Source organism: Polynucleobacter sp. JS-JIR-II-50, from assembly GCF_018687895.1.
Taxonomy (GTDB): domain Bacteria; phylum Pseudomonadota; class Gammaproteobacteria; order Burkholderiales; family Burkholderiaceae; genus Polynucleobacter.
The window spans coordinates 1545977-1659562 of the sequence record NZ_CP061307.1 but is presented as its reverse complement, the minus strand read 5'-3'; the positions used below and the strand labels follow the sequence as shown (position 1 = coordinate 1659562).

General features: G+C 45.8%; 123 protein-coding genes, 1 other RNA gene and 1 pseudogene (2 of these 125 only partly in view). 83 read left to right on the top strand and 42 right to left on the bottom strand.

Features of this window, described 5'->3' with window-relative positions:
* Together FD963_RS08230 and ccmI are read left to right on the top strand one after the other, a co-directional pair.
* On the top strand, positions 1-257 hold the 3' portion of the coding sequence (locus FD963_RS08230; RefSeq protein ID WP_215361820.1) for a cytochrome c-type biogenesis protein. It extends 214 nt beyond the left edge of the window; 257 of the gene's 471 nt are visible here — the last part of the coding sequence; the start codon falls outside the window, past its left edge; it ends in the stop codon at positions 255-257.
* Between the two features lie 5 nt (positions 258-262).
* Positions 263-1453, top strand: a complete 1191-nt coding sequence (ccmI, locus tag FD963_RS08225; RefSeq protein WP_215361818.1) for a c-type cytochrome biogenesis protein CcmI — start codon at positions 263-265, stop codon at positions 1451-1453.
* A gap of 4 nt (positions 1454-1457) precedes the next feature.
* Here the strand turns inward: ccmI and FD963_RS08220 are convergent, their stop codons facing one another.
* Entirely contained in the window at positions 1458-2222 is a 765-nt protein-coding gene (locus FD963_RS08220) for an SDR family oxidoreductase (protein ID WP_371818473.1), read from the bottom strand.
* Between the two features lie 112 nt (positions 2223-2334).
* Here FD963_RS08220 and FD963_RS08215 point away from each other — a divergent pair, with 112 nt between their 5' ends.
* Genes FD963_RS08215 through FD963_RS08205 form a run of 3 tightly spaced genes read left to right on the top strand, consistent with a single transcriptional unit; the run spans position 2335 to position 5403 of the window.
* Positions 2335-3636 (top strand): TAXI family TRAP transporter solute-binding subunit, encoded by a 1302-nt coding sequence (locus FD963_RS08215; RefSeq protein WP_215361816.1) that lies wholly within the window; start codon positions 2335-2337, stop codon positions 3634-3636.
* 13 nt (positions 3637-3649) lie between these two features.
* Entirely contained in the window at positions 3650-4615 is a 966-nt protein-coding gene (locus tag FD963_RS08210) for a tripartite tricarboxylate transporter substrate binding protein (RefSeq protein WP_215361814.1), read from the top strand.
* 32 nt (positions 4616-4647) lie between these two features.
* The gene (locus FD963_RS08205) at positions 4648-5403 is read left to right on the top strand and encodes a 2OG-Fe dioxygenase family protein (protein ID WP_215361812.1); all 756 of its coding nucleotides are present in this window, start codon (positions 4648-4650) and stop codon (positions 5401-5403) included.
* Between the two features lie 11 nt (positions 5404-5414).
* Here FD963_RS08205 and FD963_RS08200 read toward each other — a convergent pair whose 3' ends face one another.
* The gene (locus FD963_RS08200) at positions 5415-6398 is read right to left on the bottom strand and encodes a tripartite tricarboxylate transporter substrate binding protein (protein WP_215361811.1); all 984 of its coding nucleotides are present in this window, start codon (positions 6396-6398) and stop codon (positions 5415-5417) included.
* Positions 6399-6483: 85 nt separating this feature from the next.
* Here FD963_RS08200 and FD963_RS08195 point away from each other — a divergent pair, with 85 nt between their 5' ends.
* The 10 genes from FD963_RS08195 to FD963_RS08150 all read left to right on the top strand — a co-directional run bounded on the left by FD963_RS08195 (position 6484) and on the right by FD963_RS08150 (position 15737).
* Positions 6484-7719 carry an MFS transporter gene (locus FD963_RS08195; protein WP_215361809.1) on the top strand — a complete coding sequence of 412 codons (1236 nt, stop codon included), beginning with the start codon at positions 6484-6486 and terminating at the stop codon, positions 7717-7719.
* Entirely contained in the window at positions 7716-10196 is a 2481-nt protein-coding gene (locus tag FD963_RS08190; protein ID WP_251367213.1) for a heavy metal translocating P-type ATPase, read from the top strand. Before FD963_RS08195 ends, FD963_RS08190 begins: the two co-directional genes overlap by 4 nt.
* Positions 10197-10205: 9 nt before the next feature.
* Positions 10206-10385: a cbb3-type cytochrome oxidase assembly protein CcoS gene (gene ccoS / locus FD963_RS08185; protein WP_215361807.1), complete on the top strand. Its 180-nt coding sequence runs from the start codon at positions 10206-10208 to the stop codon at positions 10383-10385.
* Between the two features lie 166 nt (positions 10386-10551).
* Positions 10552-11991, top strand: coding sequence for a cytochrome-c oxidase, cbb3-type subunit I (gene ccoN / locus FD963_RS08180; protein WP_215361806.1), 1440 nt, complete (start codon positions 10552-10554; stop codon positions 11989-11991).
* 12 nt (positions 11992-12003) lie between these two features.
* Positions 12004-12654 carry a cytochrome-c oxidase, cbb3-type subunit II gene (gene ccoO, locus FD963_RS08175; RefSeq protein WP_215361804.1) on the top strand — a complete coding sequence of 217 codons (651 nt, stop codon included), beginning with the start codon at positions 12004-12006 and terminating at the stop codon, positions 12652-12654.
* A 35-nt stretch (positions 12655-12689) separates the two neighbouring features.
* A complete protein-coding gene (locus FD963_RS08170) occupies positions 12690-12857 on the top strand; it encodes a cbb3-type cytochrome c oxidase subunit 3 (RefSeq protein ID WP_215361803.1) in 168 nt (55 codons plus the stop codon).
* Entirely contained in the window at positions 12854-13780 is a 927-nt protein-coding gene (ccoP, locus tag FD963_RS08165; protein ID WP_215361801.1) for a cytochrome-c oxidase, cbb3-type subunit III, read from the top strand. The genes FD963_RS08170 and ccoP overlap by 4 nt, the downstream gene beginning before the upstream one ends.
* A gap of 12 nt (positions 13781-13792) precedes the next feature.
* On the top strand, positions 13793-15250 hold the full coding sequence (gene ccoG, locus FD963_RS08160; protein ID WP_251367212.1) for a cytochrome c oxidase accessory protein CcoG: 1458 nt from the start codon (positions 13793-13795) through the stop codon (positions 15248-15250).
* Between the two features lie 26 nt (positions 15251-15276).
* A complete protein-coding gene (locus tag FD963_RS08155) occupies positions 15277-15480 on the top strand; it encodes a FixH family protein (protein ID WP_215361800.1) in 204 nt (67 codons plus the stop codon).
* A complete protein-coding gene (locus tag FD963_RS08150; protein ID WP_215361798.1) occupies positions 15477-15737 on the top strand; it encodes a hypothetical protein in 261 nt (86 codons plus the stop codon). The genes FD963_RS08155 and FD963_RS08150 overlap by 4 nt, the downstream gene beginning before the upstream one ends.
* Here FD963_RS08150 and fnr read toward each other — a convergent pair.
* Positions 15734-16504, bottom strand: coding sequence for a fumarate/nitrate reduction transcriptional regulator Fnr (gene fnr, locus FD963_RS08145; RefSeq protein ID WP_215361797.1), 771 nt, complete (start codon positions 16502-16504; stop codon positions 15734-15736). The genes FD963_RS08150 and fnr overlap by 4 nt on opposite strands.
* A 76-nt stretch (positions 16505-16580) precedes the next feature.
* On the opposite strand from fnr, the gene FD963_RS08140 reads away from it, so the two are divergent.
* Positions 16581-17300, top strand: a complete 720-nt coding sequence (locus FD963_RS08140) for a sulfite exporter TauE/SafE family protein (protein ID WP_215361795.1) — start codon at positions 16581-16583, stop codon at positions 17298-17300.
* Positions 17301-17307: 7 nt separating this feature from the next.
* Here FD963_RS08140 and FD963_RS08135 read toward each other — a convergent pair whose 3' ends face one another.
* Together FD963_RS08135 and FD963_RS08130 are read right to left on the bottom strand one after the other, a co-directional pair.
* Positions 17308-18933: a SulP family inorganic anion transporter gene (locus tag FD963_RS08135; RefSeq protein ID WP_215361794.1), complete on the bottom strand. Its 1626-nt coding sequence runs from the start codon at positions 18931-18933 to the stop codon at positions 17308-17310.
* Positions 18934-18953: 20 nt separating this feature from the next.
* Positions 18954-19355, bottom strand: coding sequence for a DUF2177 family protein (locus FD963_RS08130; RefSeq protein ID WP_215361792.1), 402 nt, complete (start codon positions 19353-19355; stop codon positions 18954-18956).
* Between the two features lie 86 nt (positions 19356-19441).
* Between FD963_RS08130 and FD963_RS08125 the strand changes: the two genes are divergently transcribed.
* Positions 19442-19882 (top strand): universal stress protein, encoded by a 441-nt coding sequence (locus FD963_RS08125; RefSeq protein ID WP_215361790.1) that lies wholly within the window; start codon positions 19442-19444, stop codon positions 19880-19882.
* A 67-nt stretch (positions 19883-19949) separates the two neighbouring features.
* Here the strand turns inward: FD963_RS08125 and FD963_RS08120 are convergent, their stop codons facing one another.
* Entirely contained in the window at positions 19950-21179 is a 1230-nt protein-coding gene (locus FD963_RS08120) for a M23 family metallopeptidase (RefSeq protein ID WP_251367211.1), read from the bottom strand.
* Between the two features lie 575 nt (positions 21180-21754).
* Here FD963_RS08120 and FD963_RS08115 point away from each other — a divergent pair.
* Complete coding sequence (locus FD963_RS08115) at positions 21755-22888, top strand: mandelate racemase/muconate lactonizing enzyme family protein (protein WP_215361788.1); 1134 nt, start codon at positions 21755-21757, stop codon at positions 22886-22888.
* 85 nt (positions 22889-22973) lie between these two features.
* Here the strand turns inward: FD963_RS08115 and FD963_RS08110 are convergent, their stop codons facing one another.
* From FD963_RS08110 to FD963_RS08095, 4 genes are all read right to left on the bottom strand, one after another.
* Positions 22974-24986: a TRAP transporter fused permease subunit gene (locus FD963_RS08110; protein WP_215361786.1), complete on the bottom strand. Its 2013-nt coding sequence runs from the start codon at positions 24984-24986 to the stop codon at positions 22974-22976.
* Positions 24987-25084: 98 nt separating this feature from the next.
* A complete protein-coding gene (locus tag FD963_RS08105) occupies positions 25085-26035 on the bottom strand; it encodes a TAXI family TRAP transporter solute-binding subunit (protein ID WP_215361784.1) in 951 nt (316 codons plus the stop codon).
* 33 nt (positions 26036-26068) lie between these two features.
* Positions 26069-26995, bottom strand: a complete 927-nt coding sequence (locus FD963_RS08100; RefSeq protein WP_215361782.1) for a dihydrodipicolinate synthase family protein — start codon at positions 26993-26995, stop codon at positions 26069-26071.
* A gap of 13 nt (positions 26996-27008) precedes the next feature.
* A complete protein-coding gene (locus tag FD963_RS08095; RefSeq protein ID WP_215361780.1) occupies positions 27009-27938 on the bottom strand; it encodes a 2-hydroxyacid dehydrogenase in 930 nt (309 codons plus the stop codon).
* Positions 27939-28022: 84 nt separating this feature from the next.
* Here FD963_RS08095 and FD963_RS08090 point away from each other — a divergent pair, with 84 nt between their 5' ends.
* Positions 28023-28964 carry a 3-hydroxyacyl-CoA dehydrogenase family protein gene (locus FD963_RS08090; RefSeq protein ID WP_215361778.1) on the top strand — a complete coding sequence of 314 codons (942 nt, stop codon included), beginning with the start codon at positions 28023-28025 and terminating at the stop codon, positions 28962-28964.
* A gap of 21 nt (positions 28965-28985) precedes the next feature.
* Here FD963_RS08090 and FD963_RS08085 read toward each other — a convergent pair whose 3' ends face one another.
* The gene (locus FD963_RS08085) at positions 28986-30191 is read right to left on the bottom strand and encodes an MFS transporter (RefSeq protein ID WP_215361776.1); all 1206 of its coding nucleotides are present in this window, start codon (positions 30189-30191) and stop codon (positions 28986-28988) included.
* 43 nt (positions 30192-30234) lie between these two features.
* Between FD963_RS08085 and FD963_RS08080 the strand changes: the two genes are divergently transcribed.
* Positions 30235-30915, top strand: coding sequence for a cytochrome b/b6 domain-containing protein (locus tag FD963_RS08080; RefSeq protein WP_215361774.1), 681 nt, complete (start codon positions 30235-30237; stop codon positions 30913-30915).
* A gap of 17 nt (positions 30916-30932) precedes the next feature.
* On the opposite strand, the gene FD963_RS08075 is transcribed toward FD963_RS08080, so the two are convergent.
* Both FD963_RS08075 and FD963_RS08070 read right to left on the bottom strand, forming a co-directional pair.
* Positions 30933-31385, bottom strand: a complete 453-nt coding sequence (locus tag FD963_RS08075) for a cytochrome c (protein WP_215361772.1) — start codon at positions 31383-31385, stop codon at positions 30933-30935.
* Positions 31386-31454: 69 nt separating this feature from the next.
* Positions 31455-32117 (bottom strand): site-2 protease family protein, encoded by a 663-nt coding sequence (locus FD963_RS08070; RefSeq protein WP_215361770.1) that lies wholly within the window; start codon positions 32115-32117, stop codon positions 31455-31457.
* A gap of 28 nt (positions 32118-32145) precedes the next feature.
* Between FD963_RS08070 and FD963_RS08065 the strand changes: the two genes are divergently transcribed.
* From FD963_RS08065 to crcB, 4 genes are read left to right on the top strand one after another with little or no spacing between them, the layout of a single operon-like run.
* Positions 32146-32313, top strand: a complete 168-nt coding sequence (locus FD963_RS08065) for a hypothetical protein (protein WP_158009059.1) — start codon at positions 32146-32148, stop codon at positions 32311-32313.
* A 44-nt stretch (positions 32314-32357) separates the two neighbouring features.
* Positions 32358-32495 carry a hypothetical protein gene (locus FD963_RS08060; RefSeq protein WP_169709848.1) on the top strand — a complete coding sequence of 46 codons (138 nt, stop codon included), beginning with the start codon at positions 32358-32360 and terminating at the stop codon, positions 32493-32495.
* Positions 32496-32504: 9 nt separating this feature from the next.
* Entirely contained in the window at positions 32505-33284 is a 780-nt protein-coding gene (gene ygiD / locus FD963_RS08055) for a 4,5-DOPA dioxygenase extradiol (protein WP_215361768.1), read from the top strand.
* Between the two features lie 12 nt (positions 33285-33296).
* Positions 33297-33674: a fluoride efflux transporter CrcB gene (crcB, locus tag FD963_RS08050; RefSeq protein ID WP_215361766.1), complete on the top strand. Its 378-nt coding sequence runs from the start codon at positions 33297-33299 to the stop codon at positions 33672-33674.
* A gap of 46 nt (positions 33675-33720) precedes the next feature.
* Here crcB and FD963_RS08045 read toward each other — a convergent pair whose 3' ends face one another.
* The 7 genes from FD963_RS08045 to FD963_RS08015 all read right to left on the bottom strand — a co-directional run bounded on the left by FD963_RS08045 (position 33721) and on the right by FD963_RS08015 (position 40084).
* Positions 33721-34698: a tripartite tricarboxylate transporter substrate binding protein gene (locus FD963_RS08045; protein WP_215361764.1), complete on the bottom strand. Its 978-nt coding sequence runs from the start codon at positions 34696-34698 to the stop codon at positions 33721-33723.
* An 18-nt stretch (positions 34699-34716) separates the two neighbouring features.
* Positions 34717-35238, bottom strand: coding sequence for a chromate transporter (locus FD963_RS08040; RefSeq protein ID WP_215361762.1), 522 nt, complete (start codon positions 35236-35238; stop codon positions 34717-34719).
* Positions 35235-35774, bottom strand: a complete 540-nt coding sequence (locus FD963_RS08035) for a chromate transporter (protein ID WP_215361760.1) — start codon at positions 35772-35774, stop codon at positions 35235-35237. The genes FD963_RS08040 and FD963_RS08035 overlap by 4 nt, the downstream gene beginning before the upstream one ends.
* Positions 35775-35797: 23 nt before the next feature.
* Positions 35798-36775 carry a D-2-hydroxyacid dehydrogenase family protein gene (locus FD963_RS08030; RefSeq protein WP_215361758.1) on the bottom strand — a complete coding sequence of 326 codons (978 nt, stop codon included), beginning with the start codon at positions 36773-36775 and terminating at the stop codon, positions 35798-35800.
* Positions 36776-36799: 24 nt separating this feature from the next.
* Entirely contained in the window at positions 36800-38173 is a 1374-nt protein-coding gene (locus FD963_RS08025) for an MmgE/PrpD family protein (RefSeq protein WP_215361756.1), read from the bottom strand.
* Between the two features lie 53 nt (positions 38174-38226).
* Positions 38227-39231 carry a tripartite tricarboxylate transporter substrate binding protein gene (locus FD963_RS08020; RefSeq protein WP_215361754.1) on the bottom strand — a complete coding sequence of 335 codons (1005 nt, stop codon included), beginning with the start codon at positions 39229-39231 and terminating at the stop codon, positions 38227-38229.
* A gap of 76 nt (positions 39232-39307) precedes the next feature.
* Positions 39308-40084, bottom strand: a complete 777-nt coding sequence (locus FD963_RS08015) for a sulfurtransferase (protein ID WP_215361752.1) — start codon at positions 40082-40084, stop codon at positions 39308-39310.
* 88 nt (positions 40085-40172) lie between these two features.
* Here FD963_RS08015 and FD963_RS08010 point away from each other — a divergent pair, with 88 nt between their 5' ends.
* From FD963_RS08010 to FD963_RS07980, 7 genes are all read left to right on the top strand, one after another.
* Positions 40173-41186, top strand: coding sequence for a tripartite tricarboxylate transporter substrate binding protein (locus FD963_RS08010; RefSeq protein WP_215361750.1), 1014 nt, complete (start codon positions 40173-40175; stop codon positions 41184-41186).
* Positions 41187-41208: 22 nt separating this feature from the next.
* Positions 41209-41760, top strand: coding sequence for a carboxymuconolactone decarboxylase family protein (locus FD963_RS08005; RefSeq protein WP_072583683.1), 552 nt, complete (start codon positions 41209-41211; stop codon positions 41758-41760).
* 31 nt (positions 41761-41791) lie between these two features.
* Positions 41792-42646, top strand: coding sequence for a pirin family protein (locus tag FD963_RS08000; protein WP_215361748.1), 855 nt, complete (start codon positions 41792-41794; stop codon positions 42644-42646).
* The gene (locus FD963_RS07995) at positions 42647-43819 is read left to right on the top strand and encodes a class I SAM-dependent methyltransferase (protein WP_215361746.1); all 1173 of its coding nucleotides are present in this window, start codon (positions 42647-42649) and stop codon (positions 43817-43819) included.
* A 338-nt stretch (positions 43820-44157) separates the two neighbouring features.
* A complete protein-coding gene (locus FD963_RS07990) occupies positions 44158-44544 on the top strand; it encodes an energy transducer TonB (protein ID WP_215361744.1) in 387 nt (128 codons plus the stop codon).
* 3 nt (positions 44545-44547) lie between these two features.
* A complete protein-coding gene (gene hemP, locus FD963_RS10420) occupies positions 44548-44727 on the top strand; it encodes a hemin uptake protein HemP (RefSeq protein ID WP_215361743.1) in 180 nt (59 codons plus the stop codon).
* Positions 44728-44811: 84 nt separating this feature from the next.
* Positions 44812-46890, top strand: coding sequence for a TonB-dependent receptor domain-containing protein (locus FD963_RS07980; RefSeq protein WP_215361741.1), 2079 nt, complete (start codon positions 44812-44814; stop codon positions 46888-46890).
* Between the two features lie 75 nt (positions 46891-46965).
* Here FD963_RS07980 and ssrA read toward each other — a convergent pair.
* The 4 genes from ssrA to ompA form a co-directional block, all read right to left on the bottom strand.
* Positions 46966-47324: a transfer-messenger RNA gene (gene ssrA, locus FD963_RS07975) on the bottom strand.
* A gap of 60 nt (positions 47325-47384) precedes the next feature.
* Positions 47385-48065: an HAD family hydrolase gene (locus FD963_RS07970; RefSeq protein WP_215361739.1), complete on the bottom strand. Its 681-nt coding sequence runs from the start codon at positions 48063-48065 to the stop codon at positions 47385-47387.
* 8 nt (positions 48066-48073) lie between these two features.
* The gene (gene ubiG, locus FD963_RS07965; protein ID WP_215361737.1) at positions 48074-48763 is read right to left on the bottom strand and encodes a bifunctional 2-polyprenyl-6-hydroxyphenol methylase/3-demethylubiquinol 3-O-methyltransferase UbiG; all 690 of its coding nucleotides are present in this window, start codon (positions 48761-48763) and stop codon (positions 48074-48076) included.
* 96 nt (positions 48764-48859) lie between these two features.
* Positions 48860-49429 (bottom strand): outer membrane protein OmpA, encoded by a 570-nt coding sequence (ompA, locus tag FD963_RS07960; protein ID WP_215361735.1) that lies wholly within the window; start codon positions 49427-49429, stop codon positions 48860-48862.
* A gap of 159 nt (positions 49430-49588) precedes the next feature.
* Between ompA and gyrA the strand changes: the two genes are divergently transcribed.
* The 15 genes and pseudogenes from gyrA (at position 49589) to cysM (ending at position 66848) form a co-directional block, all read left to right on the top strand.
* Complete coding sequence (gyrA, locus tag FD963_RS07955) at positions 49589-52303, top strand: DNA gyrase subunit A (protein ID WP_215361733.1); 2715 nt, start codon at positions 49589-49591, stop codon at positions 52301-52303.
* Positions 52304-52329: 26 nt separating this feature from the next.
* Positions 52330-53427, top strand: coding sequence for a 3-phosphoserine/phosphohydroxythreonine transaminase (gene serC / locus FD963_RS07950; RefSeq protein ID WP_215361731.1), 1098 nt, complete (start codon positions 52330-52332; stop codon positions 53425-53427).
* Positions 53427-54506, top strand: a complete 1080-nt coding sequence (gene pheA / locus FD963_RS07945; RefSeq protein ID WP_215361729.1) for a prephenate dehydratase — start codon at positions 53427-53429, stop codon at positions 54504-54506. Before serC ends, pheA begins: the two co-directional genes overlap by 1 nt.
* A 54-nt stretch (positions 54507-54560) precedes the next feature.
* On the top strand, positions 54561-55679 hold the full coding sequence (hisC, locus tag FD963_RS07940) for a histidinol-phosphate transaminase (protein WP_215361727.1): 1119 nt from the start codon (positions 54561-54563) through the stop codon (positions 55677-55679).
* Positions 55676-56557 (top strand): prephenate dehydrogenase/arogenate dehydrogenase family protein, encoded by an 882-nt coding sequence (locus tag FD963_RS07935; protein WP_215361725.1) that lies wholly within the window; start codon positions 55676-55678, stop codon positions 56555-56557. The genes hisC and FD963_RS07935 overlap by 4 nt, the downstream gene beginning before the upstream one ends.
* An 8-nt stretch (positions 56558-56565) precedes the next feature.
* Positions 56566-57885, top strand: a complete 1320-nt coding sequence (gene aroA, locus FD963_RS07930) for a 3-phosphoshikimate 1-carboxyvinyltransferase (protein ID WP_215363943.1) — start codon at positions 56566-56568, stop codon at positions 57883-57885.
* A 14-nt stretch (positions 57886-57899) separates the two neighbouring features.
* Positions 57900-58562 carry a (d)CMP kinase gene (gene cmk, locus FD963_RS07925; protein WP_215361722.1) on the top strand — a complete coding sequence of 221 codons (663 nt, stop codon included), beginning with the start codon at positions 57900-57902 and terminating at the stop codon, positions 58560-58562.
* Positions 58563-58698: 136 nt separating this feature from the next.
* A complete protein-coding gene (rpsA, locus tag FD963_RS07920) occupies positions 58699-60372 on the top strand; it encodes a 30S ribosomal protein S1 (RefSeq protein ID WP_072583667.1) in 1674 nt (557 codons plus the stop codon).
* A gap of 52 nt (positions 60373-60424) precedes the next feature.
* Positions 60425-60763, top strand: a pseudogene (locus FD963_RS07915) (integration host factor subunit beta); the annotation flags it as partial.
* A 66-nt stretch (positions 60764-60829) separates the two neighbouring features.
* Entirely contained in the window at positions 60830-62041 is a 1212-nt protein-coding gene (gene lapB / locus FD963_RS07910) for a lipopolysaccharide assembly protein LapB (RefSeq protein ID WP_215361720.1), read from the top strand.
* Between the two features lie 15 nt (positions 62042-62056).
* Positions 62057-63421, top strand: coding sequence for a UDP-glucose/GDP-mannose dehydrogenase family protein (locus FD963_RS07905; RefSeq protein ID WP_215361719.1), 1365 nt, complete (start codon positions 62057-62059; stop codon positions 63419-63421).
* An 11-nt stretch (positions 63422-63432) separates the two neighbouring features.
* Positions 63433-64362 carry a D-glycero-beta-D-manno-heptose-7-phosphate kinase gene (gene rfaE1, locus FD963_RS07900; protein WP_215361717.1) on the top strand — a complete coding sequence of 310 codons (930 nt, stop codon included), beginning with the start codon at positions 63433-63435 and terminating at the stop codon, positions 64360-64362.
* Positions 64359-65378, top strand: a complete 1020-nt coding sequence (rfaD, locus tag FD963_RS07895) for an ADP-glyceromanno-heptose 6-epimerase (RefSeq protein ID WP_215361716.1) — start codon at positions 64359-64361, stop codon at positions 65376-65378. Before rfaE1 ends, rfaD begins: the two co-directional genes overlap by 4 nt.
* 88 nt (positions 65379-65466) lie before the next feature.
* On the top strand, positions 65467-65895 hold the full coding sequence (locus FD963_RS07890) for a helix-hairpin-helix domain-containing protein (protein ID WP_215361714.1): 429 nt from the start codon (positions 65467-65469) through the stop codon (positions 65893-65895).
* A 41-nt stretch (positions 65896-65936) separates the two neighbouring features.
* Positions 65937-66848: a cysteine synthase CysM gene (gene cysM, locus FD963_RS07885; RefSeq protein ID WP_215357889.1), complete on the top strand. Its 912-nt coding sequence runs from the start codon at positions 65937-65939 to the stop codon at positions 66846-66848.
* Here the strand turns inward: cysM and FD963_RS07880 are convergent.
* Entirely contained in the window at positions 66845-68128 is a 1284-nt protein-coding gene (locus FD963_RS07880; protein WP_251367210.1) for a lytic transglycosylase domain-containing protein, read from the bottom strand. The genes cysM and FD963_RS07880 overlap by 4 nt on opposite strands.
* Positions 68129-68178: 50 nt before the next feature.
* Between FD963_RS07880 and FD963_RS07875 the strand changes: the two genes are divergently transcribed.
* Genes FD963_RS07875 through FD963_RS07855 form a run of 5 tightly spaced genes read left to right on the top strand, consistent with a single transcriptional unit; the run spans position 68179 to position 74366 of the window.
* Positions 68179-69099 carry a histone deacetylase family protein gene (locus FD963_RS07875; protein WP_215361712.1) on the top strand — a complete coding sequence of 307 codons (921 nt, stop codon included), beginning with the start codon at positions 68179-68181 and terminating at the stop codon, positions 69097-69099.
* Between the two features lie 36 nt (positions 69100-69135).
* The gene (locus FD963_RS07870; protein ID WP_215361710.1) at positions 69136-70788 is read left to right on the top strand and encodes an acyl-CoA synthetase; all 1653 of its coding nucleotides are present in this window, start codon (positions 69136-69138) and stop codon (positions 70786-70788) included.
* A gap of 55 nt (positions 70789-70843) precedes the next feature.
* A complete protein-coding gene (locus FD963_RS07865) occupies positions 70844-71593 on the top strand; it encodes an electron transfer flavoprotein subunit beta/FixA family protein (RefSeq protein WP_215361708.1) in 750 nt (249 codons plus the stop codon).
* Positions 71594-72529, top strand: a complete 936-nt coding sequence (locus FD963_RS07860; RefSeq protein WP_215361706.1) for an electron transfer flavoprotein subunit alpha/FixB family protein — start codon at positions 71594-71596, stop codon at positions 72527-72529.
* A 49-nt stretch (positions 72530-72578) separates the two neighbouring features.
* Positions 72579-74366 carry an acyl-CoA dehydrogenase gene (locus FD963_RS07855; protein ID WP_215361705.1) on the top strand — a complete coding sequence of 596 codons (1788 nt, stop codon included), beginning with the start codon at positions 72579-72581 and terminating at the stop codon, positions 74364-74366.
* Positions 74367-74434: 68 nt separating this feature from the next.
* Here the strand turns inward: FD963_RS07855 and FD963_RS07850 are convergent, their stop codons facing one another.
* Together FD963_RS07850 and FD963_RS07845 are read right to left on the bottom strand one after the other, a co-directional pair.
* The gene (locus tag FD963_RS07850; protein WP_215361703.1) at positions 74435-74881 is read right to left on the bottom strand and encodes a hypothetical protein; all 447 of its coding nucleotides are present in this window, start codon (positions 74879-74881) and stop codon (positions 74435-74437) included.
* Between the two features lie 38 nt (positions 74882-74919).
* Positions 74920-75450 (bottom strand): META domain-containing protein, encoded by a 531-nt coding sequence (locus FD963_RS07845; protein ID WP_215361700.1) that lies wholly within the window; start codon positions 75448-75450, stop codon positions 74920-74922.
* A gap of 224 nt (positions 75451-75674) precedes the next feature.
* Between FD963_RS07845 and rpsP the strand changes: the two genes are divergently transcribed.
* The 6 genes from rpsP (at position 75675) to FD963_RS07815 (ending at position 79648) form a co-directional block, all read left to right on the top strand.
* The gene (gene rpsP / locus FD963_RS07840; RefSeq protein WP_072583652.1) at positions 75675-75920 is read left to right on the top strand and encodes a 30S ribosomal protein S16; all 246 of its coding nucleotides are present in this window, start codon (positions 75675-75677) and stop codon (positions 75918-75920) included.
* A gap of 92 nt (positions 75921-76012) precedes the next feature.
* On the top strand, positions 76013-76579 hold the full coding sequence (gene rimM / locus FD963_RS07835; protein WP_215361699.1) for a ribosome maturation factor RimM: 567 nt from the start codon (positions 76013-76015) through the stop codon (positions 76577-76579).
* Between the two features lie 35 nt (positions 76580-76614).
* Complete coding sequence (trmD, locus tag FD963_RS07830) at positions 76615-77361, top strand: tRNA (guanosine(37)-N1)-methyltransferase TrmD (protein WP_215361697.1); 747 nt, start codon at positions 76615-76617, stop codon at positions 77359-77361.
* 136 nt (positions 77362-77497) lie between these two features.
* A complete protein-coding gene (gene rplS, locus FD963_RS07825; protein ID WP_072583649.1) occupies positions 77498-77890 on the top strand; it encodes a 50S ribosomal protein L19 in 393 nt (130 codons plus the stop codon).
* A gap of 64 nt (positions 77891-77954) precedes the next feature.
* On the top strand, positions 77955-78692 hold the full coding sequence (locus tag FD963_RS07820; protein WP_215361695.1) for a CoA pyrophosphatase: 738 nt from the start codon (positions 77955-77957) through the stop codon (positions 78690-78692).
* The gene (locus tag FD963_RS07815) at positions 78689-79648 is read left to right on the top strand and encodes a CobD/CbiB family protein (RefSeq protein WP_215361693.1); all 960 of its coding nucleotides are present in this window, start codon (positions 78689-78691) and stop codon (positions 79646-79648) included. Before FD963_RS07820 ends, FD963_RS07815 begins: the two co-directional genes overlap by 4 nt.
* Here the strand turns inward: FD963_RS07815 and rsgA are convergent.
* Together rsgA and FD963_RS07805 are read right to left on the bottom strand one after the other, a co-directional pair.
* Positions 79593-80606, bottom strand: a complete 1014-nt coding sequence (gene rsgA / locus FD963_RS07810; RefSeq protein ID WP_215361691.1) for a ribosome small subunit-dependent GTPase A — start codon at positions 80604-80606, stop codon at positions 79593-79595. The genes FD963_RS07815 and rsgA overlap by 56 nt on opposite strands.
* Before the next feature lie 2 nt (positions 80607-80608).
* A complete protein-coding gene (locus FD963_RS07805) occupies positions 80609-81862 on the bottom strand; it encodes a M48 family metallopeptidase (protein ID WP_215361689.1) in 1254 nt (417 codons plus the stop codon).
* A gap of 15 nt (positions 81863-81877) precedes the next feature.
* On the opposite strand from FD963_RS07805, the gene orn reads away from it, so the two are divergent.
* The gene (gene orn, locus FD963_RS07800) at positions 81878-82486 is read left to right on the top strand and encodes an oligoribonuclease (protein WP_215361688.1); all 609 of its coding nucleotides are present in this window, start codon (positions 81878-81880) and stop codon (positions 82484-82486) included.
* Between the two features lie 76 nt (positions 82487-82562).
* Here the strand turns inward: orn and mog are convergent, their stop codons facing one another.
* Positions 82563-83195, bottom strand: a complete 633-nt coding sequence (gene mog / locus FD963_RS07795) for a molybdopterin adenylyltransferase (protein WP_215361686.1) — start codon at positions 83193-83195, stop codon at positions 82563-82565.
* Between the two features lie 26 nt (positions 83196-83221).
* On the opposite strand from mog, the gene pmbA reads away from it, so the two are divergent.
* The 4 genes from pmbA to FD963_RS07775 all read left to right on the top strand — a co-directional run bounded on the left by pmbA (position 83222) and on the right by FD963_RS07775 (position 87913).
* Entirely contained in the window at positions 83222-84568 is a 1347-nt protein-coding gene (pmbA, locus tag FD963_RS07790) for a metalloprotease PmbA (protein WP_215361684.1), read from the top strand.
* Between the two features lie 75 nt (positions 84569-84643).
* On the top strand, positions 84644-85726 hold the full coding sequence (locus tag FD963_RS07785; RefSeq protein WP_215361683.1) for a TRAP transporter substrate-binding protein: 1083 nt from the start codon (positions 84644-84646) through the stop codon (positions 85724-85726).
* Positions 85727-85840: 114 nt separating this feature from the next.
* The gene (locus FD963_RS07780; RefSeq protein WP_215361681.1) at positions 85841-87118 is read left to right on the top strand and encodes an NRAMP family divalent metal transporter; all 1278 of its coding nucleotides are present in this window, start codon (positions 85841-85843) and stop codon (positions 87116-87118) included.
* A gap of 9 nt (positions 87119-87127) precedes the next feature.
* On the top strand, positions 87128-87913 hold the full coding sequence (locus FD963_RS07775) for a sulfite exporter TauE/SafE family protein (RefSeq protein WP_215361679.1): 786 nt from the start codon (positions 87128-87130) through the stop codon (positions 87911-87913).
* On the opposite strand, the gene FD963_RS07770 is transcribed toward FD963_RS07775, so the two are convergent.
* Positions 87906-88571 carry an alpha/beta hydrolase gene (locus tag FD963_RS07770; RefSeq protein ID WP_215361677.1) on the bottom strand — a complete coding sequence of 222 codons (666 nt, stop codon included), beginning with the start codon at positions 88569-88571 and terminating at the stop codon, positions 87906-87908. The two genes, FD963_RS07775 and FD963_RS07770, sit on opposite strands and share 8 nt — an antisense overlap.
* 130 nt (positions 88572-88701) lie before the next feature.
* On the opposite strand from FD963_RS07770, the gene FD963_RS07765 reads away from it, so the two are divergent.
* From FD963_RS07765 to FD963_RS07755, 3 genes are all read left to right on the top strand, one after another.
* Positions 88702-89931 (top strand): dicarboxylate/amino acid:cation symporter, encoded by a 1230-nt coding sequence (locus tag FD963_RS07765; RefSeq protein WP_215361676.1) that lies wholly within the window; start codon positions 88702-88704, stop codon positions 89929-89931.
* 91 nt (positions 89932-90022) lie between these two features.
* On the top strand, positions 90023-90250 hold the full coding sequence (locus FD963_RS07760) for a hypothetical protein (protein WP_215361674.1): 228 nt from the start codon (positions 90023-90025) through the stop codon (positions 90248-90250).
* Positions 90250-90627 carry a hypothetical protein gene (locus FD963_RS07755; RefSeq protein WP_215361673.1) on the top strand — a complete coding sequence of 126 codons (378 nt, stop codon included), beginning with the start codon at positions 90250-90252 and terminating at the stop codon, positions 90625-90627. The genes FD963_RS07760 and FD963_RS07755 overlap by 1 nt, the downstream gene beginning before the upstream one ends.
* A gap of 9 nt (positions 90628-90636) precedes the next feature.
* Here the strand turns inward: FD963_RS07755 and FD963_RS07750 are convergent, their stop codons facing one another.
* Positions 90637-90855 (bottom strand): hypothetical protein, encoded by a 219-nt coding sequence (locus FD963_RS07750; protein ID WP_072583635.1) that lies wholly within the window; start codon positions 90853-90855, stop codon positions 90637-90639.
* Positions 90856-91053: 198 nt separating this feature from the next.
* Complete coding sequence (locus tag FD963_RS07745; RefSeq protein WP_215361671.1) at positions 91054-91929, bottom strand: transglutaminase family protein; 876 nt, start codon at positions 91927-91929, stop codon at positions 91054-91056.
* 212 nt (positions 91930-92141) lie between these two features.
* Between FD963_RS07745 and FD963_RS07740 the strand changes: the two genes are divergently transcribed.
* From FD963_RS07740 to FD963_RS07700, 9 genes are all read left to right on the top strand, one after another.
* The gene (locus FD963_RS07740) at positions 92142-92582 is read left to right on the top strand and encodes a BON domain-containing protein (protein WP_215361669.1); all 441 of its coding nucleotides are present in this window, start codon (positions 92142-92144) and stop codon (positions 92580-92582) included.
* 254 nt (positions 92583-92836) lie between these two features.
* Positions 92837-93106 carry a TIGR03643 family protein gene (locus FD963_RS07735; protein ID WP_215361667.1) on the top strand — a complete coding sequence of 90 codons (270 nt, stop codon included), beginning with the start codon at positions 92837-92839 and terminating at the stop codon, positions 93104-93106.
* Positions 93103-94674: a cryptochrome/photolyase family protein gene (locus tag FD963_RS07730; protein ID WP_215361665.1), complete on the top strand. Its 1572-nt coding sequence runs from the start codon at positions 93103-93105 to the stop codon at positions 94672-94674. The genes FD963_RS07735 and FD963_RS07730 overlap by 4 nt, the downstream gene beginning before the upstream one ends.
* A 7-nt stretch (positions 94675-94681) precedes the next feature.
* Positions 94682-94834 carry a DUF2256 domain-containing protein gene (locus tag FD963_RS07725; RefSeq protein WP_215361663.1) on the top strand — a complete coding sequence of 51 codons (153 nt, stop codon included), beginning with the start codon at positions 94682-94684 and terminating at the stop codon, positions 94832-94834.
* Between the two features lie 110 nt (positions 94835-94944).
* Positions 94945-95256: a hypothetical protein gene (locus tag FD963_RS07720; RefSeq protein ID WP_215361661.1), complete on the top strand. Its 312-nt coding sequence runs from the start codon at positions 94945-94947 to the stop codon at positions 95254-95256.
* A gap of 22 nt (positions 95257-95278) precedes the next feature.
* On the top strand, positions 95279-95887 hold the full coding sequence (locus FD963_RS07715; RefSeq protein WP_215361660.1) for a glutathione S-transferase: 609 nt from the start codon (positions 95279-95281) through the stop codon (positions 95885-95887).
* Between the two features lie 118 nt (positions 95888-96005).
* Complete coding sequence (locus FD963_RS07710) at positions 96006-97199, top strand: CaiB/BaiF CoA-transferase family protein (RefSeq protein ID WP_215361658.1); 1194 nt, start codon at positions 96006-96008, stop codon at positions 97197-97199.
* A gap of 10 nt (positions 97200-97209) precedes the next feature.
* On the top strand, positions 97210-98145 hold the full coding sequence (locus FD963_RS07705) for a hydroxymethylglutaryl-CoA lyase (protein ID WP_215361656.1): 936 nt from the start codon (positions 97210-97212) through the stop codon (positions 98143-98145).
* 21 nt (positions 98146-98166) lie between these two features.
* The gene (locus tag FD963_RS07700) at positions 98167-98559 is read left to right on the top strand and encodes a VOC family protein (protein ID WP_215361654.1); all 393 of its coding nucleotides are present in this window, start codon (positions 98167-98169) and stop codon (positions 98557-98559) included.
* Positions 98560-98569: 10 nt separating this feature from the next.
* Here the strand turns inward: FD963_RS07700 and FD963_RS07695 are convergent, their stop codons facing one another.
* The 4 genes from FD963_RS07695 to FD963_RS07680 all read right to left on the bottom strand — a co-directional run bounded on the left by FD963_RS07695 (position 98570) and on the right by FD963_RS07680 (position 102367).
* Entirely contained in the window at positions 98570-98752 is a 183-nt protein-coding gene (locus tag FD963_RS07695; protein ID WP_215361652.1) for a hypothetical protein, read from the bottom strand.
* A 534-nt stretch (positions 98753-99286) separates the two neighbouring features.
* Complete coding sequence (locus FD963_RS07690) at positions 99287-99991, bottom strand: outer membrane protein (protein ID WP_215361650.1); 705 nt, start codon at positions 99989-99991, stop codon at positions 99287-99289.
* A gap of 21 nt (positions 99992-100012) precedes the next feature.
* A complete protein-coding gene (locus FD963_RS07685; protein ID WP_215361648.1) occupies positions 100013-101770 on the bottom strand; it encodes a hybrid sensor histidine kinase/response regulator in 1758 nt (585 codons plus the stop codon).
* A 3-nt stretch (positions 101771-101773) separates the two neighbouring features.
* Positions 101774-102367, bottom strand: coding sequence for a response regulator transcription factor (locus FD963_RS07680; RefSeq protein ID WP_215361646.1), 594 nt, complete (start codon positions 102365-102367; stop codon positions 101774-101776).
* 276 nt (positions 102368-102643) lie between these two features.
* Here FD963_RS07680 and FD963_RS07675 point away from each other — a divergent pair, with 276 nt between their 5' ends.
* The 3 genes from FD963_RS07675 (at position 102644) to FD963_RS07665 (ending at position 103892) form a co-directional block, all read left to right on the top strand.
* Entirely contained in the window at positions 102644-102970 is a 327-nt protein-coding gene (locus FD963_RS07675; protein ID WP_215361644.1) for a hypothetical protein, read from the top strand.
* Between the two features lie 44 nt (positions 102971-103014).
* A complete protein-coding gene (locus tag FD963_RS07670) occupies positions 103015-103356 on the top strand; it encodes a helix-turn-helix domain-containing protein (protein ID WP_215361643.1) in 342 nt (113 codons plus the stop codon).
* Positions 103357-103490: 134 nt separating this feature from the next.
* Positions 103491-103892, top strand: coding sequence for a hypothetical protein (locus FD963_RS07665; protein WP_215361641.1), 402 nt, complete (start codon positions 103491-103493; stop codon positions 103890-103892).
* Here FD963_RS07665 and maiA read toward each other — a convergent pair.
* From maiA to FD963_RS07645, 4 genes are read right to left on the bottom strand one after another with little or no spacing between them, the layout of a single operon-like run.
* Positions 103872-104543 (bottom strand): maleylacetoacetate isomerase, encoded by a 672-nt coding sequence (maiA, locus tag FD963_RS07660; protein ID WP_215361639.1) that lies wholly within the window; start codon positions 104541-104543, stop codon positions 103872-103874. The genes FD963_RS07665 and maiA overlap by 21 nt on opposite strands.
* A 2-nt stretch (positions 104544-104545) precedes the next feature.
* On the bottom strand, positions 104546-105331 hold the full coding sequence (locus tag FD963_RS07655) for an alpha/beta fold hydrolase (RefSeq protein WP_215361637.1): 786 nt from the start codon (positions 105329-105331) through the stop codon (positions 104546-104548).
* Positions 105332-105370: 39 nt separating this feature from the next.
* A complete protein-coding gene (locus FD963_RS07650) occupies positions 105371-106891 on the bottom strand; it encodes an aldehyde dehydrogenase (RefSeq protein WP_215361635.1) in 1521 nt (506 codons plus the stop codon).
* Between the two features lie 26 nt (positions 106892-106917).
* Positions 106918-107598 carry a GntR family transcriptional regulator gene (locus FD963_RS07645; protein WP_215361633.1) on the bottom strand — a complete coding sequence of 227 codons (681 nt, stop codon included), beginning with the start codon at positions 107596-107598 and terminating at the stop codon, positions 106918-106920.
* 209 nt (positions 107599-107807) lie between these two features.
* Here FD963_RS07645 and FD963_RS07640 point away from each other — a divergent pair, with 209 nt between their 5' ends.
* From FD963_RS07640 to FD963_RS07615, 6 genes are read left to right on the top strand one after another with little or no spacing between them, the layout of a single operon-like run.
* Positions 107808-109055, top strand: coding sequence for an ABC transporter substrate-binding protein (locus FD963_RS07640; RefSeq protein ID WP_215361631.1), 1248 nt, complete (start codon positions 107808-107810; stop codon positions 109053-109055).
* A 10-nt stretch (positions 109056-109065) separates the two neighbouring features.
* Positions 109066-109926 carry a branched-chain amino acid ABC transporter permease gene (locus tag FD963_RS07635; RefSeq protein ID WP_215361630.1) on the top strand — a complete coding sequence of 287 codons (861 nt, stop codon included), beginning with the start codon at positions 109066-109068 and terminating at the stop codon, positions 109924-109926.
* Positions 109923-110858 (top strand): branched-chain amino acid ABC transporter permease, encoded by a 936-nt coding sequence (locus tag FD963_RS07630; protein WP_215361628.1) that lies wholly within the window; start codon positions 109923-109925, stop codon positions 110856-110858. The genes FD963_RS07635 and FD963_RS07630 overlap by 4 nt, the downstream gene beginning before the upstream one ends.
* A gap of 3 nt (positions 110859-110861) precedes the next feature.
* Positions 110862-111602 (top strand): ABC transporter ATP-binding protein, encoded by a 741-nt coding sequence (locus tag FD963_RS07625; RefSeq protein WP_215361626.1) that lies wholly within the window; start codon positions 110862-110864, stop codon positions 111600-111602.
* On the top strand, positions 111565-112311 hold the full coding sequence (locus FD963_RS07620) for an ABC transporter ATP-binding protein (RefSeq protein ID WP_215361624.1): 747 nt from the start codon (positions 111565-111567) through the stop codon (positions 112309-112311). The genes FD963_RS07625 and FD963_RS07620 overlap by 38 nt, the downstream gene beginning before the upstream one ends.
* Before the next feature lie 5 nt (positions 112312-112316).
* On the top strand, positions 112317-113123 hold the full coding sequence (locus tag FD963_RS07615) for an alpha/beta fold hydrolase (RefSeq protein ID WP_215361621.1): 807 nt from the start codon (positions 112317-112319) through the stop codon (positions 113121-113123).
* 97 nt (positions 113124-113220) lie between these two features.
* Here the strand turns inward: FD963_RS07615 and FD963_RS07610 are convergent, their stop codons facing one another.
* Positions 113221-113586: the end of an amidohydrolase family protein gene (locus tag FD963_RS07610; protein WP_215361619.1), read on the bottom strand. It continues 720 nt past the right edge of the window; the window shows 366 of its 1086 coding nt (coding positions 721-1086); its start codon lies off the right edge, out of view — the gene reads right to left on this strand; its stop codon occupies positions 113221-113223.

The window sequence follows — 113586 nt, the reverse complement described above, 5'->3', positions numbered from 1 at the left end:
AAGAAGGTAAGAGCGATGATCAAATCCGCTCGTTTATGGTCGAGCGCTATGGCGATTTCGTACTGTATCGCCCGCCAGTAAAGCCGGTGACGTGGTTACTTTGGATTGGCCCATTTGTTATTTTGGGTCTGGGTATTGCTGGCTTATTAATGTATTTAAGACGCAGAAATAGTAGTGTGCCTAATGTCGCTCTGACTGAAGCCGATAATCAAAAAATCGATGCACTGTTAAATGCAAGCGATAAGAAAGAGGGATGAAATAAGTGACTAGCTTTTTGATCCCCGCCTTTTTACTCCTGGTGCTGGTATTGCTACTATTGCTACGTCCCTTCATTTTCCCTGCGAAGAGCTCGGCGACATCGCGTCGTCAGATGAATGCCACCATATACCGAGAAGAGTTAGATAAATTAGAGGCCGAACATACGGCTGGCGTAATTACTTCAACTGATTATGAAATTGCGCATGCAGAAATGCGTCAGAGACTATTTCAAGACACCATTGAAGAAGATGACCGAGAGGTGGCGGGCTCCTCAAAGAAGACTGCAATCGGGCTATGCATCTTTATTGTCTTGTTCTCATCGGCGCTGTATTTCTCCTTGGGGGATGTTGTTCGGATAACCCAAATCAATTCTGAAAAACCGGTCACCCAAGAGGGTGTTGAAAAAATGGTGGCTGAATTTGCCATCAAAATGGAAAAAGATCCTGGCAATTTAAAGGGCTGGGCGATGTTAGCTCGCTCTTATCGAATCTTAGGTCGTGACCAGGATGCTGCCAAAGCGTATGCACGTGCCGGTAACTTTATTGATTCTGATCCGCAATTGTTGGCCGACTATGCAGATGTATTAGCAAGTAATGCAAATGGGAGTTTTGTTGGCAAGCCTTCACAGCTGATTAATCAAGCGTTAAAGCTGGACCCCAACAACATGATGGCGCTTTGGCTCTCGGGTACTGCATCCTATAACGCCGGTAACTACAAGGCAGCGGTGCAGTCCTGGGAGAAGCTTGCGCAACAACTTCCGCCCAATACGGATGAAGCGCGCGCTATTCAGGGGTCGATTGCTGAGGCGCGATCCAAGGGTGGCCTAACTACCTCAGCGCCGGTTGCTTCAACCGGAAAAGGTATTAGCGGCAAGATTGAATTGTCTGCTGAACTTAAATCTAAGATTAAGCCTGGCGACATTGTGATGGTGATTGCACGCAAACCTGGTGAGCGTATGCCCGTGGCCGTCTTGAAGGCGCCTGCAACTGATTTTCCAATGAGCTTCACATTGAATGATTCCTTAGCCATGAATCCCAGCGCGCCTCTCTCTCAACTATCTGAGGCGAGTATCGAGGTACGCATTTCTAAGACTGGAATGGCAAAGTCGGAATCGGGGGATTTAATCTCTTCAGTGCAGACAATTAAAGTCGGCACAACCAATGTTCGCCTACTAGTCGACCAAGTTCGCCAGTAACATTTTAGCCTCTGCCCACAAATGGCATATTGGTTGCCATTATGGTCATCGACAGAATATTGCTTTCGAGTGGCAGTTGGGCCATATGCAGTACGGCCTCACCAACATGATCCACATCCATGCGTGGCTCTACCTTAATCGATTGATCTGCCTGCATGATTCCAGCAGCCATGCGCTCAGTCATTTCTGTGGCGGCATTGCCGATATCAATTTGACCGCACGCAATATTAAAAGGGCGTCCATCTAATGCAATGGTTTTGGTTAAGCCGCTGATGGCATGTTTGGTCGCCGTGTAGGGCGCTGACATTGGACGAGGTGCATGTGCAGAGATTGATCCATTATTGATAATTCTGCCACCCTGTGGAGATTGTGCTTTCATCATACGAATTGCTTCTTGTGAACACAGGAATGCACCACAGAGGTTGGCATTGACTACATTCATCCACTGCTCATAACTCAAGTCTTCCATTGGGATAGCAGGAGCCCCCATGCCCGCATTATTAAAGAGTACGTCAATGCGGCCAAATTGATTACTAAGCGCCGCAAATAGCTTTTTGACTTCATCGGGTTTGCCAACATCGCACGCAACCGCCAAACAGTTACTTTGATTGCCGCCAATATCGGCAATGGCTTTTTCCAATTTACCGAGATTGCGTCCAGTAAGAACTACTTGGTAGCCTCCCTTGAGGAGTGCCTTGGCAGCCGCCCGTCCAATGCCAGTTCCTGCGCCAGTGACTAAGGCTACCTTGCTTTTAGCTAAATTCATCATGTTCTTTAGGGCTACTTAAAAGCATCATCTTATCGTGATTTATTGGACCCGTTTTGAAACCTTTGCCTATTGCTTTGCTCGGGGCATAATGCAAAAAACAGAAGAGATTTCCATGAATTTCATCAAAAGACAAATTTACAACCCGATAGCCCTGGTAGTAAGCTTTTTTGCGCTACTGATCATTTTCTTTGGCGTACTCTGGATCTTGGTTCCTCCACCCCCCAAGTCGATTGAAATGGCTACCGGCTTTCCTACTGGGCTGTATTACCAATTTGGGGAGCGCTTGAAAACGGAAATAGCCAAAGAGGGTGTCGATCTCCATGTGCGATCCACTGGCGGAACCTTGGATAACTTAGCTCTTTTAAATGACCCCAAGTCTGGCGTTGATTTTGCAATGGTCCAGGGTGGTGTTGCTAATATTGCCGAATATCCAAATTTGGTTTCGATAGCCGGAATGTTTTACGAGCCTATTTGGGTTTGGTATCGTGAAGGCGCATTTAAAAATGATGGGGGCCAACTAAAGATCTTAAGTCAGCTAAAAGGTAAGCGCGTCTCCATCGGTAATGATGGGAGCGGAACTTTAGCACTTACTCAGAGTTTGTTGCGGACTAGCGGCATTACAGACAAGGAAGTTGGCGCGCTGAAATTAAAGCCCGATGAAGCTATTCTTAAGTTAAATAATGGCGAATTGGATGCAGTATTTATAGTGGCAGCTGCAGAGGCGCCCGTGCTGAAAAAGTTTTACTCTATTCCAGGTGTTCGCTTAATGGATTTTGACCAGGCGGATGCATACACCCGAAATCTTACTTATTTATCCAAAGTGACTGTACCCAGAGGTTTATTGAGTATTGAGCACGATCAACCTCGTCAGGACATCCAGGTGATGGCCGCTACTGCCACCTTGGTAGCTCATGACAATGTAAGTCCGGCAATGGTTTCACTCTTATTGAGCGCTTCTTACGATATTTTGAAATCCTATTCACGATTACAAAAGGTGGGCGAGTTTCCATCAAGCTCAGGCTTAGATTTCCCTCTACATGTAGATGCAGAAATCTATTTAAAAGATGGACCTTCATTCTTACATCGCCACTTACCATTTTGGACGGCAGTTTGGGCGGGACGCTTTGTCAAGATTGTGATTCCCTTATTGGTTATTCTGATTCCGCTATTTACTTACATTCCTTCAACCAAGAACTTCTTCTTACGTTTGAAGTTAGCTCAAGTATATGAAGAGCTCAAGGTGATTGAGAAGAATTCCCAAAATCCAGCGTTAAAAGAAAAGAATTTCAAAGATCTTGAGGATATAGAGAGGCGCGTTGGAAATATCAAGGTATCCATGTTGGATGCTAAAGAGCTATATGACCTCAAAGGGCATGTGGGTGAAGTGCGTCACCGCCTAAATTTAGTTCATTAAAAAGGATGTAGATATGAGCAGGCTAATTCAACATCTATTTTTAGCTTTAGGCTTACTTGCCTCTATTGGAGTTCAGGCGCAAACCTACCCAAGCAAGCCTATATCCATGGTGGTACCTCAGGCAGCGGGGGGTACTAATGATATTGTTGCGCGTTTAATCGCGCCATCATTTGGTGAGGCTATTGGCGCCTCCATTGTGGTTGAAAATAGACCTGGTGCCGGCGGCAATATTGGCACACAAAGTGTTGCGCGCTCACCTAAGGATGGTTATACCTTACTGCTCACCATCAATAGTGCGCAAGCCATCAATCCTTCCTTATATAAAAATCCTGGCTTTGATCCTATAAATGATTTTGTGCCTTTGTATTACATTGGAGCAACGCCTTATGTATTAGTTTCTCCACCGGGATCCCCTTATAAAACATTGGCGGATGTTGTAGCTGCGGCTAAGAAGAGGCCTGGAGAGTTGTCATATGCCTCGGCTGGTAATGGCACGATTAGCCACTTATTAGGCGCCATGCTCAATGCGAGCGCTGGTATTGAAATGCAGCATATTCCTTATAAAGGGGTGGCCCCAGCAATTAATGATGTATTAGGTGGACAAGTGCCGCTGGCATTTGCAAGCTTGCCCTCTGCACTCAATTACATTAAAGCGGGGAAACTTCAGGCGATCGCGATTAGCTCTGCAAAGCGTTCTAGTGCTGCACCAGAAATTCCGACGATTGCAGAGACTTATCCTGATTGTGTTGGTGAGGTATGGGTAGCCATCTTTGCCCCTGTTGGCGTTAGTGCGGATGTGGTGAAGAAGGTGCAGGCTGCCATGGAGAAGATCCTATCTAAATCAGAGGTCCGCGAGAAGCTATCTGCTCAGGGTTTGGATCTTGCACCCATTCCAACTAATAAGTTGAGCGCTTTACTAAAAGATGAGTTGGCTAAGTGGGCAAAAATTGTAAGAGCATCCGGGGCGCAGTTGGATTAACGCATTTTTGCTGCTTGACCTAAAATAGACCCATGACGATTACTGGCCTTGCGCCTACACTGACCCCCCTCAAGCAGATTGATCAAGCTTTGCGTGATGATGGCTTTGCAGTGATGTCTGCTGAGACGGTCGCCCAATTTAGTAATGTAGATCTAACCCAGCTTCAAAACCTCACCAAGTGTTGGGAAAATCTACCCCGCGACCCTTATTTAAAAGATGGTGGGCGCTATCGCTTTCGTCGACATGCTAGCTACGAGATTAAAGGCGAAGAGCTCACCTTGGTTCCACATCGTGCGCACTGGCAATCGCTGGATTACAACGCATTGCATGGTGGAATTGAGCGCTGGTTTGAGCCCATCCAAGGTGAGTTGTTAGGTAGCTCTGCTTGGCAATCCGTCTTGCTGGGGCTTGCGCATATCTTGAATAGCTTAAAGCCTGTGAATACTTGGTTTGTTGAAGCGCATCAATTTCGGATTGATACTGCCGATGGTATTGGACGTCCAACGCCTGAAGGTGCTCATCGCGATGGTGTTGATTTTGTAGCCGTCTTCTTGTTAGATCGAGAAGGTATTAAGGGTGGCGAGACACGAATATTTGATACCTCTGGCTCCGCAGGATTGCGTTTCACCCTCACGCAACCTTGGTCTCTTTTGTTAATGAATGATCAGCGCATGATTCATGAATCAACACCCATTCAGCCATTAGCAAAATATGGCTATCGAGATACCTTGGTTCTTACTTATCGTTCTAATGGTTTTCAAGACTCTCCAAATCGAAGTCAGCAATAAGGCTACTGGGTTTACTCTGGCTCCATGCCAGCTTCTTTAATCGCCTTGGCCCACTTAGCAGTTTCTAGTTTGATCTTTTGGCCAAGGGCCTCAGGCGTTCCTGGCTGAGTTTCAAAACCATTTGCAGAGAGTCGATCTGCCAAATCTTTTGATTTAGCCGCATTGTTGATTGCTTGGTTTAGTTTGAGAATAGCGTCCTTTGGCATGCCTGCAGGCCCAAATGCCGCAAAGAACGAGATGAGTTCATATCCTTTGATACCTAGAGCTTCATTGACTGTGGGTAGCTCGGGAATAGCTGGTGAGCGCTTTAAAGAGGTGACGGCTAAGCCGCGGATTTTGCCTGCTTGTACCTGAGGTAATGAGACTCCAAAGTCGGATGTGAACATATTCACCTGACCGCCAATTAAATCAGTCATAGCATTGGGGCCGCTCTTGTATGAGACCCCAATCATTTTGATGTCAGCAAAGCTTGCCAGCATTTCTGATGAAACGCGCTGTGATGTACTTGCATAAGCAAATGTCATCTTTCCTGGATTGGCTTTGGCTAGAGAAACAAACCCATTCAGTGATTTAGCGGGCACATCATTATTGATGGCAATAATGAGTGGAGCAGATCCAAAAAATCCAATGGGAGTAAAGGCGGTGTCTTGGTTATAGGGTAAATTTTTAACCAAGCTCTTCAGGGCGGCATTGGTGCTATTGGTTCCGAACAGAATTGTGTAGCCGTCTGCGGGGGCCTTGGCCACAAAATCTGCACCAATCAGGCCATTTGCGCCAGGGCGATTTTCAACAACTACGGGCTGGCCTAATGACTCAGACATTTTTGCCGCAAAAGCACGTCCAATTTGATCGGTTGTGCTACCGGGGGCAAAAGGAACAATCGCTTTAATAGGTTTTGAGGGGTAGCTTTCCGCTGATGCCAGGGGACTTGCAAAGCCAATGATGAGGCCGGCCCCGATCTGCAATAAACGAACTATCAAAGATTTGCTATTCATACTGTCTCCGTCTTGTTTTCAGTAGTGTAGCGGGTCTAATTCATTCTGGGCGAGTAGAATGAGTTCACGTTTCTACTGACTAACTATGCGCTTTCGTTCAGCTGGCTATACCCCTCTTATGCTTCTGGCACAAACCTGTGCTTTATTGGGTTTTGCTTGCTATGCCGTCGTGTTAACGAGTTTGCAAGAAGAGTGGCACCTCAGTAATTTGCAGTCAGGTCTAATTGCTAGTGCCTTTTTCTTTGGTTACATGCTTGCCGTTCCTTTAGCCACAGCTTTAACAGATCGGGTGGACGCACGTAAGGTCTATCTAATGGGTGGCCTCACAGCAAGCTGTGGTCTTTTGGGTATGAGTCTATTAGCTTATAACTTTTGGACAGCTCTATTGTTTATGGCTTTGAATGGTGCCGGTCTTGCTGGTACTTATATGCCCGGCCTCAAGATTTTGTCAGACCGCATCCAATCGGGGGAGCTAACTAGACATATTGCGTTCTATACCGCCTTCTTTGGTATTGGTACTGGATTTTCGTATTTGTGTTCTGGTTGGATTTTAAGTGCGCTTGGTTGGCACTATGTATTTGGTTTGATTGCCTTGGGCCCATTTAGCGCATTTCTGATTGTCTTATTACTTATTCCAGCACTTCAGCATGAAAAATGGCAAGGGCCAATCAATATTCGTCTACACGATATATTTCCAGTGGATAAATGGAAATTGGTTTTGCAAGACAAAAATGCTGCAGGATTTATTTTCGGTTACACCGCTCACACTCTGGAGCTCTTTGCGTCGAGAAGTTGGATTGTTGCTTTCTTTGCTTTTTGTGCGATTGCTTCTGGTGAAGATTTTTTTCTGACTGCGACGACTTTAGCTGGGGTAATTAATTTCTTTGGCGTGCCATCTTCCATATTGGGTAATGAAATTGCTTTGAAAGTAGGGCGTCAAAAATGGGTGTGCATTGTGATGCTGACTAGTGCTGTATTGGGGATTGCATTTGCTTGCTCAACTGGTCAGTCGTGGTGGTTGATTGTTGCTCTGGCTATTGGGCATGCCATATTCATCATGGCGGATTCCTCAACGCTCACTGCGGGCTTGGTAATTAGTGCGCAAGAAAATATCAAGGGCGCTGCAATGGGCCTGCACTCATTGATGGGCTTTGGTGGTGGTCTATTGGGCCCCGCCATTTTTGGTTTTGTTTTGGATATTTCTGGTTCTCGTACTTCACAAGTTGCCTGGATATGGGCATACGTTGCCGTAGTCATGTGGGGTGTTCTGTTTGTGGTTTACGAACGTCGTAGGGGCTGGGGTAGCTCAGTGCGCGCATGAGTAATCGGATAAATAAGCAGATAAATGAGCAGGTAAATGAGCAGATGAACAAGAAGAATGCTTTAGTTTGCTATCACTGCTCAAGCCAGATTCTTCCAGCGGAATTAATTGAAGCAGAGCTGGGTGGTGGACTACGTTCATTCTGTTGTCCGGGTTGTATGGCAATCGCACAAACGATTCATGGTGAGGGCCTAGAGGTTTTTTACGCTAGGCGATCCCAGTCAGGTGATAAGCCGGCAGCCTATCTTGCAAGCGATGAGATTCCGGAAAAACTCAAACCTTATGACGATCCTTCGCTACGAGGTCGATTCACTCGCCCATCTGGGGATGGCGGCGATCTTGAAACCACTCTACGTTTAGAAAAAATTCGATGTGCAGCATGTGTGTGGTTATGCGAGCAACATTTACGTCGTAATGCAGGCGTTAAGGATGTGCAAATCAATTACGTTACTCAAAAGGTAATGGTTCGTTTTTCTCCAGATAAAACTAGCTTAGCAAGATTACTTTTTGAAATTGAGCGCATTGGTTATGAGGGTTGGCCATTTGAGCCCTCCCAATCATTGGATCGCGCTAAAAAAGAAAGACGCCACCTTCTTTTGCGACTAGGTGTAGCAATGCTGGGCATGATGCAGGTCATGATGTATGCCTGGCCAACGTATGTCGGCGCCGACATTACTCCGGAATTTGAGATTCTTTTAGGTTGGACTAGCTGGTTATTGACTGTCCCTGTGATGGTCTACTCAGCAGGACCTATATTCCAGTCGGCTTGGCGAAGTGTTCAGTCTTTTAAGCAAACGCATATGTTGGGGATGGATGTTCCTATTGCATTGGCTTTAGCTTTGGCATTTATTGCGGGCACTATTAATTTAGTGACCGGTGTTGGGCATACTTATTTTGATTCCATCACCATGTTTGTGGCATTTATCTTAGCGGCTAGATATGTGGAGCTATTAGCTAGACAAGATGCGCAAGGTGGAGCAGAGGCCTTAGCTAAACAACTGCCTGCAACATGTGAGCGGGCATTGAACTATCCAGCATCACAAGAAATTGAAGTGGTTCCCGTGGTTAATTGCAATCCTGGAGAAGTATTACGAGTTTCTCCAGGGGAAGTGGTGCCTGCTGACGGTGTCCTGATTGAAAATGTCAGTGCTTTAGACGAGTCTTTGCTCACAGGCGAATCTAAGCCGGTTGAGAAAAAAATTGGTGATCGTGTGTATGCTGGTACCCACAACATTCTGAATCCATTGTTCATGCGAATTGAAGCGGTTGGGCAATCAACCCGCATCGCTGGAATTGCTTCCTTATTAGATCAAGCATTACTTGCTAAACCAGTCATGGTGAGTCTAGCTGAAAAGTGGACCGCTTATTTTGTTGCCTTTTTACTATTCGGTGCGTTTGCTTCCTCCGCTATTTGGCTGTGCTTTGACCCTAGTCGTGCGTGGACAGTTTTAGTTTCTGTTCTAGTTGCTAGCTGCCCTTGTGCTTTATCGCTAGCAGTTCCAACTGCTATGGCAGCAGCGCAAGGTGCGGTAACTAAATTAGGTTTACTGATTGTGCGTGGTCATGTGATGGAAGGTTTAGCAAAAGCAACTGACTTAGTGTTAGATAAGACTGGCACACTAACGATGGGTCAGCCAGAGTTGCAAGAGGTCATTAATTTGCGTACGGGCTATCGACGTGAAGATGCCTTGGCCTTAGCTACTGCATTAGAGGCGGGGCAAAGGCATCCGTTGGCACTTTCTTTGATGCGTGCCGCTACAGCTGAAAATTTATCTTTACCTACATTGAGTGAACCAGTGATTAATCAACTGGGAAAAGGTTTAAGTTCAGGCGAGTATCGCTTGGGAAGTGCCATGTGGCTCGAGGTAGAGCAGAGTGCGCAATTAGGGCAATACGGTCAGGTGCATTTAGCGGATACGCAAGGATTGGTAGCTAGCTTTGTATTCTTGGACACGCCTAGAGCAGGGTTAGAGCAATTTCTGAAAGTAGTGAAGTCGAGAAAGATTGCAGTGCATTTAGTTTCTGGTGATGATCGCGCCACGGTTGCATGGTGGGCTCAACATGTTGGTATCGAGCATTATCAAGGTGGCTGTACGCCTGAAGATAAGTATGACTACATTGCAAGACTGCAAAAAGAAAATCGTTTTGTATGGGCCATCGGTGATGGTGTGAATGATGCACCTTTGCTTGCTCGTGCAGATATCTCTATTGCAGTTGGCGCTGGTGCACCTTTGGCTGCCGCTGGAGCCGATGCAATTCTGACGGCTAGTTCTCTAGAGCCTTTAGCCAAGACTTTATTGTTAGCTGATAAAACTCAGGCAATCATCAAAGAAAACTTATGGTGGGCCTTGGCTTACAACCTGCTGGCTATTCCTGCCGCAATGATGGGCTTTGTAAATCCCTGGGTTGCCGGGATCGGAATGTCGCTTTCTTCATTAGCCGTGACTTTAAATGCCTGGCGTTTACGAAAGGCTTAGACTATGGGAATGGAAAGTCTATTTCTTCTCATTCCCGTTTCTCTGGTTTTAATTGGCCTTTTGGTCTGGATTTTGAACTGGTCCATAAAAAGTGGTCAATTTGATGATTTGGATGGACCGGGGCACGCTATTTTGATGGATGATGACACTCCAGCGCCCCAAAAAGTTAGTGAACACTCTCAAAAATAGCCAGATTGCTATTGGCCTAGAGAAATCTAGGGTTTATCTTCACAGTGCTCCCTGAATTTGCCCCACCCTTTTTGATATAGATCAAATCCCCCTTGGGACTCTACTTTGATAATCAATCCAGTCTATTTGGATTATGTCGCTGTTTGGTCACAAAAAAGGAGAAACCATGGGACTTACCGTGGGGAGTAATCAAGATACCTTCAATTACAAGGTTGTCAGCCAATTTGCCATCGTTACTGTGCTTTGGGGAATTGTTGGCATGCTCGTGGGGGTTATCCTCGCAGCCCAATTGATCTGGCCTGAAATCACTTTTAATATTCCTTGGTTGAGTTATGGTCGCTTGCGTCCTTTGCACACCAATGCAGTGATTTTTGCTTTTGGTGGATCAGCCTTATTCGCAACATCCTATTACATCGTTCAGCGTACATGTCAGGCGCGTTTGTTTTGTGACAAGCTAGCAGCCTTTACCTTCTGGGGTTGGCAGGCAGTTATTGTGCTGGCTGCAGTGACATTGCCATTGGGCATATCAACCTCAAAAGAATACGCTGAGCTTGAGTGGCCGATTGATATTTTGATCACAGTAGTTTGGGTAGCCTACGCAGTTGTTTTCTTTGGCACCATCATGAAGCGCAAAACGAAACATATTTACGTTTCGAACTGGTTCTTCGGCGCATACATTCTGACTATTGCCATTCTGCATATCTTTAATAACTTAGAGATGCCTGCAACATTATGGAAGTCCTACTCTGCATATGCTGGGGTACAAGACGCGATGGTTCAGTGGTGGTATGGCCACAATGCAGTAGGCTTCTTCTTGACCACTAGCTTCTTGGGCATGATGTATTACTTCATTCCAAAGCAGGCTGAGCGTCCAATCTATTCATATCGTTTGTCGATTGTTCACTTCTGGGCTTTGAACTTTACGTATATGTGGGCAGGTCCTCACCACTTGCAACACACTTCTTTGCCTGACTGGACTCAGTCGCTCGGTACGGTGTTCTCTTTAATTTTGCTAGCTCCATCTTGGGGTGGCATGATCAACGGCATCATGACATTATCTGGCGCATGGTATAAATTACGCCGTGATCCGATCTTGAAATTCTTGGTAGTGGCATTGTCCTTCTACGGTATGTCTACCTTTGAAGGCTCCATGATGTCTATCAAGACAGTGAATAGCTTGTCTCACTACACAGACTGGACTATTGGACACGTTCACTCAGGTGCTTTGGGTTGGGTAGCCATGATTACTATTGGCTCTCTCTACTATCTGATTCCGCGCTTGGTTGGTCAAAAAGAGATGTATAGCACGAAGTGGATCGAGTTGCATTTCTGGATCGCCACTATTGGTGTTGTTCTCTATATCGCTGCAATGTGGATTGCCGGCGTTATGCAAGGTTTGATGTGGAGAGCATTTGAACCAGACGGCACTTTGACATATAGCTTTGTTGAGTCTGTTAAAGCGACTTTCCCTTTCTATGTTATTCGTTTGATGGGCGGCTTGTGCTACCTAAGCGGCATGTTCTTGATGGCGTACAACGTCTTCAAAACAGTGCAGGGTAAAACTTTTGTAAATGCGCCTATTCCAATGGCCGTTGCTGAACACTAAAAGGAGAAGAAAATGTCTAGCGAAAATAAATTCTTTTCCCACGGAACGCTTGAGAAAAACGTTGGTTGGTTAATTATTGCAACGATCGTGGTCGTATCGATTGCAGGGTTGGTGCAAATTGTTCCACTCTTTTTCCAGCACACTACGACTGAGCCTAGTCCTGGCGTTGTTCCATACACAGCTTTGCGTTTAGCTGGTCGCGATATCTATCAGCGTGAAGGTTGTGTTGGTTGTCATTCACAACAGATACGGACATTGCGTTCTGAAGTCGAGCGCTACGGCCCTTACTCTTTGGCTGGTGAGTCAGTATTTGATCATCCATTCCTATGGGGCAGTAAGCGTACAGGTCCAGATTTGGCTCGTGTAGGTGGACGCTATTCAGATGCTTGGCATCAGATCCACCTAAACAACCCGCGCGATGTGGTGCCGGAGTCCAATATGCCTGCTTACCCTTGGCTCGGAAAAAATGCAGCTGATGCAAGCTCTATTCAGTCACATATGGTTGCTATGCGTCGCTTGGGCGTTCCATACACTGATGAAATGATTGAAAATGCACCTGCAGAGTTAGAAGGTAAGACGGAGTTAGATGCATTAGTTGCTTACCTTCAAGGCTTAGGTATTACGCGTCGCTATATCACTGTCGAAGAAGTTGTAGCGAAGTAATTAACAAGGTTATTAATTAAAACTACTTAAATCAAATGGAACAGATTACCCCCTACCTCTCAGCATTTTCTACAGTAATAGGCCTTGTCTTTTTTGTAGGAATTGTTTTGTGGGCTTGGTCTCCTGGTCGCAAGAAAGCAAATCAGGAATCAGCAGATCTTCCATTTGATCTTCCGGATGAATTTAGTAAGGACAAATCATGAGTGACTTTTTTAGCAGCGGTTGGAGTGCTTACATCGCCTTAGTTGCATTAGTTGGAATTTTCTGGTGTATCTGGCTTTTGTTCTCCCAAAGAAAAGCTAAGGTTGTGCATACGGCCGATGGCGCGGTTGCTGATACGGGTCACGTATGGGATGGCGACCTGCGTGAGTTAAATAATCCATTACCACGTTGGTGGATGTGGATGTTCTTGCTCTCTTGTATTTTCGGATTGGTTTATTTGGTTTTATTCCCCGGTCTTGGATCGTTTCCTGGAGTGTTGGGCTACAGTACTGATGGATCGCTAATGCAATCAATGACTAATGCTAATGATGAGCTCAAGCCTGTTTATGCGAAATACGTCAAGATGGACATTGAGCAAGTAGCGGCCGATCCTAAAGCCCGAGAAATGGGTCAACGCCTCTTCTTGAATTCTTGTGCACAGTGTCATGGCTCTGATGCTGGAGGTGCTAAAGGCTTCCCTAATTTAACTGATGGTGACTGGCTCTATGGAGGTTCACCAGAAAATATCAAGGCATCCATTACCTATGGTCGTGGCGGTGTGATGCCTCCATTCCCACAACTGGATAGCAATCAAATTGTGGATGTTGCTAACTATGTACGTAGTCTCTCCGGTTTGTCAGCAGATGATGCGAAAGCAGCTCGTGGCGCACAAGTATTTGCTGCAAACTGCGTAGCCTGCCATGGCCCTGATGGCAAAGGAAATATTGCTATTGGTGCACCAAACTTAACTGATAAAACTTGGTTATATGGCGGTTCAGAAGCGACGATTATTGAAACGGTAACTAAGGGTCGTATGGCAATGATGCCTGCTCAAGACAAGGTATTAAGTCCTGAGAAGATCCAGGTGTTAACAGCTTATGTCTGGGGTTTATCTAACAGTAAGCAACCGGCAGCAGCTAAATAAGATTAGTAATTAGTGCCATATATTCCGCCGGGTGGGAAACCTGTTCCGATAGAAGTTATTGAGGAGTCTCTTTACGAGGTCCGGCGAAAGATTTACCCGCGTTCAGTATCAGGGCTCTTTGCCCGCTGGCGCTTCATTCTGGTATTTGCTACTCAGCTACTGTTTTATGGCTTGCCATGGGTTAGTTGGAATGGCCGTCAAGCAGTTCTCTTTGATTTAATCCAGCGTAAGTTTTACATCTTTGGCCTAGTTCTTTGGCCGCAAGACGTGATTTATCTCACACTCTTACTCATACTTTCTGCGCTCGCTTTATTTCTGTTTACTGCAGTGGCTGGACGCTTATTCTGCGGTTACGCATGTCCACAGACCGTCTACACCGAAATCTTTATGTGGATAGAGCGCAAGGTCGAGGGCGACCGTTTTGCTCGTATTCGATTGGACGGTGAAGAGTGGCCTTGGGGTTTTCGTAAATGGCGTTTAAAGATTACGAAGCATTTCCTGTGGTTATTGATCGCATTCTGGACGGGCTTTACTTTTATTGGATATTTCACCCCAATTAGCACCTTAGGTTCTGCATTAATTCATCTGTCTTTGGGTCCATGGCAGACTTTCTGGTTGTGCTTCTATAGCTTTGCAACCTGGGGTAACGCAGGGTTTATGCGTGAACAAGTATGTAAATATATGTGCCCATATGCACGCTTCCAAAGCGTGATGGTGGATAAAGATACATTCTTGGTGACATACGATAAAGTGCGTGGCGAACCAAGGGGTAGTCGCAGCAAGTCTGCAGATCTAGCTTCCCTGGGTTTGGGCGATTGCGTTGACTGCAGTATTTGTGTGCAGGTTTGCCCTACTGGCATTGATATTCGTGATGGCTTGCAATATATGTGTATTGGTTGTGGCGCCTGTATTGATGCATGCGATCAAGTGATGGAGAAGGTGGATTATCCAAAAGGACTCATTCGCTATACAACTGAGCGTGCCATTGAGGATAAAGAATCCAATCAAAGCGCAATTCGCCATATATTACGCCCGCGCGTATTGATCTACACCGCTTTTATCACTGTGCTTACAGCCGCTTTTCTGGTTTCTCTCGCCACCCGAAACCCATTAAGGGTTGATGTGATGCGTGATCGTGGAGCATTGGCGCGCGAAGTCGAGGGTGTAAGGATTGAGAATATTTATCGCATTCAAATCATGAACGCATCTGAAAATAATATGAATGTGCAGGTGAAGGCGCTTGGTTTGGATGGATTAAAAGTGCTTAATTCACAAGGGCAGATTGTTACCGAGATTGAGGTTGGGCCAGCTAGCAATCTTCTGATGCCGATCAAAGTGAGTGCGGATGTTGGGGTGAATGAGGCTGGTAACTACCCAATTCATTTTGATGTAGTTGCCCATGAGATATCAGGTGACGAGTTAATTACTAGAACCCGCGAAGAGAAATCTACTTTTATTATTCCCCGTTAAGCTAGAGGGCTATGGAGAGGATGGATATGACAGAACAACAAACTATTAAACCCTGGTTCAAGCAATTATGGCCATGGCTTTTAATTAGCGGGCCAGCTGTCGCCATGATTGGTTGCGCTATCACTATTTATTTGGCTGTAAATCTGTATGCAGATAAGCCGTTACGTGATGGCGTTGTGAAGCAGGGCTTAAAAGTTGAGCAGCTTAAAGACGCGCAGGCGGCAAAATGAAGTACCGCCTACTAATCTGGATTTTGTGGCCCTCATTTTTGGTGGCTGGCATGGCAGAGGGCTTGTTGTTTACGGTGATCCACCCACAAGACCTTTTATTTTTTGGTTATCACCCAGATATTTCTGATGAGGGTATTTACACAATCGGGTTCTTCGTGATTTGGACCTTCTGTGCAATCTCTAGTGCGCTTACTGCTTATATTCTGCCTGGGATTGCGTCACCCGATAACAAGGAAATCGACCGCGGCTTAATTTAAGCCTGTTTGATTGGGATTTCTGGGCTTGTGCAACCGTGGCGATCTGGGTTTGGAATGCCTGCCAGTTCGTATAACCCGTCCATATCAATGAGTTTTATGTGGCGTTGTTTGATTTGAATCAGGCCTGACTCCGCAAAGCGTGAGAGCATGCGACTAACAGTTTCAATTTGAATCCCAAGATAGCTACCAATATCATTGCGACTCATGCGCAAGTCGAATTCATTATTCAGGTAGCCACGCGCAGCAAGACGTTGCGAGAGGCTTAATAAAAAGGCAGCCAATCTTTCTTCGGCACGCATCGTGCCAAGTGACAGTAGATGACGCTGATCTTGAGTCAGCTCCCGACTCATAATTTTATGAAACTGATTTTGTAAGACGGGGATCTGCCGAGCCAAATCTTCAAAAGCATCGTAACGAATAATGCAGACTTCGCTCTCTTCAAGTGCAATCGCATCAGACTGATAATGTCCCTCACCAATACCATCGAGACCTAAAATTTCACCGGGCAGATGAAAGCCAATCACTTGTTGGCGACCATCTTGCAGGCAAAACTCTGTTTTAAGGGTGCCAAAGCGCACGCTATATACAGAGCTGAGTGGATCGCCGTGACGATAAAGGCTTTCACCTTTTTGAAGATGAACGCGCTCTTTAACCAAGGTATCAATCTGGGAAACTTCGCTACTATTTAATCCAACCGGAAGACAAAACTGACCCAGTACGCAAACTGAGCATTTGCTGGTTGGGCTATCGGTAGGTTTGTAGTTCATATTCGTGCTGATTTATGGGATCAGTTTATTCTATAAGTATGAAGATTATGGCTTTTACCTATTTTTTGTTGATTTCATGCTGACAACTAGCTTACTCGTTGCGGTCTTTCTGGGCGCTCTTGTGAGTGGCTGGCACTGTGCTCTGATGTGCGGTGGGATAGCTGCTGCCATAGAACGGCCCAGCGTCTCAGAGACCCTATTGCGGCCCAAATCAGAGCTTTTTTACCTACAACTGATTATGCATTTGGGGCGCGTCACAACCTATGTCTTATTAGGCGCTCTTGCCGCTTCAGTAGGGGTGGTGGTTTGGCAGCAAAACCTCATTCCAATCCAGCGCCCCTTATTTGCTTTAATGTCCCTGATCTTAATTCTGATGGGTATGCGTTTACTCAGAATAGGCAAGTCAGAAGGGCTACTTGGCGGCAAATGGCTAAGCACCAAAATTGCGGCTTATTGGGCTAAATACTTAGGTGCTATGGCTAGCGGCCCTTCGCGTTGGTTTAGCGGCATGCTATGGGGTTTGGTGCCCTGTGGATTGGTCTATAGTGTTTTGCCGCTGGCATTTTTATCGGGTGATGTAGTGACTGGTGCCGCACTGATGTTGGCATTTGGTTTGGGTACATTGCCCAACTTATTACTGATCTCTAAATTTTCAGCGGCACTCACTCAGTTTGGGCGATATCTATGGGTGAGGTATTTGGCTGCTGCACTTCTATTGATTGCAGGCGGCTTTGGTATGTATCGTGCCTGGGTATTGCCAGAGGCCTTATTAAAAGGTGGCTTCTGTATTTCTTAAGTCACTATTAAGCTGTTGCTGCTTGTATGCCGGAGATTAGATCTGGATAGAAAGAATCTTGCGGTAGCGTCGATAGAAATTCACTGCGCCCTGCCATTTCGAGTGGTTGGTGTGCTAAGCCGCAAATAATTAATCGAATATTACGAATCTTGCACAGATGCGCTAGCTCCATAATCGTATCCATGCCTGAAGTATCGATGTAGATGACGTTCTTTAGATCTAGCAAGAGCGTTTGTGAGGGTAGATTCGCCTCAATCTTTTCGAGGAGTTTTACTGCCCCAAAAAAGATGGCACCATGAATGCGATAAGCATCAATTCGACCCTGTTGATTGTTTAGTCCGGGGTAATCATTGGCTAGAGCGGGCTCACAACGAGATAGGCTGGAGATGCGATAAATGAAGGTGATAAAGGCGAGCAGCAAACCTACTTCTACTGCAATCGTGAGATCTAGTACAACAGTGAGGATAAAGACGCTCAAGATGGTGATTCGATACGGCAAGCGGAATTGCTTTAGATCGATGAACTTCTGCCAATCACCCATATTCCAGGCCACATACATCAAGATGGCGGCAAGGCTAGCTAAAGGAATGTTTTTGGCAAGCGGAGCTGCAAATAAAACAATGACTAGTAAAGTTGCTGCATGCACGAGTCCAGAGATGGGTGTAGAGCCGCCACTCTCTATATTAGTTACTGTGCGAGCAATCGTGCCGGTCGCTGGCATGCCACCAAAAAATGGAATGGTGAAGTTAGCAATACCCTGAGCTACTAGCTCTTGATTTGAGTCATGGCGATCATGAATGAGACCATCGGAAATGCGCGCGCAGAGTAAAGATTCAATTGCACCCAATAGGGCAAGTGTTAAGGCTGGTGCCACCATGTATTGAGCGCTATCCCAGCTTACCGAAATCCATTCAAAAGCGGGGAGCCCTGCAGGGATGCCGCCAAAGCGACTACCAATCGTATCTACCGGTAAATTAAAAATGCTGGTAACGATTGTTGCCGCCACCATTGCTACCACTGTGCCAGGAAGATGAGAGAGCCAGCCTAAGCGACTCTGAAATATCTTCCATAAAATGAGCAAGGCAAGACTCCCACAAGCTAAGCCAAGCGCAATGGGGTTAAAGGTGTCTGCTGCTAAGTAGAGTGCATGCACTGATTGAAAAAATTGAGCCGGCATTTTTTCGACTTGAAGTCCGAAGAAATCTTTGACTTGAGATAGCCCAATCAAAAAGGCAATGCCATTGGTAAAGCCAATAATGACTGCAATTGGAATGAAGCGTACTAGCGTTCCAAGACGAAATACTCCCATCAGAAATAAAAATACTCCTGACATGGCTGTTGCTAGTAATAAGTTAGGGACTCCATAGCGCTCCACAATGCCATAGACAATCACAATAAAGGCGCCGGCTGGTCCGCCGATTTGCACACGGCTACCACCAAGCAAGGAGATCAGTCCGCCGGCAATAATGGCGGTAAAAATACCTGCTTGGGGTTTGAGTCCACTGGCAATTGCAAAAGCCATAGCTAATGGGAGCGCAACAACGCCAACCGTCATCCCAGCAAAAACATCCTTAGTGAAAAGGGTGCGGCTATAGCCAGAAAATGAGTCAAAAAGTCGGGGGCGAAAAAACATAAGATGAATGTTTAATTGGCCTAAGAGATGCGGTTGCCAACCCAGTAAGCAAAACTCGCACACAAGGCGGTAACAAAGCTACCCCATGCAATATCAATGAAGGCCAATTGCGTTGGAAAGTTTCTAATCACTGCCAGGTTAGTAAGGTCGTAGGTCATGTAGCAAAACAGGCCAAACAAAGCGCCATATTGCAGTGCATATATCCAAGACTGTTTTGATAGCGCTGGAACAATCACAAAAATACAGACGCCTAAGGCATAAAGCAGGTAGAAGGCAAGCCCAGCTAGAAGTTTGGGTTCGCTGGCCATTAAGTCACCCATCTCATTACGATAGAGATTCTTTGAGATACCTAAAAGCCACACCAAATCGATTGCAATAAGGGCGATTAAAAATGAGAGGTAGATAGCAAAATTCTTGAGCAATTAAGTTACCTTTATTCTTTTATAGACTAATAATAAGTATTATGATGGAAAGAGTAGATGAGTGGTTCAATTTAAAGGGAGTCAACATGTTTAAGCATTTATTAGTGCCAGTAGATGGTTCGGATGTCAGCAAAAAATCCTTAAAGAAAGTCGCTGCACTTGCTAAGGCTGATGGCGCTGCAGTTACGTTGGTATATGTTTCTGATCCTACGCCTCCGATGGTTTATTCAGACAGCACCATGGGTTATGGAATTTCGAAGAAGCAGCATACAGAAGCTTGCCAAGCGTATGCAAAGGATGTATTTAAGAAGTCGACAACCGCGCTGGGAGCTGGCGCTAAAGTGAAAAGTCTTCACATTGAAAATAGCAACCTATCTGAAGGCATTTTGGCTGGCGCAAAAAAGGCTAAAGCGGATGTGATCGTCATGGCATCTCATAAGCGCACAGGTATTAAAGGGGTTCTGTTGGGCAGTGAGACACATGAAGTCATTGTGCATTCCACATTGCCAGTATTAGTTCTTGGTTAATTGATCTGGCATCAAGTTAAAAGGGTCCATTCGGACCCTTTTTTATTACAGCAGTATTCCTAAATTTCTAGTTTTGTTTAATGGGACTACCGAGCAGAAGCATCTCTCTAGTCAGCTGCCCACTCTCGTTATCGCGCATGGACCATAAATCAAGTTGGGTTTTGGAGCCATAGGGGTCTACATAAATCCCATTTTTTCTTAATTCAAAATGTAGGTGTGGCCCCGTAGATCTGCCGGTTGATCCTACGTAGCCAATTTCTAAACCGCGCCGCACTTCGTTACCTAACTCAAGTTCTACGTTGTAATTGCTCAAGTGCGCATAGTATGTGTGGTAATTGCCAGGATGCTCTAAAACAATTAAGTTTCCAAATGCACCGCTAAAGCCTATGTGCACTACTTTGCCATTGGCAACACTAAAGATGGGGGTGCCGATTGGGGCGGCATAGTCAATTCCCATGTGGGCGCGATAGCGTTGCTTGGTAGCGGGTGCTTGGGTGGGGACTGCTGAAGAGGGGCTCTTGCTGCGCTTACTCGAAGAGGCTTTTACCATGCCCACCCCCCGAGAAATACGGCGATAGCTTAATGGATTAGTCCAGAAAGAGCGCTCAAGTGATTCTCCGGTACCGGTAAAGAAGCCCCCGGGAATATCACTGCGCTCCATCCAAAAGGCATTCGCATATACCTCTTTAGTGGTGGGATCAATGATTTCTGCAGCCCAAATTTGTGCCCATCTTTCTCGATCTCCAAAATCCACAATTAAGCGCACAACGCTGTTTGTGTTTTCGAGGGAATTATTTTCTTCAGGATAAATTTGTTTGATCAGAGAGTTCAATTCCCAAACCAGTTCAACTGGTAATTGATCGCTTACTTTACGAGTGTCATACAAGACATCTCTTAAGGGGATGCGAATCTCAGTTAAACGCTTGGACTCATCCTTTAGATAGTCTTGCTGAATTAAAAACCCACCAACAGCTGATGGTGTAAATGTCCATACTTCAGTTTTACTATCTTGGATTGGACCATTCATGATGCTTAATGAATCGAAACGATTGCGACTGCCAAAAGCAACCGCGTAAGGGATGCAATCCCCACGCATGTGATCAAAAAATGTTTTGGTCTGATTCTTGAAGAATTCAGCAAATTGGCGGTTATCAATGCCAATACTGGCTGGTAGGCTATTTTCATTAAAGTTACGTCGCAGGCATCCTTGAGTTACGCGATAGTCAAGATTCGCATCGCTATCAAGCATCAACTCATCTGGGGCTTTTCGCTGAAATAGCGATGGGTTCAGGCTCATACTATTGATTTTTGAGCTAGCACCCGCTGATTTATCTTTGAAGCCAACCTGCCTGCTGGTTTGGACTGTTATCTTTTTGCGTGCTTGGGTCGTATTTTGAGGTTGGCTGCTTTGAGCTGCATATGCCAAGCCCGGGGTTGAGCTAAGAAAGGCGCAGCCAGACAAAATGATTACCCCCCTAGCGAACAGGGAGCCAAGAGATACTTTTTTATTCACCCCTCAATTATCTAATAATGTGAGAACGTGCACGAATAAATATGCTGTACCGCAGCAAATTAGATTTCATCTTGATCTGGAGCCATCTTGAGGGGTCCTAAAGCCTACCCCCTTAGTAATACCAGTTTTGCCACTTTTAACCAAATTCGTCACAAAGCTTGGTGGCTTAGCGATGTTGGAATGGGAGGGCATATCAAATCTGTCGCCAATCTCATTCTAATAACGCCTGTTCAGATGATAAAAACTTTGCTCATTTTCACCCAATATATTTGCAATGGGATGGCTTGATTTTTCTTGATTTAGAGTAGTGCTGGCAAATTAAATTCTCGATACAATCAATTTTTGATTAAGGAGTTTTAATGCCGATTATTGAATCCATCCAAGTTGCCTCTGTAGCAGTACCTTTGGATAAAGTCACTTCATTTTCCACCCGTACTGTTTCCGAGCGTCACTATTGTCTTGTAAAAGTACGCGGCAAGGATGGTAACGAAGGCATCGGCTTTTGTTATGTAGGTAGCGCTGGTGGAGATATTGCCAAGCTTGCTGTTGAGCAATTACTGGCCCCAAAACTCGTTGGCCAAAATAGTCATCGCAGTGAAGGCCTTTGGATGGAGATGTATAACGAATCCATTCTCCAAGGTCGTTCAGGCGCAGTAATGCGCGGCATCTCAATTTTGGATACGGCTTTGTGGGATTTAAATGCACGCTCAGTTGGTTTACCTTTACATCAATACCTGGGTTCGGTAGTGGATGATCGGGTGCCAGCCTATGCCAGTGGCGGTTACTATCTAGAGGGTAAAACGCCTGCTAAGTTGGGCAAAGAAATGGAGTCTTACGTAAAGCAGGGTTTTAAGGCGGTCAAAATGAAGGTGGGGCGCTTATCCCCATCGGAAGAAGAGGCGCGCGTGAAGGCGGCTCGTAAAGCGGTAGGCGATGATGTATTGCTAACTCTTGATGCAAATAATGCCTGGCGTGATCTACCCACTGCTCTGGAGTATGTGCGTCGCTTTGAAGCATACAACCCTTATTGGATTGAAGAACCTTTTTCTCCAGATGCAATTGATTTGCATGCTGCCTTGGCGCGTCAAACCAAAATCAACGTTGCTACCGGTGAAATGGAATCGGGACGTTGGCGCTTTAGAGAGTTGATTGACGCCGGTGGCGCCGCTATTCTGCAATCTGATGCTGCTGTTTGTGGTGGTATTACCGAATGGAGAAGAATTTCTGCGTACGCTGATTTGAAGGGCGTAATAGTGTGCCCGCACTGGATGCATGATTTACATGCACCATTGGTGGCAGCTACGCCTAATGCACGTTTTGTCGAATTCTTCTTGGATGATCAGGTGTTGAATTTCCGTAGATTAATTAATAAGCAGCTGACTTTTAAGAATGGAGATTTGATTTTGCATAAAACTCCTGGTTTAGGGTTCGAGTTTGATGAGGCGGCTGTGAAGAAATATGCAGGTAAAGCTGCTTGGACCAAGATCTCTTAAGTTAAGCAATTACCAAAAACAATAAGGCCCGCTTAAGCGGGCCTTATTGTTTGGAGGATGGGATCATCCTTTTATTAGATGTGCATTAAGAAGATCTAGGATTGAGTTTGAAATGGGTAATTGTTTGAGTTACCAGAACCAAGCCAAATCCAACGAAGCCAACTAAGTCCGCCTCTGTAGAAGGGTAGGCAAGAGCAACTCCAGAGATCACCATGATGATGCGTTCAAAGACCTTGGTTTTCTCAATGAACCAGCCTTGAAGGCCACCGGCTAGGCAGATGATTCCAACAACAGCCGTGAAAGAGACCCAAGCAATTTGCATCCAGTCCGCCTGCTCTAGAGCGCTGGTTGATCCCATCAACAACAAGCTAACGCCTGACTTATCTAAAACAAACATAAATGGAACCAGAATAGCGGGAGCAACATACTTCCAAGTTTGCAAGGTAGTCTTATAGGGATTACCTTTACATATCGCAGCCGCAGCAAATGGCGAGAGTGCAGTTGGTGGCGATACTTCAGAAAGTACGGCGTAATAGAAGATAAACATGTGAGCGGCAAAAGCAGGCACGCCTAAATTAATCAAAGCAGGCGCTGCGATCACTGCGCAAATAATGTAAGAGGCTGTAACTGGAACTGCAAGGCCAACTACCCAAACAACAAGAGCGGTAAAGATAGTTGTTAGCAAGAGTGATCCACCTGCGTACTGAATCACAATAGAGCTAAATTTCAGGCCAAGACCGGTCAGGGTAACGGTACCCACAATCAGGCCGGCACCAGCACAGGTGGCAGCAATAGCCAAGACACCAGTTGAACCAGTTGCAAGTGCCTTAGTCAGGTTGGAGTTGTATAGGCCAGAGAGAATGGGTTCCTTGCCTTTAAACCATGCCCAAGGAATGATGGCGGTATCTTCACGCAATATGCTTGATAAAGCCGAAACTACTGTCGCCCAGAATACGGACATGACAGGAGAGAAGCCCATCAACATAAACACCACAATGGAGATGAGGGAGAAAAAGTGAAACCAGTATTTCTTAGTGAGTTGCCAGGCTGTTTCAGCAGACTCAAAGTGAATGTTTTTCATGCCATATTTGCGTACATCAATTTCGACCATCACAAATAAGCCAAGATAAAAAAGGATAGTTGGGATGGTTGCCATCAGCAATACATCTAAATAGGAGATCTTGAGAAAATCTGCAATCAAGAATGCAGCTGCGCCCAGTACTGGAGGCGAGATAATTGCGCCAAGACCGCCTGCTGCCAAAAGGCCGCCGGCAGCATTTTTCTCGTAACCTACTTTATCCAACATGGGGGCTGCAACTGAGCCCACGGTAACCGTTGTGGCTACACCGGATCCTGATGGTCCGCCCAATAGAAAGGAGGACATCACAATAGTTCTGCCAACCCCAGAAGATTTTCCACCCATTGCCGCGAATGAGAAATCAATAAAGAACTTTCCTGCGCCAGTAAATTGCAAGAAAGCGCCGAAGATGGTAAAGAGAATAATGAGGGTTGCAGAAACATCAACGGCAGTGCCATAGATGCCCTCGAGGGTCATATACATATACCCCACTAGACGATCAAGACCATAGCCTTTATGAGTCCACGGTGCTGGTAAGTAGTTGCCAAACAATGCGTAGAGCAGAAACAGGACTGTTACTGTAACCAAGATCATGCCATTGGTTCTGCGAACGCTTTCTAAGATCAAAAGAATTAATGCAATACCCACCATGACATCGGTAGAGTTGGGCGCAGTGTTGCGATCCATAAAGTCGTCGCCACCACTCAGAATGTAATACGCGATGGCTACCGAGATAAGTGCGCAGACAATATCCCAAGGCATAAGCCTGTTTTTAAAGCGAGCCGCGATGGGGAAGCTTAGGAATACTAGAAATAAAACCAGAGCAACGTGTATGACGCGCAACTCTTGCGTTGGCACAATCGAATATGCGGCATATAAGTGAAAGAGCGACATGCCTACCGCCACAAGGGTGATGAATTTGGCTAGCAAGCCTTTGTAATCATTTGAATCACCTTCCTCTTGCTTAATGAAGGCATCTAGTTTTTCTTGGGTTTCGTTGTCAATAACGTTTTGATTCATGTCTCAACCTCTATATTTATTTTTATGTACTGCTTTATTTTTTCACTACCGTAAAACGAAAGGGGTGAGACTGACTCACCCCCAATACAAGCATCAACTTAATTGAGTTTGACGTTCTTTTCTTTAAAGTACTTAAGTGCCCCTGGATGAAAATCAACTGGTGTTGATTTTGTTTTTTGGTTTTCCAGGCTGACGTTCATGTATTCCTGATGCGTGCGAACCAGATCAAGTTTATTGTCAAATATGGTTTTGACAATCTTATAAGCTTGATCATCAGGCATATTGGCGTTGACTACTAAGATATTGGCAACAGCTGCAACCTTATTGTCTTTAGCCATACCGCTATACATGGCTTTAGGAATCACGGTCGTGAAATATAGATTGCCATATTTCTTATTCATGATGGGCACCTCATCAGAGGTATCCACCATAACAATTTTCATGCCAGGACTATTGGCCAAGTCAGTTACAGCTGCAGTAGGCAGGCCACCCACCCAGAAGAAGGCGTCAATCTTGCGGTCTTTCACGGCGTTCACAGATTCAGCTACGCTTAAACGCTCACGCTTTACATCCTTATCTTTATCAAGACCAGCAGCCTCTAATAAACGAAAGGCCATCACTTCTGTTGCGCTACCAGGGGCGCCAGTACTAATGCGCTTGCCCTTGAGGTCTTTCATAGACTTGATGCCGGTGGAATCAACAGTTACTACGTGCATCAGGTTTGGGTAAAGAACTACCAGGGTGCGTAAATCTACTTTTTTGCCAGCAAACTTACCTTCGCCAATCTGGGCATCTTTAGCAGCATCTGCCATGGAGAAGCCAACATATGGCTTGCCAGTACCGATGAGATTTAAGTTATCTACCGAGCCCCCGGTCACTTCTGCAGTGGCAGACATTCCAGGCACCTTGCTTGAGAGAACGGAAGCAAGACCACCACCCATCGGATAGTAGACGCCACCTGTGCCGCCAGTTGCGATAGAGATGTTTTGCGCACTAACACTCGCGCAAAGAAGGCTAAGCGATAAGGCAATGATTTTGAGTAGTTTCATTGTTGTCTCCTAATGAATTTTTATATTTTGAAATTACAGGCCTGGCATGCTGAAGTTAATCGCTTTCAGCTCGCCGAGCAGTTGCGCTTGTTGCTCAGCGCTTAACTGCATCAATGGTGGACGTACTCTGAGCCACTCAGAATCCTTGGTGTAGTGGGCTACGGCAGTCTTCATGCCCGCAATCATTTGATACTTGGCAAAAATTCCACGTACTTGATCCAGGCTTGCTTGACGATCATCGGCATTCGATTCTTTCCAGTTCGCCGCCAAATCAGCAATCGCTTTTGGATTGACGTTGGCAGTAGCGGAGATACAGCCAACACCGCCAGCGCGCAAGGCACGCATGAGGAATACTTCGCTACCTGCATAGACGCGAAAGCCTGAAGGAGCTAATAATTTAATGACTGATTCCGTATAAGACCAATCGCCAGAGCTGTCTTTCATGCCCACAACTGTCTTTGGATATTCTTTTGCTAAGCGCTCAAGCAAAGAGAGGCTTAAGTTCACTTTAGTAACCGGTGGAATGTTGTAGATATAGATCTGTAGAGCTGCGCTACCTACCTTTTGAATCACTTCAGAAAAATAGGCAAATAGACCATCATCAGTAACGTCTTTGTAATAGAACGGTGGCAACATTAATACACCCGCGCACTTATGGTTAACTGCATGACGCGTCATATTCACGGTCGCATCAATCGATGTGGCGCCGGTACCTGGCATCAAGTGCTCAGGCTTTAATCCGCCTTCTACTAATGCTGTTAAGGTGCTCATCTTCTGCGGAGCAGACATCGAGTTTGCTTCTGAATTCGTGCCAAAGATAGCCTGCCCAACACCATTAGCTTCTAGCCATTGGCATTGCTTTAATAACTTAGGAGCATCTGGACTACCGTCTGCCTTAAATGGGGTGATGACAGGGGATAACACCGCTGGCAAGGTGGAAGGGTGCAGAGAAATCGTCATGCTGGCTCCGTTTTTAGTTATTTACTTCAGATGGAAGTGTTTGTTGGTTAAAGAAGGCTTCTAAATTATCTACGGCTAAGTTGGTCATGGCTATCCGCGTTTCCGAGGTAGCACTCCCAATGTGCGGTGTTAACAATACATTATCAAGTGTTAAAAATTCATGACTTGGGTTAGGTTCGTTCTCAAAAACATCTAAGGCTGCACCCGCAATCTTTTTATGTTGCAGTGCATATAAAAGCGCTCCCTCATCGACTACACTTCCGCGGGCAATATTGATTAAATATCCCGATTGACCCAAGGCTTCTAGAACCTTGGCATTAATCATATTGTCTGTATCGGGGGTTGCTGGGCAAGCCAAAAATAGGATGTCGCAGGCCTTGGCTAATTCTTGAACATCTGGATAGTAGGTGTATGGCAAAGATTTTTTATTGGGTCCTGAATACGCAATCTCAACTTTGAACGGCTCTAATCGTTTAGCCAGGTCTTGCCCAATACGACCCATGCCAGCGATACCCACTTTTTTACCGGCCAGGGTGGTGGTGAGCCTAAAGGGTGCTTTTGACCAAGCGGTACTTTTGACGTATTCCTGAGCCTCGGGCAGTTGGCGCAGTAGGGCTAGCATCATGCCAATGGCCAGTTCGCATACGGCATCGTTTAGGACGCCAGGGGTGTTGCTTGCTTTAATCCCTTGTTCTTTGAGGTAAGCCAAAGGAAGGTTGTCATAGCCAACCCCACAAGTGGCAACCATACGAATACTGGAGATCTGTTTAACTAGGGCCTCGGGAAGCTTGGTATTGGAGCGAATCAAAATCGCCTGAAAGTTTCCGGCAGGAGCGGGCGCTTGAGGATCGGGATGGTGAAAAGGGGTAAAGCGTCGATCTATTTCTGCCTGCATAATTTCAGGGAAATGGCCGACCTGTAGCACCGAATTGACGGGGATCATGTCTCACTAACTTTTTTATTGAAATAATGACCCCATTGTAAGAGGATTTTTCAGAAAAAGTCCTCCCCTTTTAGGAGAGTATTCATGTTATTTACCCCAGCTGAAACCAAGGTAGTTATCGTCGGTGGCGGCACTATGGGCGCAGACGTTGCAGCCGTTTGTGCACGTGGTGGCTGTGCGGTCCAGGTGGTTGAACCAACTACAGAGCGACGAGCCCTCCTGCCGGATTACTTTGCAAGCACCATGGCAGATCTCGGTTATGAGCATCGGATTCATTTACTGTCTGTGGCCGGTTCGCTCGAAGAAGTGGATTGGTCTGATATTGATTTGGTGATTGAGTGTGTGCCTGAGCGTTTAGACATCAAGCGAGAGCTATTTGCTAAGTTGGAAAAATATGCAAAGCCTGAGGCGGTATTGGCGAGCAATAGTACGAGTTTCCCAATTAGTGAAATTGCCAACGGCCTAAAAACAGCGGCCCGCATGATTGGCTTGCATTTCTTTATGCCTGCTCATTTAGTACCTTGTGTAGAGGTGGTATATGGCGCAAAGACTTCGCCAATGGTGGGTGAAAGCCTCTCACGTTTAATGACAGCGTGTGGCATGGTGCCTGTTACTGTGAAAAAAGATCTGCCAGGGTTTTTGGCTAATCGTTTGCAGCATGCTTTATCACGTGAGGCTTTTTCAATGGTTGATGAGGGTATCTGTACACCAGAAGATATTGATAAGGCTGTTCGTTTTGGTTTTGGCTTTCGCTACATCGCGGCAGGCCCAGCAATGCAGCGAGATCATGCTGGCCTTGAGGTGCATGGTGCTGGAGGTACAACCATTTACCCAACCTTAAATAACTCACCAACGATAGCGAAGTGCTTGAGTGATCGCATTGCTAGTGGCAAGTTTGGTATGAAAACTGGTGAAGGTTTCTTCACCTGGACTGCCGAAACGATTAAGGCTGAACGTGAGCGCTATCAAGAGGCGTTGCGTGCTGGCCTGAAGATTATTCAGAAAGATCTTCCTGTAATTAAATAGCAATAAGTTGTTTTGTTGCTACTAAGAAATATCTTTCAGATGGAGTTTGCCAAGGTGCGGAGCGAGTCGATAAGTAATGAGGACAATAGCAATTGTCGCGACTCCGCCAAATACGATGGATGGTACTAAACCGATCATGCTGGCAGCAATGCCAGACTCAAGTGCACCCAATTCATTAGACGACCCAATGAAGATGCCGTTAATGGCGCTAATTCTGCCGCGCATATGATCTGGTGTGGTGAGCTGCATGATGCTGCCCCGAATCACCACTGATATCGAGTCAAAGCATCCGGAGATAAATAGAAAGAATGCGCAGAGCCATAAATTACTGGAGATACCAAAGGCAATAATTGCCGCACCAAATCCCGCCACTGACATTAGAAGATATTTTCCCGAGTCGTTCAGCACAGGACGCCGAGCTAGGTAGATTCCAGTAAGTACCGCTCCAGCCGCGGGCGCTGCACGTAATATCCCCAGAGTTTCTGGGCCTGCATTGAGTACCTCCTTCACAAAAGCTGGAAGAATAGAGACTGCGCCCCCGAAGAGAACGGCAAACATATCAAGTGCCATGATGCTCAAAATGAGTTCATGTTTTCTGACGTAATGAAACCCTTCCAAAAAGCTTTTTAGAAAGTGTTTAGATAAACCGCTCGTTTTTTCTTGGACAGCAGTAATGAAAGTGATTCCGTATAAGCCGACTGCCCCGCAGAAGGCGGCGAGCAGATATGTCCACTCAAGACCAGCAAAGCCAATCATGAGTCCGCCTAATCCTGGGCCGGCTACTACGCAAATCTGAAAAGCCGAAGATGCATATGCTGTGTAACGCGGCAGTTGGTCTCTCGGAATGATTTGTCCGAAAAGCGCTTGATAAGAAGGTCTTAATAAGGCTCGCCCAATACCAATAAATGCCACTGCGGTGTAGATCAATGGTATCGGAGGTGTAAGCCAGCCCAACGCGATGACCGTTAAAAATAACCCGACCGCAATATGAATGAGGCAGGCGATTGCAGCAATCCATTTGCGGGAGTAGTGATCAACCGCGTGACCTGAATATAGAGCTAGTGCAAAGTAGGGAACAAGCTCCGCGAGACCAATCAACCCAAGTGAAACTACGCTATTAGTAATTTCGTAAAGATGCCAACCCACCGCTACCATCGTAATTTGATAGCTTAGGGTTGCGCCAACGCGATACAGCAATAGGGTTCTAAAGGCTTTGCCGGGATTCATGAATTCCCTCCATTTTAGAGGAGAAGAGGATTATCCTTAAGGGATGAAGAAAATTATTCGAGTATGGGATCTACCAATCCGCTTATTTCATTGGTTGCTGGTGGTTTGTATAGCCGGTAGCTTTGTGACCATCAATTTGGGTGATGAATTCATTCAATGGCATGCTTATTTCGGTTACAGCATTTTGACCTTATTGATCTTCAGAATCATCTGGGGTTTTGTTGGATCCACCCATGCGCGCTTTGCCTCTTTCTTGCCGACTAAAAAAGCGATTTTTGATTACTTAAGTGGAAGTTCACCTCACGTTCTGGGGCACAACCCCATTGGTGCAATTTCCGTATTTGCCCTTATTTTTGTCTTATGCGTTCAAGTGCTCACCGGCTTATTTGTCGATGATGAAGTCTCCTTTCAGGGACCACTAGCAAAATATGTGTCTGGTTCGATATCTTCATTCTTATCGGAGATTCACGAAGGTAATCAAGTGGTGATTTATACCCTGATTGCAATTCACATCTCAGCAATTTGGTATTACAAGAAATTCAAAAGTGAGAATCTAATTAAGCCAATGATTAGTGGCGACAAAGAAATCGACCCAAGTGAAGAGGCTAAATACTTGCCTGCTGACTTGGGTCGTGCCTCTAAGGACGGGGTGCTACAGCGCAGTTTCGCTTTGCTACTGTTAAGTGTGATTGCGGTAGCAGTCGGTTACTTAATTACGAAATAACGATCAATAAAAATTATTTATTTCTTTTTGAAGTCGTCATGGCAGCCTTTGCAGGTTGATCCTGCCGCGCCAAAAGATTTTTTAATGCCTTCTAAGTCGCCCGACTGGGCGGCTTTATTGAGATCAATAACAGCTAATTGCATTTTTTCTGCAGCAGCTTTGAACTTGGCGTTGTCTGACCACACCTCAGGCTTTGCTTTACCGCCTTCGGTACCAGGACCAAAAGCTTGCCAAGGGAGCGTAGACATCATAGTTACGATTGCAGCATTCTTGGCAACCTCATCTTTGTTGTAAGGTTGTTCGCCTTTGACAACTGCACCAATGCGGCCAAAGTGGGTGCCCATTACTGTAAAAACACTCTCGCGATAGTCAACTGCTTTTTCTGCGCTTTGAAATTGAGCAAATGCCGCGCCTGCGCCAATTGCTAAAGCAGTTGCCGTACCTGCCAAAATAAGTTTGTGTAGTTTCATGTTTGCTCTCCGTTAATCAATTGGACTTCGTATTTTCAGCATAGCTCAGAATAGTCATTTTTGCTCGCTTTAAAAAATCATTCTGAGGGGGGTCATCAGAAGATTAATGATGCCCAGAAAAAAGCTGCTGAGCGGCTCCATCCACAGAGTGCCAATAATTCCAGTAAAGACTAGCCCAAGCACAATAAAGAATCCCCAGGGCTCTAATCTGCCAAGGGCGATAGATTGGCGTACCGGCAAAAGGCCAGCCAAAATTCTTCCGCCATCGAGGGGTGGTAGTGGAAACAGATTAAATACCAGTAAACCGATATTCCACATTACCCCCGCTTTTGCCATTGAGGTCAGGAAGGGTTCATCAATTCCAAAGCCCTGGACCATCACCCAAAAGGCCGCCCAAATAATTGCTTGGACAAAATTTGAGCCCGGTCCCGCCAAGGCAACCCAAATCGAATCAATCCTAGGGTTTCTGAGTCGTCCAAAATTGACGGGTACTGGCTTTGCATACCCCACCAAAAAAGGAGATCCCGTCATAATTAAGACCAGTGGAATCAAGATGGTGCCTATGGGGTCTATATGTTTTGCGGGATTGAGGCTCACCCGCCCTAGCATGTAGGCAGTGTTATCACCCAATCTACGGGCTGCGAAGCCATGGGCTGCCTCGTGGATGGTGATAGCAAAAATCAGGGGAATCGCATTAATTGCGACAGCTTGGATAGAATAGTCGGTAATCATGGCAATATGATATCCATAGGAGCTCAAAGTGACTGACGAAAAGAAACCCGATTCAAAAACCCCGGCAAAAGCGCTAGCAGCGAAGCCGCCAGCACGTCCACCCGTCCCCAAAGGACCCTCTGGCCCAGCCGGAAGGCCTCAGGCAGGCTTTGGTGGGGGAAAAGGCATGATGCGCAAGGCCGGTCGCGGTCGATAGTGGATAATTACCCTATTCAATAATGTGTTTATAGAGGATTTAGCATGAACGAATGGCATAACGAATCTAAAGAAGAGATCAATAAAAAGATCATTACATTGGTCGTGATGTTGGCCGCTGCTACTAGCTTGGCTATTTTGTTTGCATTGGTTGCGGCTCATACAGGTTACGTATTCGGTTAATCGGTATTAATGACTAGCCATCGCCAACCTGCAATATTTGCTGGCCATGGCAGTCCGATGTATGCCATAGAGCCTAACCGTTATACAGCGGCATGGTCGGCTCTTGGAAAATCATTAAGGCGTCCTGACGCGATATTGGTGATTTCAGCGCATTGGGTAACCCGCGGAGTCTGGGTTACTGCAATGGCCAAACCAAAAACAATTCACGATTTCGGTGGCTTTCCACAAGCACTGTTTGATGTTCAATATCCAGCGCCGGGCAGCCCTGCATTAGCGGATCGCGTGCAAGAATTATTGAACGTCCCCGTTGTGCTCGAAGAGAATGAATGGGGTATTGATCATGGTGCTTGGTCGGTCCTGAAATACATGTATCCGGATGCAGATGTACCTATAGTGCAGTTGAGTCTCGATGGTGCGATGTCAGCACGGGAGCACTATGAGCTTGCTAAGCAATTGCGTCCTTTGCGTGATGAAAATATCCTTATTTTGTCTAGCGGTAATGTGGTGCATAACTTGCGCACCATTCATTGGCAAGATGGGGCTGAGCCTTACCCATGGGCAAAAGAGTTCAATGATTTTTTTGTTTCAGAGATTCGCGTCAATCATCATGAGGCTTTGATCGATTGGGAGCGCTTTGGTGATGCAGCCCACCTCTCCATTCCAACTGCTGAGCACTATTGGCCGGCCTTGTATACATTGGCCCTGCAGGAAGCGGGAGAGCAGGCCAAAATCTATACAGATGGAATAGAGATGAGTTCAATTGGCATGCTGGGTTTTTCAATTCAATAACAAGAACAGATTATGTGGCTTCCTATCTTTGCAATCTTTTTTGGAGCGGGCTTCGGCGCTTTATTAAGGGCGGGCTTTAATTACGCCACCGTAGGGATGGCTTCTTCACTACCATTGGGCACTTTTATATCGAATATGGTTGGTGGATATTTGATTGGTATTGCAGTTGCTTTCTTTGGCAACAATCCAAGCCTTTCTCCAGAGTGGAGACTCTTAGTGGTCACTGGCTTCTTAGGAGGACTAACTACCTTCTCAAGCTTTTCTGCTGAGGTGGTTGGCTTTATGCAGCGTGGCGAATTTACCTGGGCTTTGGGCACAGCGCTACTTAATCTAGTTGGGTCACTTGTGCTGACCTTCTTGGGTATCTTGACCTACCAGGCTTTCAAATAAAATTGGGGGGCACTAAGCCCCCCAATACCATTCAAAATTGAATTCCTTACTCTGGCTTGATATTGGCTGTTTTTACAACAGCACTCCATTTAGCGCTCTCAGCCTTAATCAGACTGGCAAATTCAGCTGGACCTCCTCCACCAATCTCATTCCCTTGAGAGAGCATGAGTTCACGTAGTTGTGGATCTTTAAGTGCTTCATTTGCAGCGGCATTCAATTTATCAATAATGGCTTTAGGTGTTCCCTTAGGTGCGATGAGACCTTGCCAATTGAGAACCTCTACTTTTGGGTAGCCTAGCTCTGCAAAGCTGGGGACATTAGGCAATAAAGGGGAGCGTTTTTTGCTCGTAATAGCAAGTGGCCGAATCTTGTCAGCCTTGATGCTGGGAACAGCGGAATACATTTGATCGAACATGAGGTCAACGTTGCCACCCATGAGGTCGGTTAGTGCTGCAGAGCCACTTTTGTATGGCACATGAATCATCTGAATGCCCGCATTTTGTTCAAAGAGTTCGGCAGACAGTTGGTGGCTTCCTCCGATGCCGCCAGAAGAGAATGTAAGCACCCCAGGCTTTGCTTTGGCAGCAGCAACAATATCTTGCACAGATTTGTAAGGTGAGTTTGGATTGACTACTAATACCAAAGGGCCCTTTTCAATCAAGATGATGGGCGTTAAATCTATCTCTGGGTCATAGCGCAAATTACCAAAGAGCGTTTTATTGACCGACATGGGGGCGAAGTTACCCATGCCGATGGTGTATCCGTCTGGTGCGGCGCGAACAATCGCTTCTGTACCAATATTGCCACCGGCTCCTGGCTTGTTATCCACGACGATTGGTTGCTTGAGAATGACGCTCATCTTTTGTGCGATTTGGCGACTTCTAGAGTCAGCGCTACCGCCAGCACCATAAGGGACGATGAAGTTAATTGGCTTACTAGGGTAATTGCTTTGGGCAGAAGCTACGCCTGAAAATAGAGCTAACAGACAAAGTAGGCAGGTTGAAAATTTTTGTAAAAGTCGCATATTTTTCTCTTAAGCGGTCTAAATAAATCCTAAAACACCCAATGCTCCACCAATAACAATGAGATAGAGTGGGTGCCAGCGTGTGAATAATGTAAAGCCGATAGTCGCAAGGGTCAAGGCGTAGGCTGCAGCGCTATGGTTAATTTGAATAGCAATTTGCCATGCAGATGAAAGAACCAGCCCAATAGCTAGTGCAGCCGCTGCGTATTGAATAGATTTCTTCTTGATGGGATCTTGAATGCCCATGATAAAGCGTTGCAAAAAATAAATCAGGATGGATGAGGGCCATGCAATTGCCAGCGTGGCAATGAATGCACCCAGCACGCCATAAATATGCCAGCCCAATAGAGTGACAGTCATGAAGTTAGGCCCGGGTGCTGCTTGCGCGATAGCAAAGTAATCTGAAAAGGTTTGCAGATCAATCCAATGCTCTTGATAGACAGCCAGATTCAATAGCTCTGGTAGCAAAGCGTTGACACCGCCAAACGCAACCAGCGAGAAGGCGGATAGTTTCAGAAAGACACTGAAAAGCATACTCATGAACTAAGTGCTTTCTTGTGGGCTAAGAAGAGTGCCAGCGGTAAAACTGCAAGCACAACCCAGCCCAGACCGAGATGAAAGTAGGTTACTGCACAGATAGTGATAACAACCACTAGCAGCATCAAAGGAAAGCGAAACTCATCGCGCAGCATCTTAAAACCAGTTGAAGCGATAAGACCTACGCCTACTGCAGAGATGCCCCGCAAAAGTCCTTTTACTGTATCCAGATAGCTGTAGTGTTGATAGAGCGTGGCAAGTAACAGCACAATGGCAATGGGTCCGAGGGTCAGACCAAGGACTGCAGCAGCTGCTCCCCTCGCTCCCGCAAATCGAGAGCCAACGCAAACAGCGAGATTAACAATATTGGGGCCTGGAACGATCTGGCAAATGCCAAGGATGGCGCTAAATTCCTCAGAAGTCAGAATTTTGTCTCGCTCAACTAGAGTCCGTCTAGCCCAAGGGAGCACACCACCAAAGCCTGACATGCCAATTTTGCTAAAACTAATAAATAGCTGTGACGGCGTTAGGCTACTCATCGAGGTCGCTTTTTGTAAATAAATTATTGAGGCTTAAAAGGATGCGGTACTGGTTTATTTTCTAACCATGCTTCAAGAGTTTCTGTAATGCCTTTGGAGAAGGTTTCGAAAATGGGTTCAGCAATAAAGCCTAAATGGGGTGTCACTAAAAGATTGGCGGTGTTGCGTAGCGCATCTTTTTCAGGGAGGGGCTCAACATCAAATACATCCACTGCTGCTTGCCCTGGTCTACCTGCGGCTAGCGCCTTTTGAAGATCAGGCATATTGATGAGTGCAGCACGTGAAGTATTGATCAGAATCGAGTCTGGGCGCATGAGTGACAATTGATCGGCGCTTATCAATCCTTTAGTGCCGGGGCCTGCCACTAGATGCATCGATACGACCTTGGAGGTTTTGAGTAGCTCATCTAAGCTAACGGCTTTTGCATTTTCAGCGGCCGCACGTTCTGGGGTCATACGCGGACTCCACGCTACAACCTCCATACCAAAGGCGGCGCCAACACGTGCCACCCGACTGCCAATAGCGCCTAAGCCCATAATGCCCAAGCGTTCGCCAGAGAGCATTGGTAGGAGAGAAAATGCATCGCGCCAGCCACCAGAGGCAATCAGTTTATTTTCTTCAATCAGGCGCTTAGAAGCCCCCAGAATCAAAGCCCAAGTAAGCTCAGCGGTAGTTTCTTTGGAGGGTCCGCCAGGCGTGCAGCCCATGGGGATATTTCTGGAAACTAGAGCCGAGGCTTCTAGAGTGCCATTTCGTTCACCGGTAAACATTAAAAACTTGAGTTTTGGTAAGCGCGCGATCATCGCCTCATTGAAGGGTGAGCGATCTCTCACGATAGCAATCGCATCGGCATCTTTTACTGCTTCATATAAGGCTTCATCACGCAAAGGCTCATGGTGGATGGTGAGCTTGGCTTGTTGGTCTAACTTATCCCAGTTAGAGAAGCGACGTAGAGCGCGCTCATAATCCCCAAGAATGACGATGTTCGGTAATGAAGCCATAGATGAAAAAACTTTCAGGTGAAATTAGTCTGGAGTGCAAAGGCTTAGGATTTGCTTGAGGTCTGGCGCTTGTCCTAGTTTCCAGAGTGCGGAAATCAGTTCAAGGGTTTTCTCTTTGCCAATCACTGGCTCGGCCAAGCTTGTAAATTTTTGCTCCAAGTTTGCATCGCTCATTGGGTTTTCTACGGAGCCAATCGCGTTCTTAACAAAAATATGAACTTCTTTACCATCTTTAAGGAAGGCTTTAACGTCCACAGATGCTTCGCTAATAGAGGTGTCGGTAGTCGCATTCACTTTAGCGCGCAAAGCTACAACGTCAGGGCGGTTGACAATGTCATCCGCATACTCACCTTCACCTGCTTGACCAAACATCAAGCCCACAGCGCAGCCGTGATACACACTGAATTTGCCTTCTAGTCCGTCCTTAGGTGTTTTCTTGCCAGTTAATTCGAGTACCAGTGGGTGAACACGCAACTCAATGCGTTCAACTTCATCTGCTTTGACGCCTTGGGCGCGCAATTGGGCGCAAGCATCAATAGCTGGGTGAATCACAATTCCGCAAGCAAAAGGTTTATAGGTGTTTAAGGAAATCTCAAAAGATTTTCCGAGGGCGCGATCAATTTCTGACCAGTCGCACTTGGTAGAAACCGTTTGCATATAACCACGACCCGCCTCAAGTGCTTTAGGGCTTGCAGTAAAACCATGTTTTGCCAACAGTGCAGAAAGTTGACCTGCACGTGCTGCGCCACCCGGATGAAAGGGTTTAGTCATCGTGCCAAATTGCTCGCGCATGCCAACTGGTTGCGAGGCAGCAATACCGAGAGCCATAGTTGTTTTTTGCAGATCAAGACCCATTAAGCGTGAGCATGCGGCAGCGGAACCCAGCATGCCAGTAGAGCCGGTAATATGCCAGCCACGATGGTAGTGGTCTGGATACATTGCATTACCTACTCGACAAGCAACATCAATTCCTAAAATAAGAGAGTCAATCATTTGACGACCATTGGCGCCAATATGTTCGCCTAAGGCTAGGATTGCAGATGCTACTGGGCCTGCTGGATGAATCACGGTTTTGAGGTGAGTATCGTCAAAGTCAAAAGTATGTGAGCTAATGCCGTTAATCAAAGCCGCTCCGCCCATATCTACTTTATCTTTGCGGCCGAGAATGCTGGCTTGTGAGGCTGGCTGAAACTCACGAATAGCGGCTAATGAAGATTCAACACTCTCATGATTGGCTGCACCGATCGCACAACCAAGCCAGTTTAAGAATGTACGATGCGCTTCGTGTTCAACCTCTGGAGTCCATCCTTGGCTTGGGTGAGTATTAACAAACTCCGCCAAAATTTTGGTGACTGGTGGTGCATTGAGATCGGCTGCTGCAGCAATAGCGTGAGACATATAAATTTCCTATGAATAAGTGTGAGTATTTTTAAATAAGTGGATATTGAAAATTAATCGATTTCAATATTGCGGTCTTTGGCAACCTTAGCCCAGCGTGCAATATCTTCTTTGATGTAATTGGTAAATTGAGGGGGTGTCATTGGCATCAATGTCAAAGCCTCACTCGTCATTTTTTCTGAGAAGTCTGGCAATGCGAGAACTTTGTTTAATTCAGCATTGAGCTTTGCAACAATCGCGGGTGGAAGATTTGCAGGGCCTACCAAGCCATACCACTGTTGGCCATCAAAGCCGTTATATCCAAGCTCTTTGAAGGTAGGAATATTGGGTGCTACTGGGCTACGTTTAGCTCCAGTAACTGCAAGCCCGCGGACCCTATTTGTGTTGATGTACGGTAGCGCTGCAAATAGAGTAGGGAACATGGCCTGAGTCTGGCCCGCCAATAAATCCGTGTAGGCAGGACCTACGCCACGATAAGGCACGTGCACCATAAATATTCCAGCGGCTAGCTTTAGTTGCTCCATGCCGAGATGCGTCAGAGTGCCGGGACCAGCAGATCCATAACTTAACTTGGCAGGATTCTTTTTGGCGTAATCCACAAACTCTTTGAAATTCTTGATAGGTAGATCAGGATTGATAATAAGTACGTTAGGTGTTGCACCAATCATGCCAATCGGTGTGAAATCTTTAATGGCGTCATAAGGTAGTTTGCGTACAGCAGGGTTGGTGCCGTGTGTCCCTACATAAGCAATCATGAGTGTGTAGCCATCAGCTGGCGCCTTAGCAGTTGCTTGTGAGGCAATGGATCCGCCACCACCCCCCATATTTTCTACAACTACTGTTTGGCCAATAGATCGGGAGAGCTTTTCCGCAACAGCACGCGCAATATTATCCAGTCCACCACCAGCAGCTACTGGCGCAATCAGTTTGATAGGTTTGGTTGGGTAGGCTAATGGTGCACTTTGCGCCTGCGCATTGAAATGGAGTGCCAATCCCAAAAAAGCAGATAGAAGGGATGACAAAAAAATCGGCTTTTGCCGATTGATCATATTAGACATGTCTCGAGTCCGATTTATTGTTATAAGTTAGTTTTGTACAGCAAAATCATTTTACTATTGATAGTGTTAGCCCTGCTCAGGCTTGACTGGCTTTGAGTTTCTTTCGAATGGAGTGTTCTACGGGGATGGAGTCTAGGTTTGGCTCCAATGCCTCACGCTCATCAAAGACAAAGCAGCTGCCTTGGTAATGCGCAGAACCCACCTCTTCGAAATATTTCAAAATACCGCCTTCTAGCTGGTAGCTATGCTCCATACCAATCTCGCGCATATACAAGCCAGATTTTTCACAGCGAATACCCCCCGTACAAAAGCTGACCAGCGTCTTATCGACTAAATCATCTTTATGTGCAGAAATTGCCGCTGGAAACTCAGTAAACTTTTCAATATTGAAATGCAATGCATTCTCAAAAGTGCCGTAGTCGACTTCAAAGGCGTTGCGAGTATCTACCATCACTACAGGACGGCCTAGATCGTCAGTGCCGCGATCTAACCACTCTTGCAATTTTTTGGGGGTAATGAAATTAGCGCGACCTTCCTCAGGACGAATCGCTGGGTGATTCATGCGAATAATTTCATTTTTGAGTTTGATCAACATCTTCTTGAAGGGTTGATCCTCGGACCAACTTTCCTTTGCTTGAAGTGGGGCAAAGCGGGGATCGGTGCGGAGCCAATCCAGAAATCCACGTAGCTCATCTGTTTTGCCGGCAAGGAACATGTTGATGCCTTCACCAGTCAATAGAATGGTTCCCTTCAGCTGGCGGGCATTGCATTCATCCAGCATTTTGGCGCGCAGCTCTGCCAAGCCATCTAGGCTGACAAATAAATAGGCGGCAATATTTAGAATCGACTTCATTTTTCTCTCACTGGGCTACAGCAGCATTATCGAGCAAATAGGCTGAGGGGGTGTTAATCTTGAGGTCTTATCTAGAGGAGACAAGTCCATGCAGGATTTAGTGAAAATGGCTAAAAAAGCCTTTAAAAACAGTCTATTAGCTACTTTTATGGCCTTGGGAGTAAGCGGTGTAGTTCTGGCACAAAATGCGGGTGTTGGCACATGGCCCACTCAAAAGCCAATTCGTTTAATTGCGGTCTTTCCGCCAGGAGGCTCAGTTGACCAGGTTGCTCGTGTATTGGCACCCGCCTTGCAAGCAGAGCTGAAGCAAAACGTGATTGTTGAAAACGTAGGTGGCGCCTCTGGTGTGATTGGTACCTCTGCAATGACTCGGTCCGATCCAGATGGCTACACCTTTGCGGTGGTGTTTGATACCCATGGCGTGAATCCAAGCCTAAAAGATAAACTTCCCTATGACACGATTAAAGATATTGCCCCCGTGATTCTGGTTGGCACATCACCGATGGTGTTGGTTGCCAGTAAAAAATCTGGTATCACTAGCTTTAAGCAATTAGTGGATCTTTCTAAGACAGGCAAGCAATTTAGTTACGGTTCGATTGGCATTGGTAGCTTGGGTCACCTAGCAATGGCGCGCCTTGCAAAACAAGCGGGCTTTGATTGGAATCACATCCCTTATCGTGGTGGCGGCCCTTTGATGCAAGATGCTTTGGGTGGTCAAGTGGAGTTGGCGGTAGGCTCAGAGTTTTTGGTGAAGCCACATATCGATAATGGTGGAGTCATTCCGCTAGTGATTACAACCGCCAAGCGTTCACCATCTTTGCCTAATGTACCGACAATTTCTGAGAGTGGCTTTCCAGGCTTTAGCGCGCCAGCATGGTGGGCGGTACTAGCTCCTGGTAAAACATCTCCAGCAGTGATTGATGCAATGAACAAAGCCTTGAACAAAGCATTGAAGACGCCTGCTGTTGCCGAGAAGTTCAAAATGCAAGGCATTCAAATTGTTGGCGGTACCCCTGTTGCTGCACAAGAGTTTATCGGCAAGCAAATTGGTATCTGGGGCAAGTTCGTAATTGAAAACAATATTAAAGAAACTGCTCAGTAAGCACTATTTATAAGAGGTAAGCATGTCAGAACGTTTAATTCCCTACCAGCCAATGGATTTGGCAGAGCCAGCAGAGTTGGTTGCTGCTATTCGCAAAAGACGGGGCGGTCAGTTTATTAATTTAGATCGCATGCTCTTGCATAGCGTTCCAATTGCAGAGGGCTGGAATCACTTTATTGGTGAGATTCGTAATAACCTGTCTTTGGATCCAAAGCTGCGTGAGTTGGCCATGTGTGGCGTAGCGGTCTTGAATGGTGCTGAGTATGAATTCTTTCACCATGCGCCACCTTTCAAGAAAGCCGGCGGCACTGAGGAGCAGGTCCAAGGCTTACGACTCATTGGACAGCCGAATTTTCCAAAAGATCTTTACTCCCCGGTGGAGAACGACGCTGCCGAACTCACTTTTCAGATGACGCGCAATATCAAAGTGGATCCTGAATTAATGAAGCGCTTACAAAAGGCTTTGGGAAGCACGGATACCGTGGAATTGGTAACGGTAATCGCCGCTTACAACATGGTGTCTCGATTCTTGATAGCGCTGGATGTCAATCCTGAAGATCATCCTCCGGCTTAAAGTCAAAGTTTAGCCAAAGCCACTTATCAATATGATCCGCAATATCCAAACTATTATTCCTGGCATTGCCACATCTGATGGTGCGGGTGTGAAATTGCGTCGTAGTCTGGGCGGTCAAAATCAAGTTAGGTTAGATCCTTTTTTGATGCTTGATGAGTTTTCCTCTAACGATCCAAATGATTATGTGGCAGGCTTTCCGGCTCATCCCCATCGAGGTTTTGAGACGGTGACCTACATGCTGGAAGGTCATATGTTGCATGAGGATCATTTAGGAAATCAAGGCCACCTAAAGACTGGTGGCGTGCAATGGATGACGGCAGGGCGCGGCATTATTCACTCAGAGATGCCGCAGCAAGTGAGCGGTGCCATGCGCGGCTTTCAGTTATGGATTAATTTGCCCGCTAAAGAAAAGATGAAGCCGGCTGGCTATAAAGATATCCAGGTTGAAGATATTCCAAAGATTACTTTGGCAAATGGCGGCTCAGTGAAGATTATTGCGGGCGCCTATAGCCATGAGGACAATGCAGTTCAAGGACCAATTCAAGGGATCACTACTGCGCCATTATTTCTAGATATACAGTTGCCACCCAACACAGAGTTTGAGCAACGCATTCCAAAAGAACTCAATGCATTTGTTTATGCATGCGAAGGTGAGCTGGAATTAGGTGGGCCAATGATGCCGGCTCCAAAGCAGGCGGCTATTGTTCTTGGTGATGGCGATCTTTTAAAAGCGAGAGCGGGATCTGTAGGCGCGCAATTTATTGTTCTAGCAGCTTTGCCCTTGCATGAGCCTATCGTTCAGTACGGCCCATTTGTAATGAATACTCGTGCTGAAATTGAACAGGCCATAGATGATTATCAAAACAATCGGTTTGTGGTTTCCTAGGTGACTCAATCGGCAACCCTTCAATGGGAAGAGGGCGGACAAATCTGTTCCGCTCAATGGCATTCTGAAAATGGCATTACTCCCCATAAAAAGATTCAGGTCGCCGATGACACGCTGACTGCTGATATTGCTTATCGCTTAGCCTGTGAAGGCACTGCGATGCTTTACAAGGGTGACTTTCAGAATGCGCGGCAACTCTTGCAGGCTTTGGTCAGGAGGGTGGATAAGCCTTCCAAGAAATCTACCAGGGCTGACAGGGCTGCAAAAGAGAAAACCAAAAGCCCCATAGATACATTTAATCTGCATCGTCTTACCCAATCCCAGCGTGCTCGTATTTTGGGTATGGTTCTCATTCCGGTAAATGCTGACCATACAATATCCTTGAGGCGTGCGCCAGATGTAACTAAGGCCTGCCTTGAGGCCTATGGAGCGCAAGAAAATTCCTATGTTATTTCCTTGCGTGAGTTGCTTGGAGTCATTAGTGCTCATGAGTGGCGCAAGACGGGTGTGCAAGTTCTTACTAGGGATGATGAAGAGGTTCGCATTCATCCGCACTATGGCGTTTTCTCTCCTGTGCGTAGTGAATATATTAGCTTGGTGCTGAAAGCCCCGCTGCCGGCAGCCATAAAACAAAGCTCTGTAGCCTTTGATATTGGTACGGGCACCGGAGTGTTAGCAGTTGTTTTAGCTCTGCGAGATATTCAGAAGATTGTTGCGACCGATCTAAGTGATCGAGCGATTGCTTGTGCGAAAGAAAATATTGACCACTTAGGCTTAAATTCACAAATTGAAATTCAGAAAGCCAATCTTTTTCCAGACGGCAAAGCAGCGCTCATTGTTTGTAATCCACCATGGCTACCTGCAAGACCGAGTTCCTCACTAGAGCATGCTGTGTATGACCCTGAGAGCCAGATGTTGAAGGGTTTCTTGGGTGGGTTAAAAGATCATCTGCTGCCAAATGGCGAGGGTTGGCTCATTCTGTCTGACCTTGCGGAGTACTTGGGCTTGAGAACAAGAGAAGAGCTTCTGAATTGGATTGATCAGGCGGGTTTAAAAGTGATTGCGCATTTAGATACGAAGCCAACGCATAACAAGGCATTTGATAAAGCTGATGCATTGCATGCAGCGAGATCTAAAGAAGTCACTTCACTGTGGCGATTAACCCAAAAGTAGTACCACATTCAATAGCCCTACAAGTCCCGTCCCCATTGGGATCATGGTTGTTTATCTACAGTAGCATCCTTAAAATCATTGAGAGCAGTAGTTAACTTACTACACATTTTTTTGGTAAGTTGAATATAGCTTTTCTCATATATTTTTAAGGGTGTCATTTGCTTTCTGGTGCATTGTCTAGAGATGTATTGCTAATTTCGGGGGTAACTCTCTCTCATTTATTAGCACTATTGATACTTTTATCGGGATCATTTGCGGGGTCCACATCATCCGCTCCAGATTTTCTGATGGTAAATCTAGTAGGTAAAAGTACCTTGCCATCTCAACAGAAAAAATCCTTGTTCGCACCCCAAATCAAGACACCTTCCAGCAGTGAGCGCGATAGTTCCAGTGCTGTAAATGAATCCCATGCGCATAGTGATAGCAAGGGATCTGGGCATCACGCATTGGGTGCAGCTAGACAGGTTATATACAGCCCCAAACCCCATTACCCCTTAGCCAGCAGACAGCTTAAGGAACAGGGTTTGGTCATTGCAAGATTATGTGTAAGTGAGCAAGGCCTTGTGCAAGAAGTTGGCATCACCCAAAGCTCAGGCTTTCAGGGTTTGGATCGCTCAGCCATCAAGGCTTTGGCTCAGTGGAGATTTGAGCCCATTTCAATAGCTCCTCCCCAGGTTTCTTTGCAATGCTTTCAAACACCTATTCAATTTACCTTGGAAGGCTAGTGCTTGAACGAGAAAAATATCTTAGACCTTGATTCAAAATGTATTCGATCAAATCAACTTTTGCCTAGATGCATTCCAAGCGAAACCTTATTAGGCCACACAAAGCAGATCTTCATTTTGCATGATGGGCATCCATATCAATTGCGCATCACTAAATTAGGGAAACTCATTTTGACGAAGTAAATATGAATTAACTTACTAGCCAGCAAGAGCATTTTCATGTGCATATAGCCAGCGATTTTTTGTTTCTATCACTGGAGATGGCATATGAAGCATCAAGAAGTTTTTCGTCCTCGAAATCAGTTAGTCTGGATTTCATCGTTTGCATTGTTATATGGAGGATCTTTTTCGGTTTGGGCCAATGCTCAAGATATTGAGTTACCTAGGATTGATATTGTTGGGCGAGAGGAAAATGCCCTGTATAAAATTCCTGGTACGGTTGATGTCATTAATCAACAGAGGATGGAGGAGCTACAACCTCAGTCCCTACAAGATGTATTAAAGACGGTTCCTGGTGTTAATGTCCGCGGAGATGAGGGTGGCCTAGGGTCTATTCCAAATATTGGCATTCGGGGGTTAAATCCGAGTCGCAGCTCCAAGGTTCTTCTGTTGGAGGATGGTGCCCCCATTCAACCAAGCCTCTTTATTTCCAATGCTTCCTATTACAGCCCGCCTGTAGAGCAAATCGGTGGGATTGAAGTTTTAAAGGGCGCATCGGGTCTGAAATATGGACCATCCAATATTGGTGGCGTAGTGAATTACCTTAGCAAAACACCTGCTCCAGGATTTAAGTTAACCGGAAAAGTGGGTAATTACGGATATCGCTATGCAGAGCTTGAGGCAGGGGGGGAATCGTCATCGAATGGTGCCATTGGAGGAATAAACCTGATTCAATCTGAGTCCAATGGTTACCAAGGCAATGGTTTCAAGATGTACGACATCTTGGTGAAAGGGGGAGTGGAGATTGCACAGAATCAGTGGTTAAGTCTGAAATACACCCATTACGATAACAATATCAATACCTCGTATGTAGGTCTGCGCCCAAATCAGTTCAGCACGCACTCAAGAGATAATCCAGCGCCAAATGACCGCTTTATTACCCAAAGAAATGCAGTAGATCTCAACCATGCTATTGAAATCAGCCCAGAGACCAAAATCAATACCTTGATGTATTGGAGTAGGTTATCTAGAGATTATTGGCGGCAAAGTATTGTTAAACGCACACAGGAATCGACAGTCTTTAGAGCCTGCAACGTAGGTACTGATTGTCTGATTGGACGAAATCGAGAGTTTCAAATGTTGGGCATCGATTCTCGGGTAAGTCATGCCTATAAGGCTCTAGGGATTTCTAATGAAGCAGAGTTTGGATTGCGCATGCATACCGAATCTCAAATCAATCAATTAGTGAGCTCCAAAACTTTAGCCTATTCTGGCCGACTCACTTCGCAGGAAGATAACAAGGCTAATTCAGTGGCGGTCTATGCTCAAAACCGTTTCTTGCTGAGTAAAGACTTTGCACTTATTCCTGGGGTACGAGTAGAAAGTTATAACCAGACCCGTTCAAATCCTGCGACTGGTAAAGCAGGTAGCGCCAAGAATATAGAAACTATTCCGCAAATTGGTGCTACCTGGCAGCTTATTCCCCAAGTGCAGGCGTACGGTAGTGTTTATAAAGGTTTTGCGCCAGCACAGTTAGCCACCGCAATTGATGACAAAGGAGTTGATCAGCAGTTAGCCCCAGAACGCTCAACTAATGCGGAGCTCGGGCTGCGTGGTCGCTCGGGTGCTTTTACTTATGATTCAGCTATTTTTAGCATGAACTTCAGTAATCAAATTGTGAATCAGAGCTTAGCTGCCGGAATTTCTAAAGCCAATGGCGGTAAAAGTTTGCATCAAGGTGCTGAGATGTCCTTGGCTTATGCGCTAGGAGGAGGATGGGGCATTAACGGTAATGCTACTTACATCCCGGTGGCTAAGTTTGTTGGCACTAGCTCTTTGGGACGAGATGGTAATCGCATTCCATACACGCCTAAATTAACTTCCAATCTTGGAGTTAGCTATGAAAAGAATGGCTTCAATACTTTAGTTAGTCTAAATTATGTTTCCACTCAATATGCGGATTCAGCAAATACAGTTGCGCAAAATACCATTGGAACTTTAGGTGAAGTGCCCTCCTTTACTACAGTGAATTGGAGTGCTAATTACGCTATTAACAAAGATTGGAAATTGTTTGGAGTGATTAACAATGTATTTAATAAAAGATATATATCGAGCCGGAGTCCTGATGGGATTTTTGCTGGAGCGCCCCTCAATTTCCAAGCTGGTATGAGTTATCAATTCAATTAATAGGAATGATGGATTCCTGAAGCAAAGAAAAACGCCACCCATCTGGGTGGCGTTGGACTGTTACAGACTTAAAAATGGTGGAACCGGCGGGAATCGAACCCGCGTCCGCAAATCCTCCACAACAAGTTCTACATACTTAGTCATATCATTTAATTTAGCCAGCTAGGCACGGATTGACACGTTCCACGCTGACGATCCACTAAGTTTTCGAATCATTCCCCGTGACATGAAATGATCTTATCTCTTGTAAATGACCCTGATCTAGCTTGCGCTAGCTGACCCAAGAGAGAATCAGTTCAGGGGCAACCGCAATTAAGCGGCTAGTGCGAAACGTTCGTCGTTTGCAGTTAAAACATTCCCATTGATTTACGAGATAACGGGTCCTCGGTATGCCCTTGATGCTTTGTAACCCACGTCGAAACCATGTCGGTCCCAGATTGCATGCTTAGGAAGCTCTATTTTAAAGCCGCCAGCTTTAAATTGTTGAATATCTTTTATTCCCTATTGGGAAAGATGATTTGAAGTAGCTCGAGCGGCTTATTGACGATGTAATCCGCCCCCCAGGCCTCTGGGGGCTCTTTACAGCCACAGTAGCCATAAGCTGCTGCCACCGTCTTCATCCCAGCTGCTTTGCCTGCCACAACATCTCTAATGTCATCTCCTACATAAAGCGATTTTGTAGGATCTACCTTGGCTATTCTGGCGGCGTGCAAGATGGGTTCAGGATGGGGTTTTGAATACGATGTTGTATCACCAGAAACGGTAGAAATAGCTCTTTGGCGCAAACCCATTAATTCAGTGAGGGGGTTGGTAAAGCGTTCGCTTTTATTGGTAACGATGCCCCAGGGGAGTCTCGCTTCATCCATTTGATCCAGCAGATGGCCCATATCATCAAATAGCTTGCTCTCTACCAGCAATGCTTTTTCGTAATTACTGAAAAACTCATCGCGCAATAGGATGAAATCTGCGTGATCGGGACTAATGCCAAAGGCACCTTCAAGTAATCCGCGGGCACCAGCTGAAGCATAAGGACGCAGAAATTCATAAGGCTTGGGCTCAAGATTACGCGCAACGAGCAATTGATTGGTTGCCGCTACTAAATCGGGCGCAGTATCGGCTAGCGTGCCATCTAAATCAAAAAAGATTCCGACATAAGGACTAAAAAGATTGCTCATAGCTTGAATTATTTGCGAACGGCAATCATATAGTTCACATCGACATCATCACTCAAGCTGTAGATCTGAGTGAGTGGGTTATAGCTAAGACCTTTCATACCCAGCATCTCTAAACTCGCATGACGAGTAAAGGCTACTAATTCAGAAGGTTTGATGAATTTAGCGTACTCGTGAGTGCCTCTAGGAAGTAATTTCAGAATATATTCAGCGCCAATAATGGCAAATAAGTAGGACTTAGGGCTGCGGTTGAGGGTGCTAAAAAATAACGTGCCACCAGGTTTGCAGAGCTTGGCGCAAGCGCGCACCACTGACGCTGGGTCTGGTACATGTTCAAGCATCTCCATGCAAGTCACTACATCGTATTGTTCGGGCTGCTCATCAGCAAGCGCTTCAGCTGAGATGGAGCGATAAGTAAGGTTTGCACCTACCTCTAAAGCATGTAATTCAGCTACTTTGAGAGCTTTTTCAGATAAATCAATACCGGTTGTATCTGCACCTGATTGAGAAATAGATTCTGCCAATATGCCGCCACCGCAACCAATATCAACCACCTTCTTGCCTTCTAGGCTAACGAAGGACTTAATCCAGTTTAGACGTAGCGGGTTGATGGCATGTAGAGGTTTGAATTCGCTATTGGGGTCCCACCAGCGATGGGCTAGGGCGCTAAATTTGGCGATTTCTGATTGGTCGACGTTCATATGGATGGGCTAATAGTGAGGCTATTGGAGAAGTCTATGAATATAGCGGAAATAAAAAAGCCCGCTAGAAGCGGGCTTTTTTACAAGTAAAGTGAATTACTTAGCTGCTGTACCAACAACTTCGATGTCAGTACGGCGGTTCTTAGCGCGGCCTTCAGCAGTTGCATTTGATGCAACTGGATTGCTCTTGCCTTTAGATTCTGTGTAGATACGGCTACCGTCAACACCCTTGCTTACGAGGTATGTCTTAACAGATTGCGCACGACGCTGACCGAGGGCCATGTTGTATGCATCTGTACCAACGCTGTCAGTGTTACCAACAGCGATGATTACTTCTAACTTGATCTTGCTCAAATCAGCAGCGATCTTGTCCAAAGTAGCTTTACCTTCTGGTTTCAAGTCAGACTTGTTGAAGTCATAAAGTGTGTCAGCTTGCAAAGTAATCTTGCTTTGGCTAACGCCAGCAGCAGCAGCAGCAACTAACGCACCGTCACAACCTTTAGCTGCAGTAGCAGGTGTCCAGTTGCTATCGCGCCAGCACAATGTGCCATCGCCGTTTTTCCAGTTTAGGGCGCCATCGCCGTTTTGCCAGTTATCAGAAGCCATTGCTGCAGTAGCAGAAACAGTAATAACAGAAGCGAGCAACACTCTTAGGGTTTTGTTCATTTTTAGTCCTCAAAAATCTCTTTTTTAATTAAAGTCAAACTTAAATGTAATTCGCCCTACCTTGATGCAAAAACTGCAAAGCGACACATCTCAATTTCGTACAAACTGACAGAATCTTAGCATAGGGCCTACCTGTCATCAAAATGATATTATTTCTAGATGGAACAAGCCGCTAAAGAAACACTACCAATATCCCTCGAAGACGAAATGCGGCGGTCCTATTTGGACTACGCAATGAGTGTCATCGTCGGCAGAGCCCTGCCAGACGTGCGTGATGGCCTCAAACCGGTTCACCGCCGGGTCTTATTCGCTATGTATGAATTAAACAACGATTGGAACCGAGCTTACAAAAAATCTGCCCGTATAGTTGGCGATGTAATCGGTAAATACCATCCGCACGGTGATTCTGCGGTGTATGACACGATCGTTCGGATGGCCCAGGATTTCTCTCTGCGCTATATGCTGGTTGATGGGCAGGGTAACTTTGGCTCCGTAGACGGCGATAACGCTGCTGCGATGCGGTATACCGAGATCCGCCTGCGCAAGATCGCTCATGAGCTTTTGGCCGATTTGGACAAGGAAACAGTCGATTTTGGGCCAAATTACGACGGTAGCGAGAAAGAACCTCTGATTCTGCCTGCCAAAGTGCCTAATTTGCTCATAAATGGCAGTTCTGGCATTGCTGTAGGCATGGCAACCAACATTCCTCCTCATAACCTGGATGAGGTGGTTACAGCCTGTTTACACGTGCTGCACAACCCAGAATGCACGATTGATGAGCTCATTGAGATCATTCCAGCCCCGGATTTTCCGACCGCCGGCATTATTTATGGTGTTCAAGGCGTTCGCGAGGGTTATCGCACTGGCCGTGGCCGTGTGGTCATGCGTGCCAAAACTCACTTTGAAGATTTGGATAAGGGCGCGCGTCAAGCCATCATCGTTGACGAGTTGCCATACCAAGTAAATAAAAAGAACTTGCTCGAGCGTATCGCTGAGTTGGTGAATGAGAAAAAAGTAGAAGGCATTTCTGATTTGCGTGATGAATCAGATAAATCTGGTATGCGCGTTGTTATTGAATTGAAGCGCGGCGAAGTGCCTGAAGTTGTTCTCAATAATTTGTATAAGAGCACTCAACTACAAGATAACTTTGGTATGAACATGGTGGCCCTGGTAGATAACCAGCCGCGCTTGTTGAACTTGAAGCAAATGCTTGAGTACTTCTTGCAGCATCGTCGTGAAGTAGTTACACGTCGTACCATTTTTGAATTACGCAAAGCACGTGATCGTGGTCACGTTTTAGAAGGTTTGGCTGTTGCGTTAGCAAACATTGATGAGTTCATTGCGATTATTAAAGCTGCAGCGAACCCTGTCATTGCGAAACAAGAGTTGATGGGCAAAGCTTGGGATTCATCGATGGTGCGTGAGATGTTGGCGCGCGCTGAGACTGATACGCCAGGCGGCCGTAATGCCTATCGTCCAGAAGGATTGTTGCCTGAGTACGGTATGCAAACTACTGGTTTGTATCGCCTCTCTGATAGTCAGGCGCAAGAAATTTTGCAAATGCGTTTGCAACGCTTGACTGGTTTAGAGCAAGATAAGATTGTTAACGAATACAAAGAAGTGATGTCGGAGATTTCTGACTTACTTGATTTGTTAGCAAAGCCAGAGCGTGTAACTCAAGTGATTGAATCTGAGTTGAAGGAAGTTCAAGCGGAATTTGGTATCGCTGGTGGTGATACAGGTCGTCGCTCATTCATTGAAATGAATGCAACAGAACTCTTTACGGAAGATTTGATTACACCTCAAGATATGGTGGTGACTCTTTCTAACACTGGTTACATGAAGAGTCAGCCTCTGAGCGAGTATCGTGCGCAAAAACGCGGTGGACGTGGCAAACAAGCTGCAGCTACTAAAAATGAAGATTGGATTGACACGCTCTTCGTTGCTAACACGCATGACATTATTTTGTGCTTCTCCGATCGCGGCCGCATGTATTGGCTCAAAGTTTGGGAGGTGCCGCAAGGTAGTCGCACCTCTCGTGGCAAGCCAATTGTCAACATGTTCCCGCTGATTGAAGGCGAGAAGATCACTGTGATTCTCCCGATCAAGGGTTATCAGGATGATCATTATGTCTTTATGGCAACTAGCTTGGGCACTGTGAAGAAGACGCGCTTGTCTGACTTCTCTAACCCACGTAAGGCTGGCATCATTGCGGTTGATTTGAATGAAAACGACTTCTTAGTTGGTGCGGCGATTACTGATGGTCAGCACGACGTTATGTTGTTCTCTGACGCCGGTAAAGCAGTGCGCTTTGACGAGAATGATGTTCGTCCAATGGGTCGTACCGCACGCGGAGTGCGTGGCATGAACTTAGGCGAAGGTCATCAAGTGATCGCTATGTTGGTTGCTCCAGCAGAAGCTGCGGAAGGCGCTCAAGCGGCTGTGGTTGATGCGAACGGCATTGCAATTCCAAGCAGCGTATTGACAGCTACAGAGAATGGTTACGGTAAGCGTACGCCAATCGCTGAATACACACGTCATGGTCGCGGCACAAAGGGCATGATTGCCATTCAGACTTCAGAGCGTAACGGCAAAGTAGTTGCTGCTGCTCTGGTATCGCCAGAAGATCAAATCATGCTGATTACTACCGGTGGCATTTTGGTACGTACTCGTGTTTCTGAAATTCGTGAAATGGGACGAGCTACTCAAGGCGTCACTTTGATCAACGTTGATGAAGGCACTCGCTTGTCAGGCTTACAGCGTATTGCTGAGAGCGATTCGGATGAAGAAGTTGATGTTGATAGCGCAGAAGAAGGTGATGTATCTGCTGATCCAACAACCGACTCTAATGACGATACGGTAGGTGACGCTTAAGCGTCACCTTTAGACTAGGCCACATCATGACTTTTGACCGCCGCATTTTCAATTTCGCTGCGGGGCCTGCTACTTTGCCTGAAGAGGTGCTGAAGCAGGCTGCCGATGAAATGCTCAATTGGCGTGGACTCGGTGCTAGTGTCATGGAGGTCAGCCATCGCGGCAAAGAGTTTATGGCTCTCTATGAAGAGGTGGTGCAAGATTTGCGCACCCTCATGAGTATTCCTGATAGTTATGAAATTTTGCTTTTACAAGGTGGTGGCCTTGGGCAAAATGCAGCCATCCCCATGAATCTGATGCCTTTAGCTAAGAATGGGCCGAAGGCAGATTACATCGTTACCGGCGTATGGTCAGAAAAATCGTATAAAGAAGCGCAGAAGTACGGCATTGCAAATTTAGTCGCCTCTTCAGCAGCAGAAAAATTCAATACGATTCCCGCAAGGTCAACTTGGAAGTTATCAAGCGATGCTGCTTATGTTCTCTATTGCGCAAATGAAACGATTGGTGGTGTTGAGTTCCCAGCCGTGCCGGATGTTGGTGATGTTCCACTGGTTGCGGATATCTCGAGCAATATTCTTTCTAAAGAGATGGATGTAAACAAGTGCGCCGTTTGGTTTGGTGGTGCGCAAAAGAATATTGGCCCCTCTGGTGTGACCATTGTGATTGTGCGTAAGGACTTAATTGGTCACAGCATGGGCATTACTCCCACAATTTGGGATTGGGCTGTGCAAGCTAATACTCAGTCGATGATCAATACGCCGCCGACATTTTCGATTTATATGGCTGGCCTAGGCTTTAAGTGGTTGCTTAAGCAAGGCGGAGTGAAAGCCATTGAAAAGCATAATCAAGAAAAAGCCGATTTACTTTATAACTTTTTAGATCAAAGCAGCTTGTATGAGAATCGTGTCACCAAGGAATATCGCTCACGTATGAACGTGACTTTCTTCTTAAAAGATGAGAATCTGAATGCAGAGTTTTTGGCGCAATCGAACGCGGCTGGCTTGGTTGCCTTACGCGGCCACAAAGCTGCAGGCGGTATGCGTGCCAGCATCTATAACGCAATGCCTATTGAAGGTGTAAAAGCCTTAATTGAATTTATGCGCGACTTTGAAAGGCGGGCTTAATGAGTACTGAAGAACAGCGCTTAGCTCCCTTGCGGGAAAAAATTGATGCGCTCGATGCGCAGATTTTGGATTTGCTTACTCAGCGTGCACAAGCAGCGCAAGAAGTGGGTCATGTCAAAGGTGGCTTCTCTTCACCAGTCTTTCGTCCTGAGCGTGAGCGTCAAGTTGTAGCGCGTCTTCAAGAAATTAATAAAGGCCCATTACTTCCAGACGGGATTGCTGCCATCTGGCGAGAAGTAATGTCTGCATGCAGGGCTTTGGAAGCCCGCCAAACCATTGCTTACCTTGGCCCAGTCGGAACATTTTCTGAGCAAGCTGCACAGACTTATTTTGGACATTCCATCGCTGGCTTGCCTTGTGCCAGTTTGGATGAGGTTTTTAAAGCAGTAGAGAAGGGTGCGGCACAATTTGGCGTAGTGCCTGTTGAGAATTCTAGTGAAGGTGCGATTTCTCGCACATTAGATTTATTGCTGGACTCTTCTATGCGTATCAGTGGCGAAGTCGTATTGCCAATTCGTCATCATCTATTAACCAAGAGTGGCAAGCTTGATGGTGTAACTACCGTTTGTGCCCACGCTCAAGCATTGGCTCAGTGCCAGCAATGGTTAAGTGTGCACGCTCCACAATTAAAGCGTCAAGCAGTGAGCAGTAACGCGGAAGCAGCTCGCATGGCGGCAAGTGATCCTACCTTAGCGGCGATCGCTGGCGATCCCGCTCAAGAAGCTTATGGTTTGCAATCAGTGGCTGCACAGATTCAGGATGATCCGCATAATCGCACCCGTTTTGTTGTGGTCGGTAACTATGCCTGCCAGCCAACCGGTAAAGACCAGACCTCTTTGGTGCTCTCTGTTGATAATCAGCCTGGCGCCGTCCATCGCTTATTGGCGCCTTTAGCAAAGCATGGTGTATCCATGAATCGCTTTGAATCGCGTCCTGCACGTAAAGGTACTTGGGAGTATCACTTTTACATTGATATTGCTGGCCATGCAGATGATGCGAAAGTAGTGAAGGCGCTTGAGGAGTTAAAAGGGGTTGCAGCTTTCTATAAGAACCTTGGTTCTTACCCTCACTCTACTTAATCAAAAATTAACTGTAACTAACTTCGTATTAGTAAATAAATTAGTAAAGCTCGAATGACTTCTAAGATTGGCTTAAAACATATTCATGCGATCGCCCCTTATGTTGGTGGTCGCCCTATCAGCGAAGTTGCGCGTGAGTATGGCCTTGATGAAAATAAAATTGTGAAGCTGGCTTCCAATGAAAATCCATTGGGTATGCCAAAGTCCGCACAAGATGCCATGCTCAAGGCTGCAGGTGACTTAGGTCGCTACCCAGATTCCAATGGTTTTGAGCTAAAGAATGTTTTAGCTGATCGATTGGGTGTACCAACAGATTGGATCACCTTGGGCAACGGCAGTAACGATATTTTGGAGTTGGCTGCGCGTGCAGTGGCGCAAGCGGGCGATGAAGTGATCTTCTCAAAGCATGCTTTTGCTGTTTATCCTCTGGCTACCCAGGCCGTTGGCGCCAGGGCAATTGAAGTGGCTGCTACGGATATTTATGGGCACGATCTACCAGCCATGTTGGCGGCGATTAAAGCATCCGGAGATAAAGCCAAGTTAGTCTTTGTAGCTAACCCAAATAATCCTACAGGTAGTTACCTTACAGCTAAAGAGATTGAAGACTTTTTGCTTGCAGTGCCATCACATGTGGTGGTGGTTCTTGATGAGGCTTATAACGAATACCTCACCCCAGAGCAGCGCTACGATGCGATTGCTTGGGTGAAGCGTTTCCCAAATATGATTTTGTCGCGCAGTTTCTCTAAAGCGTATGGTCTTGCTGGCTTGCGTATTGGTTACGGTGTAGCTCAGCCGCACTTAACTGATCTTTTAAATCGTATTCGTCAGCCATTTAATGTAAATAGTCTTGCGCAGGCGGCGGCGATCGCAGCTTTTCAAGACAAAGCATTCTTGCAGCAAGGATTTGAGTTAAACCGCGCAGGCTACGGGCAGCTTACCAAGGCGTTTGATGAATTGGGCTTGCAATATTTGCCGTCAGCGGGCAACTTTGTCTTAGTAAGAGTAGGTGATGATGACCAGGCGGGTGCTCGCATCAATTTGGAGTTACTCAAGCGCGGCATTATTGTTCGCCCAGTCGGTAACTATGGCTTGCCGCAATGGTTACGCATTTCTATTGGCTTGCCGGAAGAAAATGCGGCTTTTATTGTTGCCTTAAAAGATATTCTTAAATGACCATCATTAATCCAGCAAGCAATTACGGCACTGTCACCATCGTTGGTGTTGGTTTGATTGGTGCGTCTTTAGGTTTGGCACTCAAAAAAGCCGGTGTGGTTACTAAGGTATTGGGTGTTGGTCGTAGCAAAGAAAATTTAGATCAAGCGCAAAAGATGGGTGCGATTGATGGTGTGGTTGATTTGGTTGAAGCGGCAAAACAATCTGATGTGATTGTCCTTTGCGTGCCAGTAGCTCAAATGCGAGCTGCCTTTGAGGTGATGGAGCCTCATCTTGAGCCTCGCACTATGATTAGTGATGCTGGAAGCACTAAGGGTGATGTCATCCTGGCTGCCAAAGAGGTGTTGGGCAAGAAGGCTTGTCAATTTGTACCAGCGCATCCGATTGCTGGTGGGGCTCAGCATGGAGCAAGTGCTGCTAAAGCGGATTTATTTCAGGGAAAGCAAACCATCATTTGCCCATTACAAGAGAACTCACCTGAGGACACGGCTTTGATTGCTGGCTTCTGGGAGAGTGTTGGCTCTGAAGTGAAAAAGATTGGCGTTGTTCAGCACGATGCGATTTATGCGGCCGTATCCCATCTTCCGCACCTCTTGTCATATGCCTTAATGGCTAGCGTGGTGAACTCAGAAGATGCCGAGCAAAAGTTGAGCCATGTTGGTGCCGGCTTTAAAGATTTTACGCGCATTGCTGCATCCAGCCCAGAGATGTGGCGCGACATTTGCTTAGGTAATCGCACCGCAATTCTGAAAGAGTTGGATCAGTATCTGTTGATTGTGAGTCACATGCGTAAACTGATTGCTGAGAACGATGGTCCTGGATTGGAAAAATTATTCAATAAGGCGAGTAAAGCACGTCAAGACTTGGATGTGCTTTGATGAGTGGATTGCCAGATATTAGTATTGGTCCATTCAAGCGAGCCCAGGGCTCGATTGTTTTGCCGGGGTCTAAGAGTATTTCGAATCGGGCATTGCTACTTGCAGCCCTTTCTTCTGGCACAACTACCCTCAAGAACCTATTGGATGCGGATGACACTCAGGTCATGCGCAATGCTTTGCGCAAATTGGGTTTATCAGTCACTGATCAGGGAAACAATACCTGTGTAGTAGAGGGTTGTGGCGGTCAATTCCCCGTGCGTGAAGCCGATTTGTTTATGGGTAATGCAGGTACTGCGATTCGTCCCTTAACTGCCGCGCTTGCAATGCAGGGTGGCAATTACCGCTTATCTGGTGTTGCGCGTATGCATGAGAGACCAATACGTGATTTGGTGGATGGTTTGCGTCAAGTGGGCGCAAAAATCGACTATGAATTAGCAGAAGGTTATCCACCGATCAAAATATCAGCAGCAGCGATTCAGATTAAAGATGTCGTTAAAGTGCGTGGCGATGTATCTAGTCAATTTCTAACTGCATTGCTCATGGCTTTGCCTTTGGTTGCGATAGAGCCGGTGCGTATTGAAGTGATTGGTGAGCTTATCTCACGTCCGTACATCGATATCACATTGAAGTTGATGGCGCGCTTTGGCGTAACGGTTGCTTGCCCTGATAAACAGTCATTCATTATTCCTGCAAAACATTCTGATGCCGTTTACAAGAGTCCTGGTCAGCTGTCGGTAGAGGGTGACGCTTCTTCTGCTTCCTACTTTTTGGCTCTAGGCGCCATAGGTGGTGGCCCACTTAAGGTGTTAGGTGTTGGCAAAGATAGTATTCAAGGCGATGTGGCATTTGCCGATGCGCTTGCACTAATGGGCGCAAAGATTAATGCTGGTGAAGATTGGATTGAAGTGTCTGGTGTGACAAATGCCAACGGCAAACTCAATGGGATCACAATGGATTGCACTGAAATTCCAGATGCGGCGATGACACTGGCTATTGCTGCATTATTCGCAGAAGGCCCAACGCGCTTGAATAGCATTGCTAGCTGGCGAGTGAAAGAAACCGATCGCATTGCTGCAATGGCTAAAGAGTTAAAAAAGGTTGGTGCGATCGTAGAAGAGGGCGCTGATTACATCGTTGTACAAGCCCCCACCTCTCAAAGTGATTGGAAGTCTCCAAGCGAGGGGATCGATACGTATGATGACCATCGCATGGCGATGTGCTTCTCGCTCGCTGCGTTTGGTCCAAATACACTCAAGATCAATGATCCGAATTGCGTAGCAAAAACCTTCCCCACCTATTTCGCGGAATTTGCGAAAGTAGTCAGTTAAGTCCGGCGCTACTGATGAACCTTCCACCAGTCATTGCAATTGACGGACCCACCGCTTCAGGCAAGGGGACAGTTGCTTCTCTTATTGCTGAAAAGTTGGGATTCCATTACTTGGATAGCGGCGCCCTCTATCGTTTGGTTGCTTTAGCAAGCGAAAAACAGGGAATTGACGTTAAAAATGGCCCAGAATTAGGCCTTTTGGTTCCTAAGTTATTGATTTCATTCAAAAATAGGCAGATTTTTCTGAATGGCGAGGATGTAACGGATGCTATTCGTACAGAAAGCATGGGATTAAGAGCCTCTGCTTTAGCCATCCACCCTGAGGTGAGATCTGCTTTAGTGGGTCTGCAGCGCAGTTTTCGCCAATCTCCGGGGCTGGTAGCCGATGGTAGGGATATGGCCAGTGTCATATTCCCGGATGCTGTTTTAAAGGTTTTCTTGACTGCAACAGCTGCCGCCAGAGCCGAGCGTCGCTATAAGCAATTGATAGCTAAGGGAATTTCTGCTAAACTTGAAGACTTGCTGCAAGATTTGCAGGAGCGTGATGCCAGAGACAGTAGTCGAGGTACCGCACCCTTGTTAGTTGCAGATGGTGCAAAAGTGCTTGAAACATCAGATTTGTCGATAGATCAAGCAGTTAAGGCGGTTTTAGATTGGTATCAATCAACAATCGCCTAGTTTGTAAGTAGTTAGCTGTAGGTAGTAGTTTTTGGTGTCTTAAGAAACTCCACAACGCGACTTTTCATTAGCGTGTTTCTTGAAGACTTTTTTAATCTAACCCGTCAGGCCTTCTGACGGCACAAAGTGAATACACATGTCTGAATCATTTGCAGAACTATTTGAAGAATCATTAACCCGATCGAATATGAAGACCGGCCAAGTTATCTCGGCTGAAGTTCTTCGCATCGACCATAACTTCGTCGTTGTTAACGCTGGCTTAAAGTCTGAAGCGTTTATTCCTGTTGAAGAATTCCATAACGACGCTGGCGAGATTGAAGTAGCTCCTGGCGATTTCGTTTCTGTTGCTATTGACGCTCTTGAGAACGGCTATGGCGACACCATCCTTTCCCGTGATAAAGCGAAACGCTTGGCATCATGGATGAACTTGGAAAAAGCGCTTGAGCAAGCTGAGATCGTTACCGGTACTGTTACTGGTAAGGTTAAAGGCGGCTTGACTGTAATGGTTAACGGTATCCGCGCATTCTTGCCTGGATCACTCGTTGATACACGTCCAATCAAAGACACCAGCCCTTACGAAGGTAAGACGATGGAGTTCAAGGTTATCAAGCTTGACCGTAAACGTAACAACGTAGTGTTGTCACGTCGCGCAGTGGTTGAAGCTAGCCAAGGTGAAGAGCGTGCTAAGTTGATGTCTAACCTTAAAGAAGGCGCAGTAGTTACTGGCCTCGTTAAGAACATCACTGATTACGGCGCATTCGTTGATCTCGGTGGTATCGATGGCCTCTTGCACATCACTGACTTGGCATGGCGTCGTGTGCGTCACCCAAGCGAGATGTTGACTGTTGGTCAAGAAGTTACCGCGAAGATTTTGAAGTTCGATCAAGAGAAGAACCGTGTTTCACTCGGCGTGAAACAACTTGGTGATGATCCATGGGTTGGTATCGCTCGTCGTTACCCACCAAACACCCGTTTATTCGGCAAAGTAACCAATTTGACTGATTACGGCGCATTCGTTGAAATCGAATCTGGTATCGAAGGTTTGGTACACGTTTCTGAAATGGACTGGACTAACAAGAACGTTGCTCCAAGCAAAGCTACTGCATTAGGAACTGAAGTTGAAGTAATGGTTCTGGATATTGATGAAGACAAGCGTCGTATTAGCTTGGGCATTAAGCAGTGCAAAGCGAATCCATGGGAAGAGTTTTCACGTGCCCAACAAAAAGGCGATAAGTTAACTGGCGCAATCAAGTCTATTACTGACTTCGGTGTGTTTATTGGCTTGCCTGGCGGTATCGACGGTTTAGTTCACCTCTCAGACATTTCATGGAATGAGCCAGGTGAAGAAGCTGTTAAGAAATACAAAAAAGGTGATGAAGTTGAAGCCACTGTATTGGCAATTGATGTTGAGAAAGAGCGTATCTCTCTCGGTATTAAGCAATTGTCTGGTGACCCATTCAACAACTACACATCTGTCAGCGACAAGGGTAGCCTCGTTACTGGTACTGTGAAAGCGGTTGATGCTAAGGGTGCAACCATTCACCTGGCTGATGAAGTTGAAGCTTACTTACGTGCCTCTGAGATCTCAACAGATCGCGTTGAAGATGCACGTAATGTATTGAAAGAAGGCGACAGCGTTACTGCAATGATCATTAATATTGATCGCAAGTCACGTGTTATCAATCTTTCAATCAAAGCAAAAGACAGCTCTGATCAACAAGATGCAATGAGCAAGCTCCAAGGTGATGCGCAGTCTGGCACAACCAATTTGGGTGCTTTGTTAAAAGCAAAATTGGATAATCAAGGCTAAATCAATATCGCCGCTTTCCACTAGGAGGGCGGCGATTTTTTATTGATAGATCATGACAGATCAAGAGCAACAAGCAATCACCCGCTCCGAACTAGTGGAGAGCCTCGCGGAACAGTTTCCGCAGCTTTTGCCTAGGGACGTGGAGTTGGCGGTAAAAACTTTGCTAGACACTATGACTCATGCTTTGGCTGAGGGTAAGCGAATCGAATTGCGCGGTGTGGGGAGTTTTGTGCTTCACCATCGTCCTGCTCGTACTGGTCGCAATCCAAAGTCTGGCGAGAAAGTATTGATTCCAGAAAAACGCGTTCCGCACTTTAAGCCTGGCAAAGAGTTGCGTGAGCGAGTAGATTACAAGCCTTTGAAGCAGGCGGGCCCCAAAGAGGGTTCTGGTGCCTAAGATTCAGGCTCAACCTCAGTGGTCCATTCGGGCCATTTTTTTATTTAAATTCTGCACGCGATGATTCAGATGGCTACTCCTTGGTTGCTGCTGCTACCAGTAATGTTTGGTATCGGTTGGTTAGCGGCGCGCTGGGATTTGCGTCTTGAAAACCGCATGGATGAACGTGAGCGCATGCGTCAGCAGCGCTCTACTTTTAAAGGTTTGAGCCTTTTGCTCAATGAGCAACCTGATCAAGCGATTGAAACCTTAGTCAAAATTGCCCAGTTAGATCCAGAGACCATTGAGTTACATTTCTCATTAGGCAATTTATTTCGCCGTCGCGGTGAAACAGAGCGCGCTATTCGCATTCATCAACACCTGGCTAATCGTGATGATTTAAAGCCTCGTGATCGTGATCACGCTGCCTATGAGTTAGGCCGTGACTTTTTACGGGCAGGTTTGCTTGACCGCGCCGAAGCCTCGCTAAATCGTGTCGGTGATGGCAAATATGCTGAGCCTGCAAAAGAGAGCTTGTTGGAGATGTATCAAATTGAGCATGATTGGAAAAAAGCCATCATTGCTGCAAGTGAACTAGAAGGGCTGCAAGATAAATCGCATCATACTGAAATCGCTCAATTTCACTGTGAGCTTGGTCAAGAGGCCTTACGTCGCAAAGACTTGGTTGAGGCGGAGCAATCCATCCAGCGTGCTCTGCAGGCTGTGCCGAATCATGCGCGTGCTTTGATCTTGCAAGGCGATTATTTGATGGCAATGGATCGTCCTGCTCAAGCGATTGAGGCTTGGAGTTTAATTGCTAGTTCTCATCCCGCTTATATGCATTTATTAGCCGATCGTTGGATGCTGGCTCATGCAGCAATTAATAAAGAGGACGAAGGTTTGGATCGCCTCTGTGAGTTGCTAAAAACTCAAGCCACTGGTGAGTTGCTCGATATTGTGCATAAGCACTTGATGAAAATTCGGGGCCCACAGGCAGCAAATGCGATGTTGTCTGATGTCATGCAGCATTCGCCGACTTTGATTGCGCTGTCTAAGATGGCTGAAACTCGCCTTGCATTGGAGGAGGGTAGCGCTAACCCAGAAAGACTGCTGGAGTTGCAGTCCATTCTGAAGCTTCTGCGCCAACGTACCACCAGCCTAGCCCGTTACACATGCGGCAATTGCGGCTTTAGAGCGAGAAGATTTTATTGGCAATGCCCTGGCTGTAATCATTGGGAGGCATACTCCCCGAGACGTAGCGAGGGTGCTGCACCTAGCGGCCCTTCCATGTAAAGATTTGGAGAGAAATTGAAAGTCACCATCATCGGTAGCGGTTACGTAGGTCTTGTTACAGGCGCATGCTTGGCCGAGCAGGGCAATAACGTTTTTTGTGTTGACGTAGATCCAAAAAAGATTGAGATTCTCAACTCTGGCGGCGTGCCTATTTATGAGCCCGGTCTTAAAGAGATGATTGAGCGCAACAGAAGTGCTGGCCGTTTGCAGTTCTCCACTGATATTGCTGCATCCGTTGCCCATGGTGATATTCAGTTCATCGCGGTTGGTACACCTCCGGATGAAGATGGCTCAGCTGATTTGCAATACGTCGTCGCGGCAGCGTGCAACATCGGTCGTCATATGACCACTCCTAAAGTGATTGTTGATAAATCGACTGTGCCAGTGGGTACTGCGGATAAGGTTCAAGCCGCAATTACCGAAGAGCTAGAAAAAAGAGGTTTACCTTCAGACTTATGTGCCGTGGTCTCCAATCCTGAGTTCTTAAAAGAAGGTGCAGCTGTCGAAGACTTTATGCGTCCTGACCGCATCGTGATTGGTACTGAAAATACTCCAGCAGGAATGCGCGCTAAAGAGCAAATGCGCAAACTCTATGCCCCATTCAATCGTAACCACGAACGCACCTACTATATGGATGTGAAGAGTGCTGAGCTGACTAAATATGCAGCTAATGCGATGTTGGCGACCCGCATCTCCTTTATGAATGAGTTAGCCAACTTGGCTGACTTAGTTGGTGCTGATATTGAACATGTGCGCCAAGGTATTGGTTCTGACTCACGTATTGGTTTTGGCTTTTTGTATCCCGGTACTGGTTATGGCGGATCATGCTTTCCTAAAGATGTGTCAGCTTTATCCAAAACCGCTAAAGAGCATGGTAGAGATCTCAAGATCCTTGATGCTGTTGAAGCTGTCAATGAATTACAAAAGTACATCTTGGTCGATAAGATCGAAAAGCGCTTTGGTAGTGACCTTATAGGCATGAAGTTTGCACTCTGGGGCTTGGCTTTTAAACCTAATACCGACGATATGCGCGAAGCGCCTAGCCGTGTGATTATTCAGGAATTAGTTAAGCGTGGCGCCCAAGTGGTTGCGTATGATCCGGTCGCCATGTCTGAAGCTAGTCATGCCCTGGAGCTCGACTTTAGAGGTAATCCAACAGGTCTTGCGCAAGTATCAATGACCGCTGATCCGATGTCAGCACTAACTGATGCTGATGCCTTGGTTATTGTGACGGAATGGAAGGCATTCCATACACCAGATTTTGACCAAGCCATGCAAAAACTCAAGCGTGCCATCATCTTTGATGGCCGTAACCTCTATGAGCCAGCTTCTATGCAAGAATTAGGTATTGAGTACCATGGTATTGGTAGACATAATTAAAGTAGATGCAAATGGAAAAAGCAAACCGAGAGCAGTTCTCTAAAGCCCGCCTATTAGTGGTGGGTGATGTCATGCTCGATCGCTATTGGTTTGGCGATACTAATCGTATTTCTCCTGAGGCGCCAGTTCCAGTGGTGCAGGTAGGTAAGATTGATGAGCGTCTTGGTGGCGCCGCTAACGTAGCGCGTAACGTGGCTGCACTCGACGCTAAAGCAACTATTTTGGGTATTGTTGGTAACGATGAGCCTGGTAAACGTGTAGTTGAGTTGTTAAAAGCTGGTGGTGTCGATAGTCAATTAGAAATTGATGCGGACGTTCCCACTATTGTGAAACTTCGTGTGATTGCTCGCCAGCAACAATTAATTCGCTTAGACTTTGAAGAAACCCCTAGTGCAAAAGCGCTTGCTCATAAATTAGAGCGTTTTGAAAAACTCGTTGGTGCTGCTGATGTAGTAATACTTTCCGATTACGGCAAAGGTGCATTGGGCCAAGTAGCTCATATGATTGAGCAAGCTAAAGCACAAAACAAAATGATCTTGGTTGACCCTAAGGGTGAAGATTATGAGAAGTATCGTGGCGCTACCGTTTTAACGCCTAACCGCAGTGAGTTACGCCAAGTAGTTGGCCAGTGGACTAGCGAAGAAGATTTGACCAAGAAAGCCCAGGACCTCAGAAAGTCTCTTGACTTACAAGCCTTGCTCCTTACCCGTTCTGAGGACGGAATGAGCCTATATACCGAATCCGGTGTGAGTCACGTTAAAGCGCAGGCGCGTGAGGTGTTTGATGTCTCTGGTGCTGGTGATACTGTAATTGCAACATTGGCTGTAGCCTTAGCTGCGAAGTGGCCTTTAGAAAAAGCCATGGCGCTTGCAAACCGTGCAGGTGGCATCGTTGTTGGTAAGTTGGGAACTGCAACCGTTACTTCAGAGGAATTACAGTGACTATTATCGTAACCGGCGCAGCTGGATTTATTGGCGCTAATATTGTTCAAGCGCTCAATGCGCGTGGTGAAAAAAATATCATTGCAGTGGATGATCTTCGTCCTGCAGATAAGTATCGCAATCTCGCTGATTTGGACATCATTGATTACCTCGATAAAGATGAGTTTTTAGAAGCATTTAGAAGTGGTCGCTTTGGCAAAGTTAAGGCCGTGTTTCATGAAGGAGCTTGCTCCGACACCATGGAAACAGATGGTATTTTCATGATGGCGAACAACTATCGCTACACCATGGACCTGTTGGATATTTGTACTGAGCAAAAAGTTCAATTGCTTTATGCCTCTTCTGCAGCAACCTATGGCGGTTCAGACGTATTTGTAGAGAGCCGTGAGCACGAGAAGCCCCTTAATATTTATGGCTACTCTAAGTTCTTATTTGATCAAGTGATGCGTAAGCGCTTTGCTGAAAAAGCCAATACAGCACAAGTAGTTGGCTTCCGTTACTTCAATGTCTATGGCCCTCGTGAGTCACATAAAGGCCGCATGGCTTCAGTTGCCTTTCATCAATATCATCAATACAAGGCTAATGGCCACGTGAAACTGTTTGGTGAGTACGGTGGTTATGCGCCTGGTGAGCAAAGTCGCGACTTTGTATCTGTTGAGGATGTAGTTAAAGTAAACCTCTTCTTCTTGGATCATCCAGAAATTAGTGGCATCTTCAATTTGGGCAGCGGTCGTGCGCAACCTTTTAATGATGTAGCGCATGCCGTCGCTAACTCTATGCGTAAGCTAGATAATGCAGCGCCTGCAACTCTTCAAGAATTGGTTAAAGAAAAAGCGATTGAGTACATTCCGTTTCCGGATGCGCTCAAAGGCAAATATCAATGCTTTACTCAAGCCGATCTCACCAAACTTAGAGCGGCTGGCTATACAGAGCCCTTCCTCAATGTAGAGCAGGGTGTAGGAAAATATATTGAGTGGTTGGAGGCCAATGCTGGTTTTCTAGCTAACCCCTTGTAAGTCAGTCAACAAAAGTAGTTTCTCCTCGTTGTAAACGATCCACGCGCACTTTGTGTCCGTGGATTTTTTATTTACCACAGGAGAGAAGATGATAAAAAATTTAACTTTAGGTACAGTTCAAAGTTTCGTTAGGGCTGTAGCGCTAGCATTGACTGTATTGGCTTCAAGCTCTGGAGCAGCTTACGCTTCACCCATTAATGTTAATACTGCCACTCAAACGGAGTTAGAGAGTATTAAGGGTATTGGCCCAGCTAAAGCAAAAACCATTATTGCTGAACGTTTGGACGGGGGTCATTTTCAGGATGCTAATGATCTGCAGAAGCGGGTTCGTGGCATTGGCATGAAATCAGTCGAAAAAATGGTCGATAACGGCTTAACGATTGAAGCTCCTAGTTCTTTTCGGGAGCCGAATGGTCGAACCAAGAAAGAGGGCGGGGCCTCTAGCCGACGCAATTCGCGTAATCAAGCTAGTCCTCGCAATCAGCAGGAGCGTTCGGGATCAGGCCGCAGAAATTAAACCCTTCCGTGTGTAAGGCGGCTTATGGCTAAAATGGCTTCATGAGCAAACCTTCCTACCTGACTATTTCGCAGACTGTGGGCAATACGCCTTTAGTTCGTTTGCAGCGTATTCCTGGTTTAGAAAACGAGAATCGCAATAATGTGATCTTAGGTAAGCTGGAGGGAAACAATCCAGCCGGGTCGGTGAAGGACCGACCTGCGCTGTCGATGATCTCACGTGCACAAGAACGCGGTGAAATTAAACCTGGCGATACTTTAATTGAAGCAACTAGTGGTAATACGGGTATTGCTTTAGCAATGACTGCAGCGATGCTCGGTTACAAAATGATTTTAGTCATGCCAGAAAATCAAAGTATTGAACGTCGTCAAAGTATGGCGGCTTACGGAGCTGAATTAATATTGACCGCAGCTTCTGGTGGCATGGAATTTGCCAGAGATTACGCCTTGCAGCTGCAAAGAGAAGGTCGCGGCAGATTGCTTGATCAGTTTGCTAACCCTGACAATCCTAGAGCACATATCGAAACTACTGGACCAGAAATTTGGCGAGACACGGATGGACAGATTACCCATTTCATATCCGCTATGGGTACAACTGGAACCATTACGGGAGTCTCCACTTACCTGAAGTCCATGAACCCTGCGATTCAGATTATTGGCGCACAACCAGAAGAGGGCTCTCAGATCCCGGGTATTCGGAAGTGGGCACCCGAGTACCTGCCCAAGATTTATCAAGGCGATAAGGTGGATTTGATTGAGTATGTTTCGCAAGCAGATGCAGAGGAGATGGCGCGTCGCTTGGCGGCGGAAGAAGGTATCTTCTGCGGCATCTCTGCTGGAGGTGCTTTGGTAGTGGCTTTGCGTATTGCACGCCAAGTTGAAAATGCTACGATCGTCTTTATTGTCTGCGACCGTGGTGACCGCTACCTATCAACTGGTGTTTTTCCAGCCTAAGACTTTACTTTTTTCTTAGCGCTGGATTTCTTAGTTTTAGACTTTTCAGTGCTTGCCTTAGATCCGCTAGCTTTGGCTGAGTTTTCTACTGGTACAACACTTTGGTTTTTATATCCTAAGGCTTCTGCAAACTCAGCAACACTTTGCGCATAAAAATAGCTACGGTTATATTGCACAATTGTCAGAAAATTATTTAAGCCAACAAAATATTGCACCTGATCTACACCATCCTTATCGGGATAGGGGAGGTCAACAATGAAGGCTTTGCTTTGAGGTTCTACGCCACCACTTTGTAGGTCACCTTGTGACTGAGTCAAGATTCCTTTTTCAATCAGCTCTTGTACGGTGAATTTCAATTGCGGTTCACCATCAGCCAGTGCTTTTGCGGCACCGATACCATTTTCTTGCACTGGAAACGAAATCGGCATACCTGGTTGCCAGCCATGTTGTTTCATGAAGTTGGCAACACTCGCAATAGCGTCCTTAGGGCTTTGCTTTAGATCAATTTGACCATCGCCATCTCCATCAACTGCAAAGCTACGAATACTGCTAGGCATGAACTGTGGCAGACCGATGGCACCAGCATAAGAACTATTCTGATTTAGGCAGGCATTAAAGCGTACGCTATTAATGCCTTGACTACTATTTTTGGAGGACAACTTGCCACCCGCCCCAGTCCAGCACATCAGAATGAGCTCTTTGAGTTGATCCTTGAAGAGTTGTTCACGTGCTGGCTTATTGGGAGTATCTGGGTAACTAAAGGCGAGGGTGGATAGAACATCTTTCACCCTGAAATTGCCAGTTTGGCGTCCATAGATGGTTTCGATGCCAATAATGGCCACAATAATCTCAGCTGGCACCCCTGACTCTTGCTCAACTTGGCTCAAAAAGGCCTGATTTTGGTCCCAAAAGGCCCTGCCAGCCTTAAGGCGCACGGGCTCAATAAAGCGTTTGCGATAAGCCAGCCAGTTCTTTTTAAAGGTGCCCGATGGGGGTAATACCAATTTCCGAATTGAGGGAACCGTTTTAGCATCTAGAAAGCCCATTTCTAGGGCTGGGAGTGGGATTTCTTGGTTTTGGGAGACCTGGGTAAGGAGTTCGTTAAGGTTCTGGCTAAAACGCGCCTCGGTAGCGGCATCGTCAGTCTGGTTTACGATGAGCTGTTGCGATTGGATTGGCTGCGTGGGGGTGCTAGAGCATCCCGCCAGCGCAAGAGTAAGTAGTAAGCAGGAGACACGAAAGTTCATGCCTAAGGTATTGGATTTTCGAATGTTGAGCACGTTTAATTAGATTATAAAAATTACAAATTTGCTATTAAGGATTTCGAGTAATGACAACAGGATACATAACTCATCCAGACTTTCTGAAACATGAGATGGGAAGCCATCATCCAGAGTGTCCGGAGAGAATTCAGGCGATCAATGATCAATTGATTCGCAGCGGTGTTGATCAATTTTTACATCATTTAGATGCGCCATTGGCAACTGAAGACCAACTTGAATTAGTGCACAGTCCTGACCATGTTTCTTTTGTTCGAGATCGCGCCCCAGAGAGTGGATATTTCATGCTCGATGGTGACACCATTATGAATCCCCATACCTATAGGGTGGCGCTTAGAGCTGCAGGCGCTGCTATTGCAGGCGTGGATGCGGTGATGAAGGGTGAAGTTGAGAATGTCTTTTGTGCTGTAAGGCCCCCAGGCCATCATGCCGAACCAACACGTTCTATGGGGTTTTGTTTATTTGATAACGTGGCGATTGCTGCACGATATGCAATGGAAGCATACGGCATTGAGCGTGTTGCCATCATTGATTTTGATGTCCATCATGGCAACGGTACTGAAGCCGCTTTCTTCAATGACCCTAATGTTTTGATGTGTAGCTTTTTTCAACACCCTTTTTATCCCTACAGCGGTCTTGATCATGCGAACAATATGGTCAATGTACCCTTACCCGCTGCGACTCGGGGCGATGTAGTCCGCTCCATTGTTGAAGAGCAATGGTTACCTGCTTTGCGTAACTTTGAGCCTGAGCTCATCATGATTTCAGCGGGCTTTGATGCTCATCGCGAAGATGATTTAGGGCAGATGGGCTTGGTAGAGGATGACTATGTCTGGATTACCAAGCGTTTAAAAGAGATTGCTAACGACTATGCGCAAGGACGTATTGTGAGTTGCTTAGAGGGTGGTTACAACCTCTCGGCATTGGGCCGTAGCGTAGTGGCCCACATTAAGGCGCTTGCAGATATTTAACAAAGAATTTAGTAAAACAGAAATAGAAAGCTGAAGATGGCAAATATTTATGAACAAGGTTTGGATCGCAATCAAGCTAATCACACCCCAATTACTCCGCTCTTATTTTTAGAGCGCTCAGCAGAAATTTATCCCAATAAAACTGCTGTTATTCATGGGAAGTTGCGTCAGACCTGGAGTCAAACATATGAGCGTTGCCGTCGCTTAGCTAGCGCTTTACAAAAACACGGCATTGGCTTGGGTGATACGGTGGCAGTGATGTTGCCTAACACCCCTCCAATGGTAGAGGCTCACTTTGGTATTCCAATGGCGGGCGCGGTTTTGAATGCTCTGAATACTCGTTTGGATGCAGAGACTGTGGCCTTTATGCTGAATCATGGTGAAGCCAAGGTAGTCATTGTTGATCCTGAGTTTTCGGGGATGATGAAAAAAGCGCTTGAGATTGCTAAGAAAGACTCTGGTCGTGACATTTTGGTAATCGATGTCGAAGAAAAAGAATTTGATGTGCCGGGCGAAAAGTTGGGAACGCTTACTTATGAGAAATTACTCTCCGAAGGGGATCCTAACTTTGCATGGCAGGTTCCTGCAGATGAGTGGCAAGCGATTTGCTTGAACTACACGTCTGGCACTACTGGCAATCCTAAGGGCGTGGTATATCACCACCGCGGTGCTGCAATTAATGCCGTTTCTAACGTGCTGGACTGGGATATCAATAAGCATCCCATCTATCTCTGGACTTTGCCAATGTTTCATTGCAATGGTTGGTGCTTCCCATGGACAATCGCTGCTCGTGCTGGTGTCAATGTTTGCTTACGTCGGGTTGATGCACAACATATTTTTTCGGCCATTAAAGAGCATGGCGTTACCCACTATTGTGCGGCACCTATCGTGCATAACTTGTTGGTCAATGCGCCGGATGAGCTGAAGGTGGGAGTGCCTACAGGCGTCAAAGGCTTGATCGCGGGCGCCGCACCACCTGCATCCATTATTGAGGGTATGGAAAAGTTAGGATTTGATTTAACTCATGTCTATGGGTTGACTGAAACCTATGGACCGGCAGCTGTGTGCGTTAAACAGGATGAGTGGGATGATGTCGATATCGGCGAGCGTGCTCGTTTGAATGCGCGTCAAGGTGTGCGCTATCACATGCAACAAGCGATAGCTGTCCTTGATCCAGAAACCATGCAGGCAGTTCCAGCAGATGGTGAAACCATGGGTGAAATTATGTTCAAGGGCAATATCGCCATGAAGGGATATCTGAAGAACGAAAAAGCTACCCAAGAGGCATTTGAGGGCGGCTGGTTTCACTCGGGTGATTTAGCGGTGATGAATCCAGATGGCTACGTCAAGATGAAGGATCGTAGCAAAGACATCATTATTTCTGGAGGGGAAAATATTTCCTCTGTAGAGGTTGAGGATGTTCTCTATCGACACCCGGCTATTAACGCCGCTGCGGTGGTTGCTAAGCCCGATCCTAAGTGGGGCGAAACGCCTTGCGCCTTCTTAGAAATTAAACCTGGCTCAGAAGTGACTGCCGAGGAGATTATTGCCCACTGTAAGCAGCATTTGGCAGGCTTTAAGGTTCCTAGGGCGATTGTGTTCTGTGAGCTGCCAAAGACCTCCACTGGCAAGATTCAGAAGTTTGAGTTGCGTAAGCAGGCTGGATCTGCCACTGCTATTGATGTCTAGAGTGAGACCTTAAGGGCGGATAAAATAGATCGTTAACCATTATTGAGAATTCCAAATGAAAATCTTAGTAGCTGTAAAACGCGTTGTTGATTACAACGTCAAAATTCGGGTGAAATCAGATAACTCTGGTGTTGATTTAGCGAACGTCAAAATGAGTATGAATCCCTTTGATGAAATCGCAGTAGAGGAGGCGGTGCGCTTAAAAGAGGCGGGTGTAGCAACTGAGGTGGTAGTGGTTAGTGCTGGTGCAACCCAGTGTCAAGAAACGCTCCGTACTGCATTAGCTATTGGCGCTGATCGTGCAATCTTGGTGGAGACGGAAGCAGATCTACAGCCTTTAGCAGTGGCAAAGATTCTCAAGGCACTCTCTGATAAAGAGCAAGCGCAAATTATCATCCTTGGTAAACAAGCGATTGATGATGATAGCAACCAAACTGGTCAGATGTTGGCAAGTCTTCTAGATATTCCACAGGCTACATTTGCATCTAAGGTTGTGGTTGCAGATGGCAAGGCCACTGTGACCCGCGAAGTTGATGGTGGTTTAGAAACTATTGCACTATCTTTGCCAGCAGTGATTACCACTGACCTGCGTTTGAATGAACCACGCTATGTCACTTTGCCGAACATTATGAAGGCCAAGAAGAAAACAATTGATATCGTCAAGCCTGAAGAATTGGGTGTCGATATTGCTCCACGCCTGAAAACACTTAAAGTTGAAGAGCCGCCAAAGCGCTCTGCTGGTGTGATGGTTGCTGATGTGGCAGCCCTTGTAGAAAAACTCAAAAATGAAGCGAAGGTGATCTAAATGGCTGCACTTGTTATTGCTGAACACGACAATCAATCTTTAAAAGTTGCAACGCTTAACGCTGTAGCAGCTGCTTTGCAGTGCTCTCCTGAAGTGGATGTGCTCGTTGCTGGTAGTGGTTCTGATGCTGCCGCAGCTGCCGCAGCTCAAATTGCTGGTGTACGCAAAGTGATTCAAATTGATGCCGCTAATTTGGCTGATCAATTGGCTGAACCTTTGGCTGCGCAGATCCTCTCCATTGCGAATGGCTATAGCCATATTCTCGCCCCAGCAACAGCTAATGGAAAGAATGTTTTGCCACGCGTTGCTGCTAAGTTAGATGTAGCTCAGTTGTCTGACATTACCAAAGTCATCTCTGCGGATACTTTTGAGCGTCCAATTTATGCGGGTAATGCGATTGCAACCGTGCAATCCACTGACCCAATTAAAGTGATTACTGTGCGTACTACTGGTTTTGATCCAGTTGCCGCTACTGGTGGTTCGGCTGCTGTAGAAAAAGCTGCTGCTGCTGATAGTAAGGCTTCATCATTCTTTGTTGGTCGTGAGCTGACCAAATCGGATCGTCCAGAGTTAACCGCCGCCAAGATTATTGTTTCTGGTGGTCGCGGTTTGGGTTCCGGTGAAAAGTATCAGGAGCTCATTGCACCTTTGGCTGACAAGCTCGGTGCTGCTTTGGGCGCATCTCGCGCAGCTGTTGATGCGGGTTACGTTCCTAATGACTATCAAGTGGGTCAGACAGGCAAGATTGTCGCTCCACAGCTCTATATCGCCGTTGGTATCTCTGGTGCCATTCAGCATTTAGCTGGTATGAAAGATTCCAAAGTGATCGTCGCAATCAACAAAGACCCAGAAGCACCAATCTTTGGTGTTGCTGATTATGGTCTGGTAGCCGACTTGAATACTGCAGTACCTGAGTTAACCAAAGCGCTTGGTTGATTCACTTAGTTGATGAATTGAGAATCAAACCGAATAAAGAGGAGTGGTAATGTCATACGTAGCCCCAGTGAAAGATATGTTGTTTGTCATGAATGAACTAGCTGGGCTATCGGATGTTGTTGCCTATCCTTCTTATGCTGAGGTTGGCGCTGATGTTGATCTTGCGCCGGCTATTTTGGAAGAATCTGCTAAATTTAATCAAGACGTTGTTGCACCCCTCAATTGGGCTGGGGACCAAAACCCAAGCGCCTTAAAAGATGGTGTAGTGAAAACTACCCCGGGCTTCAAACAAGCTTTTGAGCAATATGCCGCCGCAGGATGGCAGGGTGTCATTCATCCGGCAGAGTTTGGCGGCCAAGGCTTACCAAAATTGATCTCTACTGCTTGCCTAGAGATGGTGAATGCAGCCAATCTTTCTTTTGCACTCTGCCCATTACTTACTGATGGTGCTATTGAAGCTCTCTTAACTGCTGCTAGCCCTGAACTTCAGGAGCAATATGTTCCGAAGATGATTTCTGGTGAGTGGACTGGAACAATGAATTTGACTGAGCCGCAAGCTGGCTCTGATCTTGCGATGGTTCGCTCACGCGCTGTTCCAGAGGGTGACGGTACTTACAGGATTTTTGGAACCAAAATTTATATCACCTATGGTGAGCACGATATGGCTAAGAATATTATCCATTTGGTGCTAGCAAGAACGCCTGATGCACCAGAGGGTGTAAAGGGTATCTCATTATTTGTAGTGCCGAAGTTTATGGTGAACAAAGATGGTTCATTAGGTGAGCGTAATGATGTTCATTGCGTTTCGATTGAGCACAAGTTAGGTATTAAAGCGAGTCCAACAGCGGTTCTACAGTTTGGTGATCATGGTGGTGCGATCGGCTACTTGGTTGGCGAGGAAAATCGCGGTCTTGAATATATGTTCGTGATGATGAATGCAGCTCGCTTTGCAGTAGGTATGCAGGGTGTAGCGGTGGCGGAGCGTGCCTACCAAAAGGCAGTTCAATATGCAAAAGATCGAGTACAGAGCCGTGACCTAGCAGGTTCACCAGGCCCGGTAGCAATCATTCATCAGCCGGATGTAAAGCGGATGCTCATGACAATGCGTGCGTACACAGAAGCTTCGCGTGCATTGGCTTACTGCGCCGCTTCTGCTTATGACGCACAACATGCTGCTCCTGATGAATCCGTACGCAAAGCCAATCAAGCTATCTATGAATTCTTAGTCCCAATCGTTAAAGGCTTCTCAACAGAAATGTCGATTGAAGTCGCTAGCCTGGGAGTTCAAGTGCATGGTGGCATGGGCTTTATCGAAGAAACTGGCGCAGCGCAGTATTACCGTGATGCCCGCATCTTGACGATTTACGAGGGCACCACTGCAATTCAGGCGAATGACTTAGTCGGTAGAAAAACAGTACGTGATGGTGGGGCGATTGCCAAAGAGCTTTCACAAAGAATTACTGCTACTGAAAATGATTTGGCTGCCAGTGGAAGCGCTGATGCTAAAGCGGTACTCAAGCAACTCACCTTAGCGCGCGCCGCCTTCGAGCAGGCCGTTGCCTACATCGTTACGAATGCAAAGACGGACATCAAAGCGGTCTATGCAGGTAGCTTTGCTTACTTGCGCTTATCTGGCTTGGTATTGGGCGGTTGGCAAATGGCGAGAGCGCTGTTAGCTTCCGAGCGTCTACGTGATGGCGATCCAAAATTCTATGATGCAAAGATTGCTACAGCCCGTTTCTTTGCTGAGAATCTCATGCCTCAAGCACAAGCTCTAGCAACTTCGATTGTTGAAAGTGGCTATTCCACCAATGCTTTAGAAGTTGAGCAGTTCTAAGGAGCTGTAAAAGAGGATAAAAAAACCGCTCTTAAGAGCGGCTCTTGCAAAATGAAAGCTATCCGCAATTATTGGGATAGCTTTTTGGCTTCATGAATTTGAGAAATAAAAAATTGCTCAAAAGAAATGGCCAAAAAAGTCATCATCACACCGGCACCCAATACCAAAGAGAAAATCACTGTCAGTATCTCGAGCCAGCCAGAGCGGCTGCGTCGGTGTTCTTCAATGCCGGGATTAAATTGGGCATCCCACTTCTCATCCAAGCGAAGACCAAAGGCAATAGTTGTTAACCAGCTTGCTTCAATAGCCATAAAACCAAAAGTAACGAGCACCCATCCTGGCGCAGAATGAAAGCGAGCATCTTTCAGAATGACCCAGCCTGCTGCGCCACCTATTAGGGCAAATAACTGAACCCATGCCCAAAAAGATTTAATCCCTTGCAAATAAAAACAATTGAGACCGCTGCCGGGAAGGAGTAATCCGAGTGCGCAAAAAAGAAGTTTGGATTTTTTCATGAATCTTTCAGTGATATTGCTAGTGAATAATTGAGTGCTTATTTATTGTTGTTTGGCTTTTGAATAAAACTGAGTACTTCACGATCAGTGCCGATCATGAGTAATTGATCACCATTACGCACAATGCTGCGATAGTCATTTAACTCGTAGAGGAAATCATTTTCCAATTCCATACGCTGAGGGTTGCAAGCCATCTTGGTGCTGGCGATTTGCTTAAGAGAAAAACCGCGGGCGTCTTCATCAAGGGTTGCAGTAAACCGATTGCATCCTGTCGAGCCGCTCAGCCGTTGTCCGCTAGCATCAAAAATGATTTGAATCGGGTTGCTGGCATCGCCTTGCGGAATTTGGCGGGTGCGCACCTCTCCATTGCTATTGGGGGGTAAGTTCCAGCGGGTCAGCTCCCATTTGGTATTTTTAAGTTCGCTGCTTGGCGGGCTTATTTTTGCTCCACATGGAGGGATGACGCTTGCGCAGCCGCTTAAAAGTCCAAGACTTAGGCAAGAAAGCGTCAGAAAGAACCCTTTTGAAGGCTTTCTGAGGAAGTCTAAAAGTCTGAATTTAAGGACCATATTTACCTAAGTTATTGTTTTTAATATATTTTTTATCTAAGTGCACATTCTATTCTACTGTCTTAGATGCTTAAATAGGTGGAAGAAGTAGGGGTTTTCGTCTAGAATATGAGGTTTTCCGCTCCACCATAACTTTATTTGGTGAGCTGGAGCCCAAAGTTTTTTGTAGAAATTTCATTGGGTTGTAATCAACCTGTTTTCATTTTAGATTTTAAGGAATAAGTATGGTCGTCATTCGACTGGCACGCGGCGGTTCTAAGAAGCGCCCTTTTTACAGCATTGTTGCTACTGATAAACGCAACCGTCGTGACTCGAATTTCATCGAGCGTATTGGTTACTTCAATCCACAAGCAGCGGCAACTGAGCAAGCAATGCGTATTGCTCAAGACCGTTTGACTTACTGGACTGGTGTTGGCGCGCAGGTTTCCCCAACAGTAGTTCGTTTGATCAAAAACAATCCAGCTGTTTAATATTCGATTGCTAAAAACTTCATCGATGTGATGAGGTTTTTAGCGGCAGAATTTCTAGTAGTTCTATTTTGGGAAAATAAGGTGTATTACAAATGAGTACGCCTTCCCTGAATGATTTGATTGAACTTGGTGCCATATCTGAGGCGCAAGGTTTGCAAGGCCAAGTGAAGGTAAGACCCCACTCATCAGAGCCTGTAGCACTTCTTTCTTCTAAATCCATTTGGCTGTCTCTGATCCCTCGTAGGGATGCGGGCGTTTCTGCGTCACTAGAGCAAGCCTCTTTGACGCAATACAAAGTGAAAAGCGCCAAGATGCATAGCGGTAATGTGGTGCTTACTCTCGATGGGGTAACTGATCGTGATCAGGCGCTTGCATTAAAAGGCTCTCGTATCTTGGTGGCGCGCGATGCCTTTCCAAAGGCGGATAGTGATTCCTATTACTGGGTTGATCTGATCGGTTGCAATGCCGTGAATTTGCAAGGCGAAGCACTTGGTGAAGTGATTGATGTCACCGAGAATGGCGCACATGGTGTTATCGCGATTGGTAATCCAGAAACTAAAACGATTGTGTATTTGGTGCCGTTTGTAAAAGAAGTAGTGCAAAACGTCGACTTGCCAAATAAAACGATTACTCTTGATTGGCAGTCTGACTGGCAATAAGAACGCAAAGATCCATTTCAAAATTAATTACCGATATGCGCTTTGATGTAGTCACCTTGTTTCCTGAAATGTTCTCTGCATTAACGCAGTGGGGCATTACTGGTCGCGCATGTGAACAATCATTAGCCAGCGTTCATCTTTGGAATCCTCGTAACTTTTGCGCTGATCCTCGTAAAACCGTGGACGACCGTGCTTATGGCGGTGGACCTGGCATGGTGATGATGGCCAAGCCCTTAGAAGATACAGTCGCTGGAATTAAGGCAGCCCATCAGGCGGCAAACATCAAATCAGGCCCAATTTGCTTATTGGCACCCCAGGGCGAGCGTTTTTCTCAGAAGATAGCTGCAGATATCCTGAATTACGGCAATTTAAGCTTTATTTGTGGTCGATATGAGGCCATTGACCAGCGTTTTGTCGACCGAAACGTCGATTTACAGCTTTCCATCGGTGATTTTGTGCTTTCTGGGGGCGAAATCCCGGCTATGGCAATGATGGATGCGGTGATTAGATTGATTCCAGGAGCGCTTGGAGATGGCGAATCTGCCACCCAGGATAGCTTTATGAACGGTCTTTTGGACTATCCGCACTACACCCGCCCCGAAATATATGAAAATTTATCTGTCCCAGACGTGCTTTTGGGCGGACATCACGCTAAAATAGCGGATTGGCGTCGGCAGAAGTCTTTAGAGCTGACGTTCAGGTTAAGGCCGGACTTAATTGAATCGGCCAGAGCCAAAGGGTTGCTAACCCGAGAAGATGAACAATTTCTTCGCTCTCTGTAAATACTTTTAGTAGTGTGCAGTAGTGAATAGGTGGTTTAGTTTTTGGTTTAGTGAAATTGTTTTAACTGCATCCTCTATTAGGTCCGTTGATTTATATCTCGGGATTAAACGCTAATACGATGTTTAAGGATTAAAAATGAATTTAATTGAAAAAATTGAGCAAGAAGAAATTGCTCGCTTAAGTGCTAACAAGGTTTTGCCAAGCTTTGCTCCTGGCGATACAGTTGTTGTTGGCGTGAACGTTGTTGAAGGTGCGCGTAAGCGTACTCAGGCATTTGAAGGTGTTGTGATTGCAAAACGCAATCGCGGACTCAATTCTAGCTTTATCGTTCGTAAGATTTCATCTGGCGAAGGTGTAGAGCGTACATTCCAAACTTACTCACCATTGATCGCTAGCATTGAAGTGAAGCGTCGCGGTGATGTACGTCGTGCCAAGTTGTACTACTTGCGCGATCGTTCAGGTAAGTCTGCACGTATTAAAGAGAAGCTTCCTGCACGTAAAGTAGCAGTAGCAACTCCAGCCGCATAATTCATGCTGGCTTGATTTAAAAAGGCGGCCTCGGTCGCCTTTTTTGTTGCCTTAGAATATGAATATGCCCAAGACCTCAACACCTGAAGATAATGCAATCAATGTTGCTGCGCCTCCAGGATTTGATGCACAAGCTATCCCGATTCATGCAGTGTGCTCGACCGAAAAAAAGGTAGCAGCAGAATTTTTGGAGCCCGCTGGTTTAAGGGCTAGACTGAGCTCACCCCCTCAATGGGAGCCAGAGATTACCGATGAAAACCGTCATGTGATTGCGGCTGACATTATTGCTAAGCGCCAAGCCGTGGGAAAAGTCACCAAAGCAGCAGTGCTGATTCCACTTCTATTGAAAGAGGATGGCTTGTCAGTATTGCTGACGCAAAGAACCAATCATTTGCGCGATCATGCGGGCCAAATTAGTTTTCCAGGGGGTCGTATGGATCCCGAGGATCAAAGTCCTAATGACACCGCCTTGCGTGAGAGTAAAGAAGAAATCGGCTTAGATCCTGGGCGAGTGGAGATTATTGGTCATTTACCACAGTATTTAACGGTTTCTGGCTATAGCGTTACGCCAGTAGTAGGATTAGTCCAGGCTCAGGCAGAATATGTCTTAGATGAGTTTGAAGTGGCTGATGTATTTGAAGTGCCGCTAAGTTTTTTGTTGGATCCCGCCAATCATCAGGTCAGATTGTGGCAAAGTGAGCAGGGTGGACGACGTTTTTATTCAATGCCTTATGAGAACCGCTTTATTTGGGGTGCCACTGCGGGAATGTTGCGTAACCTTTATCATTTATTAAAAGTATGACTTTCTTTTCTATTCTCTTCGCCCTTATTGCTGAGCAATACCGCCCAGTCACTTCAAGTCATTGGATTGCGCGTGTATGTGCCCGCTGGTTAGATTGGGTCGCTGCTGAGTTCGGTGGTAAGACTGAAGGCGGTGCAAGCCCAATAGGCGCTCGTATGGCTTGCTTGGTAGCCTTCATACTGCCAACTTTTTTAGTCTTCATTGTGTACGTCACTTGTATGGTGACTTATCCAATCTTAGGTTTTCTTTGGAACATCGTCATTGCTTATTTGTTTTTTGGCTTTCGTCAGTTCAGTCATTCTTTTACTGCGGTGCATGAAGCAATTGAAGCGCATGACTTGCCTGCTGCTCGTACTGCCTTAGGTGAGTGGTATGGCCCAGAATTAGATACCTCCAATCTTTCCGAGACGGAAGTGATTTCTTTGGCACTAGAACGCGCCATCATTGGTTCACACCACCATGTGTTTGGTGTGTTGTTCTGGTTCATGATGCCAATGGGCCCGGCTGGTGTTGTGCTCTACCGCTTAGCTGATATTGCCTCTCAACGTTGGTCAGAGCGTGGTGACTTTAACCTCGGCGAATCTGCCCGTCATTTCTTCTACGTATTGGATTGGGTTCCTGCGCGTATTACCGCGATGGGCTTTGCCATTGTTGGTAACTTCGAAGGCGCTGTATATGGCTGGCGCTATCTCACGCAAAAGTGGTCAGACTCTTTGTCTGCAGTAATTTTGGCAGCAGGCAGCGGTGCATTGGGTGTGCGTCTTGGTGAACCAATGAGTGAGCCTGATAGTGATGAAGCTTTGCGTATGGCTGAAGCCGGTGAGCCGGTTATTTATGAAGTAGGTCTTGAGCCTACTGAGCGTACGATGCGCTCTGCCGTAGGATTGGTATGGCGCTTAGTTATCGCTTGGATGGCTTTGTTGCTAATGCTGACCATCGCTCTTTGGCTTGGCTAATTCCCTGAATTTGTACATCAGCCGTTTTTGAATCTGAGTGCAGCTGTCTAAATAGCGCCAGTCTTTCTGGCGCTATTTCATTTCTGTCTACTGCTTCACGTACTGCGCAATCTGGCTCAGTCAAATGCGCGCAGTTATGAAAGCGACACTTACCTAGCAAGTCTTTAAATTCCCTAAAGGCGTGCTGCAATTCGCTAACAGACATGTGCGCCAAACCAAACTCCTGAAAGCCCGGTGAATCAATGAGGGCACCAAGCCTACCTGTCTCATCTCTGCCCCAAGCCTCAGGTAGTTCAAAATAACGGCATGCGGTAGTGGTGTGTTTGCCGGTATCTAAGCGTACAGAATATTCTTGGGTCAGTGCGGCAGCATTCGGTATCCAGGCATTTAATAGGCTGGACTTACCCATTCCTGATTGGCCTACAAAGACGGAGACTTTCCCCTTTAGGGCGGACTGCAAGGAATCGATTGAGGCTGGGTCAAACTTGGCGGAAACTTCGCTGACTTGATATCCCATGCGAGCATAGGGCGCAATGATTTTGCGAGCGTGCTCAAGATTGTCTTTAAGGTCACACTTGTTGAGCAAAATATGTAGGCCAATTTGATTGGCTTCAGCAGCTACTACCGCTCTTCCCAATAGGTCTGGTGAGAAAGCGGGTTGAGTAGCTAGTACTACTAAGATTTGATCCACATTCGATGCAATCAACTTGCTCTTGAATGCATCCGAGCGATAGAGGAGATTTTCTCGGGGCTCAATTTGAATAATGCGGGCTTGATCAGCCGAAGTCATCTCAAGCAACATGCGGTCACCCACAGCGCCGATATGTTGCTTAGCTGGTGTGCTGACTTGTATTAATGGGCCATCGGGTGATTCTTGGCCAGCAGCATCTGCAATTAAACGCTGCGCTAAATAATGCCTTCCGTAGGAGGCAATGAGTAGCGCATGAAATTGCTCCATCGTTATGAGCTAAACCGCTGTAAGTTAGCAATGCGCAAGGGCGCAGGTGGATGCGAGCTATAGAAAGCTGTATAGATCGGATCGGGCGTGAGGGTCGAGGCATTATCTTGATATAGCTTGACTAGCGCAGCGATTAAATCTTTTGCGGAAGATTTCTCGGCGGCAAATCCATCCGCTTCGTACTCGTGCTTGCGTGAGGCTAAGCTAGAAAGTGGTGTAAAGAAAAAACTAAAGACTGGAGAGACCAGCATAAAGAGTGCCAATGCAAGGCCACCGTTATAACCATTGAGGTTAGGCATCACGCCTAAGTCTGTATAGAACCAGGCTCTAGTGCTGATCCAGCCCAAGAGAGCAAACATCGCAAAGCTGAGGGCGAACGAGACCAAGAGACGTTTGCGAATATGTTTGCACTTGAAATGACCAAGCTCATGGGCGAGCACCGCCTCGACTTCGCCTGGATTAAGTTTCTCAATCAAGGTGTCAAAAAATACAATGCGCTTAGCTTTACCCATACCGGCAAAGAATGCATTGCCGTGAGCGCTGCGTTTACTGCCATCCATCACAAACAGGCCCTGGCTCGCAAAGTCGCAACGTTTTAGCAGTGCTTCAATCTGTGTTTTTAAAGGCCCATCCTCTAAGGCTTGAAACTTATTGAAGAGGGGTGCAATAAAGGTGGGGAAGATCCACTGCATGAGCAAGCTAAATGCTGTCAACACTGCCCATGCCCAAAGCCACCATAAATCACCGGCCTTAGACATCAAGGTCAGGATGACCCAGAGCAATGGAATACCAATGGCGCCGCCTACTGCCATTCCTTTAATCATATCTGTGAAGAATAGTCTTTTACTCATGCGGTTAAAACCAAAGCGTTCCTCTAAATGGAACTGCTTGTACCAGGAGAAAGGCATATCAATCAGGCCGGAAATGATCACGACGGAAACTAGCAGGGCAATTTGTTGAACAATACCCTCACCTAAAAATTGCAGTAATGCCATGTTCAGGATCTGTAGGCCACCCAATAAGGTGAAGCCAATTAAAATGATGGCGCTGACTCCATTCTCTAAAATGCCAAGACGCAATTTAGCGATGGTGTAGTCAGCTGCTTTTTGATGTTCAGCTAAAGTCACTTTTTCAGCGAAATCTGCGGGGACGGCATTGCGATGCTGTGCCACATAGCGAATTTGACGTTGGGAGAGCCAATGGCGTAAGCCAAAGCTAGCAATAAAGGCAATTAGAAAAACAATTGTGAATGTCATGAGATCATTATAGATATGAGCGAGCAAACTAACACTACGGCCACAGCAGCAGTCATAGCGGCAACCAAGACAGCACCAGCGAATGAACACCTTATTTGGGTGGATATGGAGATGTCAGGCCTAAACCCGGAAACCGAACGGATTCTGGAAATTGCCATCATCGTGACAGATGCCCACCTCAATACTATTGCCACTGCACCGGTCTGGGTGGTGCATCAGGATGATGCCGTTTTGGATGCTATGGATGCCTGGAATAAAGGCACACATGGGCGCTCTGGTTTGATCGACAAAGTGAAGGCATCCACTCTAGATGAGGCAACAGTGGAGGCAGAATGCATTGCCTTCTTGAAAAAATACATTAAGGCTGGCATTGCTCCAATGTGCGGCAATACGATTGGCCAAGATAGACGCTTTATGGCGAAGTACATGCCGAAGTTAGAGGCTTACTTTCATTATCGAAATATTGATGTATCTACTTTGAAAGAACTTTGCAAGCGTTGGCATCCAGAGTTGGTGAAGGGTTTTACTAAGAATCAGGCTCACACAGCATTGGCGGACATAGAAGAGTCTATCGAAGAGCTGAAGTATTACCGCGAGAAGTTTATTGTGCCTTTACCTCAGTGATTTGGCGGATGCCTTGATGGGGGTGACAAAAGAAAAGGTCCGCAATGCGGACCTTTTTATTGATGGTTAGAGCGAATCAAGCCCCAGTTTTCTTAAGAGCACTTTTTGGTCTAAAGACTTTAATGACAGTTTCGTTAGTCTCGATATAGGGGCCGCCAATTAAATCAATGCAGTAAGGCACTGCAGCAAAGATGCCGGGAACAATGGACTTGCCGTTCTCGTCTTTCAGGCCTTCAAGCGTTTCTGCAATTGCCTTAGGTTGTCCGGGCAGGTTAATGACCAGTGCGGCATGACCATCAATTTCTCTGAGGACGGCTGTCTGTCTAGATAGGATGGCAGTTGGCACAAAACTTAAGCTAATTTGACGCATTTGCTCGCCAAAACCAGGCATCTCTCGAGTGCCGGCTTCACGAGTAGCCTCAGGGGTGACATCCCTCCTGGAGGGGCCAGTGCCACCTGTAGTGAGGACTAGATCGCAGCCTAGTTCGTCTACTAGCTCAACGATTGACTCGGTAATGGCTTCAGATTCATCGGCAATGAGGCGTTCATGAAAAACACAGGGATTGCTAATGGCCTTCAGAAGCCAGGTTTGCAGGGCGGGAATGCCTTCATCCTGATAGACGCCTTTACTGGCGCGATCTGAGATGGAAATCAGGCCAATTTTGACCTCGTTAGGGCTGTTTCGTTTTAGGGCTTCTGTATGCTTCATGTTTCTATTCTAGCTATTATTAGGGTATGTTTACATACACATCCAACCAGTTTCAAGAAATCATCGATTTCATGCTTAAAGAGGCCAAAAGAAGGGGTGCCTCAGATGCCGTAGCGGAGGTTTCAGAGGGTCAGGGCCTCTCCGTTACTGTTCGTAAGGGTGAGGTCGAGACTATCGAGCAAAGCCTGGATAAGCAAGTGGGGGTCACCGTATTTTTGGGTCATCACCGCGGTAACGCCAGCACTAGCGATTTCTCTAAAGCATCATTAAAGGCAACGGTAGATGCTGCCTATCACATCGCACAACACACGGCAGAGGATCTATGTGCAGGTCCGGCTGAGGCTGAGCTCTTAGAAAAAAATCCGCTGGATTTAGATTTGTTTCATCCATGGAATATTGATGCAGCTGCTGCTGTAGAAATCGCACGTAGTGCTGAGGGCGCGGCATTTTCAGTGAGCAAACAAATTCATAATAGTGATGGTGCATCAGTATCCGCACACCATGCGCATTTCATGATGGGCACGTCACATGGATTTATGGGCGGCTATCCTTTTTCTCGTCACTATATTTCTTGTGCGCCTATCGCTAGCGAAGGTGGCAAGAAGGCTCACATGCAACGTGACGATTGGTACTCCAGCTCTCGCATTCCTGAGGAATTGGCCGATCCTGCTGCGATCGGAACATATGCAGCTCAGCGAGCCTTGTCGCGTCTTAAGGCTAGATCTTTAACTACTCGACGTTGCCCAGTGATCTTTGAAGCGCCCCTCGCTGCAGGTTTATTGGGCGGCCTAGTGCAAGCTGTTTCAGGTGGCGCTTTGTATCGCCGCTCCAGCTTTCTGCTTGATAGCTTGGGCAAGCAAGTGTTACCTAAGCACATCAGCTTGTTTGAAGATCCGCATCTGAAGTCAATGACTGGTAGTGCGCCATTTGATGAAGAGGGTGTTAAAACTTCTGCCAGAACAGTGGTGAATAAAGGAATACTCGAAGGTTATTTTTTATCGACTTATTCTGCGCGCAAGTTGGGTATGAAAACCACTGGAAATGCTGGCGGATCGCATCACCTGACTTTACAAAGCAAGAAAACGCCTAAGGGTGGCTTACCTGCACTATTAAAAGAAATGGGTACAGGTTTATTAGTCACGGAATTAATGGGCCAGGGTGTTAATTATGTGACAGGTGATTATTCACGAGGCGCATTTGGCTACTGGGTTGAGAATGGAGTTATTCAATATCCTGTTGAAGGGATCACCATTGCCGGTAATTTACGCGACATGCTGATGGATATTCAGTTAATTGGTAGTGATGCTCTTATTCGTGGCACCAAAGAAACGGGATCTATTTTGCTGGGCTCAATGACAGTTGGTGGAAAATAAAGCAAGACAATCAATACAGACTCTAAAAATAGTCTCAATATAAAAAATTTATTATTTTTTAAAGGGGTGACGGAAATGCAAAGACGTTCATTTTTAAAGAAAGCCACTATTGGTGCCGGAGCTGCGGCCTTAGCGGCGCCATCGCTTGCACAAAGTTTACCAACTCTAAATTGGCGTCTGGTTTCAAGCTTCCCTAAATCATTAGATACTTTATTTGGTACTCCTGAGGTATTCTCTAACGCTTTGCGTAAGGCTACTGACGGAAAATTTAACGTCAAGGTATTTGCAGCTGGTGAAGTAGTTCCAGCGCTTCAGGTATTGGATGCTGTACAAAACGGCACCGTAGAGTGTGGGCACACTGCGAGTTATTACTATCTTGGTAAAAACAGCGCCTTTATCTTTGATACTGCTGCACCATTTGGCCTAACCGCTCGCCAACAATCTGCTTGGATGCTTCATGGTAATGGCATGAAGTTAATGCGTGAACTCTATGCCAGTTACAACATTGTGAATTTCTTAGGCGGTCAAACTGGTACGCAAATGGGTGGCTGGTTTCGAAAAGAAATTAAATCACCAGAAGACCTCAAGGGCCTGAAATTCCGTATCGCTGGATTTGCAGGGCAGGTACTCGCAAAACTCGGCGTGGTGCCACAACAGCTCCCCGCCGGCGAGATTTATTCCGCTTTAGAAAAAGGCACGATTGATGCTGCTGAATTTGTTGGGCCCTATGACGACGAAAAGTTGGGTCTAGCAAAGGTAGCTAAGAATTACTACTACCCCGCCTTCTGGGAGGGTGCCGCCGGACTTTCTTTCTTGGTCAATAAAAAGCAGTGGGATTCTTTGCCGCCTGCCTATCAAGCAGCATGGGAGGCAGCTTGTTTCGAAGCGCATACCGATATGTGCGCAAAGTACGATGCGCTTAATCCACCTGCATTGCAACGCCTCCTGCAAAACGGTGCCGTACTTCGTAAGTTCAACACTTCCATTTTGGAGGCATGCTTTAAAGCAAGTCAAGAGACGTATGCGGAGGAGTCTGCCAAGAATCCGCAATTTAAAAAGATTTTTGAGGACTATCGTGCATTTAGAAACATGGAAGCGCAGTGGTTTAATGTGGCTGAGCAAGCATTTGCTCAATATAGTTTCAGCAAGAAACTTTGAGAGTGAGAGCAATCAGCATAAGGGCTCTGTATGAGCCCTTTTCTTTTGGGCGGATCCTCCCGAGCTATCTATTACAGACTACACTCAAAGGATGATCTTTTCACCGCAACCCATATGAATCTCTCGGAAATCTGGGTCCGCATTAAGCAGCATCCTTTATCCCGAGTGGGTCCGGGTATGGTTACAGGTGTTGCTGATGATGATCCTAGTGGGATCGTCACTTACTCTCAAGCGGGCGCGCAGTTTGGTTTGAATATGCTTTGGACAATGCCATTTGCATATCCTTTGATGTCGACAATTCAAGTCTTATGTGCTCGTATCGGTAGGGTGACTGGCCGTGGTTTATCCGCCAATATGAAGTTGGCTTTTCCGCCGGTTGTATTGGTTACTCTAGTTTTGCTGCTGTTGATTGCCAATGTTCTCAATATCGCTGCAGATATTGCTGCGATGGGTGAGGTGGCACAGTTAGTTACGGGTGTTAATTGGCACATCATGACCGGTATCTTTGTATTGTTGACTTTGGTTTTGCAGATACTGATTCCTTATCGCCACTATGTTTTCTTTTTGAAGTGGTTATCACTTTCCCTACTGGCATATGGTGCTGTCCTTTTTACGGTGCATATTCCTTGGGGTGATGTGATCTGGAGTACCTTCTTCCCTCAGCTGACCTGGAGTGCAGATTCGGCTGCAGTAGTGGTTGGTATCTTTGGCACTACTATCAGCCCCTATTTATTTTTTTGGCAATCCTCCCAGGAAGTGGAGGACATGAACTTGCGTGGGCAACCAAGCCTGCTCGAACAAAACAATCCTGAGATAGTTACTGCAGAGCTTAGAAGAATTCATTGGGATACATGGAGTGGCATGCTGTACTCCAATGTGGCTGCGTACTGCATTATTCTCGCTACAGCAGTAACGCTTCATGCTGCAGGCATACGCGATATCAATACTGCTGCTCAAGCAGCATCAGCATTGAGACCTCTTGCCGGAGAATTTACTTTTCTACTTTTTGCGCTGGGGATCTTGGGCGTCGGGCTGATGGGTGTGCCCGTTCTTGCTGGTTCGGCTGCCTATGCTTTGTCAGAAGTATTTGGCTGGCGCTCTAGTCTGGAAGATAGCGCTACCCAAGCAAGCAAGTTTTACGCCATCATTGCCTTGAGCGTCTTGATTGCTCTAGCGATTCAATACTCACCCATTAGTCCAATGAAGGCCTTGTTTTGGAGTGCGGTGATTAATGGGATTGTCGCTGTACCACTCATGGTGGCCATTATGGTTTTGTCATCAAAACAGTCTGTGATGGGGGCTCATGTCGCCTCTTTGAGTATGAGGATTCTGGGATGGCTGGCGACAGGTTTTATGGCTGTAGCCGCTGCCTACTTATTCATAGCTTGGTAAGATCGCTGGATGCTTGATTTACTCTTTACCCCCTTGGTGCAATCTTTTCACGCACATTCACTTGCTTTTTTTGTTTGTGCGGTCATTAGCGTCATCATTCTGGGTATATCAAAAAGCGGTTTTGGTGCTGGGCTTGGCACTCTCTCACTACCTTTGATGGCTAGCCAATCTCCAATTAATGAAGCTTTAGCAATTATGTTGCCGCTCTTAATTGTGATTGATTTAGTGGGTTTGCGTCGATACATTCAGAATGCGAACTGGAATATTCTTAAGATTGTTATTCCGCCAGCCATAGTAGGTCTTTTATTGGGAATGATTTTCTTTACTGCAATTACCCCTCAGGTATTAACGCTTTCAATCGGTATTTTTACCCTCCTCTTTTTGATTCAGAATCTTGCTATGTCTCGCATAGAGGCGAAGGAGACAAAGTCCTATCCCTGGCTTGGGCGGGCTATGGGCTTGACGTCTGGATTTACTTCCTTTGTTGCGCATATTGGTGGGCCACCGATTACGGTGTATATGCTGAGAGAAAAGCTCTTACCAATGGTTTATACCTCGACCTTAGGAGTCTATTTTACGGCCATGAATTTTGGCAAGCTCGGGCCTTATGCCTATTTGAACCTGCTGAATTTCCAGCAGCTTGCAACTTCTATCATCTTGTTACCTTGTGTGCCTGTCGGGGTCTACTTTGGCTTTTATCTTGCCAAAAGAATCTCAATGAAATGGTATTACCGAACAGTAAGATTCTTTTTACTGATTGCCAGCATCAAGTTAATTTCGGATGGGCTTATTTAGTCGCCAATACTTCTTGTAAGAAGCGCGAGATATCCATGAGCTCTTCATGATTAACGGAGTGTTCCATGGGGTATTCATTCCAATCTACTGGATAGCCCATTTGTTCTAGTAAGGCATGCGATGCTTGGGCGCGATCAAGAGTCACCACTGGATCATAAGTGCCATGTGCCATAAAGATCGGCGTCTTGGCATTAGCAGTATGCTTTTCAATATTGGCACTCATTGCTAAGGGTAGGTAGCCTGATAGGGCAATGATGCCAGCAAGCTTGTGTGGAAAACGTAGGCCGATATGCAGGGCCATTGCGCATCCTTGCGAAAAACCAGCCAAAACAATCTTGTCATAGGCAATCCCGCGCTCAGCCTCTTTTTCTATTAGCTGAACAATCGCTGCTGCCGATTTTTGAATGCCTGCAGCATCTTCCTGATCCATCAGGTTTCTGCCAATGATGTCATACCAGGCTGGCATAACGTAGCCACCATTAACGGTGACGGGCATGCTTGGGGCGCTAGGAAATACAAAGCGAGTGCCAGGGCATCCAGATAGTTTTAACTCAGGAATGATGGGTACAAAATCATTGCCGTCTGCTCCAAGGCCGTGCAACCAGATAACGGCGGCCGTAGGATTCGGGCTGGTTTCCAATTCAATACAAGGGAGCATATTTATTTTCTCTAAAGTATGTTTAGTTGATGATTATCGACGGATACGGGTTTCTTCATTCTAAGTTGATACCCTGAGGGGTCTAAAGATGGGTAGAATCTTACTGTTCTCCTCATTCATTAGGCCATCCATGAACTCTAAAAAGCTAACTCACTTTATTCTAGGGGCGATGGTCTTGGGTGTCTTGGTTGGCTATCTTGTCAACTTATACGGTGCAGGAACTTCTTTCCCCGATCAGTACGTCCTTTACATTTCAATCTTGACGGATGTCTTTTTGCGATTGATCAAAATGATCATTGCTCCTTTGGTATTTGCCACATTGGTTGTTGGTATAGCCAAAATGGGTGATGCCTCGACTATCGGTAGAGTGGGTTTAAAAACCTTCTCTTGGTTTATTTCTATGTCGCTGGTTTCTTTATTACTTGGCTTGGTCATGGTCAATATTTTGCAGCCAGGTATTGGCGTGGAATTAACCCTGCCAGAGATCGCAGCCAATACTGGATTAAATAAAGCGAGCCTTAATTTTCCAGATTTTGTAAGGCATATTTTCCCGGTCAGCATCTTTGATGTGATGGCTAAAAACGAGATCTTACAGATTGTGGTTTTTGCTGTTTTCTTTGGGGTTGGCGCAGCAGGCATGGGGTCAAGAGCGGATGAGTTCATTCGTAATCTGGATATGCTCTCCCACATCATGCTCAAGATTACGACTGCAGTGATGAAGATGGCTCCTATCGCAGTCTTCTCGGCAGTTTCTTCCGTTATTGCTGAAAATGGCGTCAGCATATTGATGACCTACGGAAAATTCATGCTCAGCTTTTATGCTGCTATTTTCACCTTATGGATCGTCATCATTCTGATTAGCTCCTTGGTATTAAAAAATCGTACTTGGACTTTAGTGAAGATGTTGCGTGAACCTGCCTTACTTGCATTTACGACTGCGAGTTCAGAGGCGGCTTATCCAATGACCTTAGAAAGAGTGGAGCGCTTTGGCTGTAAAAATAAAATTGCTTCTTTCGTTTTGCCGGTGGGATATTCATTTAACTTAGATGGCTCAATGATGTATTGCACATTTGCTGCGATCTTTATTGCGCAGGTCTACGGCATTGAGATGGAGCTCAGCCAGCAGCTCTTGATGTTACTGGTGTTAATGATCACTTCAAAGGGGATAGCAGGTGTGCCGCGAGCCTCCTTGGTGGTCATTGCCGCAACCCTATCCCAATTTAACCTGCCAGAGGCAGGTGTCCTATTGATCCTTGGGGTAGATCACTTCTTGGATATGGCGCGTTCAGCAACTAATGTATTGGGTAATGGCTTGGCAACGGCCGTTATCTCTAAATGGGAAGGTGAGCTTGAGGGGTAGTTAAATGTCTTCAAATGAATTCCACTTTAATAAAGCTCAGGTGTAAGATAGTTTCATTAACTTGATCTAGTTATTAAAAAAAGGGGCTCAAATGAAACCGTTTTATATCGACTACCCCCAAGAGAAGATTGAAGAGCATCAACATGCTTATCGCTGCCTTCATTGCAAAATTCCAACTACCATCATTTTTGGCTTGCTAGAGAATCACGCTGAACATTGCGACTACCGAATCCATCAAAGTAAATGGACTCAGCTGGCGGTTAAGCTTAGGCATCACAAGACGCATTTTGACGAACCCCATGTTGACGAGGTAGATTGATGAAAACATATCCGATTGCTCTGGAATTAACTGTTTGGGAAGATTTGGGGCTTAATCAATACGAGGTGACGATTGATGAGGTCTCCAAGATTTCTATTAAGCGTACAGATGATGTGCTGCGTACCAGAGAGTTAACGGGTAATGAGGTGAGTACATTAATTGCTGCTATCGAGTCCTTACGCGTTCCTGTGAGTGATGAGCCCAAGGGGGTTGAGGGCAATAAGGCGTCTACTAGTTATGAGCTTATCGTCGAGTCTGCCCACTTCTCCTTAGAGTTCAACTGGGAGGATATTGATACCAGTGGTGTTAATTCAAAAGCTTTTGAATCTGTTGCCGCAATGACGGCTGTAATAGTGAGCCTGGATTTAGCCCACTGAAATCTGAGATTAAGCCTCCATCACAATAAATTCACCTAGCGAAATTCTTTCTCTAAATTGCGAGAAGGAAAAAAGGGCTTTTATTTTTCGTGTATTGATCACCTCAATCTTCCCATCAGGGGTAAGGTTGGCAAGATAATCTCCCTCAGGGAACAGGGCCTCAGGGATGCTTTCAGTCTCGAGTATTTGGGCCGGTAATACCAAGCTCTTTGTAATTTTTATACGCATGCCATATCTTAAGTTTTAATAATTAGAACGACATTTGGCTTTGCACAACTTCAAATCCTATGCACCAAAGAGGGGTCTGATGAGCGGAATCCTAAAAGCCTTTAAAAGCCACCTTCCCAAGTAAGTCACGCATAAATAAGCGATTATTTGCACTTGAGTGGTGCATTACTTCAGTTTTCAGACGCTATGTTTAGCAGATTAATCACCGGTAGATACGGCATTTGTTACATGCTGGGGAATCATTAGATCTCCTTGTGCATTCGGAATAGCTTTGATTGAGACTATGGGTGTTGACCCTCGCACAGAGCCAAATATAGTAGCAATGGCAGTATCAGCCGCATCTCTACCGGTACTGAGTCTTACAAATCCCATGGGTATTGCAATTCCAGAGGGATCAAAAATAAACCAATGACCGCCAAGATATGCCTCTACATACGCATGAAAATCTGTGGGGCCAAGAATGGGGTCTGAGCCATAGTCAATGCCAGTAACAAATCTCGCGGGGATGTTGAGTGCTCTGCATAAGGCAATCATCAGGTGGGCAAAGTCACGACACACACCCGCTTTACTTAAATAAGTGTCTACCGCAGTAGTGTGCTCTGTAGAGGTGTTATTACAAAAGCGAACGTGATTAGTAACCCAATCCTTGATTGCTTGAACGCGACTATAGCCTTGAGCCATATTGCCGAATATCTTTACAGCGATATCTTTCATGAAATCAGATTGGCAGTATCTACTTGGATATAAATAGATCAATACCTCCCCGGGCAAACTATTTATGGACATTTCATATATTTGGGAAGGTGGTGCTAGATAGTGGTTGAGATCAACCGCTCCACCATATTCCAACTTTAAGATTCCGGGAAGCCCTTTAAGGCGAAGCAATTTATTGTGACTACTCGGATCGGTATAACTTCCCAATGGAATATCTTGATTCACATTGAGATATTCGCTAATGATCAGCTGATGATTGGTTTGACACGCCTGAATGCTGAAGATGAAATCACTTCCTGGCTGGTCAATCTCGTAGTTGAGACCAATAGAAAATTCTAATCTGATGGGGTTATCGTTCATGTATATGGTCAGCTAGCTATGATTTAAAAAGAATTGAAGTGCGAAGTCTGTCTGCTAGCGAACATGAAAGCGGCATTATTTTATTTAGCTTGAGTTTGTGCCTGAGCACTCGATGGATGATTTACTTGGCCAATAAAACAATTATTGAAGGAATTTTATGAACCTATTACAAAAAATAGCAGTGCTATTTTTTTGCTTTAGTTTTAATTTCTTTGACTTCTTGTACTGCTTCAGATGCTAAGGGGAGTGAGGGGCAGTGTGTCGACAACAGCATCCTTACGGCAAAGGTCAAAACGGCCATTTTTAATGATTCAACCCTGAAGTCTTGGGAGATTGCCGTCCAGGGCTTTAAAGGCGAAGTGCAGCTTAGTGGTTTTGTGACGGGCATCGAACAAACTAATAAGGCTGTAGAAATCACCAAAACCATTTCCGAGGTCACCTCAGTCAAAAATGATATGAGGGTTAAAGATGGCAATGACCTATTTTACAAATATAGAGTTCTATTTTTTTATTTCATTTTAAGTAGGTCTGATTCGACTACTTTTGCGTGTTTTTTCATAGAAGGCGTCCGGCTTACCTTCTACCCATTGAATAAATTTCTTCATTTCTGGATGTTCTCTCAGGATCTGGGCATGATGGTATTGCCGGGCTAATTCAGATTCAGTAAATAAGGCGTGTATTTGCTTGTGGCAAATGCGGTGAAGGTATTCAGTCCTCTTCCCACCCTTAGATTTGGGGATAAGGTGGTGGGCATCCTTCTGTGAATCTGGGATGGCTCGCTCGCAGATAGGGCAAATGATTGCCGCCGGCTTTTGTATGGCCGGAATTTCTTGAGAAATCAGTTTTTGACGAATTTTTCCAATCATGGGCTCAAGCTAGTTTATTGAATAAGTCTTAAACTTGCAGAGTGCCAAAACTAGTCCCCAAGACCCTCGCAGAACCCGATTTATCTCGCCTCATTGAAATGGCCTGGGAGGATCGCACGCCATTTGATGCGATTGAGAAGATCTTCGGCCTAGGGGAGCCCCAGGTGATAGCCATTATGCGTAAAGAGCTGAAGCGCAGCTCCTTTGAGCTTTGGCGCAAGCGGGTAACTGGACGAGTCACAAAACATAGTGCTTTACGCAGTGAGGATGTGACTCGAGCCTATTGCCCCACTCAATACAAAAATAAATGAAGCAGCAAATCAAGCAGCAAGCCAAGCAGCAAACCACGGAGCCTAAGCGCCTAGTTCTGATTCTGGGGGATCAGCTCGATTTGCAGAGCGCGGCATTACGAGGCTTTGATCCTCAAGCAGATGAAATCATCATGATTGAATCGGCTAATGAGGCTCAGTATGTTTGGTCGCACAAAGCCAAAATTGCTTTATTTCTCTCAGCAATGCGTCACTTTGCAGTAGGGTTAAAAAAGCTGGAATATCCGCTGACCTACATTCAAGGCTCGCCTCTGCCTATTGCCGAGGTTCTCAAAGAGCATATTCTGCAAAAGAAGATAAACCATTTAGTTTGCATCGAACCTGGTGAATGGCGTCTCAAGCAGGCGATTGAGGCATTGGCAAAAGAGCTCAATATTGAGCTGGTAATGCTTGAGGATGAGCATTTCTATTGCTCGCGCCAAGAGTTTGTGGAGTGGACTGCAGGCAAAAAAGAGCTCAGGCTGGAGTACTTTTACCGCCTAATGCGTAAGAAGCACCATGTGTTGATGGATGCTGATGGCAACCCCGAGGGTGGTCAGTGGAACTTCGATCAAGATAATCGCAAGCCCTATTCGAAAAAGGGGCCTGGCATCATCGATGCTCCTGCGGCGTTTGAAGTGGATGCGATTACCAAAGAAGTATTAGCATTCGTTGCAAAAACTTACCCAGATCATCCTGGATCTCTGGAGTTATTTAACTGGCCCGTTACCAGGAACCAAGCTCTCCAAGCTCTTGAGTATTTTGTCGAATACCGCCTCAGAAATTTTGGCGTGTATCAAGATGCTATGTGGGCTGATACCCCTTTTGGATGGCATTCAATTTTGTCGAGCGCATTAAACCTAAAGCTACTGAATCCTCGCGAGGTGATTGATGCGGTCATCATTGCATGGAAAAAGTATGCTTTGGATCTATCAACAATCGAGGGCTTCATTCGGCAAATATTAGGCTGGCGTGAATTTGTCCGGGGCATGTATTACCTTGATATGCCAAAGATGGCACAAGATAACTACTATCAACATCAGCGCCCATTACCCAAATGGTATTGGAATGGGCAGACCCAGATGGCCTGTATGAAAGATGCCATTGGCCAAACGTTGCAATATGGTTATGCACACCATATTCAGCGTTTAATGGTGACTGGAAACTTTGCACTTCTAGCTGAAATTCTGCCTCAAGAAGTGTGTGATTGGTATCTGGCGATTTACGTAGACGCGATTGAGTGGGTTGAGTTGCCTAATACGGCTGGGATGGCCTTATTTGCCAATGGCGGGCGGTTTACTAGTAAGCCTTATATCGCCAGTGGCGCATACATCAAACGCATGAGCAATTATTGTGGCTCATGTAAATACAAGCCTGAGATACGTTATGGGGAAGAGGCATGCCCCGTCACAACTTTGTATTGGAACTTCTTGATCAAGCATCGCGCTCAATTTGAAGCAAGTCCGCGAACTAAGTTAATGACGGCCAATCTCAAAAGAATTAGTGATGAAGATCAAAAAGAAATTGTGCTGCATGCCCAAAAGATTCTGAATCAGCTCGACACGCTATAAAATACCAATGAAGACAACGTTTAAGGGAAACAAAAGCACTCTCCCAAGTAAGGTCTGTGTTGTCTGCAAAAAAGAAATGACTTGGAGAAAATCCTGGGCCAAAAATTGGGAATCAGTCAAATACTGCTCTGATGCTTGTAGGAAGAAAAAGCTCCCTTAATACCTGACTATCAATCCTTGCGAAAGTATTTAATTTGGTAGCGTCAACCCACCTTAAAGCTGATCCGTTATGTAAGAAAGGGCTTAATGCCTTTATAAATGGGGGTCAATATGAAGAAGTTACTAATATGCCTGCTTACAGGAGTCATGCTTGCGGGGGTGGCCACATCAGCCAGCGCTCATGGTGGTAGGGGTTGGTATGGTGGCTATGGCGGATGGCGTGGCGGTTGGGCGCCTTTTGCGGTTGGCGCGGTGGCCGGAGTTGCTGTTGCTAATGCGTACTACAGGCCTCCACGTGTTTATTACACTCCGCAATATGTTTATCCCCCACAACCACAAGCTGCTGCCTATTGCCCTGAAAATGGACTGTACTATCCGCAGACACAGGCCTGCCCAAGCGGTTGGCAACGGGTGACCTATTAGTTGCTGGGAGTAAAGTGCTTGCATGACACCCACTTTGTATTCTTATCGAAGATGTCCATATGCCATGCGAGCCCGCATGGCATTGAAATATGCAGGTATTCAGGTTGAGCACCGAGAAATTGAGTTGCGCAATAAACCGCAATCGATGTTGCAGCTCTCTCCCAAGGGAACTGTCCCTGTTTTACGGATTGATGATCTCGTATTGGATCAAAGCCTAGATATATTGCACTGGGCATTGCAACAGTCTGACCCGCATGGGTGGAGAGAAGTTGATGAGCCTATTGCCAATTCTTGGATTGAAAAAAATGATGGCCCATTTAAGACTCTAGTGGATCAATACAAATACCCCAATCGATTCCCGGAGCTAGATCCAGAAGCAGTGCTCGATGAAGCATTGCAAGTCATGTTGATTCCTATGGACCAGGCGCTGCAAAACTTCCAATACCTAATGGGGGGCAGATTAACTTGGGTGGATGTGGCTATCTTTCCATTCATTAGGCAATTTTCAATGGTTGACCCAAAAAAGTTTGAGCAACTCCCTATACCCGCAGTCAAAAAATGGCTCAATCAGCAGCTTGAATCTGAATTATTCGATTCAGTGATGCAAAAACATCCCACCTGGAAAGATTGAGTCACCCCCACCATAAAAAAGCTATGTTTTAGGCCAAGAAAATGGACTTTTATTAGATCAATTGCTGATTGATTTAAAGTACCCATTTAGCGCATAAAAGCATATTTCAGGGGATTTGATGGAGCCATTATCAAAGTTAAAAGTCGTAGAGATGGGGCAACTCATTGCTGGGCCATTTGCTGCTAAGACCTTGGCTGATTTTGGTGCTGATGTTATCAAGATCGAACCGCCCAAAGAGGGTGATGCATTGCGCAAGTGGCGCCTTCTTAAAGATGGCACTTCAGTCTGGTGGCAAGTGCAGTCACGTAATAAGAAATCACTCTCCTTGGATTTAAGAAAAGCAGAAGCTCAAGATATTGTCAGGACGCTGGTAAAAGAGGCCGATGTATTAATCGAAAACTTTCGCCCTGGAACATTGGAGGGCTGGGGTCTTGATCCAGAAAAATTACTTCAACTCAATCCCAAATTAATTGTTCTTCGTATCAGTGGTTATGGTCAGACTGGTCCATACAGAGATAAACCGGGATTTGGAGTGGTTGCAGAAGCTATGGGCGGTTTGCGACATCTCACTGCTGAACCTGGCAGAGTGCCGGTGCGGGTTGGCATCAGCATCGGCGATACCTTGGCGTCTTTGCATGGTGTGATTGGTATCTTGCTAGCTCTACAAGAGCGCCATAACAGTGGCAAAGGTCAGATTATCGATATTGCATTGTATGAAGCAGTCTTTAATTGCATGGAAAGCCTTTTGCCTGAATACAGCGCATTTGGTGAGGTGCGCCAAGCAGCTGGTAGTGCTTTACCTGGGATTGCTCCAACCAATGCCTACCAGTGCACTGATGGCGGCTATGTATTGGTTGCTGGCAATGGCGATAGCATCTTCAAGCGTCTGATGACAGTGATTGGGCGCGAAGATTTAGGCAATGACCCCCAGCTGGAAACTAATGATGGTCGCGTCAAACGAGTGGCTGAGCTTGATCAAGCTATAGGTGAGTGGGCTAAAACAGTTAGCACTACCAAAGCATTGGAAGCGCTGGATTCTGTATCTGTACCAGCAGGAAAAATTTATACGGTTGCCGATATCGCAAGCGATCCACACTACAAAGCCCGTGAAAATATTCAAACGATTCAGATGCAAGATGGCACGAAGCTGCATGTACCTGGCGTGATTCCGAAGTTATCGCGTACACCAGGATCTATTAAGACTCTTGCCCCAGATATTGGCCAGAACACCGATGAAATACTCAAAAGCATTGGTTTGAGTGATGATCAGGTTGCCTCTTTAAAAGAGCGCGGCATTGCATTTACTAAATAAAGATATAACCATGACCAGAATTTATTTCAATGACGTCGTAATGCGGGATGGCTTTCAGATTGAGCCCAACTTTGTACCAACCGATGATAAGGTGAAGTTGGTTGATGCGCTCAGTGAGTGTGGCTTTGCCAAAATTGAGGTGACCTCATTTACTTCGCCTAAAGCTATTCCGATGCTACGCGATGCTGAGGAAGTGATGGGGCGCATTAAGCGCGCGCCTGGAGTGGAGTACACCGTCTTAGTCCCCAATTTAAGAGGTGCCGAGCGCGCATTGGAATCGAAGGCTGATGAATTTAATCTTGTGATGTCGACTTCAGAGACTCACAACTTAGCCAACCTACGAATGGGTCGAGAAAAGAGCTTTGCTGGATTGGCTGAAGTAATTAAGTATGTTGATGGCAGAACGCCTATTAATGTTTCCTTATCCACTAGTTTTGGCTGCCCCATGGAAGGGGAGGTTTCTCAAACGGTGGTTGAAGGGTTCGCTAAACGTTTTGCAGACCTCGGTGTAAGAGGTATAACAATCTGCGACACCACAGGCATGGCAAATCCTGATCAAGTAAAGAGAATGTGCGACTCATTGCAGAAGCAATTCCCAAATCTACAACTGACATTGCACTTCCACAACACCAGAGGCATGGGCTTAGCCAATGTCTTAGCTGCAGTACAGTCTGGTATTGTTCGTTTTGACGGTTCGTTGGGTGGCCTGGGCGGATGCCCGTATGCACCAGGTGCAAGTGGCAATATTTCTAGCGAGGATGCGATTCATATGCTCGATGCGATGGGTTATGACACCGGCATGAATATTCCTAAGCTAATACAGTTGGCAAGAGAATTACCAAAGATTGTGGGGCACGAGGTCCCTGGGCAGGTGGCAAAGGCCGGCACTACCAACGTATTGCATCCTGAGCCAGATTATGTTGATGAATTACGCCGTGCTCAATAAAGTCTAGATCAGAAGATAAGTATGATTGACCATTTAGATCATTTGGTTCTAACAACCGCAAAAGAAGCGGAGTGCGTCGATTTTTATACACGCGTTCTTGGCATGAAGCTAGAGTCTTTTATTGGGGGCACCCCGCCAGTTGAGCGTAAGGCTTTTAAGTTCGGCAACCAAAAGATCAATCTACACATCAAAGGCAAAGAGTTTGAACCCAAGGCTAATATGCCGACTCCTGGATCGCTCGACCTTTGCTTTATAGCTGATCGTCCTTTACAAGAGGTGATTGAAAAGCTCCATTCAGAATCTTGGCCCATTGTTGAGGGCCCAGTGATCCGAACTGGGGCCACACAAAAAATTAACTCTGTGTATGTTCGCGACCCAGATCAAAACCTCATTGAGATATCTGAACTAATTTAGTTAAAAAATCTTAGGTCAGGGCGCTAACCACTGAATTCAATTCCATAAGCGTCAATTTTTCAATGAAATATTCTCTGTTTTGAGTTTCTTCTTTGATAGTTAAATCTGCAATGCGATTGAGCTCATGAAAACGAGGATGCTTCATTAGTCTTGTGAGATTTTCATCTTGGCTAGAGCTTAGTTTCATATTCATTTGAGACTCCTTTGTTGATCATTGAGTGATGATTCATCATAAGAGGCCGTAATAAATTTGATATAAAACTTTAGTGCTAGCGTCTCTAACTCCTTGCTAATACTTTAGCTCTACTAAATGTGTTTTTAATAAATTTGTCACGTTTTATGAATTACTATTCCCCCGGCTAAAGAAATTAGCTTTCATTTTTTAATTCATATGGGGAAGTAAAGTGGGAAAACTCAGTACAAATTTAATTGTGGCGGTATGCGCATTCTTGATTGGTATCGCAAGCGCGATGGCATTTAATAAACTCAATCCAGGGGATCAGTCTCAAGCGGTGCCGAGCGTTCACTCAGATCCAATGGGTAATGTTAGAGCGATTCAAGACTAATACTTTAGCTCTAGCGCTAGTGAATTATTGACCTAGATCAAGATTCATCATAACGATCGCATTTATAAAAGAGTTCCAGTAGCTATTCAAAATTCTATGACGGTCTTTTGAATATTGATAACCACCCTTCGGGGTGGTTTTTTTCGTCAGTCAGTTGGACTCTAGAAGTGGTAACCAACTCCAAAGACAAAATCGTATCCAGTCGCATCAGCTGTAGATTTAACGATAGCGCCGCTATCCGTTACAACGGTAACTGCCTTTGCTCGATTCACGGCGTAGTTGCCTTCACCAAAAAAGTAAATGGATTCGGTGATCAATTGCTTATATCCCAGTCCGTAAACCGTTCCATTGACTCGAGTGGATTGTTGGGGATAGTTACCGGGGGAGTTGGCATTGAGCGTAGACCCAGCGTAACCTATCTTTGCATAGATTAAATGAGATTTATTAATTACATAGCCAGGCAGTAAGGAAAAGCTAAAAATGTTGGAAACATCGTATGTGCCATATTTTACAGATGCACCGCTAGGCGTAGTTGTCACTAGCGTTGTGCCCACTGACCTTGAGTGACCAGGGTATAAAGCTGCTCCAATTCCTAAAATATAGTTTTCGCTAATGCCAAAGTTATAACCTATCCCTATATTTGCAGCAGGACCATTTGCATGATTTGCAGTTGCTGTATTGGGAAATGTGTAATTTCCAACGGACGTTGTACCGCTAGTACTTTTCGGAATATAACTCTCGTAGCCAATGAGGCCCACTTGACCATAGGCCCCTACCCATGGATTAAGAGGAGAGTCAGCATAAGCATTGAATGAAAATAGTGTGATCAGTAGGGCTGCAATATGATGAAATTTAATGTTTGGCATTGTTGTCTCCTGGAATTAATATTATTTTTTTAAAAGCATTGTGATTGCATTAACAATTTCGTTGTAACCAATAGGCTTATACAGCATGTCAATGCTTAATTCTTTAAATAATTGAATATGCTGAGGAGAGGTATCGGCAGTAATAATAATGGCAGGAATTTCTACGCCAAAACTATCGCGGAGCTGCTGAATAATGAGATCTCCAGTCGTTGTTTCAAGGCGGTAATCACTCAAAATACAATCAATATGATTAATATTTGCCAGCTGACTCATTAACTCTTGGCTATTTTCAGAGAGAGAAAGAACTTTGAATCCATTTTGATTCAAGGCTTGTTTATAGGCATCAAAAATAGTGTGATCATCTTCAAATATCGCAATCGTTTTTGCTTCTAAAAGATTATCTTGTGATCCAAAGTTTTGTTGCAATAAATCATCAGCTAATATTTCAATATGGTCTGGTAGGGCGGTGGTCGAGTAGGGTGTTTGAATGCTAAATGTGGTGCCCGATCCTAGTGTAGATTTCACGGAAAGATCCGTATTAGAAATTACACATAGTCTTTTGACTATAGAAAGGCCCAACCCGAGTCCATCGTGCATATTGCGAGTGCTGTCTACTCTAAAAAATTCATCAAAAATTTTATCTAGCAGGGATGAGTCGATTCCATAGCCTGTATCTTCAATCGTAACGTGTAAACAGTCGTTCTTTGAGATTAGATTAACCCGAACGGATCCTGATGCAGTATATTGAATTGCATTCGATATTAAGTTACCAAGTAGTTGCTGCAGCAAAAACTTATCCCCATGTACACCCATATTCAAAAAATCAAACTGGAGTATTAAATCTTTACTTGCTGCAATTGGAGTAAAGGTGTTGGATAAAAAGCCAACTAGCTCGATAAGCTCAAATGGCTTTTCGAGCTTATTGGAGGTGCCTGCATCGAGTTTGCTTAAATCCAATAGGGACTTAAACATGGAGTTAAGAGTCTGGATACTTTTTTTAATCTGAAGAAAATTAATTTTTTCTTTTTGGTTGAGCTTATTAGGCTCGAATAAGTCTAGATAAATGTTGACAGCATGGAGCGGCTGTCTTAAGTCATGGCTGGCGGTGGCAATAAACTTTGATTTGGCAATGTTTGCTGCAATCGCAATATTGCGCTCGTATTCAAGCTCCTTATTCAGAGACTGGTTCTGAATTTGTAAGCTGACTGTTTGTATCCAAGACTTCGAAAAATAGGAAGCCATCTTAATGGTGTAAAGAAAGAATGCAAAGTTACCCAATTGGATGGGCCATGGGAACATCACTGGAGGGAGAATGGAGGCGAGAAACTGGCAGCTGAAGATCGGAAGTGCAAAGCATAGAACCGTTGATCGATGAACAGAGTAGCCATATAAACCTACGAACACCGCTGTAGAGCTCATCAATAAATAGATGCATTGCAGGCTAAATGGTAAAACAGTTGCAATCATTAGCCACCCAAGTCCCCAGCAGGCCGTTACTGATACGACACCCAGATTTAAGTTGAATATTTTTTGCTTGGTTGTTAGTTTTGGATCTTTATTCCTTGTAAAGATCATGTAGGCTCTAAACACTACGCATGTGATCATTGCCACTAACCAGATGGCAAGATTGACCGGGGGGGTCTCCTGAAAAATCAAAATTCCGGTAAATAGTGGCCCAATAACTGTGCCTGCAGTGTTGGTCCGCGAGGCAGTTTCAAGAAACCTATACTTTTCTTCTAACAACAAATCTTTGTTGTCCTCTATAGAGAAGAGATCCATGTCTTACACCCAGCCGTTTTCTTTTGCTTTTATTACGGCTTGAGTGCGATTAAACACTTGCATCTTTTTAAAGATCTCACCCAAATGCACCTTAACAGTCTGTTCGCTGATATTGAGTGAGTAGGCGATCATTTTGTTGGAGTCGCCATTCGATATATGGTTAAGGATTTGTTTTTGCCTGTCGGTGAGCGGAGTGGGCTTAGACTCATTGGAACTGAGGCCCATTAAATCGCAAAGACTTTGGTAAATAAATGAGGTGTCACTGCTCTTTGGTATAAAAATGCTGCAACCCGCTTCAATACACTCTTGCGCCAAACTTTCCTTTTCAAGCCCGGAAATTGCAGCAATAGCAATAACGTCATCACATTTTTTAAATTCTTGAATGCCAAACAGCTGATTTTCAGAATCCGGTATGAGCAAGTCTAAAAGAATGACCCAGCTTGACTTTTTGGAGCGTACTATATTCAAGCCCTCTTTAATCGAGTTTGCTGAAAAAACTTGTGTTCCGCAGGAAAAGAATTTTCTAGTAAGAAACTGGTGAAGTGCATCCCGATAAACTGGATGATCGTCAACGATTAATAGTGAAACAGAATGCATGGCGACCCTTATTCTCGGCCTATTTGAGGTGTGTTTTTATCTAGAATGATTATTGCATCCATCATCTTTCTATTTCTAGTACTTTAGCTCTATATAAACGCTTGACCAAGATCAATAATCTTTTGCTAAGCCCTGTTTAGCTCGCTAATTTAAGGGTTTTCCTAAACTTTAAGTTGCGGGCGCATATGTCAGTTCAGTGACTAGAGCTAAAGTGCTATAGCTAAGAGAGGGTAGCGCTCTTAGGATGGTTCAAGTTCAATTTTTCGGAGATCCATCATGTCATCAACTTCTATTTTTGGTCGCCACCAGCTCGTTGCTTTGTTGATGCTTGTATTGCTCGTATTTGGTTCTGTGGCAATCGCCGCAACGAACATTCAATTGGGCGGGGATGGCTCTGTTCGCGCCAATCCAAACAACCCACATCAGATTCCGACCTATTTGGATCCCAAGTCTGAAAGCTTGTCCGAAGAAATCCGTCTCATTAAGTATGAAATAAGGGAAGAGGTATTGGAGGTCAGCGATTCAGTTCACGAGATTGCGATGCGTGATTTTCGTGGTCAAGCACAGCCCATTTTGGATTACACCACTGGGACATCCAACTAATTCATTTGATCCAATCTTCGCTCTCAATATTTGAAGATCAACTCATGGAAATCTCCCTATATCTGCCGATTTTTGAAGCTCTGGGTCACGAGACTAGATTTAAGGTGTTCATGTCCATCTATCGCTCCGGAAAAGTAGGGGTGAGACCAAAAGAAATCATTGATAAATTTGGCGTGGACTCAGGGACGCTAGATTTTCATTTAAAGAGGCTTACGGCTGTTGGGTTGATTGTTCTAAAGTTTGGTTGCCAAAGAGGAATTTATTGCGCCAACGAAAACATTCCCCATGAGCTGGCACAACTATTTGCTTCAGGGCTCAGTAGCAATGAGCTATTAATAGGCGGTCCTGCGCCCCTCAGTCTTCCCTCGGCTGAGCGCCTACATTAAGGGCGGCTCAGCCCGAAGATTGATATAGCTAAAATACAAAAGCCACCCAGGGGTGGCTTTTGTATTTCTAGTAGACTGAGTGTAACTATTCGCATCAAATTTTCATTTTGAAACAGTCGCCAAAAGATAAAACCATGAATCGCTTAACCACTCTATTTTTTATGGCTGCAGTATTCGCTCCATTGCAAGCCTATGCCGATTCGCATTTTTATCAGTGCCAGGTAATGAGCGATGCCTACATTAAGGCAGATGGTTCTCTAGATGTATTGCGAGATAGCCCAAGGGTCGGGGAGAAATTTACTGTGATCAAGGGTACTGGTGAGGTGATTGGGGACGTCATGGACGCCCTCAGCACTCCTAAAGTGCTTGCATCGGGTAATGGGAAAGGTTCCTATAAGGTCCTTTGGGAGCAAAATGCTGCAGGCAATAACGGAGCCTTCGTTGATTACTTAAATATCGATGAATTTGTAAAAGGGAAAAAGAAACCATTTGGTTTCTTTTCTGGAGGGTTGCTCTTAACGGGGCTTTGTGAATAGTTTTGGCTCAGGAGCGCCTGGCTGCTTGAGGGGGTGTGCATTTGCGAAGCTCGGAATCTTCATGCAGTTTTCAAAGATGCTATTGAGGGTAGGGGCAGCGCTCATATCCACATTAAATAGTTTTGCACCAATCACATGTGAAGCTAAAGCAATATCAGCAATCGTCACTTCATCACCGAATGAATAGGTTTTAGATTTGCCTAACTTGATTAAAGTGCTTTCTATTGCTTCGTTGCCTTTAGTAAACCAATGTTGCGCCCATTTTGTTTGGGCGGTTTCATCAAGACCCCACTCTTTATTCAGGAAGTTTCTGACTCTAGGAACAATCAGTGGGTGAGTATCGGCAATAGTAATTAAAGCAAGCGCCTTCACTTCTGCCTTATCGATGGGTTTGCTGGGAATTAGTTTTGGACTTGGCCAAATATCTTCTACGTACTCCAGAATAGCTAGCGATTGAATGATTTCATGACCGTTATGCTTGAGCAGAGGAACCACGTGTTGTGGGTTGAGCGAACTATAGGCTTCACCAAATTGTTCACCACCAGCTAAATTAATAGACACCTCTTCAAAAGGAACTCCCTTTAGGTTTAGGGCAGCCCTAACGCGATAAGCAGCTAGGGAGCGCCAGAATCCATAAAGGGTTACGCTCATGATTAGGCGTTAATGAAGTCGCGGATAGCGCTCATAAATACTGCTGGAGCTTGCAACTGAGGAACGTGTGCCAAGCCAGGCAAGATGTTCAAAGTGGCATTTGGCAAGCCAGCATGAAGTTCTACAGACATGGCTGAAGGAGTTGCTTCATCAAGCTCTCCCACGAGCACCAACACTGGTTGAGTCACATTAGATAGTTGATCACGAATATCCAAGCCAGCCAAAGCGGCGCAGGCACCATGGAAAGTTTCAGTATCAAGACTCAAGAAACGTTTCTTTCTTTCGGCAACGAGGGTTGGATTTTGCTCTTGGAACTCAGGGGCAAACAAGCGGCGCATCGCAACATCAGCAATGGCCTCTAAACCCTTCTCTTTAGCAGCATTAGACATTCCTCGGAAAGCAGCGCGACCAGGTTCGGAGAACATGGCGCCACAATCAGCCAGCACCAAGCGTGAGGCTAGTTGTGGGTGACGAATGCTAGTGATCAAAGCGATGAAGCCGCCGTAACCATTGCCTAAGAAGATGGGCTTTTCAGAAAGGTGTAGGGATTCGATAGCTTTAGCAATGTGAGCAGCAATCGTATTTAGATCTCCGCCCACGAAGTCAGAGCCTTCAAACCCAGGCAGGTTAAGCGAGATCACTTGATGGGTTTTAACCAAGTCTGCTGCCAATGGTGCGAATGAACTACTGTCAGCCAATAGAGAGTGAAACAACACAATGGGTTTGCCAGAGCCGGAGATATCCAAGCTCAATTTTTTGTTATCGATGGTTACAGTTTTATTTGCCATGTGAATATATTTCCTTGCTCTCTAATGGAAGACGGGTGATTAGTTAAGGCGTGGCTGGCTGGCAGTATCTTTGTACCAGTCAAACGGCGCATCATCCAAACGAATCATGACGCTCTTAGTTTCAAAGTGTTGATCAAACGATTCTGTACCGCACTCACGACCAATGCCGGAGTCCTTAATACCGCCCCATGGTGATGCTGGGTCTAAACGGTGGTGATCATTTACCCAAACAATGCCGCACTTCAACTTGGCAGCGACGCGGTGTGCTCTAGTCACGTCATTTGTTCGAATTGCGCCCGCCAGACCAAACGGAGAGTCATTTGCCAGCTCGAGACCTTCTTCTTCGGTAGTGAATTTAGTCACAGATACGAATGGCCCAAACACTTCCTCTTGGAAAATACGCATGTCACGTGTGACATCAGCAAAAACCGTTGGCTCAACAAAGAAGCCATCTTTCATGGATGCATCAGTTGGCACCTTACCCCCAGCTACTAGGCGAGCTTTATCTTCATTGAGCCCAATATCGATATATTTGAGAACGCGTTGTTGTTGACGTGCTGAGACGACAGGCCCTAGTTGCACTGTTGGATCAATCGGGTTGCCAATGCGAATGGACTTCGCTTTAGCTGCGAGCTTTTCAACAAACTCATCATAGATTTTTGCCTGAACAATTTGACGGCTTCCACAAATACAGGTTTGTCCTGCACCGATGAAGGCGCCAAATGCAGCATAGTTCACTGCCTGATCCACGTTGAAGTCATCAAATACGAGAACTGGAGTTTTGCCACCGAGCTCTAAGGTCTGATGTGCAAAGTTGCTACCAGCCAATGCGCCAGTAATACGACCAGCTTCTGTACCGCCAGTCAGAACCCACTTGGCCAAACCAGGATGCTCAGCTAGGGCTTTGCCAGTTGATGGTCCAAGACCGGTAATCACGTTAAATACTCCTGGAGGTAAACCAGCCTCTACAAAAAGCTCAGCAAGACGTAAGGTGGTTAAGGGAGTGTATTCAGAGGGTTTTACTACTGTCGTACAACCAGATGCAAGGGTAGGGGCTAAGCTCTTTACCATGATCATCAATGGGTGATTGAATGGTGTGGAGTTGCCTACAACGCCAATCGGAGTACGCAAGGTGTAGTTCAGATAGTTGCCATCTACTGGAATGACAGAATCACGACGTGCAATAGCAAGGCCTGCGTTGTAACGGAAGAAGTCTGGCAAGCGAGAGACTTGGGCACGAGTCTCATTTAAGGAGCGTCCGTTATTGGCGGTTTCTAGTGTGTAGATTTCTTCTAGGTTGGCTTCAAAAACATCAGCTAGTTTATTGATGAGCTTAGCTCTTGTGCGATTAGACATGGCGCTCCACTCGGAGCTAGAAAAGGCTTTAGCAGAGCTTTTTACTGCTTTATCAACGTCTGCGTCTGTCGCATGTGAGATTTGTGCAAGCATCTCACCAGTTGCTGGATTTAATACATCCAGTAACTCAGGTTGGGATGCAGGCACTTCTTTACCATCAATAAATAATCCACGAATAGGGACTTGCTTGTTAGGGTTTGACATGGTGGTCCTTTTAAAAATAAATTGAATTAGTTAACAATCATTCCGCGTGAAACTGCATTACTTACGCGCTTGCCAGCAGCAAGCACATGCTGCTCAGCTAAACGCTGGGCAGCTTTAATAGATCTGGCTTGGACGATATCGATGATTTCGCGATGCTCCTCTACAAGCGCCTCTGGCTTGCCGTGGTTCATATTACTCACGCTAATCTGTACGGCTCTTTCCATTAAATCGATGAGGTCAATCAGTTGATCGCGCATGCGCGGATTGCCGCCGAGTTCAGCCATCTTGCGATGGAATGATTTGTTGTATCCAACAAATCCATCCTTCCATTGATTTTCATCAAAGCGTTTGTATTGATCTAGGGCTTGTAGCTGCTCATCACTCGCATGACGGATGACGCGTTCGATGTTGGCTCGTTCAAGCGCTGCGCGCAAATGAAACATATCCAGCATGTCTGAAATCGAAACAGGGGCTACCCGATAACCTTGGCGTGGAATGGTGATCACTAAGCCTTCGCGCTCTAAGCTAATGAGAGCATCGCGTACTGGGGATTTGCTGACTTCAAACCGCGCCGCCAATTCGGCTTCTCGTATTTCGGCGCCAGGCATTAATTGGCACGACAAAATATCGTGACGAAGCTCTTCGTACACTCTCTCGCGGAGCAGTCGACCGTCTGTTTCTACGGGTTCTGTAATAGTAGCTGTCATGGTTTCAGAGATATTAGGCTCTCTATAAATATAAATCGTAATATATCACAAGGGTTTTATAGGATGATAAGGATTTTTATAAGTATATGATATATATAGATAAATAATATTTACAGAAAAATATTGCGTAAATTTAAATTTATTGTAGTATATCAACTAAGACGTTAAAACTACAATTACAGAGTACAAAACACCGCGAGGAGACAGTTATGTTGAAGAAGATCCACCTAAAAGCCGTAGCGCTTGCAGTAACGGGGGCGCTGTTAACCCCTGCAGCCTTTGCGGCTGACAGCACACCGATTCGGGTTGGTTTCTTAACCATCAAATCGGGTGCTTTGGCTGCGGGCGGCAAACAGATGGAGGAGGCAATCAATCTGTTTATGAAGGAGCGCAATAACACGATCGCCGGTAGAAAGGTGGAGCTATTCGTTGCTGATACTTCTGGCCAACCAGCCGTTACTAAAACTAAAACACAAGAGCTAGTAGAAAAAGATAAGGTTCAGGTCATTATTGGACCTTTGGCAGCATTTGAAGCGATTGCAGTAGATGACTACATTAAAAAAGTAGGCGTACCTGTAATCTCCCCATCTGCTGGCGCTGAAGATTTAACACAACGCAAACCAAATCCATGGTTTGTTCGTGGTGTTGGTAGCTCAGCTCAACCAAGTCATGCGCTTGGCGAGTACGCTGCTAAAGACTTAAAGTACAAGCGCATTGCCATCATTGCTGATGACTTTGCTTTTGGTCATGAGATTGCAGCTGGTTTCCAAAGAACATTTGAAGAGAACGGCGGCAAGGTAGTACAAAAGCTCTGGACTCCTTTGAACGTAGCTGACTATGGTACTTACATTGGCCAGATTAAGCCAAACGTTGACGCTGTATTTGCGGCCTTTGCTGGCGGCAATGGTGTGAAGTTTGTGAAGCAGTACAGTGAGTACGGCTTAAAAGGAAAAATTCCTTTGCTTGGTGCAATGACTACGGTCGATGAAGGTATTTTGCCTTTCATGGGCGATGACGCGCTGGGTGTGATTTCCACTGGTTGGTATTCTGCAAACCTGAATAACGCAGCTAATGCGAAGTTTGTTAAAGATTTCAATGCGATGTATAAAAAGGATCCTGGCTACTATTCCATGGGCGCCTATGGTGCTGCATTGATGCTTGAACAGGCTTTAAAAGATGTTAAAGGGAATATTGAAGACAAGAATGCCTTCATGGCTGCATTGCGTGCAGTGCAATTGCCAAATGATCCAAGAGGCAAGGTGACATTAGATGCATTGGGTAACCCAATTATGGATATTTATATCCGTAAAGTTGAGAAAAAAGATGGCAAGCTTACTAACGTTGTGATCAAAACTTATCCAGCGGTTAGCCAGTTCTGGACATATAAAGCGAAGGACTTCCTAGCTAACCCTGTTTACTCTAGAGATTACCCACCTGCGAATAACTTAGAAAACTGATTCGCTGAATATGTCCTTTTGGTTAATTCAGAGTCTTAATAGCCTTGCCCTCGGGGGAGTTCTTTTCACCCTGGCGGCAGGCTTTTCATTAATTTTCGGATTGATGCGCATTGCCAACCTTTCGCACGGCGCTTATTTCATGTTGGGTGCTTATGTTGGCTTAAGTGTGATTGAGGCAGGGTACTCTTTCTTCTTAGCTATATTGGCTGCTGCAATTGCCATTGGTTTATTAGGTATTGCAGTAGAAAGAGTCATTCTGCGTCGCTTAGCGGGTAACAGTCTGTCTCAGGTATTGGCAACTTTAGGTGTGGCATTTGTCATTGCAGATTGCAGTCTTTGGTTTTGGGGTGGTGATCCTCGTCCGGTTGCGGCTCCAAGCTTTCTTGCTGGCGGTATTCAGATCCTTGGTCAAACCTTTCCCCTCTATCGAATCGCTTTAGTCATCTTTAGTATTTTTGTGGCGCTCGGCTTATGGCTCTTGCTAGACAAAACAAAGCTAGGCGTCATGATTCGTGCCAGTGTTGATGATCGCCAAATGGCTCAGGGCATTGGTGTGCCTGCTACTAAGTTGTTCTCCATTGTTTTTTGCTTGGGGGCGGCCTTAGCAGGTGTCGGCGGTATTGCTGCTGCTCCAATTTTGTCAGTTTATCCAGGTCTGGATGCAGACATGCTGCCAATTGCATTGGTTGTCGTGATTCTGGGGGGCCTCGGCAGTTTGTTGGGTGCATTCATTGGCAGCTTTTTGATTGGTTTTATCTACAGCTTTGGCCAGGCCCTGTTTCCCGATTTGGCCTACATCATTTTATTTTTACCAATGCTGATTATTTTGGCTGTCCGCCCCCGTGGCTTGTTTGGAAAGATTAGCGCTTGAACCGCATTTTTTATATTGTCATTCTGGCTGTATTGCTTGCACTTCCGATCATTCTCGGCGGAACGTATTACACCAACTTAGCGAGTCAAATTCTAATCGCCGGTATCTTTGCCATGAGTCTTAATTTGCTCGTAGGTTATGCCGGCCTAACTTCATTAGGCCATGCGGGTTATTTGGGTTTGGCTGCGTATATTAGTAGTTGGTTGACAGTAAAGCTAGGCTGGAGTCATGCAAGTACGGCAGCCATTGCGATTGCAGGCACTACTGCCGTCGCCGGTATATTTGGTTTGATTGCCTTACGCGCTACGGGTATTAGTTTTCTGATGATTACTTTAGCGTTTGGGCAAATTCTATGGGGCTTAGCTTATCGCTGGGCCAGCGTCACTGGTGGTGATAATGGAATATCTGGTATTACCAGACCGCATATTTTTGGGTTCGATTTAGGTGAGGCAAGTTATTTCTACTACTTCACCCTTTTTGTATTTTTATTGGTTTGGATTGCGATTGCGATCTTGGTGCGCTCTCCTTTTGGTGCGACCATTCGCGGGACCAAAGATCAGCCTCGTAGGATGAGTGCGCTTGGTTTTAACGTCTGGTTAATTCGCTGGGTAACCTTCACTGCTTGTGGCTTCTTCGGCTCAATCGGTGGAATTATGTATGTCTACTACCACCAATTTATTAGCCCACACAGCCTTTCATTGGCAAACTCTGCTGAGATGCTCTTGATGGTGATTGCTGGAGGTGCTGGCACCTTGATGGGCCCAGTTATTGGAGCTGCTTTAGTGATGTTGCTAAAGAATGTAGCAAGCCAATATGTAGATCACTGGGTGACTTTATTAGGTTTGGTATTTATTTTCATTGTAATGTTCATTCCAGGCGGCATTGTTGCTGGATTTGATCGCATTAAAAATGCACTCAACTCAAACAAGTAAAAGATGAGTCCCATTCTTCAAGTTTCCGATTTAAGCAAATCCTTTGGTGGTCTAAAGGTGACTAAGGGTGTCAATCTCACTGTGAATGCCGGAGAGAGGCACCTATTGATCGGGCCAAATGGTGCTGGCAAGACAACATTGTTTAACCTCATCTCAGGTGATCTTGCTTCAGACTCTGGAACCATCATGCTTGCTGGAATAAATGTTACCAAGCTGCCAACTGCTAAGCGTGCACAACTCGATTTAGCAAGAACCTATCAAATTCTGACGTTGTTTGGCAAAGACAATTTGATTTCTAACGTGAAATTAGCCTTACTAGGCAAAATGCCACTACGTTGGAAGTGCTGGGGGTCCTTCTTATCCGAGTCGGACTTGGATCAGAAGGCATTAGCCGTTTTAGAAAAGGTGGGGTTGGGCGCTAAAGCCTATCTACCCTTAGAGCAGACCTCCTATGGGGAGAAGCGTCGCTTAGAGATTGCGATGGCCCTAGCTCAAAACCCACAAATTTTATTACTTGACGAACCTTTGGCAGGCTTATCTACAGAAGAACGTGAAACCATTACTGAGTTGCTCCAGCAAATCGATCGCAATATTACCATTTTGATGATTGAGCATGATATGGCTGTGGCCTTGGCGTTTGCTGACCGAGTAACGCTTTTGCATTACGGTGAAGTAATTACGAGTGGCACGCGCCAAGAAGTGGTAAATGATCCGCGTACCAAGGAGATTTATCTTGGCCACTAATGCCATCTTAAAGATTGAAGGCTTAAATGCCTTTTATGGCGATAGCCATATTCTGTATGACATCTCATTTGAGCTAAAGAAAGACACCGTGCTTGCGCTATTGGGCAGAAACGGTGCAGGCAAGACTACTTGCATTAGCTCCATCATTGGTTTCTTATCCGGCAGAAGTGGTTTGATTGAGTTGGATGGTGTGGCATTACAAAACTTATCACCAGAGAAAATCTGCCAAGCAGGCATCGGCATTGTTCCGCAAGGGCGCCGTATCTTCCCTAGTCTTACCGTTAAAGAGAATTTAGATGTGGCTTATCAAGCGCCTCGTGCTGGCAGTGCACGTCAATGGTCGCTTGAAGACGTATTCCAGTTCTTCCCGCGCTTGAATGAGCGCAAGAACCAGATTGCGGGCAGCTTATCTGGCGGTGAGCAACAGATGCTAGCAATTGGTAGAGCCTTAATGACCAATCCTAAAGTATTGCTATTGGATGAGCCTTCAGAAGGTTTGGCCCCACAAATTGTCAAAGAAGTGGGCAATATTATTGCCACCCTCAAGCCGTTTATTTCTATTGTTTTAGTTGAGCAAAATCTCAATCTTGCTTTAAGTGTGGCAGATGATGTCGTGCTGTTGAATGGAGGCAAGGTCGTCTTTAGTGGCAGCAAAGCGCTATTTACTGAAAAGCAGCAGGAGCTACAAGCTCACTTGAGTGTGGAGTAACTGATATGCAGGATTTATTAAAGACGGCAAAGATCGGCAAGTACAACATTCAATATGTGGATGTTGGCAAAGGTGTTCCAGTGGTTTTAATCCACGGCCTTGCAGGTGACTATAGCGCATGGACAGCACAGATTCAGCTTTTAAAAGATCACTACAGAGTGATTGCATTTGATAACCGGGGTGCAGGCAAGAGTACCCAAGTAGATGAACCTATTAGCACCCAAGATCTTGCGAAAGATACCCTGGGCTTGATGGATTTTTTAAATATCCCATCAGCGCATGTTGTTGGTAGATCTATGGGTGGCGCGGTTGCTCAGCACATGGCTTTAATGTCACCGGAGCGAGTGAAGTCCTTAGTACTGTGCGCATCGTTTGCAATGCTTGACCCACTTGGTCGTCGAGTGTTGTTAAATATGCGGGAGGCACTTGAATGGCGCATGAGTTGGGCTGATCATGCAAGGCATTCTGTACAAAACTTTGTCTCAGCAGAGTTTTTTAATACTAAGCAAGAGCAAGTTAAAAAGATTGAAGCACTCATTGGCGGAGAAACCCGATTGCCTGCGTGCTACAGCCGTCAGAATGAAGCCTGCCAAAACCACGACACTGTAGATCAGTTGGCTTTTATCAAGCAACCAACTCTGATCATGGCCGGTAAAAATGATCCAATTTGCTCTTTAACTGCTACAGAGATCATGGGCAAAGGTATTGCTGGTTCAGAAACCATTCTGTTTGACAATGCGAGCCATTTTTTCTTAATGGAGCAGCCTGAGAAATTTAATCGGAGCCTTAAAGAGTGGCTTGATACACATTAAGCAAAGCTTAGAAAAATAATAGGCAAAGAAAAAGCCCTTGAGCGGATGCTCGGAGGCTTTTTTATAACTAACTAGGCGAGGTTTTAGCTTAATTGGTTTATAAATTGAGCAGGCGTTCGGCATTACCACCAAGGATGGCGATCCGATCTGCATTATTCAGCCCTGGAGTTGCCATGACATGCTCTACCGGAAATTCTTCCCAGGGAATAGGGTGATCTGTACCAATCACTACTTGGCTAACGCCAACCTGTGACACCAGATACTTTAATGCCTCTGGTGTAAAAACGAGCGAATCAAAGTACAGTTGTTTTAGATACTCAGACGGCTTCTTCTTCAAAACAATATTAGGATCGCAGTTTTGGGGTGACACAAAGCAGCTATGGTCCATACGGGGCGCATAGGAGCCTAGAAATCCGCCTCCATGGGCTGCCAGCACTTTGAGTTGTGGATATTTATCTAGGAC

Excerpts from the sequence above, each read along its gene's own strand:
- FD963_RS08220 (WP_371818473.1), bottom strand. The coding sequence starts at position 2,222 with ATGATGAATTTAGCTAAAAGCAAGGTAGCCTTAGTCACTGGCGCAGGA.
- FD963_RS08215 (WP_215361816.1), top strand. The coding sequence starts at position 2,335 with ATGAATTTCATCAAAAGACAAATTTACAACCCGATAGCCCTGGTAGTA.
- FD963_RS08210 (WP_215361814.1), top strand. The coding sequence starts at position 3,650 with ATGAGCAGGCTAATTCAACATCTATTTTTAGCTTTAGGCTTACTTGCC.
- FD963_RS08205 (WP_215361812.1), top strand. The coding sequence starts at position 4,648 with ATGACGATTACTGGCCTTGCGCCTACACTGACCCCCCTCAAGCAGATT.
- FD963_RS08200 (WP_215361811.1), bottom strand. The coding sequence starts at position 6,398 with ATGAATAGCAAATCTTTGATAGTTCGTTTATTGCAGATCGGGGCCGGC.
- FD963_RS08195 (WP_215361809.1), top strand. The coding sequence starts at position 6,484 with ATGCGCTTTCGTTCAGCTGGCTATACCCCTCTTATGCTTCTGGCACAA.
- FD963_RS08190 (WP_251367213.1), top strand. The coding sequence starts at position 7,716 with ATGAGTAATCGGATAAATAAGCAGATAAATGAGCAGGTAAATGAGCAG.
- ccoS (WP_215361807.1), top strand. The coding sequence starts at position 10,206 with ATGGAAAGTCTATTTCTTCTCATTCCCGTTTCTCTGGTTTTAATTGGC.
- ccoN (WP_215361806.1), top strand. The coding sequence starts at position 10,552 with ATGGGACTTACCGTGGGGAGTAATCAAGATACCTTCAATTACAAGGTT.
- ccoO (WP_215361804.1), top strand. The coding sequence starts at position 12,004 with ATGTCTAGCGAAAATAAATTCTTTTCCCACGGAACGCTTGAGAAAAAC.
- FD963_RS08170 (WP_215361803.1), top strand. The coding sequence starts at position 12,690 with ATGGAACAGATTACCCCCTACCTCTCAGCATTTTCTACAGTAATAGGC.
- ccoP (WP_215361801.1), top strand. The coding sequence starts at position 12,854 with ATGAGTGACTTTTTTAGCAGCGGTTGGAGTGCTTACATCGCCTTAGTT.
- FD963_RS08155 (WP_215361800.1), top strand. The coding sequence starts at position 15,277 with ATGACAGAACAACAAACTATTAAACCCTGGTTCAAGCAATTATGGCCA.
- FD963_RS08150 (WP_215361798.1), top strand. The coding sequence starts at position 15,477 with ATGAAGTACCGCCTACTAATCTGGATTTTGTGGCCCTCATTTTTGGTG.
- fnr (WP_215361797.1), bottom strand. The coding sequence starts at position 16,504 with ATGAACTACAAACCTACCGATAGCCCAACCAGCAAATGCTCAGTTTGC.
- FD963_RS08140 (WP_215361795.1), top strand. The coding sequence starts at position 16,581 with ATGCTGACAACTAGCTTACTCGTTGCGGTCTTTCTGGGCGCTCTTGTG.
- FD963_RS08135 (WP_215361794.1), bottom strand. The coding sequence starts at position 18,933 with ATGTTTTTTCGCCCCCGACTTTTTGACTCATTTTCTGGCTATAGCCGC.
- FD963_RS08125 (WP_215361790.1), top strand. The coding sequence starts at position 19,442 with ATGTTTAAGCATTTATTAGTGCCAGTAGATGGTTCGGATGTCAGCAAA.
- FD963_RS08120 (WP_251367211.1), bottom strand. The coding sequence starts at position 21,179 with ATGAGCCTGAACCCATCGCTATTTCAGCGAAAAGCCCCAGATGAGTTG.
- FD963_RS08115 (WP_215361788.1), top strand. The coding sequence starts at position 21,755 with ATGCCGATTATTGAATCCATCCAAGTTGCCTCTGTAGCAGTACCTTTG.
- FD963_RS08110 (WP_215361786.1), bottom strand. The coding sequence starts at position 24,986 with ATGAATCAAAACGTTATTGACAACGAAACCCAAGAAAAACTAGATGCC.
- FD963_RS08105 (WP_215361784.1), bottom strand. The coding sequence starts at position 26,035 with ATGAAACTACTCAAAATCATTGCCTTATCGCTTAGCCTTCTTTGCGCG.
- FD963_RS08100 (WP_215361782.1), bottom strand. The coding sequence starts at position 26,995 with ATGACGATTTCTCTGCACCCTTCCACCTTGCCAGCGGTGTTATCCCCT.
- FD963_RS08095 (WP_215361780.1), bottom strand. The coding sequence starts at position 27,938 with ATGATCCCCGTCAATTCGGTGCTACAGGTCGGCCATTTCCCTGAAATT.
- FD963_RS08090 (WP_215361778.1), top strand. The coding sequence starts at position 28,023 with ATGTTATTTACCCCAGCTGAAACCAAGGTAGTTATCGTCGGTGGCGGC.
- FD963_RS08085 (WP_215361776.1), bottom strand. The coding sequence starts at position 30,191 with ATGAATCCCGGCAAAGCCTTTAGAACCCTATTGCTGTATCGCGTTGGC.
- FD963_RS08080 (WP_215361774.1), top strand. The coding sequence starts at position 30,235 with ATGAAGAAAATTATTCGAGTATGGGATCTACCAATCCGCTTATTTCAT.
- FD963_RS08075 (WP_215361772.1), bottom strand. The coding sequence starts at position 31,385 with ATGAAACTACACAAACTTATTTTGGCAGGTACGGCAACTGCTTTAGCA.
- FD963_RS08070 (WP_215361770.1), bottom strand. The coding sequence starts at position 32,117 with ATGATTACCGACTATTCTATCCAAGCTGTCGCAATTAATGCGATTCCC.
- FD963_RS08060 (WP_169709848.1), top strand. The coding sequence starts at position 32,358 with ATGAACGAATGGCATAACGAATCTAAAGAAGAGATCAATAAAAAGATC.
- ygiD (WP_215361768.1), top strand. The coding sequence starts at position 32,505 with ATGACTAGCCATCGCCAACCTGCAATATTTGCTGGCCATGGCAGTCCG.
- crcB (WP_215361766.1), top strand. The coding sequence starts at position 33,297 with ATGTGGCTTCCTATCTTTGCAATCTTTTTTGGAGCGGGCTTCGGCGCT.
- FD963_RS08045 (WP_215361764.1), bottom strand. The coding sequence starts at position 34,698 with ATGCGACTTTTACAAAAATTTTCAACCTGCCTACTTTGTCTGTTAGCT.
- FD963_RS08040 (WP_215361762.1), bottom strand. The coding sequence starts at position 35,238 with ATGAGTATGCTTTTCAGTGTCTTTCTGAAACTATCCGCCTTCTCGCTG.
- FD963_RS08035 (WP_215361760.1), bottom strand. The coding sequence starts at position 35,774 with ATGAGTAGCCTAACGCCGTCACAGCTATTTATTAGTTTTAGCAAAATT.
- FD963_RS08030 (WP_215361758.1), bottom strand. The coding sequence starts at position 36,775 with ATGGCTTCATTACCGAACATCGTCATTCTTGGGGATTATGAGCGCGCT.
- FD963_RS08025 (WP_215361756.1), bottom strand. The coding sequence starts at position 38,173 with ATGTCTCACGCTATTGCTGCAGCAGCCGATCTCAATGCACCACCAGTC.
- FD963_RS08020 (WP_215361754.1), bottom strand. The coding sequence starts at position 39,231 with ATGTCTAATATGATCAATCGGCAAAAGCCGATTTTTTTGTCATCCCTT.
- FD963_RS08015 (WP_215361752.1), bottom strand. The coding sequence starts at position 40,084 with ATGAAGTCGATTCTAAATATTGCCGCCTATTTATTTGTCAGCCTAGAT.
- FD963_RS08010 (WP_215361750.1), top strand. The coding sequence starts at position 40,173 with ATGCAGGATTTAGTGAAAATGGCTAAAAAAGCCTTTAAAAACAGTCTA.
- FD963_RS08005 (WP_072583683.1), top strand. The coding sequence starts at position 41,209 with ATGTCAGAACGTTTAATTCCCTACCAGCCAATGGATTTGGCAGAGCCA.
- FD963_RS08000 (WP_215361748.1), top strand. The coding sequence starts at position 41,792 with ATGATCCGCAATATCCAAACTATTATTCCTGGCATTGCCACATCTGAT.
- FD963_RS07980 (WP_215361741.1), top strand. The coding sequence starts at position 44,812 with ATGAAGCATCAAGAAGTTTTTCGTCCTCGAAATCAGTTAGTCTGGATT.
- FD963_RS07970 (WP_215361739.1), bottom strand. The coding sequence starts at position 48,065 with ATGAGCAATCTTTTTAGTCCTTATGTCGGAATCTTTTTTGATTTAGAT.
- ubiG (WP_215361737.1), bottom strand. The coding sequence starts at position 48,763 with ATGAACGTCGACCAATCAGAAATCGCCAAATTTAGCGCCCTAGCCCAT.
- ompA (WP_215361735.1), bottom strand. The coding sequence starts at position 49,429 with ATGAACAAAACCCTAAGAGTGTTGCTCGCTTCTGTTATTACTGTTTCT.
- gyrA (WP_215361733.1), top strand. The coding sequence starts at position 49,589 with ATGGAACAAGCCGCTAAAGAAACACTACCAATATCCCTCGAAGACGAA.
- serC (WP_215361731.1), top strand. The coding sequence starts at position 52,330 with ATGACTTTTGACCGCCGCATTTTCAATTTCGCTGCGGGGCCTGCTACT.
- pheA (WP_215361729.1), top strand. The coding sequence starts at position 53,427 with ATGAGTACTGAAGAACAGCGCTTAGCTCCCTTGCGGGAAAAAATTGAT.
- hisC (WP_215361727.1), top strand. The coding sequence starts at position 54,561 with ATGACTTCTAAGATTGGCTTAAAACATATTCATGCGATCGCCCCTTAT.
- FD963_RS07935 (WP_215361725.1), top strand. The coding sequence starts at position 55,676 with ATGACCATCATTAATCCAGCAAGCAATTACGGCACTGTCACCATCGTT.
- cmk (WP_215361722.1), top strand. The coding sequence starts at position 57,900 with ATGAACCTTCCACCAGTCATTGCAATTGACGGACCCACCGCTTCAGGC.
- rpsA (WP_072583667.1), top strand. The coding sequence starts at position 58,699 with ATGTCTGAATCATTTGCAGAACTATTTGAAGAATCATTAACCCGATCG.
- lapB (WP_215361720.1), top strand. The coding sequence starts at position 60,830 with ATGATTCAGATGGCTACTCCTTGGTTGCTGCTGCTACCAGTAATGTTT.
- rfaE1 (WP_215361717.1), top strand. The coding sequence starts at position 63,433 with ATGGAAAAAGCAAACCGAGAGCAGTTCTCTAAAGCCCGCCTATTAGTG.
- FD963_RS07890 (WP_215361714.1), top strand. The coding sequence starts at position 65,467 with ATGATAAAAAATTTAACTTTAGGTACAGTTCAAAGTTTCGTTAGGGCT.
- cysM (WP_215357889.1), top strand. The coding sequence starts at position 65,937 with ATGAGCAAACCTTCCTACCTGACTATTTCGCAGACTGTGGGCAATACG.
- FD963_RS07875 (WP_215361712.1), top strand. The coding sequence starts at position 68,179 with ATGACAACAGGATACATAACTCATCCAGACTTTCTGAAACATGAGATG.
- FD963_RS07870 (WP_215361710.1), top strand. The coding sequence starts at position 69,136 with ATGGCAAATATTTATGAACAAGGTTTGGATCGCAATCAAGCTAATCAC.
- FD963_RS07865 (WP_215361708.1), top strand. The coding sequence starts at position 70,844 with ATGAAAATCTTAGTAGCTGTAAAACGCGTTGTTGATTACAACGTCAAA.
- FD963_RS07860 (WP_215361706.1), top strand. The coding sequence starts at position 71,594 with ATGGCTGCACTTGTTATTGCTGAACACGACAATCAATCTTTAAAAGTT.
- FD963_RS07855 (WP_215361705.1), top strand. The coding sequence starts at position 72,579 with ATGTCATACGTAGCCCCAGTGAAAGATATGTTGTTTGTCATGAATGAA.
- FD963_RS07850 (WP_215361703.1), bottom strand. The coding sequence starts at position 74,881 with ATGAAAAAATCCAAACTTCTTTTTTGCGCACTCGGATTACTCCTTCCC.
- FD963_RS07845 (WP_215361700.1), bottom strand. The coding sequence starts at position 75,450 with ATGGTCCTTAAATTCAGACTTTTAGACTTCCTCAGAAAGCCTTCAAAA.
- rpsP (WP_072583652.1), top strand. The coding sequence starts at position 75,675 with ATGGTCGTCATTCGACTGGCACGCGGCGGTTCTAAGAAGCGCCCTTTT.
- rimM (WP_215361699.1), top strand. The coding sequence starts at position 76,013 with ATGAGTACGCCTTCCCTGAATGATTTGATTGAACTTGGTGCCATATCT.
- trmD (WP_215361697.1), top strand. The coding sequence starts at position 76,615 with ATGCGCTTTGATGTAGTCACCTTGTTTCCTGAAATGTTCTCTGCATTA.
- rplS (WP_072583649.1), top strand. The coding sequence starts at position 77,498 with ATGAATTTAATTGAAAAAATTGAGCAAGAAGAAATTGCTCGCTTAAGT.
- FD963_RS07820 (WP_215361695.1), top strand. The coding sequence starts at position 77,955 with ATGCCCAAGACCTCAACACCTGAAGATAATGCAATCAATGTTGCTGCG.
- FD963_RS07815 (WP_215361693.1), top strand. The coding sequence starts at position 78,689 with ATGACTTTCTTTTCTATTCTCTTCGCCCTTATTGCTGAGCAATACCGC.
- rsgA (WP_215361691.1), bottom strand. The coding sequence starts at position 80,606 with ATGGAGCAATTTCATGCGCTACTCATTGCCTCCTACGGAAGGCATTAT.
- FD963_RS07805 (WP_215361689.1), bottom strand. The coding sequence starts at position 81,862 with ATGACATTCACAATTGTTTTTCTAATTGCCTTTATTGCTAGCTTTGGC.
- orn (WP_215361688.1), top strand. The coding sequence starts at position 81,878 with ATGAGCGAGCAAACTAACACTACGGCCACAGCAGCAGTCATAGCGGCA.
- mog (WP_215361686.1), bottom strand. The coding sequence starts at position 83,195 with ATGAAGCATACAGAAGCCCTAAAACGAAACAGCCCTAACGAGGTCAAA.
- pmbA (WP_215361684.1), top strand. The coding sequence starts at position 83,222 with ATGTTTACATACACATCCAACCAGTTTCAAGAAATCATCGATTTCATG.
- FD963_RS07785 (WP_215361683.1), top strand. The coding sequence starts at position 84,644 with ATGCAAAGACGTTCATTTTTAAAGAAAGCCACTATTGGTGCCGGAGCT.
- FD963_RS07780 (WP_215361681.1), top strand. The coding sequence starts at position 85,841 with ATGAATCTCTCGGAAATCTGGGTCCGCATTAAGCAGCATCCTTTATCC.
- FD963_RS07775 (WP_215361679.1), top strand. The coding sequence starts at position 87,128 with ATGCTTGATTTACTCTTTACCCCCTTGGTGCAATCTTTTCACGCACAT.
- FD963_RS07770 (WP_215361677.1), bottom strand. The coding sequence starts at position 88,571 with ATGCTCCCTTGTATTGAATTGGAAACCAGCCCGAATCCTACGGCCGCC.
- FD963_RS07765 (WP_215361676.1), top strand. The coding sequence starts at position 88,702 with ATGAACTCTAAAAAGCTAACTCACTTTATTCTAGGGGCGATGGTCTTG.
- FD963_RS07760 (WP_215361674.1), top strand. The coding sequence starts at position 90,023 with ATGAAACCGTTTTATATCGACTACCCCCAAGAGAAGATTGAAGAGCAT.
- FD963_RS07755 (WP_215361673.1), top strand. The coding sequence starts at position 90,250 with ATGAAAACATATCCGATTGCTCTGGAATTAACTGTTTGGGAAGATTTG.
- FD963_RS07750 (WP_072583635.1), bottom strand. The coding sequence starts at position 90,855 with ATGCGTATAAAAATTACAAAGAGCTTGGTATTACCGGCCCAAATACTC.
- FD963_RS07745 (WP_215361671.1), bottom strand. The coding sequence starts at position 91,929 with ATGAACGATAACCCCATCAGATTAGAATTTTCTATTGGTCTCAACTAC.
- FD963_RS07730 (WP_215361665.1), top strand. The coding sequence starts at position 93,103 with ATGAAGCAGCAAATCAAGCAGCAAGCCAAGCAGCAAACCACGGAGCCT.
- FD963_RS07725 (WP_215361663.1), top strand. The coding sequence starts at position 94,682 with ATGAAGACAACGTTTAAGGGAAACAAAAGCACTCTCCCAAGTAAGGTC.
- FD963_RS07720 (WP_215361661.1), top strand. The coding sequence starts at position 94,945 with ATGAAGAAGTTACTAATATGCCTGCTTACAGGAGTCATGCTTGCGGGG.
- FD963_RS07715 (WP_215361660.1), top strand. The coding sequence starts at position 95,279 with ATGACACCCACTTTGTATTCTTATCGAAGATGTCCATATGCCATGCGA.
- FD963_RS07710 (WP_215361658.1), top strand. The coding sequence starts at position 96,006 with ATGGAGCCATTATCAAAGTTAAAAGTCGTAGAGATGGGGCAACTCATT.
- FD963_RS07705 (WP_215361656.1), top strand. The coding sequence starts at position 97,210 with ATGACCAGAATTTATTTCAATGACGTCGTAATGCGGGATGGCTTTCAG.
- FD963_RS07700 (WP_215361654.1), top strand. The coding sequence starts at position 98,167 with ATGATTGACCATTTAGATCATTTGGTTCTAACAACCGCAAAAGAAGCG.
- FD963_RS07695 (WP_215361652.1), bottom strand. The coding sequence starts at position 98,752 with ATGAATATGAAACTAAGCTCTAGCCAAGATGAAAATCTCACAAGACTA.
- FD963_RS07690 (WP_215361650.1), bottom strand. The coding sequence starts at position 99,991 with ATGCCAAACATTAAATTTCATCATATTGCAGCCCTACTGATCACACTA.
- FD963_RS07685 (WP_215361648.1), bottom strand. The coding sequence starts at position 101,770 with ATGGATCTCTTCTCTATAGAGGACAACAAAGATTTGTTGTTAGAAGAA.
- FD963_RS07680 (WP_215361646.1), bottom strand. The coding sequence starts at position 102,367 with ATGCATTCTGTTTCACTATTAATCGTTGACGATCATCCAGTTTATCGG.
- FD963_RS07675 (WP_215361644.1), top strand. The coding sequence starts at position 102,644 with ATGTCATCAACTTCTATTTTTGGTCGCCACCAGCTCGTTGCTTTGTTG.
- FD963_RS07670 (WP_215361643.1), top strand. The coding sequence starts at position 103,015 with ATGGAAATCTCCCTATATCTGCCGATTTTTGAAGCTCTGGGTCACGAG.
- FD963_RS07665 (WP_215361641.1), top strand. The coding sequence starts at position 103,491 with ATGAATCGCTTAACCACTCTATTTTTTATGGCTGCAGTATTCGCTCCA.
- maiA (WP_215361639.1), bottom strand. The coding sequence starts at position 104,543 with ATGAGCGTAACCCTTTATGGATTCTGGCGCTCCCTAGCTGCTTATCGC.
- FD963_RS07655 (WP_215361637.1), bottom strand. The coding sequence starts at position 105,331 with ATGGCAAATAAAACTGTAACCATCGATAACAAAAAATTGAGCTTGGAT.
- FD963_RS07650 (WP_215361635.1), bottom strand. The coding sequence starts at position 106,891 with ATGTCAAACCCTAACAAGCAAGTCCCTATTCGTGGATTATTTATTGAT.
- FD963_RS07645 (WP_215361633.1), bottom strand. The coding sequence starts at position 107,598 with ATGACAGCTACTATTACAGAACCCGTAGAAACAGACGGTCGACTGCTC.
- FD963_RS07640 (WP_215361631.1), top strand. The coding sequence starts at position 107,808 with ATGTTGAAGAAGATCCACCTAAAAGCCGTAGCGCTTGCAGTAACGGGG.
- FD963_RS07635 (WP_215361630.1), top strand. The coding sequence starts at position 109,066 with ATGTCCTTTTGGTTAATTCAGAGTCTTAATAGCCTTGCCCTCGGGGGA.
- FD963_RS07625 (WP_215361626.1), top strand. The coding sequence starts at position 110,862 with ATGAGTCCCATTCTTCAAGTTTCCGATTTAAGCAAATCCTTTGGTGGT.
- FD963_RS07620 (WP_215361624.1), top strand. The coding sequence starts at position 111,565 with ATGATCCGCGTACCAAGGAGATTTATCTTGGCCACTAATGCCATCTTA.
- FD963_RS07615 (WP_215361621.1), top strand. The coding sequence starts at position 112,317 with ATGCAGGATTTATTAAAGACGGCAAAGATCGGCAAGTACAACATTCAA.